We start from the raw sequence: 87131 nt of genomic DNA, 5'->3' as shown, positions 1-87131 counted from the left end.
GATGAGCGACATCGTCACCTCCGTCCTGCCCTTCTGGGAGCACACCCAGGCCTGGATGCTGGCCCGCCCCCTCTCGGGCTTCTCCGAGACCTTCGCCCAGTCCCGCCTCCACAAGGACGTCGACCGGCATCCATCCCTCGCACCCCTCCGGGGAAACCCATGAGCGACCGTCGCATCGTCGCCGCGCCGCTGACGGCGGAGGCCTTCGCCCCGTTCGGCACGGTCATCGACAAGGACGCCGTCGCGCCGCGTCCGATGAATGCCGGCAAGGCCCGCCGTTTCCACGACCTCGCACAGGTGCATGTGGCGGGCGCGGACGGGCACGTGGTGATCGGCTACGTCGAGGCCGACCCCTACGGCCTGCCCCTCGCCGTCAGCCTCGTGGAGCGCCATCCGCTGGGCGCACAGGCCTTCATGCCCCTGAATGGGGCGCCGTTCCTCGTGGTGGTCTGCCCCGACGAGGGCGGTCGCCCCGGCCGGCCGCGGGCCTTCGTCACGGCGCCGGGGCAGGGCGTCTGCTACGCCATCGGGACGTGGCACGGGGTGCTCACCCCCGTCGGCGCCCCCCAGGACTTTCTCGTGGTCGACCGCGGCGGGCTGGGCACGAACCTCGAGGAATACGTGTTCGATCAGCCCTGGACGATCCAGGCGCCCCCGGCGCCCTGAGCGGTCTCGAGCCCCCGGACCGGACAGGCGGGACCGCGCCCGCCCGTCAGCGCGGCTCCGCGGCCGGGGAGGTGCCGGCGGCGAGGCGGGGCGACAGGACGACCATGAGCGGTACGACGGCCAGCGCCGTCGCGGCGGCGGCGAGCATCGCGACGCGGGGCCCGGCCGCATCGCCCAGCGGCCCGTAGAGCAGGGGGGCCGCCAGGGCGCTGCCGCCCAGGGTCCAGGTGTAGAAGACCGCGAAGGCCCTCTCCACCTGCCCCCCCGGCGCCAGCTCCGGCACCGTGCCGTAGAGCACGGAAGAGGTCCCGTTCAGCATGATGCCGAGGACCGGCAGGAGTGCCAGGACCGGCCAGAGCGGGAGCACGGTCACGGCCAGGATCGCCAGCGCCGTGCCCGTCTCGGTCAGGATGACGGTCCGGGTCACGCCGAATCGCTCGCCGAACCGCCCGCAGACGGCCTTGCCGAGGGCGCCTCCGATGAACACCGCCGAGAGGGCGAAGCCCACCAGGGTCAGGCCGGCGCCCTTCTCCTGAAGCAGGAAGGGCAGGTAGAGGAGGAAGGCCGGGCGCGCGGCGTTGTCGAGGGTGCCGATGGCCACGAGCAGCCGGAAGCCGGCGCCTCCGGTCCCGCCGGGCGCAGCGGCCCGCGGCGATCCGGCCGCCCCCCCGTCCCGTGACGCGGGATCACGCGGCAGCAGGCGCAGGAGGCCAAGCGCCACCGCGAGGCCCAGGGCGGCGATGAGCCAGAGCGCCGAGCGCCAGTCCATCAGCGACAGCAGCAGGCCGAGCAGGGGCGGCACGCTGGCCTTTCCGAGGTCGCCCGTGAAGTTGTAGGTGCCGAGCGGACCGCGGGCCGAGCGGCCGTAGGCGCGGGCGATCACCGCGGAGGCCAGGGGATGCTGGGTGCTGCTGCCGATGCCCCCGAGGGTCAGGGCCAGACAGAGGCCGGCCAGGCTCCCCGAGAGGCCGGCCAGGGCATAGCCGCCGGCGCTCAGCAGGGTCCCGAGCACCAGCACCCGCCGCGCGCCGAACCGGGCCGCAAGCTGGGCCGACGGCATCTGCAGGGCGGCGAGGGCACCGTTGTACAGGCTGCGCAGCAGGGCGAGGGCGGCGTAGCCGAGGGCGAACTCCGCCTGCCAGACCGGCAGGAGCACGTAGATCAGGTCCGTGTAGCCGTCGTGCAGCGCGTGGTTGAGGCCGACGGCCGCCAGCGTCCGCCGCGCCCCCGGGCGGGGCGGGGCGCCGACGACGGACGTTCGAAACGGAGCGCTCAGGTCCTGTGCGGACGACATGCGGGACTGATCCTGGTTTGACGACGCAGGATCACCCGCTCGTCCGCGGCTGACAAACGCCTTATGCTGACGCTCGCGTGAGGAAACCTGACCCGTGCTGCGTCGCCTGCCGCCCCTGAACGCGCTGAAGGCCTTCGAGGCCGCCGGGCGCCATGCCAGCTTCACCCGGGCCGCCGAGGAGTTGCGCGTCACCCACGGGGCGGTGAGCCGGCACGTCCAGGCGCTCGAAGCCTGGCTCGGCCAGCCCCTCTTCGAGCGGCACAACCGCCGCGTGGTCCTGACGGAGGCGGGCGCGAGCTACCTCGCCGAGATCGGCGCCGCCCTGGACCGCATCGCCCTCGCGACGACGCGACAGGTGGAGCGCGGACGGCCACGCCTGCTCCGCGTGAACGCGCTGGCGACCTTCACCCTGCGCTGGCTGATCCCGCGGCTCTCCGGGTTCCAGCGCGCCAATCCCGCCGTGGAGGTGCGCCTGACCACCTCGAACGTGCCCCTGGCCAACCTGGCCGAGCCCTTCGACGTCGCCATCCGGGGTGGCCCCGACCGGCGGACGGGCCATATCGGGCGCCCCTTCCTCACCGAGCGCCGCATCCCCGTCTGCAGTCCCACCCTGCTGCGGCGCCTGCCGCTCACGGAGGCGGGACAGCTCCGGGGTCACACGCTGCTGCACGCGGCGACGCTGCCCCAGGTCTGGCCGCAATGGCTTGAGGCCGCCGGGGTGCCGGGCCTAGAGCCGCGGGCCTCGGTGACGCTGGAGCATTTCTACCTCACGCTCCAGGCGGCCCTCGACGGCCTCGGCGTGGCGATGGGGCCCGAGCGGCTGATCGCCGACGACGTCGCGGCCGGCCGGCTGACCTGCCCCTTCGCCGGCCCCTCCCTGCCGGCCCGAAGCTACTTCACCTACGTGCCGGAGGCCCGCGCGGACGACCCCTCGGTCCGCGCGTTCTGTGCCTGGCTGGTCGCCGCGGCCGACCCTTGAGGCCCGGGGCCGTCGCCGGTCCCCCGGCGAGCCCCGTCCGCCGGTCTCACCCGGGGGCCGGAGACGGGGCCTGCTTGGCGGCGGCCAGGGCGGCCGCCTTGCCGGCGGCGGCGTAGAGATCGAGACGCGCATACACGCCGAAGGCCGATCCGTCGTCCAGGAACCCGCCGCCCGGTCCCTGGGTCTCCGTCAGGATCGCGTTGGCCTCCGTGAGGCTGAGCACCGGGAAGGCGGCCGTGAGCAGATGTCCGGCCTCCGGCGCGAGCCGGCCGACATCGTCCGTCGTGCCGACCCGCTGCGGATACACGACGGGCAGGCCGTAGGTCTGGGTCGCGTCGTAGAGGGCCGCGTTGGCGGCGGCATCGCGGAAGCGTCCGGTATCGGCGCTCGCGCAGGCTGCGACGGTGCCGCCGCAGGCGTCTTTCAGGAAGGCGGTCAGGTCCGTGCGGGCGGCTTCGACGGCCGCCCGATAATCGGGGATCGTCACGGCCGCGTGGGTCTCGCGGCCCATCTCGGCGACCGCCGGGTTGCGACGCATCTGGCCCACATAGGCAGGATCGTTGGCCAGGAGATGGGCGACCGCGTGCAGGGCGACCGCCCGTCCGCCCAGCACATCCATGGCGTAATGCGCCCCGACGACGATGCGGTTGGTGCCGTACTCGGCGGCGCGGGTGATCATCTGCTGGTAGCGCTCCGGCACCAGGATCGCGAGCACGACGGATTCGGTGTAGCCGTAGGTGGTGTGCCCGCTCGGATACGAAGGGCTGTCGAGCAGGTTCATGCGCGGGCCGCGCAGCCAGTCCAGGCTGTGGGACGGCCGGCCGAAGTAGTCGGTGCCGCGATAGGCGAACAGGCTCGGCAGGGTCTGGAACGGACGGGCATCGCCGTGGGCATCGCTCCCCGGCGTCCCGGCGGGTCGGCCATAGGCCTTGCCGAACACGTCCGTCGTGCCGCCGCGCTCCGTCAGGAGGACGGCGGCGGCCTCCGAGACCGGCGCCTTGCCGTTGGTGGTGGCGTTCGCGAAGAAGTACTTGCCCGCATTCGAGTCGGACTTGGCGACGTGGTTGGTGTAGCCGAGGAGGTCGGCGACGGACGGCGCCACGTTGGTGAAGGTCTCGTCGGCGGCGTAGCGGGCCTTGGCCTGGTAGACGCCGCCGAGCCTGCTGCCGAGCCCGTCGGCGAGTTCCGTCGCGTTTCCGTCGGTGATGAAGGAATCGCGCAGGGCGAGCTGACGCTGATCGCGGAGCGGCAACAGGAAGGGCACCGCGCCGGTCCCGGCCTGAATCGCGCCCGTGACCGTCAGGTTGGCATCGAGGGCGGCCCGTCCCGTCTCGCTCGCGCCCAGGGCGCTGACGGGCGCGAGCCCCTTCAGGGCGGCGAGGGTCTGCGCCGACTGCGCCGCGGCCGGGAGGGGCGACAGGAGGCACAGGGCCGTCGTCCAGGATCTCAGCGTCTTCGCCATGGTGTCGTCTCCGGTGCCCGGTGCCGCTCCCGGTCCAGAGGCTCCGGGCCCCGGGAATCCCGGGCCCGGACCGGACGGGATCGGGAAGCTCGGATCGGGTCATAGAAGTTGTATGTGACGGCCGGACGTCGGGACCGTGCCCGATGCGTTCGACGGGTCAGGCGGATCGACCGGGGCCGATGGAGGCGTCCCGGTCCGCGTCGAGCTGGACCATCAGCTCGGCGAGCCGCGGGTCGAGGGGCTCGTCGATGACGGGCTCGTAGAGGGCTTGCAGCTGACGGCCGAGACGGAGCCGGGTGGCCTCGTTCAGGGTCGGCAGGGAAATCTCATCGGGACGGCGATGCCGTTCGTGCTCAAGATCGCTGGCCATACGCCTCATGTGGCGGACGAACGGTTGCCGGCAATGGGCGCGGCCGGCCCGGACCACAGCCTTTCGCGCCGTCGCCGATCCGTCCCGTCTCCGTTCCCCGCCGGAACACGCCGATCCCGCATCCGGTTGGACGCTCACGGCAATCGGAGGAATCATCCATGAACAAGGCGTCATCCGTGAAGACCAGTCTCGCCTGGACGGCCGGCCTCGCCCTGGGTCTCATCGCCCTCGCGGGCCAGGCGGAGGCCAAGGGCTGCATCAAGGGGGCGGTCGTCGGCGGCGTCGCCGGACACATGGCCGGGCATGGAAAGATGGGCGCCGCCGCCGGCTGCGCCGTCGGGCACAGCAAGGCGAACAAGAAAGACAAGCAGCCGAGCGGGGCTCAGCAGCCGCCGCAACAGAACTGAAGCCCTGAACCTCCAGCCGCGGCGGCGGCCCTGAACGCGGGTGGGCCCGGAGGAGCCGGCCGGGCTTCTCCGGGCCGGGCGTCATCGAGAAGGCCTGCGCGGATCGACAGGAGGTCGGGCAAGACTTGATTCCCCTCGGCCTGCCCGACCGGGCGCTCGCCGCGCTCCAGGAGGCCGGCGTGACGGCGCTCCGCCTTAACGTCCTCGTCGGCGGCGGCGGCGGTCTCGCCGACGTCGAGGCCTACGAGCAGCTCGCCCGCGAGATGGGCCGGCACCTGCAGGTCCTCCTCGACGCGCGCGACCTGCCGGTGCCGGTGGTCATCGATCACATGGGCGATCCTATGGGCGATCCTATGGGCGATCCTATGGGCGATCCTATGGGCGATCCCATGGGCCATGTCCCCACCTCCGCGGGCCTCGCGGATCCGGGCTTCCGCACCCCCGTCGACCTCGTGCGCGACGGCGCCTGGCTGAAGTTCCAGGGCGCGTCCCGCACCTCCACGGCGGGGCCGCCCTACGCCGACACGGTCCCGTTCGCGCGGGCCCTGAACGAGGCCACGCCGGATCGCTCCCTTCTGGGGCTCGGACCGGCCGCACGTGGCGACCTGGGGCCCGATGCCGGCCATCGGCGACCTGCTCGACCTGATGGCGGACTGGGTTCCGGACCCGGAGCGGCGGCGGAAGTACTTCGTCGACGATCCGCACCGGCTCTACGGCTTCCCGCCAGGGCTTCGTTAAGGCTCCGTGCAGGGGAGGCGGACTAGGGTCCGGTCATGCGCTACCTCCCGGCCGCCGGCCTGCTCCTCTGCGTCTCGCTCCACGCCGCGGCCGTGGCGGCCGGACCGCTCGATCGCCTGATGGGTGCGCCCGACACCCCCGGCGTGGTGACCGGCGGATCGTTCGGCCCGAGCGGAAACGACTATTACGGCGACATGCGCCTGCAGCCCGCGGGCTCACGGTCCCTCGCGACCCGTTACGCCAGGGTCAAGCCGCGCCACCCCAAGGTCGACAAACCGGTTCCGAAATCCTGACGCCCGCACAAGAAACCCGCCGCGGCCGGAGCCGGGCGGGTGGAGGTGTTCGCCTCTGGGAGGAAAGCGTCCGTCCTTCCTAACGGGTCGTCCGGCCGGCACCACTTCGCCGGGCGCGGGTCTGGTATGCCAGAACGGCGCAAGCCCCGGGACGGGCCGTTTCCCTGGGGGCCGACCCCGTGACGGTCACTCCACGGTAACGGACTTGGCGAGGTTGCGGGGCTGGTCGACGTCCTTCCCCATGGTCACGGCCGCGTGGTAGGCCAGGAGCTGGATCGGGACGGCGTAGAGGATCGGAGCCACCACCGGTTCGACCTCCGGCATCATCACCGTCGCCAGGGTATCCAGGCCGTGCGCGGCCGCCCCGGTGGCATCGCCGATGAGGACGATCCGTCCCCCGCGCGCGGCGACCTCCTGCATGTTCGACACCGTCTTCTCGAACACCGCGTCGTGGGGCGCGATCACGATGACCGGCATCGCCTCGTCGATCAGGGCGATCGGGCCGTGCTTGAGCTCGCCCGCCGCGTAGCCCTCGGCGTGGATGTAGGAGATCTCCTTCAGTTTCAGGGCCCCTTCGAGGGCGAGCGGATAGGCGGTGCCGCGGCCGAGATAGAGCACGTCGCGGGCCTTCGCGATCTCCTGGGCCAGGCCCTGGATCTCGGATTCCTGGCGCAGGGCCTGCGCCAGGAGGCCGGGCATGGCGATCAGCGCGTCGACGAGCCGGCGCTCCGCGCCGGCGTCGAGATGCCCGCGGGCCCGGCCCGCCGCGATGGCGAGGCACAGGAGCGTCGTCAGCTGGCAGGTGAAGGCCTTGGTGGAGGCGACCCCGATCTCGGGTCCGGCGAAGGTCGGCAGCACCACATCGGATTCCCGCGCCATGGTGGAGGTCGGCACGTTGAGGACCGCCAGGATGTGCTGACCCTGGGCGCGGGCGTAGCGCAGGGAGGCGAGGGTGTCGGCGGTCTCGCCCGATTGCGAGATCACCAGGGCGGCCTCGCCCCGGCTCAGCGGGGCCTCGCGGTAGCGGAACTCGGAGGCGACGTCGATCTCGACCGGCAGGCGCGCCAGGCTCTCGAACCAGTACTTGGCCACGAGGCCGGCATAGTAGGCCGTGCCGCAGGCGGTGATGGACAGGCGCGTCAGGTCGGCGAAGTCGAAGGGCAGCGTCACGGGAAGCCGGACGCGGCTCGCCGCGAGGTCTATGTAATGGGCCAGGGTCCGGCCCACCACTTCGGGCTGCTCGTGGATCTCCTTGGCCATGAAGTGGCGGTGGTTGCCGCGGTCGACCAGGTAGTTCTGCGTCACGATGGTCTGGCGCGCCCGGGTGGCCGGCGCCCCCGCGGCATCCCGGATCTCGGCCCCCTGGCGCGTCAGCACGGCCCAGTCGCCGTCCTCCAGGTAGGTGATCGAATCGGTCAGCGGGGCCAGCGCCAGGGCGTCCGACCCGAGATAGGTCTCGCCCGCGCCGAACCCTACCGCCAGGGGAGCGCCGTGGCGGGCCCCGATCAGCAGGTCGGTCTCGCCGGCGAAGAGGAAGGCGAGGGCGAAGGCGCCGCGCAGCTGGGGCAGGGTGGTGGCCACCGCCTCCACCGGGTCCAGGCCGCGCTCCATGTGCCAGCTCACCAGCTGGGCCACGACCTCGGTGTCGGTTTCGGTCTCGAAGGCGACGCCGTCGGCCTCCAGCCGCCGCTTGAGCGTGCGGAAGTTCTCGATGATGCCGTTATGGACCACCGCCAGGCGCGCCGTGGCATGCGGATGGGCGTTGGTCTCGTTGGGCCGCCCGTGGGTCGCCCACCGGGTGTGGCCGATCCCGATGGGGCCGGTGAGCGGCGACTGGATCAGCTTGAGCTGGAGGTTAACGAGCTTACCCTCGGCCCGGCGCCGCTCCAGCCGACCCGCCTCCAGGGTGGCCATTCCGGCGGAATCATAACCCCGGTACTCCAGGCGCCGCAGCGCCTCGACCACGGGCCCCGCAACCGCCTCGCGGCCGACGATTCCGACGATTCCGCACATGGGTGGACTCCTGAAGGCTGGAAGGACGGCAGGCTCAGGCGGCGCGCAGGGGCGCCGTCAGCATCGTACCGGCGGCTTGGCGCAGGTCGCGCCGCGGCGGCTTCGCGCCGAGGGCGGCCAGGGCGTCGGGCGAGCCGACGATGACCCGGCGCTCGCCGCGGCGCAGCCGGGCCGGGTCATGGGCGATCGTGATCGGCTTGCCGGAGGCCAGGATCATGCCCTCCAGGAGGTCGCCGATGCGGGTGGGGACGCCGGTGCACAGGTTGACCACCCCGGAGGCCGCCGGATTGGCGGCGAGCTCGGCGAGGGCCCAGGCGACATCCTCGACGAGGAGCATGTCACGGCAGACCTCGATGTCGCCGGTGACGAGGGTTCCGCCGCCGGCACCGAACGCGTCGATCTGGCGGGCGAAGTCGCCCAGCGCGAGATGGCCGGGCAATCCCCGCCCGATCGGGTTGAAGATCCGCGCCACGAGCACGCGGATTCCGGTCTCGGCCGCGAAGGTGAGGGCGGCCCGGGTCTGGGCGAGCTTGCTCCGGCCGTAGGCCGTGAGCGGTGCGCAGGGCGCGTCTTCCCGCACCGGAACCCCGTCGACCACGGCCTCGCCGTATTCGGCGGCGCTTCCCGCCAGGATGACGGTCGGGCGCAGCCCGGTACGGCGCAGGGCGGCGAAGAGCGCCTGGGCCAGGCCGAGATTGACCGCCTGCAACCCCTCGGGCGTCCCCTGCGTCGCGCCGGCGAGGTGGAACACCGTGCCGGGCCGGAAGTGGTCGAGGGCCTTCCCCCAGGTCGCGACGCTCCAGTGCCCGGGCGCCACGGTCCAGTGCTCGGCCCGGACATCCCGCCGGGTGCCGACCGTCGCGACGGGCAGTCCGCGCCCGTCGAGATGCGTGGCGAGGGCCCGGCCGATGAAGCCCCCCGCGCCGCTGATCAGGATGCCGCCACCCGGCTGGTGCGACGACATCGGGTCACGAGGCCAGGAACAGGCTGCGATCCGAGACGAACATCTGCTGGGCGAGGGCGAAGTCGTCGGGACGCCCGATGTCGAGCCAGACGCAATCCTCGTGGAAGCAGGCCACGTCGCCGCCGGCCGCCTTCACCTGGGCGATGAGGTTGGGCATGTCGAGGAAGGTGTTGGGCACGAGGTGCTGGCGCACCGCCTCCCGCGACAGGGCGTAGACGCCCATGCTGACGAAGTGCGTGCTCTTCGGCTTCTCGCGATAGGCCGTCATGCGGCTGCGCTCGTCGATCTCGATCAGGCCGAAATCGATCTTCACCTCGCGCTCGAACACGCCGATCGAGATGTCGGCCCCGGCCTCCCGATGGGCCGCCATCATGTTCTTGAGGTTGAGGGTCGTGAGAAGGTCGCCGTTGGTGACGAAGAAGGCCTCGTCGAGGTCGTCCAGCATGGCGCCGAGGGCGCCGGCGGTGCCGAGGGGCTGGTCCTCCAGCCGGTAGCGGATGTTGAGGCCCAGACGCTCGCCGTCCCGGAAGAACGCCTCCAGCAGGTGACTGAGGTGGTTCACCGCCAGGATCACGTCGGTGATGCCCGCGCATTTCATCTGGCGCAGCAGCAGCTCCAGGACCGGCATGTCGTTGAGCGGCATCAGGGGCTTGGGGAACAGCGCCGAATAGGGATGGAGCCGCGTCCCCTTGCCGCCGGCCATCACCACCGCCTGCTTGATCGCCGGCGTCGAGGTGATCTGCGGCGCCAGGCGCTCGGATGCCGCGTCGTAGAGATGCAACGCATGCGCGGATTCCGAAGATCTCAGATGATGATCTGCCCGGTCTGGAACGACTTCAAGCATTGCGCCCTCCTAAATTTTCCGATTGAAATTGAACTTGTGGCTCTCGAATATTGTCCCCGCAGAAAGTATTAACGGATTTTTAAGACTTCATAGCAACCGCCATGGTGGGCTTAGCGGCCGCATCCAAGGGACGCGCGCACTAACCCGATTTCGCTACGGTGTAGGGCAGTTGGGGGGAGCCCTCCGAAGCGTGAAGCCCAGACATCGCTCCGGGCTCCCACGTGCCGCCGGGACGCCCTTCCCGCAACGTCGCATGGACCGACTTTCGTCGACGAGGTTGATGCGTGGCCTCCCCGGTCACGGCTCCGCTCCAGGCCGGCTCGCGCGCAGGTCGCCGATCGCATCCAACGAAGCCGAACGCCTGGCGGCGCCGATCATCGCCATGACGGCCAACGTCCTGCCCGAGCAGATCCGGATGTTCTGGGGGGCCGGGATGGACGACCCTATCGGCAAGCCGTTCAACCGGGCCGCCCTCGACCGGATGGTCGACAAATGGCCGTGCTCGGGGTCGGGGGCGATGCCGCCCGCCGACCAGGCGGTCGTGGAATCCGGCCTCGTCGATCGCCGCATCGAAAACGAGATCGTCGCCCTGATCGGCGCGCCGCGCACCACCGGCCTCCTCCTGGCCTTCGCAGAGGAACTGGACACGCGCTTCCTGCACGAGGCCGAGACCGAGGAGGCACGCAACGGCCTGCGCTTCGAGGCCCACAGCCGCGTCTCATCGGCGGGGACGCTCGCCTTCACGGCGCTCTCGGACGCCTGCCGCGCCCTCGACGGCCGCGACGAGCGGCGCATCGCGCAGGCCGGGCCCGAGACCTTCCGCCGGCGGCGCGGCGCGGCGCGGATGCCGGCCCGCCGGTCCGCCGCATGCGCGGCGGCGCTCGCGCTCTACGGCCGGCCGCGGGCGACCAGCCCGGCGACCCATCCGCGATCCGCCGCCGGCCAGGGCCGACCGTCCGGCGTTCGATCCGACGGCTAGGGTGCCGCGTCGGCCCGGGATGGGGCCGCCTCGGCGGTGGCGTTCCGGGGATGCTCGTCCCCGCGCGGATCGATCACGACCTTGAGCACGTCGCCGGGCTCGAGGGTGTCGGTCTCCGTGACGGAGAGGACCTGTGCGCCGCCGGCCCCGCTGCGCACGATGCGATAGGCGAGGACTGGATCGCGTGCCCAGCCCGCACTCATCGTCGCGCCCACGACGGAGGCCGTCGACAGGGCGCGTTCGGCGGAGACGATCTCGGCATCGATCAGGGCGATCTCGCGCTCGGCGGCGAGGCGGTGCCGGGCATTGCCCTGGTCCAGGGCCTCGCGGGCCATCCTCTGGCGCTGCTCCGCCTGCAGGATCCCGACTTCGTAGTCGCGCCGGCGTCCCTCCATGTCGATGAAGTCGCGGCGGACGTCGGCGACGCGCTCGCTCTCGACCACCTGCCGGGAGAACAGCGCCTCCATGGTGCGCAACCGGTCGCCGCGGGCCGCGATCTGGGCCCCATAGGTCTCCAGGCGCTTGCGCAGGAGGTCGACCTCGGTGCCGGAGGCGTCCGCCGCGGCCTTGCGCGATCCCTCGTCGCTGGTCTGGAGGCTCGCCTCCAGACGCAGCACCTTCGCTTCGGCGCCCAGGAGAGCCGCCGCCTCCTCGGGGCCCGCCAGGGTCCGAAGCCGCTCCTGCGCCTCCGTGCCCATCCGTCCCGTGGTCAGCGCGGCCTTGCGCGCCAGCGCGCGCTTCAGCCGGGTGCGGGCACCGTCCTCCCGCTCCCGCTCCCGCAGGGTCTCCACCACCCCCGAGAGGGTGGCGGGATCCTTGTCGCGCCCCCCCGCGAGGGCCACCGCCTGCAGCACGATCATGCCGCCCGCGTACGGATAGGCACCCGGCGCGCGGACGGACCCCACGACGAAGACGGGCGCACGCTGCACGAGGCCGACCGTGACCCCGCCGTGCCGGCCGAAGGCGGTCTCGAAGACGCCCAACAGGTCGGTCTTGAGCGTCTCCAGGGGCTTTCCGGCCGCCGGGACGAAGCCGAAGAACGGCAGCGAGAGGGCGCCACCCTGTTCGACGGCGTATTCGCCCGAGAGGTCCACCCGCTGGTAGAACGTCTGGATCACCGCGGCGGCGCCCGCGGACTGGCCCTTGTCGCCGGGCGCGGGATTGGGGATCTCCATGGTCTCGTAGAAGGTGATCTTGAGCCGGTCCCCGGCGCGGAGGACCGGCCCACCCTCGGCCAGGGCCGCCCGACCGGCCAGAAGGGTGAGCACCGCGAAGGCGACGGCTCGGCATCTCGACATGACCTCGGCTCCTTGAGTTCGTGGGATTCGGCGTGTTCGTGGGATTCGACCCGGTGATCGGGGTGTCGTCGGGGCGCCGTTCACTGCACCCTCCGGGCGTCGAGCCCGGCCTTCGCCGTGGATTGAACCTGCGCCTGCTGGGCCTGCGCCTGCCGCGCGATGGTCGCCGGGGCGAGGGCGCTCCGACGCAGGGCCTCGAGGCCGAGGCGCTGCTCCCCGCCATGGCCGAGGCGCTCGGCCAGACGCAGCTGGACCGGGAGCAGGTCGGTCGGGAGCCGGTCCCGGCGCAGGAGATCGCCCAGGGCCGCCAGGGCCGCCGCGTCGCCGGAGATCAGGCTGACGAGCGCCACCCACTCGGTCCGGGCCGGAGCGGTCAGGGTCTCCGGATCGACGGATTCGAGGACGCGGCGGGCCAGGAACGGGTTGCCCTCGTGCAGCGCCAGCCGCGCGGCGAACAGGGGCTGGCGCTGCAGGGCGGCCCAGGACAGGCGGGGCCGCAGCGGCGCGATCGCATCGAGGCCGTAGCGCAGGGCCAGGGCTTCCACGATCGCGATCTGCGCCTCGTACCAGCCGGGCTCGGCGAGGATCCGCAAGGCCTTGCGCCAGAGCGCCGCGACGTCTCCCACCGCATAGGCGGCTGCCACGTAGCCGGCCACCGCGTCGGAGGAAGGCTGTGGACCGCCCTGCGCCCAGTCTTCGAGGAGCAGGGTGGCGATGCGCCGGTTCCCGTCCTCGGCCACCACCCGCGCCAGGTAGAAGCGCGTCTCCGGGCTGAGGGCGATCACCTGCGCGCCGAGGGCGACGGCGGAAGCCGGGTCCCCCCGTGCCGCCATCCGGCGCACCACGTGCACGCCGAGCCAGGGCTTGTCGCGCCAATCGGCGATCCAATGGCCGGCGCGCTCGGCGGCCTCCTCCCGCAGGCCTTCGGCGAGAAGGAGGTCGAACAGGACGATCCGACCGATCTCCTGCGTGCCCGGCATCAGCGCGTCGGCCCGGCGCAGGGCGTCCAACGCCGCCGCCCGCTCCCCGGCCCAGGACAGGAGAATGCCCAGGCGCTCGACGTCCACGGGCCGCAGCAGCGTCTCGTCGACGATGCTCTTCAGGAATTCGCGCTCCTCGTCGAGGCGCTCCTGGGCCCGGTAGAGGTCGAGGAGCGCCCACAGGCGCGGCCGGGTCGGGGCCAGGGCCACCAGGGTCACCAGGGTGCGGGTGGCGGCCGGACGGTCGTCGGACGCCCGGTAGAGATTGGCGAGCCATTCCAGGGCCTGCACGTCCCCGGGCCGCTCCACCAGGTACCGCTCGAGGAGATCCTCCGCGAGCCCTCGGTTGCCGGTGGACTCGAGGGCGCGTGCGGCCGCCGCGAGGAAGGCCGGATCCCGGCGTCCCAAGGCGAGAAGCCGCGCCAACTCGCTCGCAGCCTCGCTGGTTCGCCCGTCCCGCGCCAGCATCGCGAGCTGCTCCTCGGAGCCGGGCGAGAGGGCGTAGGCGGTCGCGGCGGCGGCAAAGGCCCAGAGACCGAGGAAGCGCCAGCCGATCCTCATGGCCGCCCCGCCGCGCCCGCGCGTCCGGGTTCACGAAGACGACCGATCGACGATGTGCCGTAACTGGCCAACATGACGCGTTGTCCGCACCCAAGCCCCGATGCGAGCCATGAGAGCGAGTAAAAAACAAAACACAAGAATTCAAAACTAAGGTTTTCAAGCTGAATGATACCGCGAATGCGCTCAAAACCAGTGAAGCTAATTCCTTTTCGCTAGAAAATGGACTCTTCTGCGATCGGGATATGCTCACCGGAAGCAGACCAATCTCGGTCAACCGACGTAGGAGACCGTGAGCGCCGCCACTCGGGAACGATACCGTCCGCTGCCCATGCGGCCCGCAGAGGACAGTCCCTCAGCCGCGAGTGGGGATACCATCGCGCGCCGACGCCTGCGTTCTACAAGTTTTCAGCAGAGCATTCTGAGCCGGCTTTCCGCGATCGATTCCAAAGGAGATCGGTAATTCGCTATTCAGAAAGTCGAAAAACTACCGATATCTTATCAAAGATTAACACCAAAACGATCGTTAAGTAATCGCTTGTAATCCACACAATCCCATTGTAGCTAATCAAATCGTCGCGGCAAACATCTCGGACCTCACGAGTGACGCTGGAGTCGGCGCATACCGAAGATCGCATGGGAGGGCTGACTATGTCACTCGTCGCAATCGAATCGGGCATTTCCGTTGCGAGGTCTGAACAATCCACGGTCGTCATCATCGACCCCCGGGTCCTGTTCCGGGAGAGCTTGATCTCCCAGATCCAGAAAAGTACCGACGCCCCCCAGGTCCTGGGCTTCTGCAGCGTCGGACTCTGGCAGAAGGCCGCGACGGAACGGCCCCCGGCCTCCGTCATCGTGATCGCGGCGACCCATCGCAGCATCGCCCAGATGGAGAGCGAACTGGATACCCTCGTCAGCGTCAGTCCCGGCGTTCCGATCGTCCTCCTGTCGGAACTCGAGGATTACCATCAGGTCACCGAGGCGATGCGACGGGGGCTCAGCGGATTCATCCCGATGACGAGTTCCGTGAAGGTGGCCCAGAGCGCCATCGCCCTGGTGCTGGCCGGCGGCTGCTTCGTCCCGTCCGGGATCGTCTGCACGCCCCCCGCGCCTCCGGCCGCGGAGGCGCGCGGACGCGGGTCGGTCCGGCTGACGGAGCGCGAGGCGGCCGTGCTCGGCGTCCTGCAGATCGGCAAGCCGAACAAGGTGATCGCCTATGAACTCAACATGTGCACCAACACGGTGAAGGTGCATGTGCGCAACATCATGAAGAAGCTCCAGGCCAAGAACCGGACCGAGCTCGCCTATCTGGTGAACACCAAGGGCGTGGTGTCCTGGGCTCCCCATCTCGGCGGCGCCTGGTTCCACGCGCGGCCCTCCGCGGATCAGGCGAAGGCCGCGCAGACCCTGACGGTGACGCACAACGCCTGATGCGGGCTCCGCTCGATCTCGAAGCGGTGCCCGTATCGGCAAGCCGGCGCGGCGCTCGAGCGAAGCCCGCATCCGGCATCCCCAAGGGATCGGACGGATGTGGTCCGACACGGGGCTTCGCCCACCGCCCGGGGCCGAGCCGCGTCCGGCCGACCGGGCGCGCCCCCTCGGCCGGGCGGAAGACGGGCGGCCGGACGGGTAACACGGACGGATGACAGCATTGGTCCTGCGCTAATCCAAGATCGCTAGGTCCGGCGATATTTCTTCGCAGCTGAATTCCTGCTCTTTTCAAGATGTTTCAGGATCTTGCGGTGCGCCGGCGATCGACTTCGATGGCCTGCCGCGGATGCCTGTGGGAGGCCATGCGGTGACGACTGCGGCGGCGGGTGAGCGGGGCGCATCGGATCAGGATCGATCCAGCCCGTTGCTGGGATGGCGGCGCTACGTCCCGGAGGTCATCGGCCTCGTCCTGTTCCTGGTCCTGATCGACCACCTGGTCTTCGACGGCAGCCGCTATGCCTGGATGACACCCCGGCCGTTCTGGATCCCGGTCATCCTGATCTCGGCGCAGTACGGCCTCGCGGGCGGCGTCTTCGCCACCCTGGTGGCGACCCTGGCGCTGTACAGCTCGGCACTGCCCTCGCAGCTCGCGACCCAGGATTACTACGCCTACTCACGCCAGGTCGTCGCCGAGCCGACGGCGTGGCTGGCCTGCGCCCTGGTCCTCGGCGGGTTGCGCAGCCTCCACATCTTCCACGCGGCCGAGTTGCGCCAGCAGCGGGACGACGCCCTCGACGAGGCCGACAGCCTCGGCCGGGGCCTCTCCGCCGCCATGGGGGAGATCGGTCGCCTCGAACTCCGATTCGCCGCCGAGACCCGCACCCTCGGCAGCGTGAGCAAGGCCTTCGCCTGCCTGGACGCCGAGGACGGCCTCCGCCTGGCGACGAGCCTGGCGGAGCTGGGCCGCCGGCTCGTGGGAGCCTCCCGACTCACGGTCTACGCGGCCACGCCCCGGGGCCTCGCCCCCCTGGCCACGGTCGCGGAGGGCGGAGCGCGCGACCGGGCCACCGCACCGGCCATCGATGGCACGCTGGCCGAAGCCGTCGCGCAGGCGCCGGACCGGCTCTGGCGCCGGGATCGCGCCGCGGATGCCCGGAGACTGCCGGACGGCGCGGTCCTCGCCGTCGCCCTTCCGGCCCACGGCGCCCCGGGCCCGCGCGGCCTGCTCCTGATCGAGGGCCTGCTGCCCAACCAGACCCTCGCCGAAGCCGCGCCGCGCGCGCTGGACCTGGCGCTGGCCATGGGGAGCCTGGTGGCCGGGGCGGAGCGATGCTGATCGACGTCCCGGATCCGCTCGCCGCCGCGCGGCCCCGGACCGCCTGGGACGCGCACCTTCGCGTCCCCCGTTCCCCGACCGTGGTCGCCCTCGCCACGGCGCTCGGGGAGCTCGCCCTCGCCGCGGCGCTGCTCCATGCCCTCGTGGGTCCCGTCGTCGTCCTCGCGGGGCATGTCGGCCTGTGCCTGATCCTCGGCCTGCGCACCCTGCAGGACGCTCAGGCACCGGGCGAGGCGGCGCGGCTGGCGCACCTCACCCTCTGGACCTTCATCGGCGGTCCCTTCGGCACCCTCCTGGCGATCGGCCTCGCCCTCCTCGATCGCGGCGCGGCGCCTCCGCGACCGGCCGAGGCTTTCGGAACCTGGCTCGAGACGGAGGGTCATCTCGACCCGCGAACGGATTGCGGCCGGCTCAGCAGCGACCTGCGCGATGGGCGTCTCCGGGTCGGCAAGGCCAGCAGTGTGGTGCCCCTGGCGGACATCCTCGATGGCGGCGCGAAGGAAGCCAAGTTCGAGGCGCTGGCGATCGTGGGGCGGCGCTTCGATCCGTGCCTGACCCATGTGATCCGCGCCGCGCTCCAGGATACCGACGCCTCCGTGCGCGTGCTGGCCTCGACGGTCCTCGCCAAGCTCCAGACCCGCTTCACCCGGGACCTCATCGCCCTGGAGGTGGCCGTGGCCCAGGCCCCGGGCGCGGCCGGCCCCTGGCTCGCCCTCGCGGCGGCGCGCCGCGCCTACGCCGAGTCGGGCCTGACGGAGGCCCTGCAGGCCCGCACGGAGATGGCGGCCGCCCGCGTCGCCGCGAGCCAGGCCCTCGCGGCCGAACCGGAGAACACGGCCGCCCGGGCGCTGCTGGCCGCCATCGAGGCCGAGAGCGGCGCTCCGACCCCGCCCCTCCCGCGGGAGGCCCTGCCGTGAGCACGCAGACCGCCTCCGGCCCATCGGACGTGTGCCTGCTCGTGGAGGGCGGGTACCCCTACCTCCTCGGCGGCGTCTCCTCCTGGACCGACAGCTTCATCCGCAGCTTTCCGGACAAGCGCTTCAGCCTCGTGGCCTTCACGACCTCGGACCAGGAACGGACCCGGAAGTTCGACCTTCCGGCGAACGTCGAGCGCATCGTCGACGTGCCCATCGACGCCTGCCCGCCGGGACGCCTGCCGCTCCTGCGGGGGCGGGAAACGATCGCGCCGCTGATCCGGGACCTGCAGGCCGTCCTCACCGATGGGGGCGCGCAGGCCTGGGTCCGGTGCGTCCGGGAGCTCGACCGGTGCGATCTCCGGCAGCGGGCCCTGCTCGATTCGCGCCCCGCCTGGACCGCGCTCGAACGGATCTACGAGGAGATGCTCCCCGGGGCGCCCCTCGTCGATTTCTTCTGGACCTGGCGCTTCCTGGCCCGCAGCCTCATCGCGATCGCCACCGCGCCGATCCCGCCGGCCCGCATCTACCATGCCATCTCGACAGGCTATCCGGGACTGTTCGGGGCCCGGGCCAAGGCCCTGACGGGGCGGCCCTTCGTGGTGACCGAGCACGGCATCTATACCAACGAGCGCCGGATCGAGCTCTCCGTCGCCGACTGGATCTACGAGTCCGGCGCGGGCGGGTTCGACGTCACCGGCACGGCTCCCGAGCTGCGACGGGTCTGGCTGAACGCCTTCAACGCCATGGCGCGGATCACCTATGACGCCGCCGACCTCATCACGACGCAGTTCCGGACCAACCAGCTCTACCAGATCGAGGACGGGGCAGCCGAGGCGAAGCTGCGCATGATCCCGAACGGCATCCGCCTCGACCAGTTCGCCGACATCCCGCCCGGTCCGCAGCCGCGCCGCCCCACCGTCCTCCTGGTCGGCCGCCTCGTCCCGATCAAGGACATCCGCACCTTCATCGAGGCTGCCGGCCTGCTGCGCCGTCAGGTCCCCGACGTCGACGCGATCATCATCGGGCCCGAGGACGAGGATCCCGCCTACGCGGCCGAGTGCCGGGCCCTGGTGCGCCAGCTCGGCCTGCAGAACACAGTCCGGTTCCTCGGCCGGGTTCGGGACGTGAAGACCTATTTCGGACAGACCGACGTCATCGCCCTCACCAGCATCAGCGAGGCCCAGCCCCTGTCGATCCTGGAGGCGGGAGCCGCCGGCGTGCCCGCGGTGACGACCGATGTCGGCTCGTGCCGCGAGATCCTCGAAGGACCGGACGGGCCCGACTCCGACACGGCGGGCGGATTCGTCGTGCGCGCCTGCGACCCGCAGGCGACGGCCGATGCCCTCGCGCGCCTCCTGCGCGACGGCGACCTGCGGGCGCGCATGGGCCGGAGCCTGCGCGCGCGCATCCGTACGGTGTTCGATCAGGACCGGGTCGTCGGGCTCTACGAGGCGCTTTATGCCTCGCTCGACCCGGCCTCGCTCGATCCACCAGCCCCCCGAAGCTCCGAATCCCTGCGGGATGACGGTCCGGCGGCGGAGATCGGGAGGATTCCATGGCCGGCCTAGGCTTCGCCCTCGAGCGCATGACGCAGGGGCGCTCCCTGACCAGCACCGCCGGAGCCTACGTCTACGCGGCCCTGCTGGTGGCGGGTCCGTGGATCTTCACGGTCCTGGCGATCGGCGGCATCGATCTCGCCGCCTGTCCCACCGACGACTGTCCCGGACTGCCGCTCTTCCGCTCGGTCATCATCTACAACGCCCTGATCTCGGCGATTCTCACCGGCCCGATCGCCTTCGTCTGCACGCGCTTCGTCTCGGACCAGGTCTGGCTGAAGCGCGACACGAGCGTCACCTACGCGTTCGTCGCCGCGCAGGCCCTCTTCGCCGCCGCGGCCCTCGTCGTCGCCGGCCCGCTCTACCTGTTCGCGGCGGACCTGCCCGGCCCGGATACGGTGGCCGGTCTGCAGAACCTGCTGCTGATGGGCGCGGCCTGGCTCCTGATCCCCTTCATGGGCGCGATCCGGAGCCACGTCATCGTCGCCGTGGCCTTCGGCGCCGGTGCGGCCGTCATGGTCGCGCTCATCGCGATCGCCCCGAGCAGCGAGCCGCTCCGGCTCCTCACGGCCTTCAACATCGGGCTGACGGTCGTCGACCTCGTCCTCGCCCGCCGCCTGCTGCAGGAATATGGGGTGGCGCTCGTGCCCGATGCCGCGCTGGCGCGGTCCCTGCACACGCACTGGGACCTGCCGCTGATCGGGCTCACCTGCGCCCTCGGCCTCTGGGTCGACAAGCTCATCATGTGGGTCGCCGCGCCCATCGGCGTGACCACGGTGGGCGGCGCCTTCCGGACCATGCCGAACTACGACACGCCGATGTTCTGGGCGCAGCTCGCGTCGATCCCCATCCTGGCGGTGTTCTTCGTCCACGTGGAGACCAACTTCTTCCGCCTGAGCCGCGCCTTCTACGGCAGCCTCGCCCACGGGGTCAGCCGTCGCGACCTCGCGCGAAAGCAGGCACGCCTGTCGCGCTTCGTCATGGCCAAGCTGTCCGGGTTGTTCATCGCCCTCGCGGCCGTCGCCCTCATCGCCATCCTGGTCTCCTACGTGGCGATCGAACCCCTCGGACTGCGGGCGAGCCAGATGGGCATCCTGCGGGCGGCCCTGGTCGGAATGGTGTTCCAGACCAGCGCCTCCTTCTGCTTCATCTTCCTGCTCTACTTCGACCTGCGCCGCCACGCCCTCGCGGTCTCGGCGACGTATTGCATCCTGAACGGAACGCTCACCGCCGCCCTCCTGCCCCTCGGATTCCCGTTCTTCGGATACGGCAACCTGTTCGCCTCGGCCCTCACGTTCCTCCTCGCGGTGACGCTCCTCGCCCACGAGCTGCCCTGGCTGCATTTCCATGCCTTCGTCACCAACAACACGTCCCTGCGGCCGGCCGAGGCACGGGCCCGGCCGGTTCGCCGCTACTTTCGATTCAGAAGGTCGAGCGATGCGTGATCCCGCCGATGGACGCCGCAGCGTCGGGCGTCCAAGCATCCTGCGTCCAAGCATCCTGCGTCCAAGCATCCTGCATCCCAGCATCCTGCATCCCAGCATCCTGCGCCCCAATATCTTGCGCCGAAGCGTGCTGCGGCTGCTCGCCGGCCTCGGGGCCGCGGGCCTGCTCCTCGACCGGCCGGCCCGCGCGCGCGACCGGCTCCGCCACCCCCATCTGGCCTGGACGCTGTTCTACGGCGAAGACCTGGAGCCGGCCGCATTCGAGGGCTTCGACCTCGTCGTGCTCGATCCGGGCTTCAAGAGCCCCCTGACGCCGATGCGGGACCTCGGAACCGAGGTGCTCGGCTATCTCAGCCTCGGCGAGATCAAGCGCACGAGTCCCTTGTTCGCGCAGCTCGACGACCCGGATCTCCTCCTCGGCGAGAACCCGAACTGGCCCGACACCGTACTGTGCGACGTGCGCCGGCCCGCCTGGCGTGCCCTGATCCTGGACGTCGCGATTCCGGCTCTGCTGGAGCGCGGGTTCTCCGGGCTGTTCTTCGACACCCTCGACACCCCGCCCCATCTCGAGCAGACCGACCCCGAGCGCTATGCCGGCATGCGCTCGGCCGCCATCGACCTCGTCCGAACCATCCGCCGGCGCCATCCCGACCGGATGCTGCTGATGAATCGCGGCTACGCCCTGCTGCCCGAGCTCATCGGGCAGGTCGACGGGGTCGTCGCCGAGAGCCTGCTGACGACCTACGACGCCCCAGCGAACGGCTACCGCTGGACGGAGCCCCGCGAACTCGACCCGCACCGGCAGGCCCTGCGCCCCCTCGCCGAGGCGGAGCCGCCGGTGCCGATCCTCAGCCTGGATTACTGGGACGCCGAGGACAGCGCGACCATTCGCGAGATCTACACCCGTGAACGCGCCCTCGGGCACCGCCCCTACGTCGGGCAGATCCTGCTCGACCGGGTCCTGCGCGAGCCGCTCGCCCGTGCCGAGCGCTGAGCATCCTTCGGCCCACGCCCGAAATGCCGCTGAAAGCTTCCTAATCCGTTTGTGTCGATTGCGCAGATCCTGACCGTGCGCTGAACTACTTGAAACTGTGTTTCGGGAAAGCCGTTGGGGAGCATGAGATGGACGGAACAGCATGGCAGGGCAAGCGGGTCGCGGTGACCGGCGCCGGCGGATTCATCGGCAGCCACCTCGTGGACGCCCTGGTGCGGGCCGGCGCCGAGGTCACGGCGATCGTGCGCTACAATTCCGGCGCCCGGGTCGGCAACCTCGACTTCCTCGACCCCGAGGTCCGGGCCGCGATGACGGTGGCCTTCGGCAACATCGAGGACAGCGACTTCATCTACCAGACCCTCGAGGGCCTGGACGTCGTGCTGCACCTCGGCGCCCTGATCGCGATTCCCTATTCCTACGAGGCACCGCGCAGCTACGTCCGCGCCAACATCGAGGGCACCCTGAACGTGCTCCAGGCCGGGCGCCGCAGCGCCGTCGGGCGGATCGTCCATACGAGCACCTCGGAGGTCTACGGGACGGCCCTGCGCACGCCGATCGACGAGACCCACCCGCTCCAGGGGCAGTCTCCCTATTCCGCCTCCAAGATCGCCGCCGACAAGCTCGCCGAGAGCTATGCCCGCTCGTTCGAGCTGCCGGTGGTGACCCTGCGGCCCTTCAACACCTACGGGCCGCGCCAGAGTGCCCGCGCCTTCATCCCGACCATCATCTCGCAGGCCTTCGCCCGGGACGAGATCCGCCTCGGCTCCCTGACGCCGGAGCGCGACATGACCTACGTCTCCGACACGGTGGCGGGCTTCCTCGCGGCCGGCTCGCAGCCGGGCATCGAGGGGATGACGATCAATCTCGGCACGGGCGAGACCTACTCGGTCGGCTGGTTCGCCCACCGCATCCTCGAACTGATGGGTGTCGACAAGCCGATCGTGACCGAGGCGCAGCGGATGCGGCCGGAGCAGAGCGAAGTGCTCAAGCTGATCTCCGACAACGGTCTGGCGCACCGCGCCATGGGCTGGGCGCCGCGGATGTCGATCGATGACGGCCTCTGCCGGATGATCGACTTCGTCCGCTCGAACCCCGGCTTCTACGCCACCGACCGTTACGTCACCTGACCCGGGCGCCCTGTCCCCGGCGCGGCGTTTCGCCAACCCGGCCCGGACCGGCGCCGGACGCAGCCGGGGCCTCCCCGGCGTGACGGGGGGCCCTGACCGGCGCTCAGCGAAGCAACCAGGTTCCGATGCAACACAGGGCGGCCGAGTACACCGGATGGTCCTCGTCGTCCGTCACCAGCACCGTGAAGGCTTGGCAATGTCCGTCCGCCCAACCTTCGTGGATCGCGATCTCGGGCAGGATGCGCTTGGCATGGAGGACGGCTTCCCGCGGACCGGCGAATTCCGTGCCGACATCGTCGCGCTCGGTGTGTCCGTCGTAGATGTCGAAGAAGTACCGAGGCATGGATCTCTCCGCACAGGCCCCGAAGAGCCGCGACGGCGCGTACGTGCGGGAAGGCCTCGAAGGAGCGCGATCACCGGACGCGAATCCTGTTCAGCACGCCGGCGGGCGGCATTGATCCATCGCAATGCAGGCGAAAGACCGCGGATCATGGTCGGCAAGCTGTCCAGGATGACAGCCGCTACCGCTGGTGTCTGGGCCTCTCCAAACAGGCGCCGGCGGTGGCGTCATGCCTCCGAACGGCCGCGGCATCGCGGGCCGACGGCCTACGCCACACGCGGTGCGCTCGCCTCGGGCGCGAGGTGCAGGTAGGCCGGGTCGAACATCGCGAAGTCCTTGAGCGCTTCGACATCGGGGATGGCCACCTGCTTGCCGTCGAGGGCGATCAGCCTCCGACGCTTCAGGCTCCCGAGCGTCCTGTTCACATGAACGGGCGACAATCCGAGCGCATCGCTCAGGTCGACCTGCGTGAGGGGAAGCTCGTACCCGTTCCCGGTCGCCAGCCCGACGGATTGGAAGCGCACCAGAAGTTCGCAGAAGACATGCGCGAGCCGCCTGTCGGCCGGGCGATGCCCCACGACGAGCAACCACTCGCGCAGGATCGCCTCATCGACCAGCGCGGCGCAGCGAAGGACGTGATCCAGCGACGGATAGCTGGCCGTGAGCCGGCCCAGAACGTCGTGCGGGACGCGCGCCACCTCGCACAGGGTGAGCGTCGCGATGGAATGGTCGAGCGCACCGATGATCGGCACGTTGAGATCGCAGACATCCCCCGGAATGAGGAAGGCGAGGATGACCCGGGTCCCGTCCGGCAGGAATTTGCAGCGGCAGGCCAGTCCGCTGCGAATGATGTGGAGGTGATCCGGAACGTCGCCCTCCGAGACGATGTCCGTCCGGGGACCGACGAAGCGGCCGTGAGCGTTGGCCTGCTCGAGAGCGTCCCGGTCCGCATCCGAAAGACTGAAACGAGGTTCGAACTTGCGGACAAAAGATCCGAACACGTGCCCCTCTGAAGTCGACACCGAAGATCAACATTTGATATTAGATCATAGCGATCCTAGAAAATATATAGTCAAAAAGTACGATTGTCTCCGATCAGCATCAGGATCGGATAAGTCGCTTTTGACGGATCATGCTGGGCCTGACGCCGGATATCGCGATCATCCAGGGCAGGATGCTTGCGAAGGGGTAGAGAATCCGAAGCATTACCCGAAGCCCGGACCTTCGGAAGAGCGTCGCGGCCGAGACCCATCGCAGGGCGCGCGATGGCGCGCTCATTCCCACCCGGGCGGCGCCTTCACCTCTCCGGGGCCTCTGTCCGCCCCCTCGGGCGTTCGGAGGGTGGCGCCGGGAACGTCGGCGGCGCGGGAACCTCCGGCACTGCGGGCGGCGCGATGGGCCGCGTCGTGGCGGCCGAGATCCGTCGGGGTCCGGCAGCGCCCGTCGTTCAGGGGCAGCGACGTGTCGAGGTCGTGGGGCAGAGTGGGAAGCCGAAGCGGGAGACCCCGAAAGGGCAGGGCGAGCGTCGGCCGCCGCCACGCGGTCGCGATCGGCCCGAACCGCTGCGCCGACGTGGTCATCCCCCGGACCTCGTCCGCACCGCCGGCCATGGCGTGCGGGACGATTCCGTCGCCTCGGCGGTCGTCCGGTCCGAAGGGGCCCGCCCGAGCACGCGGACCGACCGGGTCGCGGCGCTCGCCCGCTGCGACACCCTCCCGGACGACCTGCCGTCCGCGTCTTCCCGCCTGCAGCCCTGTCCCTCGACACCGCCGTCCTGCGGCTCTCCCGGCCCGTGCCCGGACGCGAACCGCTCCGGCTCGGCCGGCCCACCGTGCCCCAGGCGCCGACCCTCACCGGGGCGGGGCTGTCGCGCCAGGGGCGTCGGCTCCCTCAGGACGACCCGCCTCGACCCGGTGCTGCGCACCACGACGGGCCTCCCCATCGCGGTCGCCCGCGGCGGGGCTGAGGTCTGCATGGGGGATTCCGGCGGCCCCGTGGTCGCCGACGGCCCGGGCGGCCCGGGCGTCCGGGGCGTCGCCGGCGCCGTCCGCTGGCCCGAGGCCGACCCATCGGCCCCGGAGGCCGGTTCTCCGGGCCTTCGGAGACGGACGCGCCGATCTGCCGCCGCCGGGCTGGTCCGTCGGGCCGTCCGGCGCTGTAGTCTCGCCGGAGCCCCGGGGTGCAGTCCGCGCCGGTCGGGGCCGGTGAGAGGGATGGACATGCTGGCCCCGACGCTCCTGCGGCGCCTCGATCCGACGACGCTGCGCCTGTTCGTGGCGATGTGCGAGGACGGCACCCTGACCCAGGCGGCCCGGCGGGCGGCGATCGCCCCCTCCGCCGTCAGCAAGCGCCTGGTCGAGCTGGAGCAGAGTCTCGGCGTCCAGCTGATGACGCGCCAGGCGCGGGGCATGGTGATGACCCCGGCCGGGGAGACCCTGCTCCATCACGCCCGGCGCATGCTGCACGACGTCGAGCAGATCGTGGTGGAGCTCGCCGAGCACGCCAAGGGCGTCCGGGGCATCGTGCGGATGTTCGCCAACCTGTCGGCTATCGTGCAGTTCCTGCCCGAGGACCTGCGCGCCTTCCTGGCGCGCCAGGAGGCCATCAAGATCAGCCTGGAGGAGCGCCCGAGCGGCGGCGTGGTGGCCGGCGTCGAGGCGGGCCTGGCCGAGCTCGGCATCTGCTCCGGCAGCATCCCGGCCCGGGACCTGACCAGCGTGCTCTACCGCCGCGACAGCCTCGTCGTGGTCATGCGCCACGACCATCCCCTGGCGGACCGGCCCGCACTCGCCTTCCGGGACACCCTCGACCACGACTTCGTCGGGCTGCACGCCGAGAGCTCGATCTATGCCAGCGTGCGCGGCGAGGCGCAGAGCATCGGCCGCCCCTTGCGCCTGCGCGTCCACGTGCCGGGCTTCGACGCGGTCCTGCGCATGGCCCAGGCCGATATGGGGCTCGGCGTGGTGCCCCTCGGGGTCTTCGCCCTCCTGGGAAGCGCCATGGACCTCGCCGCGATCCCCCTCACCGACCCCTGGGCCCAGCGCGAATTGCGGATCGTCTCCCGCCCCGGCGAACGCTCCCCGGCGGCGAGCCTCCTCGTCGCGAGCCTCACCGCCGACGCGGCCTGAGCCGCGAAGCGTTCTCCGGACGCGAACGGTCGTCGCCGAAAGACGGTTGGCCTTCGCCGGCCCTGCGCGGCTATCGATGGGCAGGAAGACGATCCGAGAAGACCGTCGCCGACAGACCACCGGAGGAACCGTTCATGGCCGGACCGCTCGCCGGAATCCGCGTTCTCGAACTCGGACAGCTCATCGCCGCCCCCTTCGCCGCCCGCCTGATGGCGGAGTTCGGTGCCGAGGTGATCAAGGTCGAGGCACCGGGGGAGGGCGATCCCCTGCGCAAGTGGCGCAAGCTGCACGAGGGCACCTCCCTCTGGTGGTACCTCCAGTCCCGCAACAAGAAGTCCATCGCCGTCGACCTGAAGGCGCCGGAGGGCGCCGCGGTGGTGCGGGCGCTCGCCACCAGCGCCGACGTGGTCATCGAGAATTTCCGCCCCGGGGGCCTGGAGAAGCTCGGGCTGGGCTGGGCGGACCTCTCCGCCCTCAACCCCAACCTCGTCATGGTCCGGATCTCCGGCTACGGCCAGACCGGTCCCTACCGCGACCGGCCGGGCTTCGGCGCCATCGGCGAGGCGATGGGCGGCCTGCGCTTCACCACCGGCCATCCGGACAGCCCGCCCGCCCGCGTCGGCGTCAGCATCGGCGACACCCTGGCCTCCCTGCACGGGGTCATCGGCGCGCTGATGTCGCTCCTCCACGTCAAGACCGCCGGCGGCAAGGGCCAGGTCATCGACGTCTCGCTGGTGGAGAGCGTCTTCAACGTGATGGAGAGCCTCGTCCCGGAATACGACCTCCTCGGCGAGGTCCGCACCCGGACGGGCGGCGCCCTGCCGGGCATCACGCCCTCGAACACCTACCCGACCCAGGATGGCGGCTACGTCGTCATCGCGGGCAACAGCGACCCGATCTTCCGGCGCCTGATGCGGGCGATCGGCCGGCCCGACCTCGCCGACGACCCAGCCCTGCGCAGCAACGACGGCCGCTCGGCCCAGGCCGCGCGGCTCGACGCGGCCATCGCGGACTGGTCGGGCGCGCGCAGCATCGCCGATGCGCTGGAGGCCCTGGAGGCGGCGCAGGTCCCCGCCGGCCGGATCTACTCGGTGGCCGACATCGTCGCCGACCCGCACTACCAGGCCCGCGACATGATCCTGCCGACCGCGCTGCCCGGCGGCACGGCGGTGAAGATGCCCGGCATCGTGCCCAAGCTCTCCGAGACCCCCGGAGAGGTGCGCTGGTCCGGTCCGGCCCTCGGCGCCCACACCGACGCGGTGCTGGCGGATCTCGGCTACGACGCCGCGGCGATCGCGGCCCTGCGGACCACGGGAGCGGTGGCGTGAGCGGCGGCCTGAGGCGCAGCGGGACCGGAAGCCCGGGCGACGAGACGCCCCTGATCGTCCAGGAGGTCGCGCCCCGCGACGGCCTGCAGATCGAGCCCGCCTTCGTCGAGACCGCCGACAAGGTCGCGCTGATCGACGCCCTCTCGGCGGCGGGCTTCAGCCGGATCGAGGCGACCTCGTTCGTCTCGCCCAAGGCGGTTCCCGCCTTGCGCGACGCCGCCGAGGTGCTGGCCCGGATCACCCGGCGCCCGGGCACGCTCTACGTCGCCCTGGTGCCGAACCTGAAGGGCGCCGAACGGGCGCTCGCGGCTTGCGCCGACGAGCTCAACCTCGTCATGTCGGCGAGCGAGACCCACAACCGCGCCAATATGGGCCTGACCCGCGAGGCCTCCCTCGACGCCTTCGCGCGGATCGTCGCGGCGGCGCGCGGCACCGGCGTGCGCCTCAACGCGACGGTGGCCACCGCCTTCGGCTGCCCCTTCGAGGGCGGCCAGCCGGCGGAGCGGGTCCTCGACATCGTCGCGCGCTACCGCGCCCTCGGGATCGACGGCATCACGCTGGCCGACACCACCGGCATGGCCAACCCGCGCCAAGTCGGCGACCGCGTGGCCCGCGCCCTCCGGCTCGTCCCGGCCGAGGCGCTGACGCTCCACTTCCACAACACCCGCGGCCTCGGCCTCGCCAACGTGCTGGCGGCGCGGGCGGCCGGCGCCCGGCGCTTCGACGCGGCCCTCGGCGGCCTCGGCGGCTGCCCCTTCGCCCCGGGGGCCACCGGCAACATCTGCACCGAAGACCTCGTGAGCATGGCCCACGAGATGGGCATCCCCACCGGCCTCGACCTCGACGGGCTGATCGCCCTGTCGCGCGGGCTGCCGGCCCTCGTCGGCCATCCCGTCCCGGGGCAGGTGGCCCAGGCCGGGCGCCCCGGCGACCTCCACCCGCCGCCGCCCGGGATCGCGGCCTGAGGCGGGGGTTCGACGCAAGACAAGCCCAACACGCAAGATCGGCAGAACCCGCAAGACCGCCCGGATAAGGGCGGCGCGCCATCGAGACGCCTCCAGGGAGAGACACCATGACCCTCGCCGCTCCGGCCGCCCTCGGCGCGCCCGCAGAGACCCGCGAAGCCGCCACCTACCGGAAGATCGCCTGGCGGCTGATGCCGCTGATCATGGTCTGCTACCTGTTCGCCTTCTTCGACCGCATCAACATCAGCTTCGCCAAGTTCCAGCTCCAGAGCGACCTCGGCTTCAGCAACACCGCCTACGGCCTCGGCGCGAGCCTGTTCGTGGTCGGCTACGTCATCTTCGAGGTGCCCTCGAACCTGATCCTGTACCGGGTCGGCGCCCGGCGCTGGATCGCCCGGATCATGATCTCCTGGGGGCTCGCCACCGCCGCCATGGTGTTCATCACCCAGGAATGGCACTTCTACGCCCTGCGCTTCCTCATCGGCGCCATGGAGGCGGGCTTCGCCCCCGGCATCCTCTACTACCTGACCCTGTGGTTTCCGGCCTCGCGCCGCGGGCGCATCACCTCGATGCTGTTCGTGGCCTCGGCCTTCTCGGGCATCGTCGGCGCCCCGGTCTCGGGGCTGATCCTGAGTTCGCTCAACGGCGTCGCGGGACTGGCCGGATGGCAGTGGCTGTTCCTTGCCGGCGGCCTGCCCTGCCTGCTCCTTGGCGCCCTGGTGATGCGCCGCTTCGACGACCGCGTCGGCGATGCCCGCTGGCTCACCGACTCCGAGAAGAGCCTGGTGGCGAGCCAGATCGCCGAGGCCAACCGCGGGATCGGCGACCACTCGCTCCTGGGCGCCATCCGCAGCCCCGGCTTCCTCAAGGTCGGGCTGATCTACTTCCTGCTCCAGATCGGCTCCTACGGCCTGAACTTCTGGGGGCCGGACCTGATCCGGACGGCGAGCGGGGCCAGCACCGGCCTGGTCGGGCTCCTGGCGGCGCTGCCCTACATCTGCGGGGCGATCAGCATGGTGGTGATCGGGCGGCTGTCCGACGCCTCCGGGAACCGACCGAAATTCGTGGCCGGCCTCGCCATCGCGGCGGCCCTGGGCTTCTTCGCCGCCGGCCTGTTCGACCGGCAGATCGTGCCGCTGATGCTGGCCCTCTGCCTCGTCGGCACCGGGATCGTCGCCTCGATCCCGACCTTCTGGACCCTGCCGCCGAAGCTCGTCACCGGGGTCGGCGCCGCCGGCGGCATCGCCCTGATCAACACCCTCGGGCAGTTCGGCGGCATCGTCAGCCCGGTCATGGTGGGCTGGGTCAAGGACCTGACCGGATCGACCACCCCGGCCATCTGGGTGATCGCCGGGCTCTGCCTCGCGGCCGCCGCCATCAGCCTGTTCGCCCTGCCGGCCCAGCTGCGCCGCAGCGACCGGATCGACTGATCCGTCGCGGGCGCCCCTAGCCCGGGGGCGCCCCGCGTGACCTCAGGCGTGGGGGACGGGGAGGGGCGCCTCGTCCGTCGCGCCGACGAAGCGGCCGAGGAGCCGGCCGAGGACGGCGCCGAGGCTGTCCATGAGCAGGAACACCGCCGGCACGAAGACCAGCGAGAGCAGGGTCGAGACGATCAGGCCCGAGATCACCGCCACCGCCATCGGCGCGCGGAACTCGCCGCCGATGCCCATCGCCATGGCGGAGGGCACCATGCCGGCCGCCATGGCGATGGTGGTCATCACGATGGGCCGGGCGCGCTTGCGGCCCGCATCCACGATGGCGGTGACCCGGTCGACGCCGCGGGCCATCTCCTCCACGGCGAAGTCCACCAGCATGATGGCGTTCTTCGTCACCAGCCCCATCAGCATCAGGATGCCGATCACCACCGGCATCGAGATCGGCATGTTCAGGATCAGCAGGCCGAGGATCGCGCCGCCGATGGAGAGGGGCAGCGAGAACAGGATGGTCAGCGGCTGCAGGAACGAGCCGAACAGCAGCACGAGCACCGCGTAGACCATCATGATCCCGGCCCCCATCGCCATGAGGAAGCCCGAGAACACCTCGCCCATGATCTCGGCGTCGCCGGTCTGCCGGATGGTGACGCCCGGCGGCAGGGTCTTGGCCGTGGGGGTCTCCAGCGCCTGGGCGATGAGGGAGCCGAGGGCGTCGGAGCCCTCCATGTTGGCCTCCACGGCCACGCGCACCACGCGGTCGTAGCGCTCGATGGCGCCGGGCCCCTGGTCGAGCTCGATGTCGGCGACGGCCGCCAGCGGCACGGCGGCGCCGTTCTTGGCCGGCACCTTGAGGTTCTCGAGACGCGAGACCGCGCCGCGGGCGCTCTCCGGCAGTTGCACCCGGATCGGCACCTGCCGGTCGGGCGCGTTGAACTTCGCCAGGTTCAGCCCGATGTCGCCGATGGTGCCCACCCGGACGGTCTCGGCGATGGCGTCGGTGGAGACGCCGAGATCGGCCGCCGCCCCCGCCTTCGGCCGGATGCGGACCTCCGTGCGGTTGAGGGGGGCCGTCGACATCACCGAGACCAGGTGGGGGATCGCCGCCATGTCGCGCTGGAGCCGGGCGGCGACCTCGGTGACCACGTCGACATCGGGTCCGCCGACCACGAGAGCGAGGTCGCGCTGGCCGCCGTCGCGCAGGGTCCAGGAGCGGATGTCGGGTTCCTGGGCGAGCAGGCCGGCGATCTCGGTCTCGATGGCGGCCTGCTTGGCGGAGCGCTGATTCTTCGGCGTCAGGTTGACGATCAGGGTGGCGAGCCGGGTCTCCTTCTTGCCGCCGGCCTGGCGGCCGCCGTCGACGAAGACCGAGACCACCTCGGGCAGGGCCCGGATGCGGGCCACCACCCGGTCCGAGACCGCGACGGTGTCGGGCAGGCGGGCGCCGGGCGCGAGCTCGACCATGAACAGCGTGCGGGCATTGTCCTGCTTCGGCACGAACCCCGAGGGCAGGAGGCCGGTGGAGGCCAGCGAGCCGGCGAACAGCGCGAGGCCGACGATCAGCGTGACGACGCGGTGGCGCACCGACCAGCCGACGACGCGGCCATAGGCGCGCATCACCGGGCCCTCCTTCGCCTCCTCGTGGTCGTGGTCGCGCAGGAAGTAGGCGGCCAGCATCGGGGTGATCAGGCGCGCGACCAGCAGCGACATGAACACCGAGACCGCGATGGTGAGGCCGAACTGCATGAAGTAGCGGCCCGCGATGCCGCCCATGAAGGAGACCGGTGCGAACACCGCGATCAGGGTCGCCGTGATGGCGATGACCGCGAGCCCGATCTCGTCGGCGCCCTCGATGGCGGCGCGGTAGGGCGATTTGCCGAGCCGCATGTGCCGGACGATGTTCTCGATCTCCACGATGGCGTCGTCGACGAGGATGCCGGTGACCAGCGTGATGGCGAGCAGGCTGATGCCGTTCAGGGTGAAGCCCATCGCGTCCATCGCCCAGAAGGTCGGGAAGACCGAGAGCGGCAGGGCGATCGCGGCGATCAGCGTCGCGCGCCAGTCGCGCAGGAACAGGAACACCACCAGCACGGCGAGCGCCGCCCCCTCGATCAGGGTGTGCATCGCCGAATCGTAGGAGCCGATGGTGGCCGCCACCGAGGAGTCGATGGTCTCGAACCGGATGTCGGGATAGGCGGTCTTGAACGCGGCGATGCGCGTCTCGACACCGGCCGCGACCTCGGCGTCGCTGGCGCCCGAGCCGCGCGAGACCGCGAAGGCGACCACCGGCTCGCCGTTGAAGCGCGCGAAGGTGCGCGGCTCCTCGATGGCATCCTCCAGCGTCGCCAGTTCGTCGAGGCGGACCTTGCGGCCCCCGGAAAGCACGATGGAGGTGGCCTTGAGGTCGCGCAGAGAGCGCGAGGCGGCCAGCGTCCGGATCGACTGCTCGCGCCCGCCGACCTCGCCGCGGCCGCCCGCCATGTCGGCGGAGGTCAGGCGCAGCTGACGGTTCACGTCGGCCGCCGTGATGCCCAGCGCCAGCAGGCGGTCGGGGAGCAGGGTGACGCGCATCTCGCGGGCGACGCCGCCGACGCGCTCGACGCCGCCGACGCCCTTCACGCCCTGGAGCGAGCGGGCGACCTTGTCCTCCACGAACCAGGACAGCTCGGCCGGCGTCATGCCGGGCGACGTCACGCCGTAGATTAGGATCGGCAGGCCGGTGATCTCGACGCGCTGGATCACCGGCTCGTCGATGGTGCGGGGCAGGTTGATGCGGATCTTGGAGACCGCGTCCTTGACGTCGTTGACGGCCCGGTCGGTGTTCACCTCCAGGCGGAACTCCACCGTGGTGACGGAGGAGCCCTCGGTGATGGCCGAGGTGATGTGCTTGACCCCGCGCACCCCGGCGATGGAATCCTCGACCCACTTCGTGACCTGCGTCTGCAGCTCGGCGGGGGCCGACCCGCTCTGCGTGATCGTCACCGAGACGATCGGCACGTCGACGTTGGGCATCCGCGTCACCGCGAGGCTGCGGAAGCTGACGAGACCGAGCACGATCAGCACCAGGAACAGCACGAGCGGCGCGATCGGGTGGCGGATCGCCCAGGCGGAGATGTTCAGGCGCATGCGTCGGCTCGATGGGGGTTTCGGATCGGGAGACGAGGCGGCGCCCGGTCAGGGCGTCCCGGCCTCGGCGGTCTCGCGCGGGGAGGGGGCGGCGGCCACGGCCGGCTCCGGCACGGCCAGCGCCACCGGGCGGACCCGGTCGCCGTCGCGCAGGAAGCTGCCGGCGCGGGCCACCACGCGCTCGCCGTCGGCGAGTCCGGCGCGGATCTCGATGTCGTCGTCGTCGGACAGGCCGGTGCGGACCTCGCGGGCCTCGACCACGTCGTCGGCGACCACGAGGACGGAGCTGCGCTTGCCCCCGCCGTAGAGCACGGAGGCCTGCGGCACGGTCACGCCGCGGGTCCGGGCGAGCTCGACGGCGCCCCGCGCGAAGGTGCCGATGCGCAGGCGCGGATCCGGCTCCAGGCGAACGCGGACCTTGCCGAGGCGGGTCGCCCGGTCGACCTCCGGGTAGATGGTCCGCACGCTGCCCGACAGGCGGACACCGTCGCCGAGGTCGATCCAGGCCGGGGCGTTCTCGCGCAGCTGCGGCAGCTTGGTCTCGATGACCTCGCCCTCGAGTTCGATCTCGCCCCGGGCGATCAGGCGGAACAGGGGCTCGGCCGAGGCGGAGGCGGCCAGGCCCACCCGGGCGGTGCGGCGACTGACGATGCCGGCCTCCGGCGCGCGGATCTCCGTGCGGGCCAGGCGCAGGTTCAGTTCCTCCAGCACGGCCCGGGCCTGGGCGAGGTCGGCCCGGGCGATGCGCAGGCCGTTGCGGGCGAAGGCGAGCTTGCCCTCGGCCTGGCGCAGGCTGGCGGTGCGGCCCTCCATCACGGCCGCGGTGGCGTTGCCGGTCTTCAGGAGCTGCTGCACCCGCTCGAAGGCGAGGCGCGCCTCGGTCTCGGCGGCCTCCGCCTGCTCGATGCTGCTCTGGGCCTGGGGCACGGCGGCCTCGGCCTTCTCCACCAGGGCCGCCTGCTGGGCGAGCTGACGGTCGATGAGGTCGCGCGAGAGACGGGCGAGCACCTGCCCCCGGGCCACCCGGGCACCTTCCTCCACCAGCACCTCGGTGACCCGGTAGCCCTCGATCTCGGGCGTCACCAGGATTTCGTCGCGCGGGACCAGGGTGCCGGTGACGACCACCGACTCGACGATCTCGCGCCGCCTGGCTTCGACCACGCTGATCGTCGGCACGAGGCCGGCCTTGACCGGCTGGGCCGCGCCGGCCGGCGGCTGGGTGGAGCCTGCCGGCGGCTGGGTGGAGCCTGCCGGCGGCTTGGCCGGGCCGGCGAGAGCTGCGGAGGCCGGCAGCGCCAGGGCGAGCAGGGCGAGGCCGAGGCGGGCGGCGGTCATGGGCGGGGTTCCACGGCGGGGAGGGGGGCGCGGCCGGCGAGTCCGGCCTCAATCAGGGCCTGGAGCTGCGCCACGGCGAGACCCGTGTCGAAATCGGGAAGGATGGCCCGGCTCAGGACGATCCCCTTCAACTGGGGCGCCAGCAGGGCGTAGAGGGCGACGGGATCGCAATCCGGAGCGGTGGCGAGGTCGGCGAAGGTCTCCTCGAACCAGGCCCGGGCCTCCGCCTCGGTCTCCGCCGTGAGCGCCGCGATGGCCGGGTTGCGGGTGCCCTCGGACCAGATCTCCAGGCGCAGCACCGCCGCCTCCCGGGTCAGGGCGCCGAAATACTGGCCGAGCACGCCGAACAACGCGCCGCGCCGGTCGCCCTCCTGCTGGAGGCGCGTCACCAGCTGGGCGCCGCTGATCCGTTCCCGCTCCACGAGGCCCAGGACCAGCGCCTCCTTGGAGCGGAAGTAGTGGTAGAAGTTGCCCGCCGTCATGCCGGCCTCGCGGGCGAGGTCCTGCATCGTGGTGCGGTGGAACCCGTTGCGCACGAAACAGGCGCAGGCGGCGTCGAGGATCTGTTCCCGGCGCGGGGCCTGGCTGGCGCGGGCGTCGATGAGGGTGCCGACCGGCGAGGCCATGGTCAGGAGACCCGTCCGTCCGCCGACGGCGCGACCACCCGGCAGGCGGCGACCGAGGCGTCAGCATCGGCGCAGAGGCGGCCCTGCCAGCCGACCGGGCCGTTGCCGGTCCAGGCGATGAGCGCGGCCCAGCCGAGCACCAGCACGGCCCCGAGCAGCAGGTGCTCGGGCGCGAGGAGCGCCCGCGCCTTCCGCACCAGCGCCTCGAACGGGAAATCCTCGTGCGTCCGCTGCATCGCATCCTCCAACCGACACCGTCGTCGTATTGAATGTTCATTCACTGGTCAATGAGCGTTCATTCTGGCCGTGCGGAAGGGCACGGCGATGGGGCCTCACGGCCACGAGCGCCCTGCCCCGCGGGCCGCCGTGTCAACATGAAGCAAGCCGGGACCGGAACGGCCGCCCGCCGCGCGGGTTCGAGGAGACCCCCGCGGAGGATCCCGGTCGGCTCGGTTCGGACACGCGCGACGTGCGCGGACGGCCCGTGGCGCCACGCCCGGCCCCGGCCGGTATCGTCCGCTCACCACCCGAGGTCGCCCGCACCGTGCTGAAGCCTTTCCCCCGCAAGGGCGGTGCCGTCGGCCGCACCGACGGATTTCTCCCGATCGAGGGCTACGCGGCGATCGGCGAGGGCCGCTCGGTGGCACTCTCGGGGGCCGACGGCTCCATCGACTGGTGGTGCTGTCCCAATCTCGACTCGCCGCCGCTGTTCGACCGCATGCTCAGCCCGGAGGAGGGTGGCTACTTCGCGATCACGCCGGAGGAGCCCTTCACCGCCGAGATCGGCTACCGCGACGGCAGCAACGTCCACGAGACCGTCTTCACCACGAAGACCGGACGCGCGCGCCTCACCGAGAGCCTGAACAGCGGCCCCGCCGGGCGCCTGCCTTGGGCGGAACTCGCGCGCCGGATCGAGGGTCTGGAGGGGCACGTGCGCTTCCGGGTGGCCCTGGTCTTCGGCACGCGGGGCGACACGGCCGCCCCCTATCTCTCGGGCAACAGCAACGGCACCGCCTTCCACGTGGCCGGCATGATGGGCCTGTTCCGCACCAGCGACGGCATCCGGATCGAGACGGAGAACGACCACGTCATCTCGGGCTCCGTCGAGGTGCGGGCGGGTCAGCGCGAGGTCGTCGCCATCGTGGCCGCCGAGAACCAGCCCCTGGTGGTGGCGCCGATCGACGAGATCGACGGGCGCATCGACGTCTCGTGCCAGGAATGGCGGGACTGGACCGAGCGTCTCGCCTATCGGGGCCGCTATGCCGAGCAGGTCGAGCGCAGCGCCCTCGCGCTGAAGCTGCTGCTCTACTCGCCCACCGGCGCCATCGCGGCGGCGGCCACGAGTTCCCTGCCCGAGGGCATCGGCGGCTCCAAGAACTACGATTACCGCTACGCCTGGATCCGCGATGCCGGCTACGTCATCAAGGCCTTCCTGCGCCTGGGTGCCCAGGCCGAGGCCAACGCGGCCCTGTCCTGGCTGATGCGGCACATCGGCGAGCACGGGGCGCAGGTGCTCTACACCCTCGACGGCGGCTGCGTGCCCGGCGAGCGGGACATCGACCTGCCGGGCTATCGCGGCTCGCGCCCCGTGCGCACCGGCAACGCCGCCACGGGCCAGCACCAGCACGGCATCTACGGCGACATCTTCGAGACCGCCGAGCGCTTCGTGGCCGACGGCAACATGCTCGACCTGCGCACCGGGACGCTGCTCGCCCAGCTCGCCGACCAATGCGCCGAATCCTGGAAGCTCAAGGATGCGGGCATCTGGGAGTTGCCGGAGGCCGAGCACTACACCGGCTCCAAGATCAGCTGCTGGCAGGCGCTGGCCCGGGCGGTGGAACTCGCCGATGGCGGCCACCTACCGGGCACCTGCCGCGAGCGCTGGGCCCGGGCCCGCGACCGCGTCGCGGACTGGATCGACCGGAACTGCTGGTCGGAGGCCAAGCAATCCTACGTCATGTATCCCGGCACGGAGAAGCTCGATGCCTCCCTGACGCTGGCCGTTCGCTTCCGCTTCGGCAACCCCGAGCGCCTCGCGGCCACCTGCCGGGCCATCGACCGGGAGCTCGGACGCGGCCCCTATCACTACCGCTACACCGGCGCCGAGGCGGAGGAGGGCTGCTTCCTCGCCTGCACCTTCTGGCTCGTGGAGGCCAGGGCCCTGCTCGGGGAGACGGCGGAAGCGCAAGCCGCGTTCGAGGCGCTGGTGAAGGCCCTCGACCGGAATTCCGGCACCTACTCGGAGATGGCCGACCCGGCCAGCGGCACCTATCTCGGCAACCTGCCGCAGGGGCTGACCCATCTGGCCCTGATCCAGGCCGCCGCCACCCTGTCGGGCCTGAGCCTGTAGAAGGCTGCGGCGCCCGGCGGGAGCTTTGGTCGCAGATCCGACCCGGGCCCTGCCGCGTTGCCGGGGAGCCCATCAGGAGACGGCAGCATGGCCAAGACCACGAACAAGACCACGGACACGACCAATCCGGACGTGACGACCTACATCCTGAAGCAGGCCATGGCCGCACGCGTCGACGATCACGTGGAGATCGCGGTCGAGGCCGAGGACGGAACCACCTTCAAGATCCGCGCGACGCCCGACCAGCTCGATGCCCTCACGGGCGACCTCGAGACCATTCTCGAGGCCGACGACGCGGACGCCTGATCGTCCCGGGGCCCGCCGCCCGGTGGGCCCCCTTTTGTTGAAGACAGCCCCGGAAGGCCTCAGACGCCGATGACCATCGATCCCCGCGACGCCGGCCCGCGGCCGCCCTTTCCCGGCGACCAGCAACAGGAACGGCCGGGCCTGACCTCGCGGATGCGTCCGGCCCCCGACCACGGCGAGACGAGCTACGTCGGCAAGGGACTCCTCATCGACCGCGTCGCCCTGGTGACCGGCGGCGATTCCGGGATCGGCCGGGCCGTGGCCATCGCGTATGCCCGCGAGGGCGCCGACGTGGCGATCGCGTACCTGCCGGTCGAGCAGTCCGATGCCGAGGACACCGCCGAATGGGTGCGCAAGGCGGGCCGGCGCGTCCTGCTCCTTCCCGGCGACCTGCGCGACCCGACCTATTGCCGCGACCTCGTCGCCCGCACCGTGTCCGAACTCGGCGGGCTCGACATCCTCGTGAACAACGCCGCCGCGCAGGTGGTCAACGAGGACCTCGACGACGTGACGCCGGAGGATCTCGAGGGGTCGTTCCGCGCCAACGTCTTCGCGATGCTCTACCTCGCCCAGGCGGCCGTGCCGCACATGAAGCCGGGCTCGGCCATCGTGAACTCCACGAGCCAGCAGGCCAAGATCGCCGACAAGACCATGCTGGTCTACGCCGCCACCAAGGGCGCCATCGCGAGCCTGACCATCGGCCTGTCCAACCTGCTGGCGCCGAAGGGCATCCGGGTGAACTGCGTCGCCCCGGGCCCGGTCTGGACCCCGATCCAACCCATCGTGAAGAGCCCCGAGCAGATCGCCTCCCTCGGCGCCGACACGCCCCTCGGCCGCGCCGGCCAGCCGGCCGAACTCGCCCCCGCCTACGTGCTCCTCGCCTCGCGGGAGGGCAGCTACATGACCGGTGCGCTGGTGCCGGTCACGGGCGGGACGCCGATGTATTGAGGGACCATGCCCGGGTGGCCGAGGCGGTGGCTTCGAGCCACCGCGGCCGAGGCCGGATCGGACGGGCTTAGCGTCCGGCCTTGAGGAAGGCCTCGGCGCTGCGTAGGCTCAGCGCCATGATCGTCAGCGCCGGGTTGGCGGCGAGCGAACTCGGGAAAGTCGAGCCGTCGCAGATCCAGAGGTTCGGGACCTCGAAGCTGCGGCCGACGGGGTCGACCACCGCCGTGTCGCCGTCGCGGCCCATGCGGCAGGTGCCGATGGTGTGGGCGACGCGCTCCAGGGTCCAGAGATCCGTGGCCCCGGCCGCCTCCCAGACCTGATTCAGGAAGCGGGTCGCGTGAGCGTTGAGGCGCTCCTCGTTCCGGCTGTAGCCGAAGCTGATCGCGGCCTTGCGCATGCCCAGAGCGTCGACCTCGTCGGACAGCGTCAGGACGTTGGCGTCGCAGGGCAGGGTCTCGCCGTTGATGCCGATCCCGGCCATGTGGTTGTAGCGGGCCAGTTGGTCGGCCAGCGCCCGCCCCCAGAGCTTGCGGCCCCGCGCCAGGGAATTGGCGAAGGTGAGGGGCACCACGCCGAGGCTCTGGACGAGGTAGCCGCCGGCGAAGTCCGCATCGGCCGGGCGGATCATGTCCTCGGTGATGAGCGAGGACGGGTAGCCCTTGTTCATGCGCATCTCGGGCTCGAAGGTGCCCCAGACCTGGGTGGCGACGTGGCCCATGTAGTTGCGCCCGACCTGGCCGCTGCCGTTGGCGAGGTCGAGATGCAGCAGGAGACGCGCGGATTCCACCGAGCCGGCGCAGAGGAAGACGGTGCGGCAGGGCTGACGATGGTCGATGCCGCCCTGGCGATAGATCACCGCCGTCACCCGGCCGTCCTTCGCGCGCTCGATGCCGTGGACCCGGGCCTCGGCCCGGATCTCGGCGCCGTGATGGACGGCGAGCGGCAGATAGGTGACGTCCATGCTGGTCTTGGCGCCGGTGCGGCAGCCCTGATGGCAGTAGCCGCAATTGATGCAGCCGGGCCGGGTCGGGCCGTGCTCCTGCGCGAAGGCGCGCGAGACCACGGCCGCCGGCGCATCGGCGTAGCGCACGCCGAGCGCCGCACAGGCGCTGGCCATGGCCTGGGCCGGGGCGTTGCGGGCGACGGGGCCGAGCGGGTAGGTGCGCGCGTCGTCCCAGGGATACGAGGCCGGGCCGGACACGCCGATGAAGGCCTCGACGCGCGCGTAGAAGGGCAGCAGCTCGGCGTAGTCGAGGGGCCAGTCGACGCCCTCGCCGGTCTCGGTGTGGAGGCGCAGGTCGCGGGCATCGGCCCGGGGCGTGAAGGCGCCCCAGTGCAAGGTGGAACCGCCGACACCGGTGCCGCTGTTGTTGCCGCCGAAGGCCTCGGGCGTCGAGCCGCCGCTGATCCGCTCCTCGGTCCAGTAGATCTCGTCGGCCAGGGTCTCGTCGAAGGCGAATCCCTTCGGATCGAAGTTGGGTCCGGCTTCCAGGGCGACGCAGGACAGGCCTGCCTGAGCGAGGCGCGCCAGCAGGGGCGCGCCGCCGGCGCCGGTGCCGATCACCACCGCGTCGACGGTCTCGGAGGTAGCAAAGCGACGCATCGCATCGAGGTTCATCGGGCAGTCTCCAGGGGGGCGTTCGGTTCCCAGGCCTCGCGCTGGCCGATGCCGCCCGCGTGGAAGCCGGGCAGGGGGGCGGTATCGCCGCCGGCGCCGATGCCGCCGAAGTTCATGCGGGCGAGGGCGACAGGGTGGGCAAGATAGGTGCGGGCCACGTCCGCGCGCAGGTCCTCGAACCAGAAGCCCATCTGCTCCGCATCGAGATCACCGGAGACCGCACCGGATTCCAGGCTTCCGAGCATCGCGTCCTGCGCCTCGGCCCCGAGGGCGACGAAGGGCGCGTCGTGGGCGGCGCGGGCGGCAGCGTCTAGGGTGCGAAGGGCACGCCGGTAGGCTTCCGGGTCGGGGGGAAGCCGGGCGAAGCGCCAGCCATCCCCCGCCCCGCTCGCCAGCCGCGCGTCGATGCGGGCGGCAAAATCGATGGTCCCGGCGCCGTCCAGCGGAAGCACCCGGGCGCAGGCGGCCCGCAGGATGGCGAGGACGACCGGATCGAGGGCCCGGGGCTGATAGGCCGGATCGTCGGGCTCGGCGCGCTGCAGCAGGGCCGCGCGCAAGCGGGAATTCACCCGGTCGGACCGGATCAGGGCCGCGTAGGAATCCGGGATCGCGGGCGCCTCGGCTTCGTTCGAGACCGCTCCGGCCGCGAGGCTCCGCACCGCTTCGGCCACCGCCTCAGGGCGCTCCAGGGGGATGAGGTGCCCGGTCCCTGCGAGAGACACGAGACGATGATGGGCGAGGTGCGGCGCCATCAGCGCGGCCTGGGCGGCGGGGCCGAGAGCGGCATCCTCCGCCCCCGCCAGGAGGATCGCCGGGCTGCGCAGCACGCCGATGCGCGCGCACCAGTCCTCGCGGCTGCCCGCGGTGAGCCAGAGCGTCCAGGCATCGGGGCTGGCACGCAGCACATCCGCCACCGTCCGCGCCATCCGGTCAGGGTCGAAGGGCCGGGCGATGTTCGCGGCGACGAAGGCCTCGGCCTCCCGCTGCCGGGTCTCGGAATCGGCACCGATCCAGGCGATCATGGCGGCGCGCTTGTCCTCGCCCATGGGCTCGGGGGAGGGTGGCGAACCCGCCATGAGCACGAGGCCGGTCAGGCCTTCGAGGCCGGGCGCGCCGTCCTCCGCCTGCCGGGCGACCGCGAGGGCGACCTTGGCGCCCATGCTGTTGCCGGCCAGCATCCACCGTTCTGGCGCGTCGGCGCGAATCCGGGCAGCCACGCCCTCCGCCATCGCGGCGACGTCCCGGCCGGCGTCGGCACCGTCCTCGCCGAAGCCCGGCAGGTCGAGGGCGACGCAGGTCACGGCATCCGCGAGGTGTTGCGCGACCGTCTCGAAAGTCCCGGCACTGCCGCCGAGGTAATGAAGGCAATATAAGACCGGGCGGTCGGATGATGTGATCGACATAGGCCCGAAAGAGCGCGCGGCGTCGCGCGTTCAAGTCATCGGGGACGCGGCGTTCGGCAGCAGCCCGGGCGCGGAACGAACGCCTACGCCGGTTGCGCGGCCTTCAGCGGGGCGCGCAGGCCTGCAGAGCCGCGAAGACGCGCAGGCTCGCCTCGAGATCGGCGGTGCCGACCTCGGCGAAGACCGTGGCGCGCAGGCGGGCGAGGTCGGCCTCCATGCGGGCGACCACGGCCATGCCGGCGGGCGTCAGGCTGAGCACCTTGGCCCGACGGTCGGTGGGGTCCTCGCGGCGGAGCGCGAGGCCGGCCTCGCAGAGCTGGTCGAGGAGACGGACCAGCGACGGGCCCTCGATGCCGACGGCCTCCGCGAGGGCGTTCTGACGCGGAGCGCCGTCGAGACGGGCGATCATGATCAGCGGCACGGCGGTGGCGTCCGAGAGGCCGTGCGCCTCCATCACGGCGTTGGCGGCGCGGCGCCAGTGCCGCCCCGTCAGGAGCAGGGTGTGCGTGTAGGCGAGGCGGAGCTGGTCCAGGCGGCGGTCGGGCGGCACATCGACCGGCGCCGGATCCGCGGACGGTTTTCGGGGCGGCACGCGTGAAGCTCCTGTGACACCGACCGGTGGACGATCCGGTTCTCTTTTCGTTTGCGCATTATTAGGATGCAATCCGTTTGATCGCAAGCGGACATCGTCGTATCAGGGCACCAGCCCACGTCTCGTCGTCCGGATGCGCCCGGCGGCCCGCGCCGCACCGGCCCTTGATTGATCCGACGAGACGTAAGTAAGGACTGACGATGAGCGCCCCCGACGACCTCTCCTTCACCACGCAGCCGCACGCCTCGCCCGTCTCGCCGGAGCGCCGGGCCGAGCTCCTCGTCGATCCCGGCTTCGGGCGGGTGTTCACCGACCACATGGTGACGATCCGCTACGTCGAGGGGCGGGGCTGGCACGATGCCCGCGTCGAGGCGCGCGCGCCGATCGCCCTCGATCCGGCGGCGGCGGTGCTGCACTACGCCCAGGAGATCTTCGAGGGGCTGAAGGCCTACCGCACCGCCGACGGCGGCGCCGCCCTGTTCCGGCCAGAGGCCAACGCCCTGCGCTTCCGCCGTTCGGCCGAGCGCCTGGCGATGCCGCCGCTGCCCGACGCCGTCTTCGTCGAGTCCGTCAAGCAACTGGTCAGCGCCGACCGCGACTGGATCCCGTCGAGCGAGGGCGGCAGCCTGTACCTGCGCCCCTTCATGATCGCCAGCGAGGTGTTCCTCGGGGTCAAGCCGTCCTCGGAATACCTCTACCTCGTCATCGCCTCGGCGGTGGGCGCCTACTTCAAGGGCGGCTCCGAGACCGTGACGGTCTGGGTCTCACGGGACCAGACCCGCGCCGCCCCCGGCGGCACCGGTGCGGCCAAGTGCGGCGGCAATTACGCGGCCAGCCTGCGCGCCCAGGCGGCAGCGGTGGAGCATGGCTGCGCCCAGGTGGTGTTCCTCGACGCGGTCGAGCGCCGCTGGGTCGAGGAACTCGGCGGCATGAACATCTTCTTCGTCTTCGACGACGGCTCGATGGTCACCCCGCCCCTGAGCGACACCATCCTGTCGGGCATCACCCGCGACTCGATCCTGACCCTGGCGAAGGCCGACGGCATCACGGTCGCCGAACGGCCCTATTCCATCGACGACTGGAAGGCGGACGCCGCCAGCGGACGGCTGCGCGAGGTCTTCGCCTGCGGCACCGCCGCGGTCATCACCCCGGTCGGGACCGTGCGCAGCGCGGACGGGGAATTCTCGGTCTCGGACAACGTCGCCGGCCCGGTGACGAAGCGCCTGCGCTCGGCCCTCGTGGACATCCAGCGCGGCAACGCCCCCGATCCCCACGGGTGGGTCACGCGGGTGTACTGAGCCGCCGGCAGCCCCGAGCCCGGCTCAGGCGAGCCAGGGCTGGGCCGCGAGGTGCCGGGCCTGGAACGCCCGGATCGCCTCCGCGTGGTCGAGGGTGGCCCCGATCGCGTCGAGGCCCCGGACGAGGTGATCCTTGCGCCGGGCCGGGATGGCGAAGCCCTGCACCGCGCCGTCCGCGGTGGTGATGGTCTGGGCGGGCAGGTCGATCGTCATATGGTTCCGGGCGGGGTCTGCGGCCCGGGCCGACAGTTCCGCGACGGGTCCGGGCGCCAGCTCGATCAGCAGCAGGCCGTTATTGGCGGCGTTGTCGGCAAAGATGCCGGCGAAGCTGGTGCCGATGACCGCGCGGATGCCGCCCTGGAGCAGGCCCCAGACCGCGTGCTCGCGCGACGAGCCGCAGCCGAAATTCGGGCCGACCACCAGGATGCAGGCCCCCTGCCATGCGGGCCGGTTGAGGACGAAGTCCGGGCGCGGCTGGCCGGGGCCGGCATAGCGCAGGTCGTGGAAGGTGGCCGCCCCCAAGCCCGCGCGGTCGATCCCCTTGAGGAACTGCTTGGGCATGATGACGTCGGTGTCGATGTTGGCCCCGGGCAGGCCGGCGGCCGGGCCCGCGACGATCGTGAACGGCTGCATGGTCAGGTCTCCGGCGCGAGGCGGTTTTCCGGCGCGAAGCGGCGGCTGTCGGTGAGGTGGCCGGCAATGGCCGCGGCCGCCACCATGGCGGGGCTCATCAGGTGGGTGCGCGCGCCCACACCCTGACGGCCCTCGAAGTTGCGGTTGGTGCTGGAGGCGCAGCGCTCGCCCGGCGCCAGCACGTCGTCGTTCATGGCCAGGCACATCGAGCAGCCGGATTGGCGCCACTCGAAGCCGGCATCGCGGAAGACCCGGTCGAGCCCCTCCGCCTCGGCCGCCCGGCGCACGCTGGAGGAGCCGGGCACCACCATGGCCTGGACGCCGTGCGCGACCCGCCGGCCGCGCACGAGGGCGGCGGCCTCGCGCAGGTCGGAGAGCCGGGCGTTGGTGCAGGAGCCGATGAAGGCGCGCTGGATCGGGATGGCCTCGAGGGGCGTGCCCGGGACGAGGTCCATGTAGGACAGTGCCCGGACCATGTCCCGGCGACGGGCCGGATCGGGCTCGGCCGCCGGATCGGGCACGCGGCCGTTGACCGGGCCCGCCTGGTCCGGGCTGGTCCCCCAGGTCACCATCGGCTCGATCGCGGCGGCGTCGAGGGCGACCTCGCGGTCGAACACGGCCCCGTCGTCGCTGCGCAAGCTCGGCCAATGGGCCGCGGCGGCCTCCCAGAGGGCGCCCTTCGGCGCGCGGGGCTTGTCCGACAGGTAGTCCAGCACGGTCCGGTCGGGGGCCATGACGACGCCGCGGGCGCCGCACTCGACGGCCATGTTGCAGATCGTCATGCGGCCCTCGACGGACAGGGCCTCCACGGTGGGGCCGGCGAACTCGACGGCGTAGCCCGTCGCCCCGTCGGCGCCGATGCGGCGGATCAGGGCCATGACCACGTCCTTGGCGGTGACGCCCGGCGCCAGGGTGCCCGAGACCGTGACCCGCAGGGTCTTCATCCGGCGGTACACCAGGGTCTGGGTGGCGAGGTAGTGCTCGATGTCCGAGGTGCCGATGCCGAAGCCGAGGGCGCCCAACGCCCCGTAGGTGGTGGTGTGGCTGTCGCCCGCCGCTACGATCATGCCCGGCAGGACGAAGCCCTGCTCGGGGGCGACCACGTGCTCGATGCCCTGGAGCGGGTGCAGCACGTCGAGGAGCTCGATCCCGAAATCCCGGCAGTTCTCGTCGAAATACGCGACCTGCCGCGCCCCGCCGGGATCGGGCATGGCGGCGACGCGCTCCGCCGCCGTGGGATTGACGTGATCGACCACCGCCAGGGCGGCGTCCGGCCGCCAGACCCGGCGCCCGGCGGCCCGCAGGCCGCTGAAGGCCTGCGGGCTGGTGTACTCGTTGAGCACCGTGCGGTCGACGTAGAGCAGGACGCTGGCCCCGGGGCCTTCGGCGTCGTCCAGACGGCGCACGGTGTGGGCGTCCACCAGCTTGTCGTAGAGGGTGCGGGCCTGCATCGATCGGCTCTCGGGCTCCGGCGGGACTGGGTTCAAACGGGAAACGCGGTGCGGGACTGAACCCGATCCAGGGCCCCGAAGCCAATGCCGATGCGGCATCGGGTGATGCCGGGCGCCGCACCCGGAGCCCGCCGGCCGAACGCCTTCGGGCGACGGTGGCGGCCGGGTCCGGCGGAACCAGGGGCGGATACGGGCTTTGCTCGATCAGAGCGGAGGCCGGATCGGCAAGCCCGCGCGACGCTCGAGCGAAGCCGGAATCCGCCACCCCGAGGGATCGAACGCATCGGGTTCGAGGGGTCAGGGCAGGGCGGCGCGCTTGCGCAGGATCAGGTCACCGCGGAACAGGAACTTCAGGGCGCGCTTGCCGGTGTCGACCTCGGTGGTAAAGACGTTGCCGTGGCTGTCCACCGCAAGGTTGTGGACCCAGTGGAAGTCGCCCGCCATCCGGCCGTTGCGGCCGAAGGCGCCGAGCACCTCGCCGGTCTCGCGGCTGAGCGTCCGGACCTCGTTGTTGGCCCCGTCCGCGTTCAGGAGGTAGCTCTGCTCGGCGTCGGGCCAGAGCGCCAGCTCCCAGACGGAGCCGTTGGCGCGGGTGTTCGCCTCGACGAAGAACTCCTTCACGAAGGTGCCGTCGCGGCGGAAGACCTGGACCCGGTCGTTGGTGCGGTCGCAGACGTAGACCAGGCCGTCGCGGGCGATCTGCACGCAGTGGACGGGATTGCGGAACTGCTGGGCCGGAGCCGCGACCGGGTCGTAGGCCGGCAGGGTCTCGTCCGTGGGCGGCTTGCCGTAGGCGCCCCACATCCGCTTGAACGCGCCGGTCTCGGCATCGAATACGATGATCCGATGGTTGAAGTAGCCGTCGGCGACGTAGAGCTCGTTGGTCTCGGGATCGACCTGCATCGCGGCCGGCTTGCCGAGCCGCGAGGTGTCGAGGCTGTTGGTCTGCGGGCCCTGCTTGCCGATCTGCAGGACGAACCGGCCCTCGGTGGTGAATTTCAGGATCTGCCCGTCCGTGTCGCCGTTCCCGGCAAGCCAGACGAAGCCCTTGTGGTCGATGTGGATGCCGTGCTCGTTCTGCGGCCAGTCGTAGCCCTCGCCGGGGCCGCCCCAGCTGCGGATCAGGGTGCCGGCCTGGTCGAACACCAGTACGGGGGGCGCGGGGCGGCAGCACTTGGTGCGGGGCGGCGAGAGGCTTGCGGCCTTCTCGTCATCGGTGAGGGTGCGCGGGCGCTGCACCACCCAGATGTTGTCCTGCGCGTCCACGGCGACGCCCGAAGCCTGACCCATGATCCACTGATGGGGCAGCGGTTTCGGCCAGGCCGGATCGACCTGGAAGGTCAGCGGATCCGCACACGCCACACCCGACCACGCGACCGCGAGCGCGGCCAGACCAAGCCGAAGCCTCATGCTTTCCTCCCGATGTCGCCCGGCCTTGGCGACCGTCTCTTGATGATCGGCTGTTGCCGATCAGATCTTTCTGATCCGATCTTGCACACAGTATTCGCGCCCGGCGGGGAGGCGTCCAGTCGCGCCTGGGCGGAGGCGTGTCGCCGACCCGGATCTGTCACCCGGCCGGCGCGCGTCGGACCCCCTCCTGGGACGCCCCCCGGAGGACCGCCTCCCACAGGATCGCCGCCCGCTCCCAGGTCAGGGCCCGGCGCTGGAGGAGCGCGCCGGCGCTGAGCTCCGACCAGAGGTCGTCCTGGGTGGCGAGGCTCACGACGGCCTCGGCGAAGGCCGCATCCGTCCCGGCGATCCAGCCGTTCACGCCGTGCTGCACCCGCTCGGCGAGGGCGCCGATGCCGGCGGTCACCACCGGCAGCCCCATGGCCTGGGCCTCCGCCGCCGCGAGGCAGAAGGTCTCGTCGGGGGAACCGGGGCAGACCATGGCGCGCGCGGTGCCGTAGAACGCCGCCAGGGCGGCGGCCCCACGGCGGGGGTGGAACACCACCGGTCCGCGATCGTCGGGCGAGTCGGGCTGTTCGGATCCGAAGACGTGGAGCTTCGCGCCCGAGGCGATCAGGGGCGCGGCGCTGCGCCAGAGCCGCAGCATCCGGTCGAGGCCGCGCTGGGGCTGGGAGGCGTAGACGAAGTCCCGGCTCCGGCCCCGCGTCGGCTCGGGCGTCAGGAAGACGGGCGAGACGCCGTGCGGGACGACGTGGCGGCGCCGGAAGGGATAGAGCGGCGACATGTTCCGCGCCGCGAGGGTGCCGACGAAGACGGCCTCCGGCCGCAGGGACAGGAAGGGCAGGAGGTAGCCCTTCCGCACGGACTTCTCGACGTTCAGCGGATTGTGGACCCAGACGATGCCGCGCCGGCCCGGATGGGCGCGGAGCGGGCGGGGGTCGTTGCTGGTGACCACCGCGTCGGCCTCGCAGGCCGCCGCCTCGCCGAGGGGGATGTTGCGGACGCCGTCCCGCTCCACCGTCCCGCTCCGGCGGGTGGCCAGGGTCACCGCCCAGCCCCGTCGGGCCAGGGCGCGGGAGAGGGCGATGTTCGTGCTCTCGATCCCGCCGAGGCCGATCGCGGGCGGCGTGTCGAGGCCGAAGGCCACCGGCGTCGCGCAGATGAACAGGACCCGACGCATCGACATCTCCAGGGATCGCGTGTCCGACCGGTCAGAGGCCGAGGCTCCGGGCCTGCTGGCCGAGCCAGGAGGTGGGCGGCGGGGGAGCGTCCCGGCCGATCGACCAGAGCTTGCCGCGCCAGGCATGCACCGAAACCGTCTCGGGCCCGATGAGCGTGCGCGCCGCCCGGTCGTCCGCCTCGGTCAGGAGGTGGGCGTCGTCGTCGCCGAGGGGATAGAACACCGCCCGCGCCCGGGCATGGCCCTCCAGGCGGAGCTTGCGCACGAAGTAGGTGAGGGCGCGCGGGCCGATCGCCAGGCGCTCCGGGTGGAACGGGATGCTCTTGCCGACCAGCAGTTCGAGGCGGCGCTTGACCCGGATGTGTGCGGTCGCCCAGGGCGCCCGGATCGGCACCGTCGAGATCGCGTCCCAGTAGCGGGTGACGAGCTCGGACTCCGGGGGTGCCGACAGGATCGCGTTGTTGAGGCGGCTCGCGTTGAGCCAGCCGAACAGGTACTCGGCTGCGCCGGCGGGCGTCTCGAGGGGGCGCTGGAAGACGCAGTCGAGGTCCGACCAGATGCCCTTGCCGTCGCGGATCAGGCTGAGGCGCAGGTAGTCGGCGTAGAAGGCGAGGACTCCGCGGCTGCGGTAGAGATCCGCCATGACGTTGGGGCCGATCCCCTCGCGGGCATCGATCACCGAGCCGGGCAGCCCCTGCGCGCGCAGGGCGGCGACATCGTGCGCGTAGATGTGGAGCGGGTGTCCGGCCGCGACGATCGAGGCGGCGCTGAGCCGTTCGAGCCAGGTCACCGGCCCTTCCCAGTAGGTGACGATGGTCCTCGGTGGCGTTCGCTCGGGCGCAACGGGCATGGCCGCGGATCGACTCATTCCCTCTCATGCCCTTCCGTCTCGCCGCCGCGCGGCCTCGGTTCCCGGGGCTGCTCTATCGCGGCCCCTCCGGCAGGACCACCGCTAAATCCGGTCCGGATCACGGGGAGGCCAGGATCCGCTCCCGCAACGGGGCATCCGCGTAACCGTCGGGGGGCAGGCCGTTGGCGGCCTGGTAGGCACGGATCGCCGCCCGCGTCCGGGGGCCGATCTTGCCGTCGGCGCCGCCGGCCGGAAACCCGCGCTCGGCGAGGCGCAGCTGCAGCGCCCGGACGTCGCCGGTACTGGGCATCACCGCGTCGCGCGGCCAGTCCCGGATGAAGCCCGGCTCGCCGCGCAGGCGGTCGGACAGGTGCGCCACGCTGAGCGCGTAGGCGAGGGCGGTGTTGTAGCGCAGGATGACCCGGAAGTTGGGCTGGAGCAGGAAGGCCGGCCCGCGCGCGCCCGCCGGCAGAACCAGCGTCGCCGGGCCGCCCGCCTCCGTCAGCGGCTGGACCGGGATCACGCCGAGGTCGCGCCAATCCGCGAGGCTGCGCTCCGTGGTCTCGTCGGCCAGGGCGAGGTCGAACCCCTCCGGCAGCCGGGCCTCGCTGCCCCAGCGCGCGCCGGAGCGCCAGCCCATCGCCACGAGGTAGTTGGCCGTGGAGGCGAGGGCGTCCGGCACCGAGGTCCAGATGTCGCGCCGGCCGTCCCCGTCGAAATCCACCGCATAGGCCTGGTAGACGGTCGGCATGAACTGGGTGTGGCCCATGGCCCCGGCCCAGGATCCCGTGAGCGGCCCGGGGGGCGCCTTGTCCTGGGCCTGGATTTCCAGGGCGGCGATCAGCTCCGCGCGCCAATAGGGCGCCCGCGCCGTCTCGGTGCAGGCCAGCGTCGCCAGAGCGCGCAGGACGGGACGGACGATCCCGGGATCCTCGAGCACGCTGCCGTAGGTCGATTCGACCCCCCAGAAGGCCGCCAGGACGAAGCGGTCGACGCCGTATCGGGCCTCGATGGCATCGAAGGTCGCGGACCATTCCGCCAGCTTGCGCCGGCCTTCGGCGATCCGCGCCTCGGTGAGGTTGGCATCGAGGTAGGACCAGATCGGCGTCACGAATTCCGCCTGGGCCTGCGGCGCGGCGGCCACCTCGGAATCGGGGGAGAGGGCGCGCAAGCCGTCCGCCACCCGCGCAGGAACGCCACGCGCCTCCGCTTCGGCGGCGATCGCCCCGGTGCACAGCCCGAAGGCGCGGGGTTGCGCCTCGCCCCCGGATGCGGCACCCGCGGCGGGGGCCGCGGTCTCGGCCGACGCGGTACGGCCCGCCTCCGGAAGCAGGAACAGGGCGGCCATGAGAGAGATCGCGGCGGCAGGCCCGCGCAAAACCCCGGAGCGTCGCTGGCGGCACCACATGCGGGTCGTCTCCTCTCCTCGTTCCGTCGGGAGCCTAGCGTCGCCGATCGGAGGGCGGAAGCGGTCCCTGGCGACGCCTCGCTCCCCGCGGACCGCCGCGTGATCGGGACGCGCCGGCCTGGCCGCGGCATCCACCGGCCGTTGCGAAGCCGGCGCTGCGCGTCCACGATCGGGCGAGGGAGGATCGTTATGCGTTGCCGGAACCGGCGTGATCGCCCGCGAGGCGGCCGATGCTGATCGCGCTGCTACTGGTCGTGGGCGGGATCGCGATCGGCTTCTGCAGCCGGGTCATGACGGCCGTCGGATTGTCCGGTCTCGTGGTCGTCCTGTCGGTCGTGGTCTGGATCGCCCGGGGCGACGCCTCCGGCATCGGCGGCCTCGTGCTGCTCGCCCATCTCAGTGCCCTGCAAAGCGGCTACCTGCTCGGCGCCTATCTGCGCGTCCGCGCCGACGACCCCTGACGGCGCGGCGGCCTCACCAGAACCAGACCGCCGTCTCGCTGAGCGCCAAGATCGGCCACCACAGAAGTAGGGCCGTCGCGCAGGAAACGAGCACCAGCGCCAGGGGCGGGCGCCGGTTCGGGCCAGGACGGCGTGTCTTGATGCGGAACATGATCGATGCGGCCCGGGACAGTTCGACGTTCGTCTAGGGCTGAACTGCAGGGTCCGGACCGTCCCGGCGGCGAGGTCGACGCGACGGCGCGGCGCTGCATTCGGACATCTCTGCGTAACCAAACGCGGGGAAGTGATGTCCGTGGCCTGGTTCGCAAGCAAAATTGCCGCAATGTGGCTCGACTCACGGTCGCGTTTGCCGCCTTGCTCCGCGCAAGGGGTCACCATCGATCCGTGCGGCCCCGGGGCGGCGCCGCACGGCCAGGGAGTTTTGACATGATCGGACGTGGGTATCGGACGCCGTGGCTCGCGGCGGCCTTCGCGGCGCTCGTCTGTGCGACGGGCGGGGCGAACGCGGCGCAATGCGGCAACAGCGCGGCCGGCTTCGAAGCCTGGAAGCGGGAATTCGCCGAGGAGGCGCGCGGCCGGGCCAGCGCCGCGAGCCTCGCCGCCCTGATGGGCACGTCCTACTCGACGGCGACGATCTCGGCCGATCGCGGCCAGAAGAGCTTCAAGCTCTCGCTGGACCAGTTCCTGGCCAAGCGCGGCGGCAACACCATCGTGTCCCGCGGCCGCGCCCTCAAGGCCCAGAACGCCGCCCTGTTCGACTCGATCGAGCAGCGCTACGGCGTGCCGCCGGGTCCGCTTCTGGCGATCTGGGGCATGGAGACGGGCTTCGGCGCGGTGAAGGGCAACGTGAACACGCTCTCGGCGGTCGCGACGCTGGCCTACGATTGCCGCCGCTCGGCCTACTTCACCGACCAGCTCTACGCCGCCCTCACCCTGGTGGATCGCGGCGTCCTGACCGCGAGCACCCGGGGCGCGGCCCACGGCGAGGTCGGCCACACCCAGTTCCTGCCCAAGAACGTCCTGAACTACGGCGTCGGCGGCAGCCTCGACAGCTCGGCCAACGCCCTCAACTCCACCGCGAACTTCCTGAAGGGCCATGGCTGGCGCGCGGGCGCCGGCTACCAGCCGGGCGAGCCGAACTTCGCCGCCATCCAGGGCTGGAACGCCGCCTCCGTCTACCAGCGCGCCATCGCGCTGCTCGGCGAGCGCATCGACGGCCGCTAGCGGCCCGGTCCGCGCTCCGCGCCCCGGCGCGGAGCGCGTCCGGCCTCAGGGCCGCAGCCCGGCGACGTCGTCGCTGCAGAGCATCAGGTCGGTCGCGCCCGCCACGAGACCGGCGACGGCGCGCAGGTCCTGCGGCTCGCGCGGGCTCGCCGCCACGCGGCCGGCATCGCGCTTGAGGGCGCGGTTGCAGCCGCAGGAGGGCAGGCCTCCGTCGGGCGTGCAGGCATCGTGCCTGCGGCACGCGGCATCCAGCGCGTCGATCGGAGCCACATCCATGCCGTCGTTGCCGGGGCCGCAATAATGCCCGTGCATGAGCAGGGTCGGGCGCGGCGTCTGACCGGGACTCGTCAGGTCCTGGGCGGCGAGGGGCGTGGCGAGGCTGAAGGCTCCGAGAAGCAGGGCGAGCGTCAGGGTCCGCATGGCGGGTCTCCGGTCAGGGGATGGGGTCAGGAAATCGCGGGGTTCGAGCCCGCCGGACGCGTGGCGGCACCGACCGTGGAATCGGGCGGACGCGGGCGCGGGGCTGCGCCCGAAGGCGGCAGGGTGCGACGCGCTCAGGCCCGGGGAGCGCCTCGGATGAGCGCCCGGACGCGGTCCGGCCCGGCGGTTCCGATGGTCGGCGATGCGAAGGTCATGGTGTCACGGTCCCGCGTCTTGGCAGGACGGATCGGACGCGGGCCGCACGCGCTGGCCGCATCTGCCGTCCGGTAGACCCCTCGGGCGTTACAACCGGATCGGAACCGCTGCGTTCCATAGTTTTCGCAGAGCCTCCGGTCCGGACCGGCGAACGTTGGCCAGGCTCACGCCTGCAGGCGGGCATGCGCGACGGGACCCTGACAGGTCAGCCGACGTCCAAGCCAGGCACCGTGCCGGTCTGAGCGCCCTTCCGCCGCGATCAGGAAACGCAACCGTTCCTTTTCGCGGCCATCCTCAGCAGGCTGCGACGTTCACCGCGAGGCCGCCCAGCGAGGTCTCCTTGTACTTCGCCTGCATGTCGTGGCCGGTCTGGCGCATGGTCTCGATGACCTCGTCGAGGCTGACGCGGTGAATCCCATCGCCGCGCAGGGCCAGGGACGCGGCCACCACCGCCTTGTTGGCCCCGAAGGCGTTGCGCTCGATGCAGGGGATCTGCACCAGCCCGCCGATGGGATCGCAGGTCATGCCGAGATGGTGCTCCATCGCGATCTCGGCGGCGTTCTCCACCTGGGCCGGGCTGCCGCCGAGGAAGGCCGCGAGGCCCGCCGCCGCCATCGCGGCCGCCGAACCGACCTCCCCCTGGCAGCCGACCTCGGCGCCCGAGATCGACGCGCGGGTCTTGATCAGGCCGCCCACCGCCGCGGCCGTGAGCAGGAATTCCCGGGCGCGGGCCTCCGACCAGTCGGGGCAGAAGTCCCGGGCGTAGCGCAGGACGGCCGGCACGATCCCCGCCGCGCCGTTGGTGGGTGCCGTCACCACCCGTCCGCCCGCCGCGTTCTCCTCGTTCACCGCCAACGCGTAGAGGCTGATCCAGTCCACGATCTCGTGGGCGGCGCGCGCATTGCGCAGGCGCCCGGCGGTGAGGTCCTCGTGCAGCCGCTTGGCCCGCCGGCGCACCTTGAGGCCGCCGGGCAACTCGCCGTCCTGGCGCAGACCCCGGTCAATGCAGGCGAACATCGCGTCGCGGATGACGTCGAGGCCGGCCTCCACGGCATCGGGCGTGCGGGTGCCGCACTCGTTGGCGAACTGCACCTCGGCGATGGTCCGGCCCTCGGCGACACAGAGGGCGAGGAGGCCGGCGGCACTGGCATAGGGCAGGGGGCAATCCGCCTCCGCGCCCGCCCCCCCTTGCGCCTCCGCCTCCGTCACCACGAAGCCGCCGCCGATGGAATAGTAGATCTCGCTGTCGCGGATCGCCCCGGCGGCATCGAGGGCACGAAAGCGCAGGCCGTTGGTGTGCAGGGGCAGCACGTCGGTAAAGTTGAACGCGAGGTCCGCGGCCGGGTCGAAGGCCGGGCCCGCGGGGGCCAGCCGCTTCTCCGCACCGAGGGCCGCGACGAGGCCGGCCACCCCGTCCGGGTCGACGGATCGGGGGTCGTGGCCGAGGAGCCCGAGGAAGATCGCCGTGTCGGTGCCGTGCCCGCGTCCCGTCCAGGCCAGGGAGCCGAAGATCTCCGCCTGGATGCGGGCGAGCCCGGGCAACCCCGCGGTCCGGGCGCGGAAGCGGAGCGCGGCCAGCATCGGGCCGACGGTGTGCGAGCTCGACGGGCCGATCCCGATCTTGAAGAGGTCGAAGGCGCTGATCATCGGCTCTCGCGTTCCGGATGGGACCGACGCCCGGGCAGGAGCGCCGCCACCGCTCTTCCACGCTGCGGGCGGGCGCCGGCCGGGAGGCGGCGCCCCGCCTGATACACCGCCGGGCCCGGGCCGCGCATCCTGAATGCGCGCCGCCGCCGACCCAGGGCCGCGCGGTGGAATCCCGGCGGATCAGGCCGCGGCGCGGTCGAAATCGGTCCGGTCGGCGGCCGAGGCCAGGAGCTCGGCGACCAGGGCGACGAGTTGATGCCCGTGATAGGGCGTGCGCAGGCGCAGGGCCCCCGGCTCCAGGGCCTCGCCGTCGAGCTGGCGGAGGGAGCGGGCGGTGTAGACGACGCCCACCGCCGGATCGAGACAGCGGGCCACGCCGGCGAGCGAAAGGCCGTCCACCGTGTCGCGCACGTCGGCATCGGTCACCAGCACGTCGACGCGGCGCTCGCCGGTCTGGGCGAGGAGCAGGCTCTCGACCTCGCCGGCCGTGCGCGCGCCGAGCACCGCGTAGCCCGACATCTCCAGGCAGCTCGTGGTGATGGAGCGGGTCAACTCGTCTCCGGCAAGGAGAACCACGAGCGGTTGGCGGAACGCGGGCATCATGCGTGAACTTTCTGGGTAAACCGATCTCGCGCGCTTCGGCCTTCAAGTGGACGGTGGTTAGACGGTAGGATCGATCAATTAACGCGTCCTTAAACGACCGGTTTCACGAGGCAATATCGATTTGCTCGACAAGCACACAAGTTCGGCAATTTGGAGGAAATGCCCGCCTTATCAGCATCGACCTGCCTGAAAAGATAGCGCCCCAAGCAGGTCGGCCGCGTCGACTGGATTTTATACCCGATGGCCGCCTGGAATCAGGGCATCGCCGGGGTGAAAACCGGACGGCTCCGCTCTCCGCAGGCCTCCGCTTGCCCCAGATCCGGGCCGGGCGGGCAATCCCGCCTCGCGCTCGGGCCCACGACGCAAACCTTCGGCCAGCACCCGCGATCGGGGAAGGAGCTTTTCCGTCCGGGCCGAAAAAAGCCGTTTGCTTCCTTTGACGCGCGAACAATACCAAGCAATTCTAAGAACAGAACGACGAACACAAACACAGTTCTGGGTAAGACCAGCATTCACGAGCATGTGAACGCTCTGGTTTTCGTATTCAGTTCGTCAACCGATCGACATCGGGCGCACTCCGTGCGCCCTGCCGGAACGCGCGGCCCGATCAACGCAGGGGTGGGAACATGGCCTTTCAAACGGGAACTCGCGACGGCAGCGAGCCGATCCGCTTCGCCTACTGGGTGCCCAACGTCTCGGGGGGCCTCGTCATCAGCAAGATCGCCCAGCGCACGAGCTGGGACGCGCCCTATAACCGACGCCTCGCGCAGATCGCGGAGGAGGCCGGGTTCGACTACGCCCTCACGCAGATCCGCTTCACGGCCGGCTACGGCGCCGAGTACCAGCACGAATCCGTCGCCTTCAGCCACGCCCTGCTGGCGGCCACCTCCAGGCTGAAGGTGATCGCCGCCCTCCTGCCCGGGCCCTGGAACCCGACGCTCGCCGCCAAACAGATCGCCACCATCAGCCAGATCACGGAGGGGCGCATCGCCATCAACGTGGTCTCGGGGTGGTTCTCGGGCGAGTTCCGCGCCATCGGCGAGCCATGGCTCGACCATGACGAGCGCTACCGCCGCTCGGAGGAGTTCATCCGTGCCCTGCGGGGAATTTGGACCCAGGACAACTTCACCTTCCGGGGCGATTTCTACCGCTACAGCGACTACACCCTGAAGCCGAAACCCGCCGATCCGCAGCCCGAGATCTTCCAGGGCGGCTCGTCCCGGGCGGCGCGCGACATGGCGGCCCGCGTCTCGGACTGGTACTTCACCAACGGCAACACGCCCGAGGGCATCCGGGCCCAGGTCGACGACGTCCAGGCCAAGGCGCGCGCCAACGGCCACGCGGTGAAGGTGGGCGTCAACGCCTTCGTCATCGCCCGCGACACCGAGGAAGAAGCCCGCGCCGTCCTCCAGGAGATCATCGACCAGGCCGACCCGGACGCCGTGAAGGCCTTCGGGCACGAGGCGAAGAACGCCGGCCAGGCCTCGCCGGAGGGCGAGGGCAACTGGGCCAAATCGAGCTTTGCGGACCTCGTCCAGTACAACGACGGCTTCAAGACCAATCTGATCGGCACGCCGGATCAGATCGCCGAGCGCATCGTGGCGCTGAAGGCGGTCGGCGTCGACCTCGCCCTGCTGGCCTTCCTGCACTTCCAGGAGGAGGTCGCGTATTTCGGCGAACACGTCATTCCGCGCGTCCGCGCCCTGGAGGCGGCGCGCCGCGAACAGGCGCAGGCGGCCTGAGCCGAGCCGGTCCCCGACTGCGCCCCCTGATCCGGAGACACCCCATGAACATCGCCGTCAGTCCGCCCCCGCGGGACACCGATCGCTGGCCCGCCGGGGCACCCGGCCCCGAGCGCCCGGCCGCGCCGGCCCACGTCATCCGCGACGCGGCCGAGGCCCTGCGCGTCGCCCACGCCCTGGCGGCGACGTTCCGGGTCGGCGCCTCCGAGCGCGACCGCACGGGGCGCCGACCCCTGGCCGAGCTCGACGCGTTCTCGCAGAGCGGCCTGTGGTCCATCAACGTGCCGCGGGCCCATGGCGGGCCGGGGCTGTCCTACGGGACCTTGGCGCAGGTCATCGCCGTCGTCTCGGCCGCCGACCCGTCGATCGGGCAGATCGCCCAGAACCACCTCGGCATCGTGGCGGCGATCGACACGGTCTCGGACGAGGCCCAGAAGGCCCTGCTGTTCGGCCTCGTCCTGGCCGGCACCCGGTTCGGCAACGCCTTCTCGGAGATCGGCACGCCGCGCGCCGCCGACTTCGAGACCCACTTCGTGGACGACGGCGACCACGTGGTGGTGCACGGCACCAAGTTCTACGCCACCGGCGCGCTGCTGGCCCACCTCGTGCCGATCGTGGCCCTCGATGGCGAGGGCCGGGCCTGGTATGCCATTGCCGAGCGCAACGCGCCGGGACTCACGGTGATCGACGACTGGTCGAGCTTCGGCCAGCGCACCACCGCGAGCGGCACCGTGCGGATCGACGGCGTGCGCGTGCCGAAAACCCACCTGGTGCCGGCCTGGAAGGGCTACGCGCAGCCGAGCGCCGACGGGGCGATCTTCCAGATCATCCAGGCGGCCGTGGATGCGGGCATCGCCCGGGCGGCGCTCGCCGAGACCATCGACTTCGTGCGCACCAAGTCGCGTCCCTGGGTCGACAGCGGCCTGGCGCGCGCCTCCGACGACCCCCACACCATCCGCATCGTCGGCGACCTCACGATCCGCCTGCACGCCGCCGAGGCGCTGCTCGACCGGGCCGGCCTCGCCCTCGACGCCGCCGTGGCGGCGCCGGATGTCGAGACGGTGGCGGCCGCGCAGCTCGCGGTGGCGGAAGCCAAGGTGCTCACCACCGAGGTGGCGCTTGGCGCCAGCAACACCCTGTTCGAGCTCGCCGGCACCCGCGCGACGCTGGCCGAGCACAATCTCGACCGGCACTGGCGCAACGCCCGCACCCACACGCTCCACGACCCCGTGCGCTGGAAATACGCGATCGTCGGCAACCACGCGCTCAATGGGGTGAACCCGCCCTTCCACGCGTGGAGCTGAGGCGGGACGCCGACACGCACCCTCCTCGACGACGCCCCCCGACGCCCGATTCGGTGCGCCGGAGCGCGGACCGAGACGCGGGTTCCACCGGGTGTCCGGCCCCGCACGCATGGGACCCGCCGGCACCCCATCGCGGACATCGTCCGCTCCGGGGGCGGGGTCCCTCAGGCGGAGCGCCGCGCCGCGGCCCCTTCCTCCGGATCGGGCGTCTGCCCAAGGCGGGCCTCGAGGGCCTCCAGGGTCCGGTCCAGGAGCGGCGACAGGCCGGCGATCTCCGCGTCCGTCGGGAGGACGGCGCTGGAGCGAGCCCTGCTCTCGATCTCTCCCAGCACCAGGCCCAGGGCCCGGCCACCGATGTTCAGGCTCATCGACTTCAGGCTGTGCGCCGCGCGCGCGATCGCCTCGGCATCGCCGCGGCTTGCCGCCGCCCGGAGGTCCGCGAGGGCCTTGGGCGCGTGGTCCCGATAGAGGCCGAGCACGCGGGCGCTGAAATCGCCGCCGGCCCGGGCCGCCATGTCGATCAACCCCGCGAGCACGTCCTCGTCCAAGAGGCCGTCCGCCTCCGGCTGGGGCGCGGCGTCGGGCGAGGGACGTCGCGGCGCGACCGCGGTCTCAGTCTCGGCCTCGGGCACGAGGAAGGCCGCCAGCGTGTCGGCGAGGGCCGCCAGGGTGAAGGGCTTGGCGAGCTTGGCATCCATGCCGGCCTCGCGCCACGCCTCGGCGCCGGCCCCCACCACGTGCGCCGTGAGGGCCACGATGGGCGTGCGGACGCGGCCCTGCGCGATGGCCTCGGCCCGAATGGCCTCGGCCGCCGCGTAGCCGTCGAGGACCGGCATGCTGCCGTCCATCAGGATGAGGTCGAACGCCCGGTCGCGACAGGCTTCGAGGGCCGCACGGCCGTCCTCGACCAGGGTGAGGGCGGTGACGCCGCAGCGAGCCAGGGCCTCGCGGGCGACCTCGCGGTTCACCGGGCTGTCGTCGGCCAGGAGGATGCGCGCGGCGGGGAATTGCGGCAGGCGCGTGCGGGCGGACAGGCGGGGGCCGGAGACGAACGGCGTCCCGCCGGCCAGCGCGTCCAGGGCGCCGCGCCACTCTTCCTGGACGACCGGCCAGCCGAGGAGGTGGTCGGCCCAGCCCGCCTCCAGGACCGGCGCCGCGGCGGCATCGCCGAGGCGCGCCAGGGCCAGGACCCGGCCCGGCCCGCTCGGGCGACGGCCCAGGGCCAGGATCGTGGCCGCATCCGCGATCCAGTGCGCCGCCCCGGCCTCGGCGGCCTCCGCCGGAAGGCAGGTGAACCCGGCCTCGGCGAGGCGGAGCCCGAAGCACTCCCGCGTGGCGTCGCCCGACAGCGCGAGCACGATCCCGGCTCCGACCGCGTCGGTGCGCCGGACGAGGGTCGGCGCATCGGCGTCGCCCGCCTCCAGGGGCAGCTCGGCCCAGAAGGTCGAGCCGGCGCCGAGCTCGCTCTCGACGCCCATGCGGCCGCCCATGGCGAGGGCGAGGCGATGAGCGATCGAGAGACCGAGGCCGGTACCGCCGAAGCGCCGGGTGGTCGACTGATCGGCCTGCGCGAAGGCCGAGAACAGGGTGCCGACCTTGTCGGCCGGGATGCCGACGCCGGTATCCCGGACGCTGAGGCGCAGCATGCCGGCCGCGCCGCGCTCCAGCCGCACCAGGACCGAGCCGGACGGGGTGAACTTCAGGGCATTGTTGACGAAGTTGCTAAGGATCTGGCCGAGGCGCACCGGATCGCCGATCACGTGGCGCGGCACGTCCGGCGCCACGTAGGCGGCGAGGTCGAGGCCGTTCTCGACGGCCTTCTCGGCGAAGAGCGAGACCACGGTGTCGACGACCTCGGACGGATCAACGGCGATCCGCTCCAGATCGAGCTTGCCCGCCTCCACCTTCGCGAAGTCGAGGATGTCGTTGATGATCGCCAGCAGGCTCTGCCCGGAGCGGGCGACCACCTCGGCGTAGCGCTGCTGCCGCTGCGGCAGCGCGGAAGCCGCCAGGAGTTCGGCCATCACCAGCATGCCATTGAGCGGCGTGCGGATCTCGTGGCTCATGGTGGCCAGGAAGGTCGACTTGGCGGCGTTGGCGGCCTCGGCCGCCTGCTTGGCCTCGTGCAGGTCGGCGGTCCGTTCCGCCACGTCGGCCTCCAGGCGCTGCATGTGCTGCGCCAGGCGGGCATCGCGCTCCCGCACGGTGTCGAGGAGCGCGTTGAACGAGCGCGCCAGCACGCCGACCTCGTCGTCGCGCGCGATCACCGCGCCTTGCGTGTAGTCCTGCTCGATGCGGACGCGGTCCATGGTGCCGGCGAGCGCCGCGATCGGCTGGGTGATCCCCCGCTGGATCGCGTAGGAGATCGCGAAGCCCAGGACCATGACGAGGCTCGAGATCAAGGCCGAGGTCCGGAGCAGCGCCAGCAGACGGTCGTTGAGGTCGGCCAGGTCGGAGACGAGGATGAGATTGCCCACCGTCCGGCCCGCCTCCTCGACGGTCACCGCCACCAGGGCGGTCCGGCTGGCGAGGAGGGCCAGGGGCGACTGCCCCTTGCGCAGGTCGAAATCATCGGTGAGGCGGGCCGTGAGGCCCCGGTCCGCCAGGATCGAGCCGTCGGGCCGCTCGATGGCCGCATAGACCAGCTCGCTCCGCTCGGCCGCTCCGGGACTGCCGTCCGGGGTCTCGCCGTCGTTCGTCTCGCCGTTGAGGATCCTGGCGTCGCGGGTCTTGCCGATGGCGTTCAGGACGCGGGCCGCCGCCGCCTCGTCCCCGGCCGCCGTGGCCCCCGCGCTCGCCGCCGCGAGCACGTTGGCGATGGCGACGAGGGCATCCCGCTTGTCGTCGGCGTAGCGGTTCACCTCCTGCCAGAGCGAGAGCAGCGTTCCGGCCAGGAAGGCGATCGCCACGGAAGCGCACATCGCCAGGGCCAGGCGTCCGGCCAGGGTGCGCTGCCGACCCGGACGCCGGGCGGACGGACGGGTTTCGCGGGACGGGTCGGGCGCGTGCCGGGGATCGGTCATGGTCGCGCCAGCGTACCGGCTGTTGGTTGGAAGGGTCTTAATCGTCCACCGAGCGCACAGTCGCGTCACGGCCGGAACGGGCCCAGAGGCACGAATTCGGCCAACCCCATCCGCAACCAGTGCGAGCACCGAAAGTCCAGCAGCGCTCAGGCGCTGAACCTCTGCTTCCGGATTCGGTCATCGGGAGAGACGATCCCTCACAAACTCCCGGTGGTGCGGCGGCGAATGCGTCGATGCATTCAGGGCGGGAAACCTTTTAGGCTGGCTTGCCGGAATCTTAAGGGCTCGGCGCTAGACCAGGGCAGGGCTGCCGACGCCCCCTCGAACGCGTTCCGATCGGCCGCCCGATCCGTATGCCGCCCCTCCCCATGTGCGATCCCGCGAAACCCGAACCTGCAAATTCCGAACTCGCAAATGTCGAACTCGCAGGTCCTGATCGCGCGAGTCCTGAGCCCGCGAGTCCTGAGCTCGCAAATCCCGAGCTCGCAAATCCCGAGCTCCCAAGTCCCGATCGCGTCGTCGCGGGTCCCGGCCGCTCACTTGGCGACGGAGGCGGGAGGCGCCTGCGCATCGTCCCGGCACGATCCGGTCCGCAGCGGTTCGGGCAGGATCAGTCGGGCGCCATGGCGGTCGAATTCGCCCTGGTCCTGTTTCCGCTCTGCATCCTGATTTTCTTCGTCCTCGAGAACGCGCTGGTGTTCTGGGTCACGTCCGCGCTGGACAACGGCCTCGATGCCTCGATGCGGCAGTTCTACGTCCAGTCCGGCGCCTCAGCGACCTCGCTCCTCGACGCCGTGCGCAGCGAGGTCTGCCGCCAGGTCAATCCGTTCGTCCGCTGCGAGAACCTGAAGATCGACATCGGAGTCTACGACAGCTTCACCCGGATCGACCGGACCAGCCCCATCGACCCCGCCTCGGGGACCTGGCGGGCGAATTTCGGCACCCAGCACGGCTGTCTCACGAAGGGCAGCGTGGTGGTAGTCCAGGCCGCCTTCGCGCAGCACACGTTCCAGAAGTTCGGCGTCGTGAAGACCCAGTTTCAGGACGGAAGCTGGCTCATCAACGCCACGTCCGTGCTGCAGCTGGAGGGTAATTCCACCGGCGGCAGCGGCTGTTGAGCCATGCTGGCCACGCGCCTCCGCTCCGCGATCGCGATCCGTCGGATGGGTGTGCGAGCCGCCGCGGGCTTCGCGCGGGCCGAGGACGGCGTCGCGATCGTCGAATTCGCCCTGATCGTCCCGGTGCTGCTGCTCATCTACTTCGGGACCGTGGAGATCACGAGCGTGATGCGCAACGTGCGCAAGGTCGACATCCTGTCCCGCACCATCGGCGACACGCTCTCTCAGCGCACGATGCCGACGGCGGATGAGGTGAACGACGTGTTCCAGGTGGGACCCATCGTGCTCGCTCCCTTCGATGGCACCGGGCTGCAGATGACGGTGAGCGCGGTCGGGGTGGTGGGCGACACCGAGACGGGCCCGCTGCAGATCTGTTCCAGCGTGGCCGCGGCGGGATCGCCGGTCCGCACCGCCGGGGCGCCGGCCCCCGTCGCCGTCGCCGACAGCCTGCAGCCGAAGGGGACGCGCCTGCTGCTCGTGGAGATCAGCGTCCCCTACAAGCCGGTGACCGGCTCCTCCCTGTTCAGCGATGGCGGCCCGGGCTTCGTCATCACCCGCAGGACCCTATGGCCGGTCCGGTACGGACGGCGCTACGCGAGCATGAGCCCCGAGGTCGTCCTGGGCAACGGCGCCTCCTGCCCGCCGCGCTGAGCGGCCGGCCCGGTCGAGCGCAGGGGCCGGGGGCCGGGGGTCGGGAGCCGATGGCGCTCGACCTACTGCGTGAGCTGCGTGTCGGCCGAGCTCGGTCCGACGCCGGCCGGCACGGGCACGTCGGTGCTGCCGTAGCGGGCGTTCAGCATCAGGTTCGGGCCGTCATAGAGATTGATCGTGCGGGCAATGATCACCGTGTAGGCCGACTGGTCGGCCACCGGCTTCTTGGAATCGATGATCAGGCGTCCGAGGGGCAGGTAGATGGTCCCCAGGAGCGTGCGGGCGTTGTCGCTGATGATGCGGTACTCGCGCAGGGCGACGAACCCGCCGGGCGCGGGCTTGGGCTTGCCCTTGCCGCTGAGGGGCGGGGGCAGGGTGGCCGGAATGGTCGCGTTGCGGTCCTCGAAGAACAGCAGCCCCGCCAGGAGGCCGTCCTTCGGCGCGGTGAGGCTGACGACGCTCTTCTCATCGAAGAGCAGGCCGCCGCGCACGCCGGTGAAGTAGAAGCCCGTGTTGACGCCGCTCAGGCTGGCGCCCTTGTCGACGACGAGGGGGCCGTCCTTGAGGATGTAGATCCCGGGCTGCAGCGTCACGGTCGCGCCCTTGGTGAGGTGCAGGCCGCCGCAATAGGTGCCGGGCTGCAGGGTGACGATCCCGCTCACGACGTTGACGCCGTAGGTCGGGTCGTCGATGCCGTCGACGAACTTCTTCGGATCGACGAAGAACCCGAGGCTGACGCAGGAGCCCGGCGTCGGGCCCTGCCGGTCGATCAGGGGATCGCGCAGGGCGGGGCACCCGGTGGCCGGCGGCGGCGTGAAGTTGGCGCCCGACCCGGAATAGCCCCCGGCCGAGCAGGTGGAGAGGGCGGTGGCCACCGCCGCGTTCTCGCCCTGGATGCCCTCCGGGTTGGCGGAGTTCGAGTAGAGCGAGCAGTCGGTGGCGGTGATGCGGGCCGCGCTCTCCAGGTGGAAGGCGCCCATCGCCTGACGATCGAGGGCGAGCAGGCACAGCCGCGTGGTGCCGGCGAGCTTCGCCGTCGAGGTGACGCTCACCTCCAGGCTCGGGGTGTTGAGGAGCTTGCCGAAGGACAGGGCGACCTGCTCGGTGAGCGTGAGGCGGACACCGGAATGGTTGTTGAGCACCTCCGCCGTCACGGCCGGGGGCGCCGCGCTGCCGCTGCGGGCCTGGGCCAGGGCCATGGCCTTGGCGGTGCGGAGCGCCGCCGCGTCGTCGGCATTGGCGAGCTTGAACTGGTTGACGCCCGCGATGCTGCCGCTGTCGGCGGCACGCTGGAGCTCGGCCCGCCGCTTGACCAAGGAGGCGTAATCGATCGCCACGGCGCTCAGGCCGGTCAGGATCGGAAACAGGAGGGCGACCAGAACGAGGACGCCGCCACGTTGGTCCGTGCGGAAACCGGCAGCAAGCTGGGCGGCGTGGAGGGGAGTCATGCCGCTACGCTTACAAGGGACGGGTTACCGACCTCCTGAAACCGTCCCGGAAAAATCACCGTGTTCAGCCGAAGACGGGATCAAGGTTAAGGTCACGGAGTAGAATCCCGGAGTCTTCCTGAAGGTCAGCGCCGCGCCACGATCTGTCCGGTTCAGCGCGTACGAGATTTCAGGAAGGCTTCCACGCAGGCCGGATCGAAATGACGCCCGGCCTCAGCCTGGAGATGGGCCAACGCCTCCGCGTGCGACCACGCCGTCTTGTACGGCCGATCGGAGGTCAGGGCATCGTAGACGTCCGCCACGGCCACGATCCGTCCCGACAGGGGAATGGCCTCCCCGCGGAGGCCGGCCGGATAGCCGCCGCCGTCCCAGCGCTCGTGATGGGTGGCCGCAATCTCCGCCGCGAGGCGGACCAGGCGCGAGTCGCTGCCTTCGAGGATGCGACGACCGCGCTCGGCATGCGCCTCCATCGTCCGGCGCTCGTCCGCGGACAGGCGCCCGGGTTTCAGCAGGATGGAATCCGGAACGCTGAGCTTGCCGATATCGTGCATGGTGGAGGCCAGGCTGAGCTGTTCCACGTCCTCCGCGGCAAGGCCCAATCCCTCGGCGATCCGGGCCACATATTCGGCGACCCGCGCCACGTGGTTGCCGGTCTCCGAGTCGCGATGTTCGACGGCCTTCATCAGCAGGCTGATGATCTCACGCTCGCGGGCGACGATGAGGGCGGTGGCGGCCTTCACCTCGCGATCGAGCCAGGCCGCACGGTCGATCTGCGCCAGGCGCGCCTGGTTGAGGGCCAGCAGATTCGAGACACGGGCGCGCACTTCGACCGGATCGAAGGGCTTGGCGAGGAAATCGGTGGCGCCGGCGGCCAGAGCGTCCCGGCGCAAGGCGCGCTGGTCCAGGCTCGTCACCATGATCACCGGCACGTGCTCGAAGCCCGGGATGTCACGCGCGGCGCGGATGAACTCGATGCCGTTCATGCCCGGCATCTCGAAGTCGGAGATGGCAACGCCGATCGCGGCCGGATTCTCGCGGACGAACGCCAGGGCATCGGCGGGCTGGAGGAAATCACGGGCCGTGCCGCCGGGCAGGTCGCGAAGGGCCTCCACCATCAGCATGTTGTTGAGGGGCGCATCATCCAGGATGAGGACGAACATCAGAGCAGCCTTGATTCAACACGCCTCGCGGAGGCCTTCCTTTACCGGAGGGTGTGCCGCCGGACCTTTAACGAAACAGCCCGGGCCGCTCGACCCGTGTCCGGGGGAAGCTTGCTCTGCGGCGCTCGCCCAAGCAATATCCTCTCTCCCCAGCACGATCGCACGCCCCGCGATTCCGGTCGGCGTAACCCGCCGGCCTCGACGGCGAGTCCGCCCCCCCGTGTGCGGCCGCACCAGCCGGACACGGAGCGATGCAGGGCGGCGTTTCGCCGGGCGGGCCTGCGCGGCTCCGGGCCCGAGGCGCGTCTTCGAGACCATCCTCATGGTTTTCGTCGCGAAATGCGACGAAGCGCGACGGTCTTCGAAAACCCGGACCGTGGATGTCGAGACCGCCCAGATGCCGGTAGGAGCGGCCCCGCTGGTGGCCATCGGCGCCTTCACCCTGGTCACGGTGGGCTGGACCCTGCGGGCCCTGCTGACCGACCTGCGGGCCGGCCGCGGCGAGCGGGCACGGATGTCCGCGGTGGATCGATCCGGGGACGCCAGCGCCCTTCGACGCGGGAAAAATCGGCCGTCTGTGTGCAAACACCGACTGGAGATCGCGCAGGCGTGATCCATGTGCTGGAGATGAACTTCATTCCACCGCATCGGCATCTTCAGGATTGTTCGGAGACCCACGCCGCCCGCATCCAGGCCGCGGCCCGCGCGGTCGCGGACCGCGCGGGCGAACGCGCCGATGCCCTCGACCGGGACGGCGGCTTTCCGGCCGAGGACATCGCCCATGCGCATCGGGCCGGGCTGCTCGCCGCGCCGCTGCCCGTGGCCCTGGGCGGTGCCGGCCTCGATGCCCCCGCGATGGCGCCGGTTCTCGCCGATGTCCTCGCGCAGATCGGGCGGGGCAGCCTCGCCCTGGGTCGCCTCTACGAAGGGCACGTCAACGCCCTCTCCCTGGTCCTGCGCTATGCGGCGCCGGCGGTGATCGAGCGACTGGCCGGGGATGTCCGTGCCGGACACCTGTTCGGCGTGTGGAATACCCAGCCCCAGGCCGGCGGCCTCAGCCTCGAGAAAGTCGGCGGCCTCAGCCTCGAGAACACAGGCGGCCTCAGCCTGGAGAACGCCGGCGGCCTCAGCCTGGAGAACGCCGGGGATGCCTGGATGCTGAGGGGGGTCAAATCCTTCGCCTCCGGAGCCGGCTCGGTCACCCGCCCCCTGGTCACGGCGCGCCGACCCGACGGCCGCCAGCAGATGCTGGTCGCCGATCTCGAGGCCGGGACCCGGGCCGACCTGTCCGGCTGGCAGGCGCAGGGCATGCGGGCCTCGACCTCCGGTCTCCTCGACTTCACCGGCCTGCCCGCCGGCGCCGGTTGCTTCATCGGTGACCCGGACGACTACTTCGCGGAGCCGCACTTCTCCGGCGGCGCCTGGCGCTTCGCCGCGGTGCAACTCGGCGGCATCGAGGCGGTGTTCGACGTCCTGCGTGGGCATCTGCGGTCCACCGGACGCGGCGGCGACCCGCATCAGGCGGCCCGCCTCGGCGAGGCCGCGATCGCGGTGGAGGGCGCCCGCCTCTTCGTGGCCCAGGCCGCCCGCCTCGCCGCCGACCCCGAGGCGGAGCCGGACCGGGTGATCGCCTACGTCAACCTCACCCGCCTCGCGGTGGAGCGGGCCGGCCTCGACGTGCTGGAGCGGGCCCATCGCTCCGTGGGACTGGCGGGCTTCCTCCGTCCGCATCCCCTGGAGCGCCTGGCGCGGGACCTGGCGACCTACCTGCGCCAGCCCGGGCCCGACCGGGCCCTCACCAGCGCGGCGGCTCACGTCCTCGGCGATGTGCGACCGGCGGACCGGCTCTGGCGCGACCTCGCCGGGGCGCCGAGCCCCGACGAGGTTCCGGCCGATCTTTAAGGCGGTGACGGTGATGAGACGCTCCCCGCAGACGCTGCCGCCGGATTACTTCACGGATCTCTACGCCGCAAACCCCGATCCGTGGGACTTCGCCACCAGTCCCTACGAGCACGCCAAGTACGACGCCACCCTGGCGGCGCTGGGCCGCGAGACCTACCCGGAGGCCCTGGAGGTCGGGTGCTCGATCGGCGTGCTGACCCGCCGGCTGGCCGACCGCTGCGCGGGGCTGCTCGCCCTCGACGTGGCCGAGACGGCCCTCGATGCCGCCCGCGCCCGTTGTGCGGCGTGCCCCCACGTCGCGTTCCGGCGCGCCGCGGTGCCGGCGGAGTGGCCCCCCGGCCGGTTCGACCTCGTGGTGCTCTCGGAGGTGCTGTACTTCTTCACGCCGGACGATCTGGCCCGCATCGCCGAGCGCCTGGTGGCGGCCCTGAAACCGGGGGGCGAGGTCATCCTGGTCCACTGGCTCGGTGAGACGAACTTCCCCTTGAGCGCCGATGCGGCGGTGGAGACGCTGATCGATCTCACCCGCGGCGCCCTCGAACCCGACCGCAGGGGCCGCACCGAGCGCTATCGCCTCGACGTGCTGCGGGCGCCCGCGTGAGCCGGCCCCCGATGGCGGAGGAGCCGGGCCCGTCCCTGGTTCACCGGCACGCGGCCTGGGTGCGCCTGACCCACTGGCTCAACGCCGTCGCGTTCCTCGCCCTCCTGGCCAGCGGCATCGCGATCCTGCTGGCCCTGCCGCGGCTGTTCTGGGGCGAGACCGGGGCCAACGGGGCGCCGGCCGCCCTCGAGCTGCCGCTGCCGGTGAACCTCGAGCAGACGGGCTGGGGCCGCAACCTGCACTTCCTCGCCGCCTGGGTGCTCGTCCTCAACGGGATCGTCTACCTCATCGTGGCCTTCGTCGGCGGTCACTTCGCCCGCGACCTCGTGCCGGATCGCGATCAGCTGGCCCCGGGCCACCTCGCCCGCGAGATCGCCGACCACGCCCGCCTCAAGCCGGCGCGCGGGCGCGAGGCCCTGCGCTACAACGCCCTGCAGAAATTCGCCTATCTGGTCGTCCTGTTCGTGCTGTTTCCGCTGATGGTGCTGACCGGGTTGACCATGTCGCCGGGGGTCACGGCGGCCTACCCGGAACTCTTCGCCCTGTTCGGCGGCCGGCAATCGGCGCGCACCCTGCACTTCGCCGTCGCCTGCCTCCTCGTGCTCTTCCTCGTCGTCCACGTGGCCCAGGTCTTCGTCGGCGGGGCCGGCAACCTGATGCGGTCGATGATCACCGGACGCTTCCGGGTTCCCCCGGAGAGGGTCCGGGCGACCTTTGCGGAGCCCCCCGATGCGTGACCTCTCGCGCCGCCGCCTCCTCACCGGCTCGGGCAGCCTGATCGGCGCCGGCCTCCTCGGCGGCTGCGACGCCCCGGCGCTGTCGCGGCTCGCCACCCCCTACGACTGGAGCAACGGCCTGACCTTCGCGGTCCAGCGCTGGCTCCAGCGCCACCAGCCCCTGGTGCGCGAGTTCGGGCCGGAGGCGATCTCGGCGGTGTTCCCGACCATCAACACCACCGACCCGGACAACCCCGATTACCGGCGCTCGAAGGCGCTGGGTTTTTCCGACTGGACGCTTCCGGTCACCGGCCTCGTGGCGCGCCCGGGCGCCTTCTCCCTGGCCGACCTGAAGGCGATGCCGGCCCGCACCCAGATCACGCTTCATGCCTGCGAGCAGGGCTGGTCGGCCATCGGCGGCTGGACCGGCGTGCCCCTGGCCCACCTGCTGGCGCAGGTCGGGTTGCGGCCAGAGGCGCGCTTCATCGTGGTGCGCAGCGTCGACGGCTGGTGGGACAGCTACGACCTGTTCGACGCCCTCCACCCGCAGACCATCCTCGCCTATGGCATGAACGGCGACGCCCTGCCGGTGGCGCACGGGGCGCCGGTGCGCCTGCGGGTCGAGCGCCAGCTCGGCTACAAGAGCCTGAAGTACATCAGCGCCATCGAGGCCGTGGACCGGGTCGACGTGCTCGGCAAGGGGCGCGGCAGCATGGTCGCCGAGCTCGGCTTCCCCTGGTACGCGGGCATTTGATCTCACGCGGCGCGTGTATCCGGGCGCCACTGGACCGTATAGCGAGTTTCATCGCGCGTTGAACGGACAACCCTGTACGTCATCGCCAAGGCAGCATCGGACATCGGAAACATAACAAAACAGTTATCGTTACTCTCTGCGCCAATCCGATAACGTCGTATTAAGCACGCAGTTGTTTCCTCCGGTCGGAATGCAAATCCGGACGGTCCCTCAACGATGCGCGTATCCCTGAAATCCATCCTGATCGGTTCGGCAACTCTGCTCGGCGTCGCCGCGGCGGGTCAAGGCGTGGTCAGCGTCGTGAAGCTCAGGGCGATCGAGCGCGAGGTGAACGAGGTCGCGACGAACTGGCTTCCCTCCGTCAACGTCGTGAACACGATCAGCACGGCGACGCGCGACGTGCGGGTGAAGCTGTACCGCTTCGTCGTGGCCTCCGAGACGCCGCAGGCGCTGGCCGAGAACGAGGCGGGCCTGAACACCGCCCTGAAGACCCTCGACGGCCTGCGCCGGACCTACGAGCCGCTGATCAGCTCCGCCGAGGAGAAGGCGCTCTACGACACCTTCGCGCCCCTGTGGTCGCGCTACACCGAGGGCCAGCAGAAAGTCATCGACCTCATGAAGGCCGGCCGCCAGGCCGACGCCCTGGCGCTCACCACCAGCGCCGCGATGGCCGACCTGAACAACGGCGCCATCCGGGCCCTGCAGCGGGCGGTCGACTTCAACCGGGAGGGCGCCCAGCGCAGCACCGCGCTGAGCATGGCCAGCGCCGGCTCGGCCATGCTCACGGCCTGGATCGCGATGGCGATCTCGGTGGTGGCGGCCCTCGGCGCGATGCTGTTCAGCCTGTTCGGCGTCGCGCGTCCGATCGAGCGCATGACGCGCACCATGGGCAGGCTGGCCGGAGGTGACACCGGCGTGGAGATTCCGTCCCGGACCCGCCGCGACGAGATCGGCGACATGGCCGCCGCCGTGAGCGTGTTCCGGGACAACCTGCTCCAGACCCGCAAGCTCGAGGCGGAGACGGTCCTGGCGCGGGCCGGGGCGGAGGCGCAGCGCCAGGCGGCGATGCGGGCGATGGCCGACAGCTTCGAAGGGGCGGTGGGCGGCATCCTCGGCATGGTGACGAGTTCGGCCACCGAGCTGCAGGCCACCGCCCAGAGCATGGCCGGCACCGCCACCCAGACCGCCAACCAGTCCAGCAGCGTGGCCGCGGCCGCCGACGAGGCCGCCGCCAACGTCAACACCGTGGCGGCCGCGGCCGAGGAACTCGGCTCCTCGGTGCAGGAGATCGGCCGCCAGGTCGGCAGCTCGGCCGCCATGGCCCAGACCGCCGTGGCCGAGGCCGCTCAGACCGCCACCTTCGTGCAGACCCTGAACACGGCCGTGGCGCGCATCGGCGACGTGGTCACGATGATCACCTCGATCGCCGGCCAGACCAACCTGCTGGCGCTCAACGCCACCATCGAGGCGGCGCGGGCCGGGGAGGCGGGCCGGGGCTTCGCGGTCGTGGCCGCCGAGGTCAAGGAGCTGGCCAACCAGACGGCGCGGGCCACGCAGGAGATCGGCGAGCACATCAGCCAGATCCAGGGCTCGACGGGCCAGGCGGTGGCGGCCATCGACGGGATCGCGGCGCGCATCCGCGAGATCAGCGGTGTCGCCACCTCGATCTCGGCGGCGGTGGAGGAGCAGGGGGCGGCCACCCAGGAGATCGTGCGCAACGTGGCGCAGGCGGCGATGGGGACGGGGGCGGTGACGACCAACATCGCGGGCGTGGCGGGCGCGGCCGAAGAGACCGGCGCGGCCGCCGCCGAGGTGCTGGGCGCCGCCTCCGAGCTCTCGCGCCAGTCCGAGCACCTCAGCGCCGAGGTCCAGCGCTTCCTGGCCACCGTGCGCGCCGCCTGAGCGGCGACGCGAACGATCGGATGAAAAAAGGCCCGGAGCGATCCGGGCCCTTCTCGGTGTCAGGCTCAGCAGCTAGCTCAGGCCGCCCGCCTCCACCACGAAGCGCGCGATGGCGTCCGCCCCGTGGCCGTCGCGGAGCGACGAGAACACGTAGGGCCGGGCGCCGCGCATGCGCTTGGTGTCGGATTCCATGATGCCGAGATCGGCGCCCACCAGGGGCGCGAGGTCGGTCTTGTTGACGATGAGGAGGTCCGAGCGGGTGATGCCGGGGCCGCCCTTGCGGGGGATCTTCTCGCCGCCCGCCACGTCGATGACGTAGAGGGTCAGGTCGGCGAGCTCCGGCGAGAAGGTGGCCGCAAGGTTGTCGCCGCCGGACTCGATCAGGATGAGGTCGAGCTTCGGGAAGCGCCGGCGCATCTCCGCCACCGCCGCGAGGTTGATCGAGGCGTCCTCGCGGATCGCCGTGTGCGGGCACCCCCCCGTCTCGACGCCCATGATCCGCTCCTCCGGCAGGGCGCCGGCCACGGTGAGGAGGCGGGCATCCTCCTTCGTATAGATGTCGTTGGTGATCGCGCAGATCTCGTAGGTATCGCGAAAACGCTTGCAGAGCTGCTCCATCAGGGCGGTCTTGCCGGAGCCGACGGGGCCACCGATGCCGACGCGGAGCGGGCCGTTAAGAGCGGAGCCGTTGGCGGAGTTCATGACACGATCCTCAAGAGGGGGCCTCAGGAGCGGAAGATCCGGGAATACTGGGTCTCGTGCCGGAACGAGCCGAGGTCGAGGTTCAGGGTGGCGCTGCCGAGATCGTCGAGCGAGAGGGCCGGAATCGTGGCGGCGAGCGCCGTCACCCGCGGTGTCAGGGCGGCGATGATCCGGGTGCCCGCGCTCTGGCCGATGGGCGCGCAGCGCAGGGCCGCCGAGACGAGGTTCTGCAGGAAGGCGAGACCGAAGCCGGCGAGCACCGGGACCAACGCCATGCGGTGGGCCCCGGCCGCGAGCCCGACGGCCACCGGGTAGGCGACCGCACCGGTCAGGCCCGCGGCGAGCCGGTCGAGGCCGGGCGTACCCCAGGCCGCCACGGTGGCGTCGAGGAAACTGCGGCCCTGCTGGCTCGTCTCCAGGTGCAGCTCTCGCGATGGGGCGAGGGCCAGGGCGAGGTCGTTGACCTCGCTGAGCCCGGCGGCGTCGTCCGCGCGCGCCGCCGCATGGGCGTGCGCCGCCAGGATCAGGTCGTTGCGGCCCGAGCCGTGTTCGAGCACGTCGGCGAGCCAGGCCGTCAGCGAGGCCTCGTCGCCGACCTCACCGCTCTCCACCGCGCCCTCGAGCCCGTGCGAGTAGGCATAGGCCCCCACCGGGTAGCCCGGCGACAGCCACGCCATCAGGCGCAGGGCCTCAATCATGGTCGTGCGGATGGTCGTGGTGATGGCCGTCGTGGTGATGGGAGTGGCCGTGATGGGGGTGGACTGCGCCCGCGCCCGCATAGGCGCCGCCCTCCGGCCGGAACGGGCGTTCCACCGGCTCGGCGCTGCCGCCTAAGCCCCGCACCATCTCGGCGAGCACGTGGTCGAAACCGATATAGACGGCGTCGGCGCCGATCTCGGCGGGGATGTGCCGGTTGCCGATGTGCCAAATCAGGCGCTTGAGGGCGTGGTCGTCGGGGGCCCGGATCTCCAGCAGCGGCTCCGGCGCGGCCTCGACCCAGACCAGCCGCCCGTCCTGCAGCACCAGGGCGTCGCCGTCGTCGAGGACGGTGGGCTCCGGCAGGTCGAGCAGGAAGCGCAGCCCGCCCGCGCTGCGCATCGCCACGCGCCGGCGGTGCCGGTCGCCGTGGTCGAGAACGATGCGGTCGACGATCTCGCCGGCGAGCGCGTCGCGACGCAGGACTTTCGTGGCGCGGATCATGGGGCGTGGGACGATGCGGTGCGGGGGGATCACGGGAGCGGCGGGTTTCATCAGGTGAAGCGGGGCTCGATGGGGCCGGGATAGAAGTCATCGTCCCGGATCTGCGCCAGGGTGTAGGGGCACGGCGACGGAAAGGTCTGTTCCGCCAGCCCGGCCTCGCTCGCCGCGCGGACGCGCCCGAGCTGATAGGCCTTGCTCAGGACCGTCTCCGGCCAAGCCCGGAGACTCGGGCTGACCTCGAGGAGCCCCTCGATCTGAAGGCGCTGTTCGACGATCGAAGCACGCCAGCCGTATTTCCGCTGTTCCGGTTGAAGCTCCCACTTCAGCAGGTGCTGCAACAGCACGGCGAGCCGAGCCCGGATCTCGGATTTCTGCGATCCGCCCAAGCTCTCGATCTCCTCGGCGATGTGGTGCCAGTCGATGTCCTGCCGTCGCCCCGCCCGCAGCAGGGCGGCCTGATCCTGCGTCCACGAATAGAGGTCAGTCTCGTAGAGTTCGTGCCCCTGGGATGGGCTGAGGGCAGCCTTGGACATGGAAAGCTCCGCGGGCGTCGGCCGCATCCTACCGCAAAACGGAACGCATCGCCTCAAAACAGGAAGTACCGCTGCGCCATCGGCAGGACGTCGGCGGGCTCGCAGACCAGCAATTCGCCGTCGGCGCGGACGTCGTAGGTCTCGGGGTCGACCTCGATGTCGGGGGTGGCGTCGTTGAGGATCATGCTCTTCTTCGAGATGCCGCCGCGCACGTTCTCGACGGCGACGAGGCGCTTCTGCACGCCGAGCCGGTCGCCGAGCCCGTCCTCGATCGCCGCCTTCGACACGAACGTCAGGGCGGTGGCGAAGGGCACCCGGCCGTAAGCCCCGAACATCGGTCGGTAATGCACCGGCTGCGGCGTCGGGATCGAGGCGTTGGGGTCGCCCATCGGGGCGGTGGCGATGGCGCCGCCCTTGATGACGAGATCGGGCTTCACCCCGAAGAAGGCCGGATTCCACAGGACGAGGTCGGCGAGCTTGCCCGGCTCCACCGAGCCGATATGGGCCGAGACGCCGTGCGCGATGGCGGGGTTGATGGTGTACTTGGCCACGTAGCGGCGGGCGCGCAGGTTGTCGTTGCCGGAGGTGTCCCCGGGCAGGGCGCCGCGCTGGCGCTTCATCTTGTCGGCCGTCTGCCAGGTGCGGATGACGACCTCGCCGACCCGGCCCATGGCCTGGCTGTCCGACGACATCATCGAGAGGGCGCCGATGTCGTGCAGGATGTCCTCGGCCGCGATGGTCTCGCGGCGGATGCGGCTCTCCGCGAAGGCCAGATCCTCGGGGATCGCCGGGTCGAGGTGATGGCACACCATCAGCATGTCGAGATGCTCGTCGATGGTGTTCTTCGTATACGGGCGCGTCGGATTGGTGGAGGAAGGCAGCACGTTGACGAGCCCCGCCACCTTGATGATGTCCGGTGCGTGGCCGCCGCCCGCCCCCTCGGTGTGGAAGGCGTGGATGGTCCGCCCCGCGAAGGCCCGGATCGTGTCCTCGACGAAGCCGGATTCGTTGAGGGTGTCGGAGTGGATCATCACCTGCACGTCGTGGAGGTCGGCGACCGTGAGGCAGGTGTCGATGGCCGCGGGGGTGGTGCCCCAGTCCTCGTGGAGCTTGAGGGCGCAGGCGCCGGCGCGGATCATCTCCACCAGGCTCTCGGGCCGGGCGGCGTTGCCCTTGCCCGCGAAGGCGAGATTCATCGGGAAGGCATCCGCCGCCTCGATCATCCGGGCGAGGTGCCAGGGGCCGGGGGTGCAGGTGGTGGCGCAGGTGCCGTGCGCCGGCCCGGTGCCGCCGCCGAGCATCGTGGTGATGCCCGAGCACAGGGCCTCGTCGATCTGCTGCGGGCAGATGTAGTGGATGTGGCTGTCGAACCCGCCGGCCGTGAGGATCTTGCCTTCTCCGGCGATCACTTCGGTGCCGGGGCCGACCACGATGTCCACGCCGGGCTGGATGTCCGGGTTGCCGGCCTTGCCGAGCCTGGCAATCCGGCCCTTCACGAGGCCGACGTCGCACTTCACCACGCCCCAATGGTCGAGGACCACCGCGTTGGTGATGACGGTGTCGACGGCGCCGTCCTGGTTGGTGACCTGGGATTGCCCCATGCCGTCGCGGATGACCTTCCCGCCGCCGAACTTCACCTCCTCGCCGTAGGTGGTGTGGTCCCGCTCCACCTCGATCACCAGCGACGTGTCGGCGAGGCGGATGCGGTCGCCGGTGGTGGGGCCGAACATGTCGGCATAGGCGGCCCGGGGCAGGGCGGCGCGGGGGGGCATGTTGGCCATGGCGTCAGAGCGCTCCCATCACGTCGCCGCGGAAGCCGTACACGGTGCGGCCTCCACCGAGCGGCACCAGCACCACCTCCCGGGTCACGCCGGGCTCGAAGCGCACCGCCGTGCCGGGGGCGATGTCGAGGCGCTGGCCGCGCGCCGCCGCGCGGTCGAAGGTCAGGCCGGGATTGACCTCGTAGAAGTGGTAATGCGAGCCGACTTGGATCGGCCGGTCGCCGACGTTGGACACCGTCACGACCGTGCGGGGCAGATCGGCGTTGAAGACGATCTCGCCGGGCTGCGTGGTCACGGTGCCGGGCACCTCCGCCGAGGCCGCGCCCCGGATCGGGTGGTGCACGGTGACGAGCTTGGTCCCGTCCGGGAAGGTCGCCTCGACCTGGATGTCGTGGATCATCTCGGGGATGCCGTCCATGCACTGCTCGGCGGTGAGCACGTGCCCGCCGGCCTGCATCAGCTCCGAGACCGAGCGCCCGTCCCGGGCGCCCTCGACCACGAAGTCGCTGATCAGCGCCACCGCCTCCGGGTAGTTCAGCTTCACGCCGCGGCCGAGCCGGTTGCGGGCCACCTGCGCGGCCATGGCGAGGAGGAGCTTGTCCTTTTCGCGTGGGGTCAGGAGCACGGGGACCTCGGAGGTTGGGCGCGGACGTCTCGGGCCCGGGAAGGCAAGGACCGTGCGCGGCGGAACCGCGCGCCGGGAACGCGGCGCGCATGGATGCATCCCTGGACAGCGAGCGCAAGCGGGCCGCGGCCCGCCCTCCGGTTGACAGGATGCGGGTCCCCGGCCGAACAGCGGGGGCGATCCTTCTCTCCGTCCCGAGGGCCGGCCGTTGACCTATCCCCGCGACCTCGTCGGCTACGGCCGCACCCCGCCGCACCCGCATTGGCCCGACGGCGCGCGCATCGCGGTGCAGATCGTGCTGAATTACGAGGAGGGGGGCGAGAACTGCATCCTGCACGGGGATGCGGCCTCCGAGGCCTTCCTGTCGGAGATCGTCGGGGCGCAGCCCTGGCCGGGCCAGCGCCACCTGAGCCTGGAATCCCTGTTCGAGTACGGCTCGCGGGCCGGGTTCTGGCGCCTCTGGCGGCTGTTCCAATCGCGAAAAATTCCCGTCACCGCCTTCGCGGTCGCCACCGCGCTCGCCCGCCACCCGGACGTCGCCGCGGCGATGCGGGAGGCCGACTGGGAGATCGCCTGCCACGGCCTCAAGTGGATCGACTACCGCGACTTCACCCGCGCCGAGGAGAAGGCGCACATGGAGGAGGCGATCCGCATCCACACCGAGATCACGGGCGCCCGCCCGCGCGGCTGGTACACCGGGCGCTCCTCGCCCCACACCCTCGACCTCGGGATCGAGGCCGGGATGACCTATCTGGCCGATTCCTACGCCGACGACCTGCCGTACTGGATCAACGAGCCCAGCGGCCGGGGCCTGGTGGTGCCCTACACGCTGGACGCCAACGACATGAAATGCGCGGCGATCCAGGGCTTCAACACGGGCGACCACCTCTTCACCTACCTGCGCGACACCTTCGACGCGCTCTACGCCGAGGGTGCGGAGGCACCCAAGATGATGTCGGTGGGCCTGCATTGCCGGCTCGTCGGCCGGCCCGGGCGGATCGGCGCCCTGGTCCGCTTCCTCGACCACATCGCCGCCCACGACCGGGTCTGGATCGCCCGGCGCATCGACATCGCCGAGCATTGGATGCGGACGCACCCGCCCGCCTGAGGGCGGCGCGCCGCAATAGCGCGGGACATGCCGGCTCGCCCCCCTTGCCAGGCGCCGCCGCCGCGGGCTTCGATGCGGGCCATGACAGAGACCAGCCCGGACGCCGCCGTCGCCCCCCCGCCCGCGCGCCGGCGCCGTAAGGACGGCGAGGCGCGCCGCGTGATGATCCTCGATGCGGGGCTCGCCCTGTTTTCGAGCGTCGGGCTGCACGGCGCCAGCGTCGAGGGCATCGCCGAGCGGGCCGGCCTCTCGAAGACCAACCTGCTCTACTACTTCCCCTCCAAGGAGGCGCTCTACGTCGCGGTCCTGCGCCGGGTGCTCGCGGTCTGGCTCGATCCGCTCCAGGCCTTCGACGCCGACAGCGAGCCGGCCGAGGCCTTCCGGCACTACATCCGCGCCAAGCTGACCCTGTCGCGCGACGCGCCCCAGGCCTCGCGCCTGTTCTGCCTGGAGATCGTGCAGGGGGCGCCGCTGCTGCGGCCGGAGCTGGAAGGCCCCTTGCGCGACCTCGTCGAGGCCAAGGCCACCGTCATCCGGAGCTGGAGCGCGCAGGGACGGATCGGCCCGCACGACCCCCATCACCTGATCTTCTCGATCTGGGCGATCACCCAGCACTATGCCGACTTCGCCGTGCAGGTGGATGCCGTCACCGGGCGAAGCCTCGACGATCCGGCCTTCTTCGAAGCGGTCGTCGGCAGCACGCAGGAGCTGATTCTGGCGGGCCTCGGCCTGAATCCGAGACCGTAGGGGGCGGAATCCGCCGCCGATCTGGGCAGGGATCGCTCAACCGCTGGGCAAACCGAAGAGACTTTATGCAACCGCCGGAAAAACGCCGAATGGAGTTTGACCATTTGGTCTGAATAGAGTTGGATCGTCGGTGCCGGGGGTGATTCCAGTCTCCCGTCCGGTCCCGACAGGCCCTCGTCTTGCTTTGTCCAGTCCGTGCCTGTTGCGAAGTCTTGTCCTTCAGCCGGGTCCTGCCCGTGCGAGCGAGGTTGCCATGAACGTCGGCGTCTTCATACCGATCGGAAACAACGGCTGGCTCCTGTCGGAGAACGCGCCGCAGTACAAGCCGAGCTTCGAGCTGAACAAGCAGATCGTGCTCAAGGCCGAGGGCTACGGCCTCGACTTCGCGCTGTCGATGATCAAGCTGCGGGGCTTCGGCGGCAAGACCGAGTTCTGGGACCACAACCTCGAATCCTTCACCCTGATGGCGGGCCTGGCGGCCGTCACCAGCCGGATCAAGCTGTTCGCCACGGCCGCCACCCTGTGCATGCCCCCCGCCATCACGGCCCGCATGGCCGCGACCATCGACTCGATCTCGAACGGGCGCTTCGGCCTCAACCTCGTCACCGGCTGGCAGCGGCCGGAATACGCGCAGATGGGCCTGTGGCCCGGGGACGAATACTTCTCCCGCCGGTACGAGTACCTCTCGGAATACGCACAGGTGCTGCGCGACCTGTGGGAGACGGGGGTCTGCGACCGCAAGGGCGAATTCTTCCAGATGGACGATTGCCGCCTGAGCCCGCGCCCGCAGGCCGCGATGAAGATCATCTGCGCCGGCCAGTCCAGCGCCGGCATGGCGTTCACGGCGAAGTACGCCGACTACAATTTCTGCTTCGGCAAGGGCGTGAACACGCCCACGGCCTTCGCCCCCACGGTGGCGCGGCTGGAGGAGGCCAAAGCCACGATGGGGATGGCCGCCACCGGCCGCGACGTCTCCTCCTACGTGCTGTTCATGGTCATCGCCGACGAGACCGACGAGGCCGCCCGCGCCACCTGGGAGCACTACAAGGCCGGCGCCGACCAGGAGGCCATCGCCTGGCTCGGGGTCCAGGGGGCCGCCGACACCAAGTCCGGCACCGACACCAACGTGCGCCAGATGGCGGACCCGACCTCCGCGGTGAACATCAACATGGGCACGCTGGTCGGCTCCTACGCCGAGGTGGCGCGGATGCTCGACGAGGTCGCCACCGTGCCGGGCACCGAGGGCGTGCTCCTGGTGTTCGACGACTTCCTCAAGGGGCTCGACGCCTACGGCACCCGCATCCAGCCCCTGATGAAGAGCCGCGCCCACATCGCGGACGACGCCCCCGCCGCAGGGGACGCCGAGACCATGGTCAAGGTGGCGTGATGGACCAGAGCGCAAGACCGGCCGGCTACACCGACGCAGAGGGGCGCCAGGGCGGCATCACCCTGGCGGCCCGGCCCGAACCCATCGCCTTCGACGGATCCGCCACCGCGCTCATCGTCGTCGACATGCAGAACGCCTACACCAGCCCGGGCGGCTACCTCGATCTCGCCGGCTTCGACGTCTCGGGCACCGGACCGGTGGTGGCGCAGATCGCCCGCGCGGTGACGGCGGCGCGGTCCGCCGGGATCCGGATCGTCTGGTTCCAGAACGGCTGGGACCCGGACTACGTCGAGGCCGGCGGACCGGGTTCGCCGAACTGGCACAAGTCCAACGCCCTCAAGACCATGCGGGCCCAGCCGGGCATGAACGAACGCCTGCTGGCCAAGGGAACCTGGGACTACGCCCTGGTCGACGCCCTCCGGCCCGAGCCCGGCGACATCGTACTGGGCAAGCCGCGCTACAGCGGCTTCTACAACACCCAGCTCGACAGCCTGCTGCGCGCGGCCGGCATCCGCACCCTGGTCTTCACCGGCATCGCCACCAACGTCTGCGTGGAATCGACCCTGCGCGACGGCTTCTTCCTCGAATATTTCGGCATCGTGCTGGCCGACGCCACCCACCAGGCCGGCCCGCCGGCCCTGCAGGCGGGGGCGCTCGCCAACATCGAGACCTTCTTCGGCTGGGTCTCGGACGTCGCCGCCTTCGAGGCGGCCGTCGCACCGGACCTCGATCGCACGGAGGCCGCCGCATAGGGCCGCCGGCGCGAAGCCGGACCCCGTGCCGGACCGCGTTCCCCCTCCCCATGCGGGCAGGAAGACACGTCGGCGCCTCCTGCGCGGAGTCGCCCCGATTCAGATATCCCCGAGGAGCCCCCGAAGATGCCCAAGACCGCGATCATCCCGCCCGGCACCGGCAAGCCGCTGGCCCCCTACGTTCCCGGCACCCTGGCGGACGGCGTCCTCTACGTCTCGGGCACGCTGCCCCTCGATGCCGAGGCCAACGTCGTGCACGTGGGCGACGCCGCCGCCCAGACCCGGCACGTGCTGGAGACGATCAAGGGCGTGGTCGCCGCCGCCGGGGGCAGCATGGACGACGTCACCTTCAACCACGTCTTCCTCAAGGACTGGGCCGACTACGCTGCCATCAACGGGGTCTATGCCGAGTACTTCCCCGGCGAGAAGCCGGCGCGCTACTGCATCCAGTGCGGCCTGGTGAAGCCCGACGCCCTGGTGGAGATCGCCTCGGTGGCGCATGTGGGCGGGGCCTGAGGCGGCATGGCCGGATCGCTCCACCATGCCGTCCACGGCATCGGCGACCGCACGGTCCTGCTCTCGGCGGGCCTCGGCGGCTCGGCCGCCTACTTCGCGCCGCAGATGGCGGCGCTGACCCAGCGGTTCCGCGTCATCACCTACGACCATCGCGGCACCGGCCGCTCGGGCGGGAGCCTGGAGCCCGGCCACGACATCGCCGCCATGGCCCGGGACGCCCTCGCGGTGATGGAAGCCTGCGGGGTCGAACGCTGCGACGTCGTCGGCCACGCCCTCGGCGGCCTGATCGGCCTCGAACTCGCCCGGACCGCCCCGGAGCGCGTCGGTCGCCTCGCCGTGGTCAACGGCTGGGCCCGGGCGGATTCCGCCACGAAGCGCTGCTTTGCCGCCCGGAAGGTGCTGTTGGCCGAGAGCCCCGAGGCCTATGTCCGCGCCCAGGCGATCTTCCTCTACCCGGCGGAATGGCTGTCTCGGAACACGGCCCGGGTGGCCGAGGACGAGGCGCACGCCCTGGCGCAGTTCCCCGGGCGCGAGACCGTCCTGGCCCGGATCGCCGCCCTCGAGGCCTTCGACCTGACGGCGGATCTCCCGCACATCCCGCACGAGACGCTGGTGATGGCGGCGGACGACGACGTCCTGGTGCCCTATCTGTGTTCGGAAGACCTTGCGCGCGGCCTGCCGAACGCGCAGCTCGACCGGGTCCCCAGCGGCGGCCACGCGCACAGCGTCACCCGCGCCGACGCCTTCAACCGGACGCTCGTGGCGTTCCTCGACCGACAGGAGTGATCACCGTGAGCCAGACGAGGCCGAGCGACGCGGCGCACCCATCATCCGTCGAGGCCGACACCCTTCCCGTCGAGGCCGACGCCTTCCGCGGCGCCATGGCGCGCGTGGCCGGCGCGGTCCATCTCGTCACCACCGACGGGACGGGCGGCCGGGCCGGTTTCACCGCCTCGGCGGTGTGCAGCGTGAGCGACGGGCCGCCGACGCTGCTGGTCTGCATCAACCGGTCGTCCTCGGCCTACGCGGCCGTGAGCGCCAACGACGTGCTCTGCGTCAACACCCTGGCGGCGGAGCAATCCGAGATCGCGGCGGCCTTCGGCGGGCGCACCCCGATGGAGACGCGCTTCGCCGCGGCCACCTGGACCACCCTGGTGACCGGAGCGCCGGCCCTCCCCGGGGCGCTCTCCGCCTTCGATTGCCGCATCGTCGGGCGTCACGCGGTCGGCACCCACGACGTGCTCTATTGCGAGGTGGTGGGCCTGGCCGAACCCGGCGACGGGCACGGCCTCGTCTACGCCGATCGACGCTATCACACCGTGCCGCTCGGCGTCGTGGCCCCGCGCGAAGCGGCGGCCTGAACGCCATCCGCCCCGGACCCCTCCGGAAACGGAGGCTCCCGGAACGACGACGGCCGGCGCCCCCGCCTGGGAACACCGGCCGTCGTCGGGGATCGGACCGCGCAGGCTTGCCCGCGAGATCGCGTGCCGCTCGGCATCCCGAAGGCGGCGGGCGGATCGGATCCGGGACTTACCAGCGGTCGGTGCGGGGGGCGCGCACCGAACCGGTGGTGAGGTCATCGGTGAGGTGCCGCTGCGCGACGGGCTGGCCATGGCTCCGGCGCAACGCGTTCAGGTTGTTGGCGGCGGCCCGCCCTTCGAGACCAGCGGGCGCCACGGCCGCCGGGATGCCGGCAGGCGCGGTGTAGCTCTGGGCGAGGGCTCCGGACGCGGACAGGCCCAGGGCGATGGCGAGGGCGGCGGTGAGGTGACGATGGCGCATGGCAGGGATCCTTGATCGGAACACGTCTCGCAAAGACGCGAGGGGGCGCGTTCGAGTTCCTGCAATCTGTGCGCGTATGCCATCGAAAACAACACGGACTGCTCGATGCGCGTGCATCAAGGATGAGCAAAGCAGCATGCGGTCCGGCGCCCATCCCCCGATGGAAGCACCGGAAAGCTTCGGAATCCTCAGTGATTTCTATGCCTTGGGCGGAGACCGCCCGTCTTTTCGGCAACGTGGCTGCCTTGGCACGATTCCGGACGCCGTGTGCGGATCGGCACGCGGACGGCCGGATTTTCGGGATGCGGGTTGTGGCGCGCCGGCCCGCCCGGAGGCGGAATCGCCGTGATCCGATCCGTCCGGGACCGCGTCGCGGCGTCAGGCGCCGCGCGTGAGGGTGGCCTCAATCTGGCCGTGCGGCTCGTCGGTGGGCAGGAAGACCTGGCCCCCGTGGGTGATGCCGAAGGGCGCGAGGTTCATCGGGAGGTAGTGCTTGTTGGGCATCGCGAAGTGGATCTCGGCGATGTCCGGCCGGGCCGCCAGCACCGCCTCGCCCATGCGGTACATGCTGTCCTGCACGCCGGCGCTGTAGGTGGTGGCGAAGACCGTGATCAGCGTGTCGAGCACCGTCGCGTTGGTCGCCACCGGGTCGGTGGGCGGCGCGGTCCAGGTCCAGGTCGCGTCCATGCTGGTGGCGCAGATGCGGTCGTGGGTGTCGGGCAGGGTCCGGAAGGCGTCGTCGACGAAATCGGCCCAGCCGGATTCGGTGGTCTTCATCAGGGTGTAGCCGCGCAGGCCCGATTGCAGCACCGCGCCGGTCCGGTCGGCGACGAGGCGGACGAAGGGCGCGCCGTTGCCGTCGAGGGTGAAGGTGTGGGCGTGCGGCACCCCGTCGACGGTCCGGCGCAGCCAGCGGGTCTCCAGGGCCTCGATGGTGACGGCGGCGACCTGCGCGTAGCGTTCCAGGAACAGGGCGGCGACGTGGCCGACGAAGGCCTCGGTCTCGGCCTCGACGTATTGGGCGGCCGTGACGTTGACGATGTTCTTGATGCTGTCGGTGGCGATCACCTGCCGGTTGTCGCCCGCCGTCCAGGCCGCGCCGAAATCGCCCTCCAGCAGCACCGTCAGGGTGAGTTCGCGCACCGCGTGGCGGGCGCTCTCCCGGGCGAGCCGGAGCACCCGCACCCGACCCTTGCCGTAGCGTGCCTTCGTCAGGGCCATGATGGGTCTCCTCCGGTGATGGGACGCGCGGGTCTCACGCCTCGGCGGCGTGGGCGAGGCGGGCCGCCGCGGCCCGGGCGTCCGCCCGACTGCCGAGCCCGTTGAAGAACAGGTTCAGGCTCACGGCCGACAGGGCGGCGAGGAGGATGCCGGATTCCAGCAGCGGATGCAGCACGTCCGGCATCTGCTTGAAGAAGGCGGGCGCCACCAGGGGGATCAGGCCGAAGCCCACCGACACCGCGACGACGAACAGGTTGTTGCGGTTGGCGGCGAAATCCACCGCCCCGAGGATGCGGGTGCCGGTGGCCGCCACCATGCCGAACATGACGAGCCCGGCCCCGCCGAGGATGCAGGGCGGCACGGCCTCCACCAGGGCGGCGAGCTTCGGGATCAGGCCGAGGACCAGCATCACCACGCCGCCGATCACCGCGACCCAGCGCGAGCGCACGCCGGTGACGCCGACGAGGCCGATGTTCTGCGAGAACGCGGTGTACGGGAAGGTGTTGAAGACCCCGCCCAGCACGGTGCCGAGGCCATCGGCGCGCAGGCCCCGGATCAGGCGCGCCGCGTCCACGGTCTCGCCGGTGATCTCGGCGAGCGCCAGGAACATGCCGGTGGATTCGATCATCACCACCACCATGACGAGGCACAGGGTGAGGCTGGCGACGAGGTCGAAGGTCGGCGCCCCGAAGGCGAAGGGCCGCACCACGTCGAACCACGGCGCCGTGGCCACCCGCGACAGGTCGACGAGGCCGAAGGCTCCCGCCGCCGCCATGCCGACCACGATGCCGATCAGCACGGAGGCCGAGGCGACGAAGCCGCGGGCGTACCGGGTCAGGCCCAGGATGACGAGGAGGACGAACAGCGCGAGGCCGAGATAGAGCAGGGCCCCGTAGCGCGGGTTGCCGAGGCCGCCGGCGGCCCAGTTCACGCCCACCCGCATCAGCGAGATGCCGATAACGAGGATCACCGTGCCGGTCACCACCGGCGGGAACAGGGGCAGGAGACGCCCCACCAGGGGCGCGGCGAGGAGCGCGAACAGGCCCGCGACGATGACGGCGCCGTAGATGCCCGCGAGCCCGAGGGCCGGGTTGGTGCCCAGGGCGATCATCGGCGTCACCGCCGCGAAGGTCACGCCCATCATCACCGGCATGCGGATGCCGATGCCGGGCAGGCCCCAGCTCTGGATCAGGGTGGCGAGGCCGCAGGCGAACAGGTCGGCGCTCACCAGCATCGCCACCTGCTCGGGCGGTAGCCCGAGGGCGCGCCCGACGATGAGCGGCACCGCCACGGCCCCGGCATACATCACCAGGACGTGCTGGAGGGCGAGCAGGCCGAGCGCCACCGGAGGAACCCGGGTGGCCGGGACGATCCGGGCCGGGCTGATCTGAGCAGAACCGTGATCCACGCGTCGGTCCCCCGTCCCGCGAGCCCCGCCGGGCTGCCGGTCCCGAGGTCCGCAAACCACGTGCCATCCGGCCGATCCTCACCCGGCGGCGCGCACGCCCTCGACCGTGGGGCGGTCCGGTGTAAGATTGGACCAACAGCGCAGCTTGACGCTGGTCGGGCGAGGAACAGGCACATGGTCAGGACCACCGCTCTCGTGGGCGCGCTCCTCTGCGCGGGCCTCGCCCAGCCGGCCCTGGCCCGGGTCACCGCCGTCGAGATCCGGATTGTCGAGCCCTTCGCCGACGGCCAGAGCTTCGGCGAGGCGGGCGCCTACGAACGGGTGATCGGCATCGTGCGCGGGGAGCTCGACCCGGCCGACCCGCGCAACGCCGGCATTGTCGACCTCATACGGGCGCCCCGAAACACGCGCGGGCTCGTGGAATACAGCACCGACCTGTTCATGCTCCGGCCGAAGGATCCCGCCCGCGCCAGCGGCACGCTGCTCTACGAGGCGCTGAACCGCGGCCGGAAGTTCCTGTTCAACTGGGTCCTCGACGCGCCCCCGCAGGCGGCCCAGGCGGTGAACGATCCGCGCACCGCCCAGGATGCGGGCACCGCCCTGGTCCTGCGCCGGGGTGACACCGTGGTCTGGTCGGGCTGGGAGGCGGAGGCCCTGCGTCAGCTGGGCGGCATGGCGATCGACGTACCGGTGGCCACGCAAGGCGGGGCGCCCATCGTCGAGACCGTGCGGGACGAACTCGTGAGCGCCACCCGGGGGCCGCCCGAGGCGCCGTTCTTCCTCACCTTCAAGGCGGCGAACCCCGACAAGGCCGGCGCCCGCCTCACCGTGCGCCGCCGGGAGGCGGACACGCCGCGCCCCGTCCCGGACGGTGCCTGGACCTTCGCCGGGCCCGGCGAGCTCCGCCTCCTGCCCGCCACCGTCAAGCCGGAGCCGGGCACGCTCTACACCCTGACCTATCCGGCCGCGAACCCGAAGGTGCTCGGCATCGGCTTCGCCGCCACCCGGGACGTCGTCGCCCATCTCCGCGGACCGGCCTCGTCCGAGAACCCGGCGGGCGGCGCGATCCGCCACGCGGTCGCCCTCGGCATATCCCAGAGCGGGCGCTTCCTGCGGGACTACATCCACCAGGGCTTCAATCAGGACGAGGACGGCCGGCGCGTCTTCGACGGGATGCTGCTGCACATCTCCGGCATCGGCGGGGTGTACCTCAATGCCCGTTTCGGCCAGCCCTCGCGCACCAACACCCAGCACGAGGACCACCTCTACCCCGAGAACGCGTTCCCATTCTCGGCCGCTCCCCAGCACGATCCCGTCACCGGCCGGACCGGCTCGCTGCTGCGCGGGGACGGGTTCGACCCGCTGCTGATGGAGGTCAACACCAGCACCGAGTACTGGCAGAAGGGGGCCTCGCTCCTCACCACCGATTCCCTGGGCCAAACCGACGTCGCCCTGCCGGACACCGCCCGGGCCTATCTCGTCTCCAGCGGATTCCATTACGGGCGCGCCGGCCTGAGCGCGGCCCGCGGGCCGTGCCTCCATCCGCGCAACACCCTGAGCCCCGCCCCAGCCCTGCGCGCCCTCTTGGTCGCCCTGGAGGACTGGGTCGCCCGCGGGGTCGCGCCGCCGCCGAGCCGCGTGCCGAATCTCGCGGACGGGACGCTGGTGCCCGCCGCGGAAACCGGGTTTCCCTACATCCCGGGCTTGCGCCTGCCGGATGCCCCGAACGCGATCGCGCGCTTCGCCAGCGCCGTCGATCCCCGTCCGGAGGGCGGTTCGCAGTACCGCCCCCTGGTGCCGAAGGTCGATGTCGACGGCCACGAGATCGCCGGCATCCGCCTGCCCGACGTCGCTGCCCCGCTCGCGACCCAGACCGGCTGGAACCTCTACGCCGAGCCCTTCCCGGCGGGCGAGCTCTGCGACCGGGAGGGCAGTCGGCTGCCCCTGGCCGAGACCCGGGCCGAGCGCGAGGCGAAGGGTGACCCGCGCCGCTCCCTGGCCGAGCGCTACCCGACCCGAGGCGACCGGACGGCGGCGGTTGCCCGCGCGGCGGACGGCCTGGTGGCGGAGCGGCTGCTCCTGAAGGAGGACGCGGAACGCC

General features: G+C 71.4%; 78 protein-coding genes and 3 pseudogenes (1 of these 81 cut by a window edge). 43 read left to right on the top strand and 38 right to left on the bottom strand.

The features are described 5' to 3' along the window. Together ASF18_RS24450 and ASF18_RS02440 are read left to right on the top strand one after the other, a co-directional pair. Positions 1-100 (top strand): annotated as a pseudogene (locus tag ASF18_RS24450) ((S)-ureidoglycine aminohydrolase); the annotation flags it as partial. Positions 101-159: 59 nt separating this feature from the next. Beyond that, complete coding sequence (locus ASF18_RS02440) at positions 160-666, top strand: ureidoglycolate lyase (RefSeq protein WP_056349078.1); 507 nt, start codon at positions 160-162, stop codon at positions 664-666. Positions 667-712: 46 nt separating this feature from the next. Here the strand turns inward: ASF18_RS02440 and ASF18_RS02435 are convergent, their stop codons facing one another. Further along, a complete protein-coding gene (locus ASF18_RS02435; RefSeq protein ID WP_056349075.1) occupies positions 713-1960 on the bottom strand; it encodes an MFS transporter in 1248 nt (415 codons plus the stop codon). 94 nt (positions 1961-2054) lie between these two features. On the opposite strand from ASF18_RS02435, the gene gcvA reads away from it, so the two are divergent. Further along, positions 2055-2939 carry a transcriptional regulator GcvA gene (gene gcvA, locus ASF18_RS02430; protein ID WP_056215621.1) on the top strand — a complete coding sequence of 295 codons (885 nt, stop codon included), beginning with the start codon at positions 2055-2057 and terminating at the stop codon, positions 2937-2939. Positions 2940-2985: 46 nt separating this feature from the next. Here gcvA and ASF18_RS02425 read toward each other — a convergent pair whose 3' ends face one another. Then, entirely contained in the window at positions 2986-4401 is a 1416-nt protein-coding gene (locus ASF18_RS02425) for a phosphatase PAP2 family protein (protein WP_056349072.1), read from the bottom strand. 157 nt (positions 4402-4558) lie between these two features. Next, positions 4559-4771, bottom strand: coding sequence for a hypothetical protein (locus tag ASF18_RS02420; protein WP_056215615.1), 213 nt, complete (start codon positions 4769-4771; stop codon positions 4559-4561). Between the two features lie 158 nt (positions 4772-4929). Here ASF18_RS02420 and ASF18_RS02415 point away from each other — a divergent pair, with 158 nt between their 5' ends. From ASF18_RS02415 to ASF18_RS02405, 4 genes and pseudogenes are all read left to right on the top strand, one after another. Further along, positions 4930-5178 (top strand): hypothetical protein, encoded by a 249-nt coding sequence (locus tag ASF18_RS02415; protein WP_056215611.1) that lies wholly within the window; start codon positions 4930-4932, stop codon positions 5176-5178. Positions 5179-5357: 179 nt separating this feature from the next. Beyond that, positions 5358-5699 (top strand): annotated as a pseudogene (locus ASF18_RS25140) (GntR family transcriptional regulator); the annotation flags it as partial. 94 nt (positions 5700-5793) lie between these two features. Further along, positions 5794-5916 (top strand): hypothetical protein, encoded by a 123-nt coding sequence (locus ASF18_RS25135; RefSeq protein ID WP_348271387.1) that lies wholly within the window; start codon positions 5794-5796, stop codon positions 5914-5916. Positions 5917-5951: 35 nt separating this feature from the next. Further along, positions 5952-6209 (top strand): hypothetical protein, encoded by a 258-nt coding sequence (locus ASF18_RS02405; protein ID WP_056349068.1) that lies wholly within the window; start codon positions 5952-5954, stop codon positions 6207-6209. Positions 6210-6395: 186 nt separating this feature from the next. On the opposite strand, the gene glmS is transcribed toward ASF18_RS02405, so the two are convergent. From glmS to ASF18_RS02390, 3 genes are read right to left on the bottom strand one after another with little or no spacing between them, the layout of a single operon-like run. Then, complete coding sequence (gene glmS, locus ASF18_RS02400; protein ID WP_056349067.1) at positions 6396-8222, bottom strand: glutamine--fructose-6-phosphate transaminase (isomerizing); 1827 nt, start codon at positions 8220-8222, stop codon at positions 6396-6398. Between the two features lie 34 nt (positions 8223-8256). Continuing rightward, the gene (locus ASF18_RS02395; RefSeq protein WP_056349064.1) at positions 8257-9186 is read right to left on the bottom strand and encodes an NAD-dependent epimerase/dehydratase family protein; all 930 of its coding nucleotides are present in this window, start codon (positions 9184-9186) and stop codon (positions 8257-8259) included. Positions 9187-9190: 4 nt separating this feature from the next. Then, entirely contained in the window at positions 9191-9967 is a 777-nt protein-coding gene (locus tag ASF18_RS02390) for a sugar phosphate nucleotidyltransferase (protein ID WP_244472537.1), read from the bottom strand. A 343-nt stretch (positions 9968-10310) separates the two neighbouring features. Between ASF18_RS02390 and ASF18_RS02385 the strand changes: the two genes are divergently transcribed. Further along, the gene (locus tag ASF18_RS02385) at positions 10311-11009 is read left to right on the top strand and encodes a response regulator (protein WP_056349061.1); all 699 of its coding nucleotides are present in this window, start codon (positions 10311-10313) and stop codon (positions 11007-11009) included. Here ASF18_RS02385 and ASF18_RS02380 read toward each other — a convergent pair. Together ASF18_RS02380 and ASF18_RS02375 are read right to left on the bottom strand one after the other, a co-directional pair. Next, positions 11006-12307 carry an SLBB domain-containing protein gene (locus ASF18_RS02380; RefSeq protein ID WP_056349058.1) on the bottom strand — a complete coding sequence of 434 codons (1302 nt, stop codon included), beginning with the start codon at positions 12305-12307 and terminating at the stop codon, positions 11006-11008. The two genes, ASF18_RS02385 and ASF18_RS02380, sit on opposite strands and share 4 nt — an antisense overlap. Positions 12308-12387: 80 nt before the next feature. After that, positions 12388-13848 (bottom strand): hypothetical protein, encoded by a 1461-nt coding sequence (locus ASF18_RS02375; protein WP_056349055.1) that lies wholly within the window; start codon positions 13846-13848, stop codon positions 12388-12390. Positions 13849-14592: 744 nt separating this feature from the next. Between ASF18_RS02375 and ASF18_RS02370 the strand changes: the two genes are divergently transcribed. The 7 genes from ASF18_RS02370 to ASF18_RS02340 all read left to right on the top strand — a co-directional run bounded on the left by ASF18_RS02370 (position 14593) and on the right by ASF18_RS02340 (position 22651). Continuing rightward, positions 14593-15276 carry a response regulator transcription factor gene (locus ASF18_RS02370; RefSeq protein ID WP_162239151.1) on the top strand — a complete coding sequence of 228 codons (684 nt, stop codon included), beginning with the start codon at positions 14593-14595 and terminating at the stop codon, positions 15274-15276. Between the two features lie 424 nt (positions 15277-15700). Beyond that, on the top strand, positions 15701-16612 hold the full coding sequence (locus ASF18_RS02365) for a hypothetical protein (protein WP_056349050.1): 912 nt from the start codon (positions 15701-15703) through the stop codon (positions 16610-16612). Next, a complete protein-coding gene (locus tag ASF18_RS23435) occupies positions 16606-17529 on the top strand; it encodes a hypothetical protein (protein WP_056349047.1) in 924 nt (307 codons plus the stop codon). Before ASF18_RS02365 ends, ASF18_RS23435 begins: the two co-directional genes overlap by 7 nt. Next, positions 17526-19097 (top strand): GT4 family glycosyltransferase PelF, encoded by a 1572-nt coding sequence (gene pelF / locus ASF18_RS02355; RefSeq protein WP_056349042.1) that lies wholly within the window; start codon positions 17526-17528, stop codon positions 19095-19097. Before ASF18_RS23435 ends, pelF begins: the two co-directional genes overlap by 4 nt. Then, positions 19085-20530 carry an exopolysaccharide Pel transporter PelG gene (gene pelG, locus ASF18_RS02350; RefSeq protein ID WP_056349038.1) on the top strand — a complete coding sequence of 482 codons (1446 nt, stop codon included), beginning with the start codon at positions 19085-19087 and terminating at the stop codon, positions 20528-20530. The genes pelF and pelG overlap by 13 nt, the downstream gene beginning before the upstream one ends. Continuing rightward, positions 20523-21524 (top strand): endo alpha-1,4 polygalactosaminidase, encoded by a 1002-nt coding sequence (locus tag ASF18_RS02345; RefSeq protein WP_056349036.1) that lies wholly within the window; start codon positions 20523-20525, stop codon positions 21522-21524. Before pelG ends, ASF18_RS02345 begins: the two co-directional genes overlap by 8 nt. Positions 21525-21652: 128 nt before the next feature. After that, the gene (locus ASF18_RS02340) at positions 21653-22651 is read left to right on the top strand and encodes a GDP-mannose 4,6-dehydratase (RefSeq protein ID WP_082486960.1); all 999 of its coding nucleotides are present in this window, start codon (positions 21653-21655) and stop codon (positions 22649-22651) included. 103 nt (positions 22652-22754) lie between these two features. On the opposite strand, the gene ASF18_RS02335 is transcribed toward ASF18_RS02340, so the two are convergent. Both ASF18_RS02335 and ASF18_RS02330 read right to left on the bottom strand, forming a co-directional pair. Next, positions 22755-22994: a hypothetical protein gene (locus ASF18_RS02335; RefSeq protein ID WP_056349032.1), complete on the bottom strand. Its 240-nt coding sequence runs from the start codon at positions 22992-22994 to the stop codon at positions 22755-22757. A 263-nt stretch (positions 22995-23257) separates the two neighbouring features. After that, positions 23258-23992: a Crp/Fnr family transcriptional regulator gene (locus ASF18_RS02330; RefSeq protein ID WP_056349030.1), complete on the bottom strand. Its 735-nt coding sequence runs from the start codon at positions 23990-23992 to the stop codon at positions 23258-23260. A gap of 1218 nt (positions 23993-25210) precedes the next feature. Between ASF18_RS02330 and ASF18_RS02315 the strand changes: the two genes are divergently transcribed. From ASF18_RS02315 to ASF18_RS02300, 4 genes are all read left to right on the top strand, one after another. Beyond that, a complete protein-coding gene (locus ASF18_RS02315) occupies positions 25211-26119 on the top strand; it encodes a LysR substrate-binding domain-containing protein (RefSeq protein WP_056215717.1) in 909 nt (302 codons plus the stop codon). A gap of 134 nt (positions 26120-26253) precedes the next feature. Next, on the top strand, positions 26254-27447 hold the full coding sequence (locus ASF18_RS02310; RefSeq protein WP_056349023.1) for a CaiB/BaiF CoA-transferase family protein: 1194 nt from the start codon (positions 26254-26256) through the stop codon (positions 27445-27447). Then, entirely contained in the window at positions 27444-28412 is a 969-nt protein-coding gene (locus tag ASF18_RS02305; RefSeq protein WP_244472536.1) for a hydroxymethylglutaryl-CoA lyase, read from the top strand. The genes ASF18_RS02310 and ASF18_RS02305 overlap by 4 nt, the downstream gene beginning before the upstream one ends. A gap of 107 nt (positions 28413-28519) precedes the next feature. Beyond that, entirely contained in the window at positions 28520-29842 is a 1323-nt protein-coding gene (locus ASF18_RS02300; RefSeq protein ID WP_056349022.1) for an MFS transporter, read from the top strand. Positions 29843-29884: 42 nt separating this feature from the next. On the opposite strand, the gene ASF18_RS02295 is transcribed toward ASF18_RS02300, so the two are convergent. From ASF18_RS02295 to ASF18_RS02280, 4 genes are read right to left on the bottom strand one after another with little or no spacing between them, the layout of a single operon-like run. Further along, positions 29885-32968 (bottom strand): efflux RND transporter permease subunit, encoded by a 3084-nt coding sequence (locus tag ASF18_RS02295; protein ID WP_056349019.1) that lies wholly within the window; start codon positions 32966-32968, stop codon positions 29885-29887. A gap of 48 nt (positions 32969-33016) precedes the next feature. Continuing rightward, the gene (locus ASF18_RS02290; RefSeq protein WP_082486955.1) at positions 33017-34303 is read right to left on the bottom strand and encodes an efflux RND transporter periplasmic adaptor subunit; all 1287 of its coding nucleotides are present in this window, start codon (positions 34301-34303) and stop codon (positions 33017-33019) included. Further along, positions 34300-34929, bottom strand: coding sequence for a TetR/AcrR family transcriptional regulator (locus ASF18_RS02285; protein WP_056349016.1), 630 nt, complete (start codon positions 34927-34929; stop codon positions 34300-34302). The genes ASF18_RS02290 and ASF18_RS02285 overlap by 4 nt, the downstream gene beginning before the upstream one ends. Positions 34930-34931: 2 nt before the next feature. Continuing rightward, positions 34932-35165 (bottom strand): hypothetical protein, encoded by a 234-nt coding sequence (locus ASF18_RS02280; protein ID WP_056349013.1) that lies wholly within the window; start codon positions 35163-35165, stop codon positions 34932-34934. A 233-nt stretch (positions 35166-35398) separates the two neighbouring features. Here ASF18_RS02280 and ASF18_RS02275 point away from each other — a divergent pair, with 233 nt between their 5' ends. The 3 genes from ASF18_RS02275 to ASF18_RS02265 all read left to right on the top strand — a co-directional run bounded on the left by ASF18_RS02275 (position 35399) and on the right by ASF18_RS02265 (position 38533). Then, a complete protein-coding gene (locus ASF18_RS02275; RefSeq protein ID WP_244472535.1) occupies positions 35399-37279 on the top strand; it encodes a glycoside hydrolase family 15 protein in 1881 nt (626 codons plus the stop codon). 87 nt (positions 37280-37366) lie between these two features. Then, complete coding sequence (locus ASF18_RS02270; RefSeq protein ID WP_056270138.1) at positions 37367-37585, top strand: hypothetical protein; 219 nt, start codon at positions 37367-37369, stop codon at positions 37583-37585. A 69-nt stretch (positions 37586-37654) separates the two neighbouring features. Continuing rightward, entirely contained in the window at positions 37655-38533 is an 879-nt protein-coding gene (locus ASF18_RS02265; protein WP_056349007.1) for an SDR family oxidoreductase, read from the top strand. A 67-nt stretch (positions 38534-38600) separates the two neighbouring features. Here ASF18_RS02265 and ASF18_RS02260 read toward each other — a convergent pair whose 3' ends face one another. The 3 genes from ASF18_RS02260 to ASF18_RS02250 form a co-directional block, all read right to left on the bottom strand. Further along, positions 38601-40151, bottom strand: a complete 1551-nt coding sequence (locus tag ASF18_RS02260; protein ID WP_056349003.1) for a GMC family oxidoreductase — start codon at positions 40149-40151, stop codon at positions 38601-38603. Further along, a complete protein-coding gene (locus tag ASF18_RS02255; protein WP_056349001.1) occupies positions 40148-41554 on the bottom strand; it encodes an alpha/beta fold hydrolase in 1407 nt (468 codons plus the stop codon). The genes ASF18_RS02260 and ASF18_RS02255 overlap by 4 nt, the downstream gene beginning before the upstream one ends. Positions 41555-41657: 103 nt before the next feature. Next, entirely contained in the window at positions 41658-42086 is a 429-nt protein-coding gene (locus tag ASF18_RS02250; protein ID WP_056349327.1) for a MarR family transcriptional regulator, read from the bottom strand. 260 nt (positions 42087-42346) lie between these two features. On the opposite strand from ASF18_RS02250, the gene ASF18_RS02245 reads away from it, so the two are divergent. Next, positions 42347-43444, top strand: a complete 1098-nt coding sequence (locus tag ASF18_RS02245; RefSeq protein WP_056270149.1) for a branched-chain amino acid aminotransferase — start codon at positions 42347-42349, stop codon at positions 43442-43444. 24 nt (positions 43445-43468) lie between these two features. On the opposite strand, the gene leuD is transcribed toward ASF18_RS02245, so the two are convergent. The 6 genes from leuD to ASF18_RS02215 form a co-directional block, all read right to left on the bottom strand. Continuing rightward, positions 43469-44077 carry a 3-isopropylmalate dehydratase small subunit gene (gene leuD / locus ASF18_RS02240; protein WP_056215506.1) on the bottom strand — a complete coding sequence of 203 codons (609 nt, stop codon included), beginning with the start codon at positions 44075-44077 and terminating at the stop codon, positions 43469-43471. A 2-nt stretch (positions 44078-44079) separates the two neighbouring features. Next, the gene (gene leuC, locus ASF18_RS02235; protein ID WP_056348997.1) at positions 44080-45528 is read right to left on the bottom strand and encodes a 3-isopropylmalate dehydratase large subunit; all 1449 of its coding nucleotides are present in this window, start codon (positions 45526-45528) and stop codon (positions 44080-44082) included. A gap of 297 nt (positions 45529-45825) precedes the next feature. Further along, positions 45826-46938, bottom strand: coding sequence for a hypothetical protein (locus ASF18_RS02230; RefSeq protein WP_056348993.1), 1113 nt, complete (start codon positions 46936-46938; stop codon positions 45826-45828). 157 nt (positions 46939-47095) lie between these two features. Then, positions 47096-48118: a glycosyltransferase family 4 protein gene (locus ASF18_RS02225; RefSeq protein ID WP_210166750.1), complete on the bottom strand. Its 1023-nt coding sequence runs from the start codon at positions 48116-48118 to the stop codon at positions 47096-47098. A gap of 31 nt (positions 48119-48149) precedes the next feature. Continuing rightward, positions 48150-48968: a hypothetical protein gene (locus ASF18_RS02220; RefSeq protein ID WP_056348988.1), complete on the bottom strand. Its 819-nt coding sequence runs from the start codon at positions 48966-48968 to the stop codon at positions 48150-48152. Positions 48969-49086: 118 nt separating this feature from the next. After that, positions 49087-50316, bottom strand: a complete 1230-nt coding sequence (locus tag ASF18_RS02215) for a lytic murein transglycosylase (protein WP_056348985.1) — start codon at positions 50314-50316, stop codon at positions 49087-49089. 290 nt (positions 50317-50606) lie between these two features. Between ASF18_RS02215 and ASF18_RS02210 the strand changes: the two genes are divergently transcribed. Beyond that, positions 50607-50837, top strand: a complete 231-nt coding sequence (locus ASF18_RS02210; RefSeq protein WP_056215483.1) for a hypothetical protein — start codon at positions 50607-50609, stop codon at positions 50835-50837. Positions 50838-51263: 426 nt separating this feature from the next. Next, positions 51264-52061: a lytic transglycosylase domain-containing protein gene (locus tag ASF18_RS02205; protein WP_056348982.1), complete on the top strand. Its 798-nt coding sequence runs from the start codon at positions 51264-51266 to the stop codon at positions 52059-52061. A 45-nt stretch (positions 52062-52106) separates the two neighbouring features. Here the strand turns inward: ASF18_RS02205 and ASF18_RS02200 are convergent, their stop codons facing one another. The 3 genes from ASF18_RS02200 to ASF18_RS02190 all read right to left on the bottom strand — a co-directional run bounded on the left by ASF18_RS02200 (position 52107) and on the right by ASF18_RS02190 (position 54896). Continuing rightward, on the bottom strand, positions 52107-52481 hold the full coding sequence (locus ASF18_RS02200) for a hypothetical protein (RefSeq protein ID WP_056348980.1): 375 nt from the start codon (positions 52479-52481) through the stop codon (positions 52107-52109). Positions 52482-52991: 510 nt separating this feature from the next. Continuing rightward, positions 52992-54344, bottom strand: a complete 1353-nt coding sequence (locus ASF18_RS02195; protein WP_056270172.1) for an L-serine ammonia-lyase — start codon at positions 54342-54344, stop codon at positions 52992-52994. Positions 54345-54524: 180 nt separating this feature from the next. Then, on the bottom strand, positions 54525-54896 hold the full coding sequence (locus ASF18_RS02190) for a response regulator (RefSeq protein ID WP_244472534.1): 372 nt from the start codon (positions 54894-54896) through the stop codon (positions 54525-54527). Between the two features lie 677 nt (positions 54897-55573). On the opposite strand from ASF18_RS02190, the gene sfnG reads away from it, so the two are divergent. Then, the gene (sfnG, locus tag ASF18_RS02185; protein ID WP_056348974.1) at positions 55574-56689 is read left to right on the top strand and encodes a dimethylsulfone monooxygenase SfnG; all 1116 of its coding nucleotides are present in this window, start codon (positions 55574-55576) and stop codon (positions 56687-56689) included. Between the two features lie 44 nt (positions 56690-56733). Further along, entirely contained in the window at positions 56734-57993 is a 1260-nt protein-coding gene (locus ASF18_RS02180; RefSeq protein ID WP_056348971.1) for an SfnB family sulfur acquisition oxidoreductase, read from the top strand. A gap of 164 nt (positions 57994-58157) precedes the next feature. Here ASF18_RS02180 and ASF18_RS02175 read toward each other — a convergent pair whose 3' ends face one another. After that, positions 58158-61016, bottom strand: coding sequence for an ATP-binding protein (locus ASF18_RS02175; RefSeq protein ID WP_082486949.1), 2859 nt, complete (start codon positions 61014-61016; stop codon positions 58158-58160). Between the two features lie 623 nt (positions 61017-61639). Here ASF18_RS02175 and ASF18_RS23430 point away from each other — a divergent pair. Further along, complete coding sequence (locus ASF18_RS23430; RefSeq protein ID WP_056215463.1) at positions 61640-62134, top strand: TadE family protein; 495 nt, start codon at positions 61640-61642, stop codon at positions 62132-62134. A gap of 45 nt (positions 62135-62179) precedes the next feature. After that, positions 62180-62785: a TadE/TadG family type IV pilus assembly protein gene (locus ASF18_RS02165; protein ID WP_162239150.1), complete on the top strand. Its 606-nt coding sequence runs from the start codon at positions 62180-62182 to the stop codon at positions 62783-62785. A 62-nt stretch (positions 62786-62847) separates the two neighbouring features. On the opposite strand, the gene ASF18_RS02160 is transcribed toward ASF18_RS02165, so the two are convergent. After that, the gene (locus tag ASF18_RS02160) at positions 62848-64233 is read right to left on the bottom strand and encodes a pilus assembly protein TadG-related protein (RefSeq protein WP_056348965.1); all 1386 of its coding nucleotides are present in this window, start codon (positions 64231-64233) and stop codon (positions 62848-62850) included. 152 nt (positions 64234-64385) lie between these two features. Then, complete coding sequence (locus ASF18_RS02155) at positions 64386-65393, bottom strand: HD domain-containing phosphohydrolase (RefSeq protein ID WP_056270193.1); 1008 nt, start codon at positions 65391-65393, stop codon at positions 64386-64388. A 376-nt stretch (positions 65394-65769) separates the two neighbouring features. Here ASF18_RS02155 and ASF18_RS02150 point away from each other — a divergent pair, with 376 nt between their 5' ends. The 6 genes from ASF18_RS02150 (at position 65770) to ASF18_RS02125 (ending at position 71268) form a co-directional block, all read left to right on the top strand. Continuing rightward, on the top strand, positions 65770-66006 hold the full coding sequence (locus ASF18_RS02150; RefSeq protein ID WP_056348962.1) for a hypothetical protein: 237 nt from the start codon (positions 65770-65772) through the stop codon (positions 66004-66006). Further along, a complete protein-coding gene (locus tag ASF18_RS02145) occupies positions 66003-67295 on the top strand; it encodes an acyl-CoA dehydrogenase family protein (RefSeq protein ID WP_244472533.1) in 1293 nt (430 codons plus the stop codon). Before ASF18_RS02150 ends, ASF18_RS02145 begins: the two co-directional genes overlap by 4 nt. Before the next feature lie 13 nt (positions 67296-67308). Next, positions 67309-67896, top strand: a complete 588-nt coding sequence (locus ASF18_RS02140) for a class I SAM-dependent methyltransferase (RefSeq protein ID WP_056349317.1) — start codon at positions 67309-67311, stop codon at positions 67894-67896. Between the two features lie 11 nt (positions 67897-67907). Next, positions 67908-68633, top strand: a complete 726-nt coding sequence (locus tag ASF18_RS02135) for a cytochrome b/b6 domain-containing protein (RefSeq protein WP_056348959.1) — start codon at positions 67908-67910, stop codon at positions 68631-68633. Next, the gene (locus ASF18_RS02130) at positions 68626-69366 is read left to right on the top strand and encodes a molybdopterin-dependent oxidoreductase (RefSeq protein ID WP_056270200.1); all 741 of its coding nucleotides are present in this window, start codon (positions 68626-68628) and stop codon (positions 69364-69366) included. The genes ASF18_RS02135 and ASF18_RS02130 overlap by 8 nt, the downstream gene beginning before the upstream one ends. A 216-nt stretch (positions 69367-69582) precedes the next feature. Beyond that, on the top strand, positions 69583-71268 hold the full coding sequence (locus tag ASF18_RS02125) for a methyl-accepting chemotaxis protein (RefSeq protein WP_056348957.1): 1686 nt from the start codon (positions 69583-69585) through the stop codon (positions 71266-71268). A 72-nt stretch (positions 71269-71340) separates the two neighbouring features. On the opposite strand, the gene ureG is transcribed toward ASF18_RS02125, so the two are convergent. Genes ureG through ASF18_RS02095 form a run of 6 tightly spaced genes read right to left on the bottom strand, consistent with a single transcriptional unit; the run spans position 71341 to position 76109 of the window. Beyond that, positions 71341-71970, bottom strand: a complete 630-nt coding sequence (ureG, locus tag ASF18_RS02120; protein ID WP_056216663.1) for an urease accessory protein UreG — start codon at positions 71968-71970, stop codon at positions 71341-71343. Between the two features lie 23 nt (positions 71971-71993). Then, positions 71994-72668, bottom strand: coding sequence for an urease accessory UreF family protein (locus ASF18_RS02115; protein ID WP_056216666.1), 675 nt, complete (start codon positions 72666-72668; stop codon positions 71994-71996). Then, the gene (locus ASF18_RS02110; protein ID WP_056216668.1) at positions 72661-73170 is read right to left on the bottom strand and encodes an urease accessory protein UreE; all 510 of its coding nucleotides are present in this window, start codon (positions 73168-73170) and stop codon (positions 72661-72663) included. Before ASF18_RS02110 ends, ASF18_RS02115 begins: the two co-directional genes overlap by 8 nt. A gap of 50 nt (positions 73171-73220) precedes the next feature. Beyond that, the gene (locus tag ASF18_RS02105; protein WP_056348954.1) at positions 73221-73703 is read right to left on the bottom strand and encodes a DUF29 domain-containing protein; all 483 of its coding nucleotides are present in this window, start codon (positions 73701-73703) and stop codon (positions 73221-73223) included. A 53-nt stretch (positions 73704-73756) separates the two neighbouring features. Then, positions 73757-75484, bottom strand: coding sequence for an urease subunit alpha (gene ureC / locus ASF18_RS02100; RefSeq protein ID WP_056348951.1), 1728 nt, complete (start codon positions 75482-75484; stop codon positions 73757-73759). Positions 75485-75488: 4 nt separating this feature from the next. Continuing rightward, positions 75489-76109 carry an urease subunit gamma gene (locus ASF18_RS02095; RefSeq protein ID WP_056216674.1) on the bottom strand — a complete coding sequence of 207 codons (621 nt, stop codon included), beginning with the start codon at positions 76107-76109 and terminating at the stop codon, positions 75489-75491. A 208-nt stretch (positions 76110-76317) separates the two neighbouring features. On the opposite strand from ASF18_RS02095, the pseudogene puuE reads away from it, so the two are divergent. The 7 genes and pseudogenes from puuE to ASF18_RS02060 all read left to right on the top strand — a co-directional run. Continuing rightward, positions 76318-77211 (top strand): annotated as a pseudogene (gene puuE, locus ASF18_RS02090) (allantoinase PuuE); the annotation flags it as partial. Between the two features lie 87 nt (positions 77212-77298). Beyond that, a complete protein-coding gene (gene rutR / locus ASF18_RS02085; protein WP_056216678.1) occupies positions 77299-77964 on the top strand; it encodes an HTH-type transcriptional regulator RutR in 666 nt (221 codons plus the stop codon). A 253-nt stretch (positions 77965-78217) separates the two neighbouring features. Further along, positions 78218-79351: a pyrimidine utilization protein A gene (gene rutA / locus ASF18_RS02080; RefSeq protein WP_056216680.1), complete on the top strand. Its 1134-nt coding sequence runs from the start codon at positions 78218-78220 to the stop codon at positions 79349-79351. Further along, positions 79351-80103: a pyrimidine utilization protein B gene (rutB, locus tag ASF18_RS02075; protein WP_056216682.1), complete on the top strand. Its 753-nt coding sequence runs from the start codon at positions 79351-79353 to the stop codon at positions 80101-80103. The genes rutA and rutB overlap by 1 nt, the downstream gene beginning before the upstream one ends. Positions 80104-80229: 126 nt before the next feature. Then, positions 80230-80619 carry a pyrimidine utilization protein C gene (rutC, locus tag ASF18_RS02070; protein ID WP_056216684.1) on the top strand — a complete coding sequence of 130 codons (390 nt, stop codon included), beginning with the start codon at positions 80230-80232 and terminating at the stop codon, positions 80617-80619. Between the two features lie 6 nt (positions 80620-80625). After that, complete coding sequence (gene rutD / locus ASF18_RS02065; protein WP_056348945.1) at positions 80626-81405, top strand: pyrimidine utilization protein D; 780 nt, start codon at positions 80626-80628, stop codon at positions 81403-81405. A 95-nt stretch (positions 81406-81500) separates the two neighbouring features. Then, positions 81501-81980 (top strand): flavin reductase, encoded by a 480-nt coding sequence (locus ASF18_RS02060; protein ID WP_056216721.1) that lies wholly within the window; start codon positions 81501-81503, stop codon positions 81978-81980. Positions 81981-82149: 169 nt separating this feature from the next. Here ASF18_RS02060 and ASF18_RS02055 read toward each other — a convergent pair whose 3' ends face one another. The 3 genes from ASF18_RS02055 to ASF18_RS02045 all read right to left on the bottom strand — a co-directional run bounded on the left by ASF18_RS02055 (position 82150) and on the right by ASF18_RS02045 (position 84994). Continuing rightward, positions 82150-82401 (bottom strand): hypothetical protein, encoded by a 252-nt coding sequence (locus ASF18_RS02055; RefSeq protein ID WP_056348942.1) that lies wholly within the window; start codon positions 82399-82401, stop codon positions 82150-82152. A gap of 378 nt (positions 82402-82779) precedes the next feature. Continuing rightward, on the bottom strand, positions 82780-83622 hold the full coding sequence (gene pucL, locus ASF18_RS02050; RefSeq protein WP_056348939.1) for a factor-independent urate hydroxylase: 843 nt from the start codon (positions 83620-83622) through the stop codon (positions 82780-82782). A 34-nt stretch (positions 83623-83656) separates the two neighbouring features. Beyond that, positions 83657-84994 (bottom strand): nucleobase:cation symporter-2 family protein, encoded by a 1338-nt coding sequence (locus tag ASF18_RS02045; RefSeq protein WP_056492252.1) that lies wholly within the window; start codon positions 84992-84994, stop codon positions 83657-83659. Positions 84995-85204: 210 nt separating this feature from the next. On the opposite strand from ASF18_RS02045, the gene ASF18_RS02040 reads away from it, so the two are divergent. Then, positions 85205-87131, top strand: the 5' portion of a protein-coding gene (locus ASF18_RS02040; RefSeq protein WP_056348936.1) for an alpha/beta hydrolase domain-containing protein. Its footprint extends 38 nt past the window's final position; 1927 of the gene's 1965 nt are visible here — the first part of the coding sequence; the start codon lies at positions 85205-85207; its stop codon lies off the right edge, out of view.

Origin of the sequence: Methylobacterium sp. Leaf89, assembly GCF_001422215.1 — a bacterium.
In the GTDB taxonomy this organism is placed as follows: Bacteria; Pseudomonadota; Alphaproteobacteria; order Rhizobiales; family Beijerinckiaceae; genus Methylobacterium.
The sequence above is the reverse complement of the archived record's forward strand: the minus strand, read 5'-3'. Positions and strand labels throughout refer to the sequence as shown.

Coding starts and splice junctions, on each gene's coding strand:
- ASF18_RS02440 (WP_056349078.1), top strand. CDS start 160: ATGAGCGACCGTCGCATCGTCGCCGCGCCGCTGACGGCGGAGGCCTTC.
- ASF18_RS02435 (WP_056349075.1), bottom strand. CDS start 1,960: ATGTCGTCCGCACAGGACCTGAGCGCTCCGTTTCGAACGTCCGTCGTC.
- ASF18_RS02425 (WP_056349072.1), bottom strand. CDS start 4,401: ATGGCGAAGACGCTGAGATCCTGGACGACGGCCCTGTGCCTCCTGTCG.
- ASF18_RS02420 (WP_056215615.1), bottom strand. CDS start 4,771: ATGGCCAGCGATCTTGAGCACGAACGGCATCGCCGTCCCGATGAGATT.
- ASF18_RS02415 (WP_056215611.1), top strand. CDS start 4,930: ATGAACAAGGCGTCATCCGTGAAGACCAGTCTCGCCTGGACGGCCGGC.
- ASF18_RS25135 (WP_348271387.1), top strand. CDS start 5,794: ATGCCGGCCATCGGCGACCTGCTCGACCTGATGGCGGACTGGGTTCCG.
- ASF18_RS02405 (WP_056349068.1), top strand. CDS start 5,952: ATGCGCTACCTCCCGGCCGCCGGCCTGCTCCTCTGCGTCTCGCTCCAC.
- glmS (WP_056349067.1), bottom strand. CDS start 8,222: ATGTGCGGAATCGTCGGAATCGTCGGCCGCGAGGCGGTTGCGGGGCCC.
- ASF18_RS02395 (WP_056349064.1), bottom strand. CDS start 9,186: ATGTCGTCGCACCAGCCGGGTGGCGGCATCCTGATCAGCGGCGCGGGG.
- ASF18_RS02385 (WP_056349061.1), top strand. CDS start 10,311: ATGCGTGGCCTCCCCGGTCACGGCTCCGCTCCAGGCCGGCTCGCGCGC.
- ASF18_RS02380 (WP_056349058.1), bottom strand. CDS start 12,307: ATGTCGAGATGCCGAGCCGTCGCCTTCGCGGTGCTCACCCTTCTGGCC.
- ASF18_RS02375 (WP_056349055.1), bottom strand. CDS start 13,848: ATGAGGATCGGCTGGCGCTTCCTCGGTCTCTGGGCCTTTGCCGCCGCC.
- ASF18_RS23435 (WP_056349047.1), top strand. CDS start 16,606: ATGCTGATCGACGTCCCGGATCCGCTCGCCGCCGCGCGGCCCCGGACC.
- pelG (WP_056349038.1), top strand. CDS start 19,085: ATGGCCGGCCTAGGCTTCGCCCTCGAGCGCATGACGCAGGGGCGCTCC.
- ASF18_RS02345 (WP_056349036.1), top strand. CDS start 20,523: ATGCGTGATCCCGCCGATGGACGCCGCAGCGTCGGGCGTCCAAGCATC.
- ASF18_RS02340 (WP_082486960.1), top strand. CDS start 21,653: ATGGACGGAACAGCATGGCAGGGCAAGCGGGTCGCGGTGACCGGCGCC.
- ASF18_RS02335 (WP_056349032.1), bottom strand. CDS start 22,994: ATGCCTCGGTACTTCTTCGACATCTACGACGGACACACCGAGCGCGAC.
- ASF18_RS02315 (WP_056215717.1), top strand. CDS start 25,211: ATGCTGGCCCCGACGCTCCTGCGGCGCCTCGATCCGACGACGCTGCGC.
- ASF18_RS02310 (WP_056349023.1), top strand. CDS start 26,254: ATGGCCGGACCGCTCGCCGGAATCCGCGTTCTCGAACTCGGACAGCTC.
- ASF18_RS02300 (WP_056349022.1), top strand. CDS start 28,520: ATGACCCTCGCCGCTCCGGCCGCCCTCGGCGCGCCCGCAGAGACCCGC.
- ASF18_RS02295 (WP_056349019.1), bottom strand. CDS start 32,968: ATGCGCCTGAACATCTCCGCCTGGGCGATCCGCCACCCGATCGCGCCG.
- ASF18_RS02290 (WP_082486955.1), bottom strand. CDS start 34,303: ATGACCGCCGCCCGCCTCGGCCTCGCCCTGCTCGCCCTGGCGCTGCCG.
- ASF18_RS02285 (WP_056349016.1), bottom strand. CDS start 34,929: ATGGCCTCGCCGGTCGGCACCCTCATCGACGCCCGCGCCAGCCAGGCC.
- ASF18_RS02280 (WP_056349013.1), bottom strand. CDS start 35,165: ATGCAGCGGACGCACGAGGATTTCCCGTTCGAGGCGCTGGTGCGGAAG.
- ASF18_RS02270 (WP_056270138.1), top strand. CDS start 37,367: ATGGCCAAGACCACGAACAAGACCACGGACACGACCAATCCGGACGTG.
- ASF18_RS02265 (WP_056349007.1), top strand. CDS start 37,655: ATGACCATCGATCCCCGCGACGCCGGCCCGCGGCCGCCCTTTCCCGGC.
- ASF18_RS02260 (WP_056349003.1), bottom strand. CDS start 40,151: ATGAACCTCGATGCGATGCGTCGCTTTGCTACCTCCGAGACCGTCGAC.
- ASF18_RS02255 (WP_056349001.1), bottom strand. CDS start 41,554: ATGTCGATCACATCATCCGACCGCCCGGTCTTATATTGCCTTCATTAC.
- ASF18_RS02245 (WP_056270149.1), top strand. CDS start 42,347: ATGAGCGCCCCCGACGACCTCTCCTTCACCACGCAGCCGCACGCCTCG.
- leuD (WP_056215506.1), bottom strand. CDS start 44,077: ATGCAGCCGTTCACGATCGTCGCGGGCCCGGCCGCCGGCCTGCCCGGG.
- leuC (WP_056348997.1), bottom strand. CDS start 45,528: ATGCAGGCCCGCACCCTCTACGACAAGCTGGTGGACGCCCACACCGTG.
- ASF18_RS02230 (WP_056348993.1), bottom strand. CDS start 46,938: ATGAGGCTTCGGCTTGGTCTGGCCGCGCTCGCGGTCGCGTGGTCGGGT.
- ASF18_RS02225 (WP_210166750.1), bottom strand. CDS start 48,118: ATGCGTCGGGTCCTGTTCATCTGCGCGACGCCGGTGGCCTTCGGCCTC.
- ASF18_RS02220 (WP_056348988.1), bottom strand. CDS start 48,968: ATGCCCGTTGCGCCCGAGCGAACGCCACCGAGGACCATCGTCACCTAC.
- ASF18_RS02215 (WP_056348985.1), bottom strand. CDS start 50,316: ATGGCCGCCCTGTTCCTGCTTCCGGAGGCGGGCCGTACCGCGTCGGCC.
- ASF18_RS02210 (WP_056215483.1), top strand. CDS start 50,607: ATGCTGATCGCGCTGCTACTGGTCGTGGGCGGGATCGCGATCGGCTTC.
- ASF18_RS02205 (WP_056348982.1), top strand. CDS start 51,264: ATGATCGGACGTGGGTATCGGACGCCGTGGCTCGCGGCGGCCTTCGCG.
- ASF18_RS02200 (WP_056348980.1), bottom strand. CDS start 52,481: ATGCGGACCCTGACGCTCGCCCTGCTTCTCGGAGCCTTCAGCCTCGCC.
- ASF18_RS02195 (WP_056270172.1), bottom strand. CDS start 54,344: ATGATCAGCGCCTTCGACCTCTTCAAGATCGGGATCGGCCCGTCGAGC.
- sfnG (WP_056348974.1), top strand. CDS start 55,574: ATGGCCTTTCAAACGGGAACTCGCGACGGCAGCGAGCCGATCCGCTTC.
- ASF18_RS02180 (WP_056348971.1), top strand. CDS start 56,734: ATGAACATCGCCGTCAGTCCGCCCCCGCGGGACACCGATCGCTGGCCC.
- ASF18_RS02175 (WP_082486949.1), bottom strand. CDS start 61,016: ATGACCGATCCCCGGCACGCGCCCGACCCGTCCCGCGAAACCCGTCCG.
- ASF18_RS23430 (WP_056215463.1), top strand. CDS start 61,640: ATGGCGGTCGAATTCGCCCTGGTCCTGTTTCCGCTCTGCATCCTGATT.
- ASF18_RS02165 (WP_162239150.1), top strand. CDS start 62,180: ATGGGTGTGCGAGCCGCCGCGGGCTTCGCGCGGGCCGAGGACGGCGTC.
- ASF18_RS02160 (WP_056348965.1), bottom strand. CDS start 64,233: ATGACTCCCCTCCACGCCGCCCAGCTTGCTGCCGGTTTCCGCACGGAC.
- ASF18_RS02155 (WP_056270193.1), bottom strand. CDS start 65,393: ATGTTCGTCCTCATCCTGGATGATGCGCCCCTCAACAACATGCTGATG.
- ASF18_RS02140 (WP_056349317.1), top strand. CDS start 67,309: ATGAGACGCTCCCCGCAGACGCTGCCGCCGGATTACTTCACGGATCTC.
- ASF18_RS02135 (WP_056348959.1), top strand. CDS start 67,908: ATGGCGGAGGAGCCGGGCCCGTCCCTGGTTCACCGGCACGCGGCCTGG.
- ASF18_RS02130 (WP_056270200.1), top strand. CDS start 68,626: ATGCGTGACCTCTCGCGCCGCCGCCTCCTCACCGGCTCGGGCAGCCTG.
- ASF18_RS02125 (WP_056348957.1), top strand. CDS start 69,583: ATGCGCGTATCCCTGAAATCCATCCTGATCGGTTCGGCAACTCTGCTC.
- ureG (WP_056216663.1), bottom strand. CDS start 71,970: ATGAACTCCGCCAACGGCTCCGCTCTTAACGGCCCGCTCCGCGTCGGC.
- ASF18_RS02115 (WP_056216666.1), bottom strand. CDS start 72,668: ATGATTGAGGCCCTGCGCCTGATGGCGTGGCTGTCGCCGGGCTACCCG.
- ASF18_RS02110 (WP_056216668.1), bottom strand. CDS start 73,170: ATGATCCGCGCCACGAAAGTCCTGCGTCGCGACGCGCTCGCCGGCGAG.
- ASF18_RS02105 (WP_056348954.1), bottom strand. CDS start 73,703: ATGTCCAAGGCTGCCCTCAGCCCATCCCAGGGGCACGAACTCTACGAG.
- ureC (WP_056348951.1), bottom strand. CDS start 75,484: ATGGCCAACATGCCCCCCCGCGCCGCCCTGCCCCGGGCCGCCTATGCC.
- rutR (WP_056216678.1), top strand. CDS start 77,299: ATGACAGAGACCAGCCCGGACGCCGCCGTCGCCCCCCCGCCCGCGCGC.
- rutA (WP_056216680.1), top strand. CDS start 78,218: ATGAACGTCGGCGTCTTCATACCGATCGGAAACAACGGCTGGCTCCTG.
- rutB (WP_056216682.1), top strand. CDS start 79,351: ATGGACCAGAGCGCAAGACCGGCCGGCTACACCGACGCAGAGGGGCGC.
- rutC (WP_056216684.1), top strand. CDS start 80,230: ATGCCCAAGACCGCGATCATCCCGCCCGGCACCGGCAAGCCGCTGGCC.
- rutD (WP_056348945.1), top strand. CDS start 80,626: ATGGCCGGATCGCTCCACCATGCCGTCCACGGCATCGGCGACCGCACG.
- ASF18_RS02060 (WP_056216721.1), top strand. CDS start 81,501: ATGGCGCGCGTGGCCGGCGCGGTCCATCTCGTCACCACCGACGGGACG.
- ASF18_RS02055 (WP_056348942.1), bottom strand. CDS start 82,401: ATGCGCCATCGTCACCTCACCGCCGCCCTCGCCATCGCCCTGGGCCTG.
- pucL (WP_056348939.1), bottom strand. CDS start 83,622: ATGGCCCTGACGAAGGCACGCTACGGCAAGGGTCGGGTGCGGGTGCTC.